General features: G+C 63.5%; 108 protein-coding genes, 2 pseudogenes and 1 riboswitch. Of the genes and pseudogenes, 37 read left to right on the top strand and 73 right to left on the bottom strand.

The window, feature by feature from the left end; all coding sequences use genetic code 11:
* Window positions 1-96: 96 nt before the first annotated feature.
* Window positions 97-801 (bottom strand): DUF4197 domain-containing protein, encoded by a 705-nt coding sequence (locus tag AC1DUR_RS14380; protein ID WP_477720722.1) that lies wholly within the window; start codon window positions 799-801, stop codon window positions 97-99.
* A gap of 16 nt (window positions 802-817) precedes the next feature.
* Here AC1DUR_RS14380 and AC1DUR_RS14375 point away from each other — a divergent pair, with 16 nt between their 5' ends.
* On the top strand, window positions 818-1,324 hold the full coding sequence (locus AC1DUR_RS14375) for a TlpA disulfide reductase family protein (RefSeq protein WP_477720721.1): 507 nt from the start codon (window positions 818-820) through the stop codon (window positions 1,322-1,324).
* 144 nt (window positions 1,325-1,468) lie between these two features.
* Here the strand turns inward: AC1DUR_RS14375 and AC1DUR_RS14370 are convergent, their stop codons facing one another.
* Entirely contained in the window at window positions 1,469-1,921 is a 453-nt protein-coding gene (locus AC1DUR_RS14370) for a c-type cytochrome (RefSeq protein WP_477720720.1), read from the bottom strand.
* 189 nt (window positions 1,922-2,110) lie between these two features.
* A complete protein-coding gene (locus AC1DUR_RS14365) occupies window positions 2,111-2,566 on the bottom strand; it encodes a c-type cytochrome (RefSeq protein ID WP_477720719.1) in 456 nt (151 codons plus the stop codon).
* 206 nt (window positions 2,567-2,772) lie between these two features.
* On the opposite strand from AC1DUR_RS14365, the gene AC1DUR_RS14360 reads away from it, so the two are divergent.
* Together AC1DUR_RS14360 and AC1DUR_RS14355 are read left to right on the top strand one after the other, a co-directional pair.
* Complete coding sequence (locus AC1DUR_RS14360) at window positions 2,773-3,462, top strand: cytochrome b/b6 domain-containing protein (protein ID WP_477721714.1); 690 nt, start codon at window positions 2,773-2,775, stop codon at window positions 3,460-3,462.
* An 80-nt stretch (window positions 3,463-3,542) separates the two neighbouring features.
* The gene (locus AC1DUR_RS14355; protein ID WP_477720717.1) at window positions 3,543-4,031 is read left to right on the top strand and encodes a GNAT family N-acetyltransferase; all 489 of its coding nucleotides are present in this window, start codon (window positions 3,543-3,545) and stop codon (window positions 4,029-4,031) included.
* A 167-nt stretch (window positions 4,032-4,198) separates the two neighbouring features.
* On the opposite strand, the gene AC1DUR_RS14350 is transcribed toward AC1DUR_RS14355, so the two are convergent.
* The 21 genes from AC1DUR_RS14350 to AC1DUR_RS14250 all read right to left on the bottom strand — a co-directional run bounded on the left by AC1DUR_RS14350 (window position 4,199) and on the right by AC1DUR_RS14250 (window position 19,482).
* Window positions 4,199-4,705, bottom strand: a complete 507-nt coding sequence (locus AC1DUR_RS14350) for a redoxin family protein (RefSeq protein ID WP_477720716.1) — start codon at window positions 4,703-4,705, stop codon at window positions 4,199-4,201.
* Between the two features lie 113 nt (window positions 4,706-4,818).
* Complete coding sequence (gene rpsQ / locus AC1DUR_RS14345; RefSeq protein WP_011481237.1) at window positions 4,819-5,088, bottom strand: 30S ribosomal protein S17; 270 nt, start codon at window positions 5,086-5,088, stop codon at window positions 4,819-4,821.
* Window positions 5,085-5,294, bottom strand: a complete 210-nt coding sequence (gene rpmC / locus AC1DUR_RS14340) for a 50S ribosomal protein L29 (RefSeq protein ID WP_011481236.1) — start codon at window positions 5,292-5,294, stop codon at window positions 5,085-5,087. Before rpmC ends, rpsQ begins: the two co-directional genes overlap by 4 nt.
* Window positions 5,295-5,306: 12 nt before the next feature.
* Window positions 5,307-5,723 carry a 50S ribosomal protein L16 gene (gene rplP / locus AC1DUR_RS14335; protein WP_011481235.1) on the bottom strand — a complete coding sequence of 139 codons (417 nt, stop codon included), beginning with the start codon at window positions 5,721-5,723 and terminating at the stop codon, window positions 5,307-5,309.
* 25 nt (window positions 5,724-5,748) lie between these two features.
* Complete coding sequence (rpsC, locus tag AC1DUR_RS14330) at window positions 5,749-6,654, bottom strand: 30S ribosomal protein S3 (protein WP_011481234.1); 906 nt, start codon at window positions 6,652-6,654, stop codon at window positions 5,749-5,751.
* A gap of 12 nt (window positions 6,655-6,666) precedes the next feature.
* Window positions 6,667-6,996, bottom strand: coding sequence for a 50S ribosomal protein L22 (gene rplV, locus AC1DUR_RS14325; protein WP_007866508.1), 330 nt, complete (start codon window positions 6,994-6,996; stop codon window positions 6,667-6,669).
* Window positions 6,997-7,005: 9 nt separating this feature from the next.
* The gene (gene rpsS, locus AC1DUR_RS14320; RefSeq protein ID WP_011481233.1) at window positions 7,006-7,284 is read right to left on the bottom strand and encodes a 30S ribosomal protein S19; all 279 of its coding nucleotides are present in this window, start codon (window positions 7,282-7,284) and stop codon (window positions 7,006-7,008) included.
* A gap of 9 nt (window positions 7,285-7,293) precedes the next feature.
* Complete coding sequence (rplB, locus tag AC1DUR_RS14315; RefSeq protein ID WP_011481232.1) at window positions 7,294-8,118, bottom strand: 50S ribosomal protein L2; 825 nt, start codon at window positions 8,116-8,118, stop codon at window positions 7,294-7,296.
* Window positions 8,118-8,444, bottom strand: coding sequence for a 50S ribosomal protein L23 (rplW, locus tag AC1DUR_RS14310; protein WP_011481231.1), 327 nt, complete (start codon window positions 8,442-8,444; stop codon window positions 8,118-8,120). Before rplW ends, rplB begins: the two co-directional genes overlap by 1 nt.
* On the bottom strand, window positions 8,441-9,061 hold the full coding sequence (rplD, locus tag AC1DUR_RS14305) for a 50S ribosomal protein L4 (RefSeq protein ID WP_011481230.1): 621 nt from the start codon (window positions 9,059-9,061) through the stop codon (window positions 8,441-8,443). Before rplD ends, rplW begins: the two co-directional genes overlap by 4 nt.
* On the bottom strand, window positions 9,061-9,744 hold the full coding sequence (rplC, locus tag AC1DUR_RS14300; protein ID WP_011481229.1) for a 50S ribosomal protein L3: 684 nt from the start codon (window positions 9,742-9,744) through the stop codon (window positions 9,061-9,063). The genes rplD and rplC overlap by 1 nt, the downstream gene beginning before the upstream one ends.
* Before the next feature lie 216 nt (window positions 9,745-9,960).
* Window positions 9,961-10,275, bottom strand: a complete 315-nt coding sequence (gene rpsJ / locus AC1DUR_RS14295; protein ID WP_007838118.1) for a 30S ribosomal protein S10 — start codon at window positions 10,273-10,275, stop codon at window positions 9,961-9,963.
* Between the two features lie 24 nt (window positions 10,276-10,299).
* On the bottom strand, window positions 10,300-11,490 hold the full coding sequence (gene tuf / locus AC1DUR_RS14290) for an elongation factor Tu (protein WP_436155802.1): 1,191 nt from the start codon (window positions 11,488-11,490) through the stop codon (window positions 10,300-10,302).
* A gap of 147 nt (window positions 11,491-11,637) precedes the next feature.
* The gene (gene fusA, locus AC1DUR_RS14285) at window positions 11,638-13,740 is read right to left on the bottom strand and encodes an elongation factor G (RefSeq protein WP_477720166.1); all 2,103 of its coding nucleotides are present in this window, start codon (window positions 13,738-13,740) and stop codon (window positions 11,638-11,640) included.
* 199 nt (window positions 13,741-13,939) lie between these two features.
* Entirely contained in the window at window positions 13,940-14,413 is a 474-nt protein-coding gene (gene rpsG, locus AC1DUR_RS14280; RefSeq protein WP_011481226.1) for a 30S ribosomal protein S7, read from the bottom strand.
* A 228-nt stretch (window positions 14,414-14,641) separates the two neighbouring features.
* Complete coding sequence (gene rpsL / locus AC1DUR_RS14275) at window positions 14,642-15,019, bottom strand: 30S ribosomal protein S12 (RefSeq protein ID WP_092130055.1); 378 nt, start codon at window positions 15,017-15,019, stop codon at window positions 14,642-14,644.
* Between the two features lie 310 nt (window positions 15,020-15,329).
* Window positions 15,330-16,538 carry a D-alanyl-D-alanine carboxypeptidase family protein gene (locus AC1DUR_RS14270; RefSeq protein ID WP_477720167.1) on the bottom strand — a complete coding sequence of 403 codons (1,209 nt, stop codon included), beginning with the start codon at window positions 16,536-16,538 and terminating at the stop codon, window positions 15,330-15,332.
* An 82-nt stretch (window positions 16,539-16,620) separates the two neighbouring features.
* Window positions 16,621-17,286 (bottom strand): alpha/beta hydrolase, encoded by a 666-nt coding sequence (locus AC1DUR_RS14265; protein WP_477720168.1) that lies wholly within the window; start codon window positions 17,284-17,286, stop codon window positions 16,621-16,623.
* 99 nt (window positions 17,287-17,385) lie between these two features.
* Entirely contained in the window at window positions 17,386-17,760 is a 375-nt protein-coding gene (locus AC1DUR_RS14260) for a (2Fe-2S) ferredoxin domain-containing protein (protein ID WP_477721713.1), read from the bottom strand.
* Window positions 17,761-17,769: 9 nt separating this feature from the next.
* The gene (locus AC1DUR_RS14255) at window positions 17,770-18,897 is read right to left on the bottom strand and encodes a VanZ family protein (RefSeq protein WP_477721712.1); all 1,128 of its coding nucleotides are present in this window, start codon (window positions 18,895-18,897) and stop codon (window positions 17,770-17,772) included.
* A 156-nt stretch (window positions 18,898-19,053) separates the two neighbouring features.
* On the bottom strand, window positions 19,054-19,482 hold the full coding sequence (locus AC1DUR_RS14250; RefSeq protein WP_477721711.1) for a CopD family protein: 429 nt from the start codon (window positions 19,480-19,482) through the stop codon (window positions 19,054-19,056).
* A 458-nt stretch (window positions 19,483-19,940) separates the two neighbouring features.
* Here AC1DUR_RS14250 and hemB point away from each other — a divergent pair, with 458 nt between their 5' ends.
* Window positions 19,941-20,957, top strand: coding sequence for a porphobilinogen synthase (gene hemB, locus AC1DUR_RS14245; protein WP_477721710.1), 1,017 nt, complete (start codon window positions 19,941-19,943; stop codon window positions 20,955-20,957).
* A gap of 134 nt (window positions 20,958-21,091) precedes the next feature.
* Window positions 21,092-22,207 carry a magnesium transporter CorA family protein gene (locus AC1DUR_RS14240; RefSeq protein ID WP_477721709.1) on the top strand — a complete coding sequence of 372 codons (1,116 nt, stop codon included), beginning with the start codon at window positions 21,092-21,094 and terminating at the stop codon, window positions 22,205-22,207.
* 108 nt (window positions 22,208-22,315) lie between these two features.
* On the opposite strand, the gene AC1DUR_RS14235 is transcribed toward AC1DUR_RS14240, so the two are convergent.
* The 4 genes from AC1DUR_RS14235 to AC1DUR_RS14220 form a co-directional block, all read right to left on the bottom strand.
* Complete coding sequence (locus AC1DUR_RS14235) at window positions 22,316-22,978, bottom strand: glutathione S-transferase family protein (RefSeq protein ID WP_477721721.1); 663 nt, start codon at window positions 22,976-22,978, stop codon at window positions 22,316-22,318.
* Between the two features lie 247 nt (window positions 22,979-23,225).
* Window positions 23,226-24,209, bottom strand: coding sequence for an amidohydrolase family protein (locus tag AC1DUR_RS14230; protein ID WP_477720175.1), 984 nt, complete (start codon window positions 24,207-24,209; stop codon window positions 23,226-23,228).
* A gap of 59 nt (window positions 24,210-24,268) precedes the next feature.
* Window positions 24,269-24,958, bottom strand: a complete 690-nt coding sequence (locus AC1DUR_RS14225; protein WP_477720176.1) for a dienelactone hydrolase family protein — start codon at window positions 24,956-24,958, stop codon at window positions 24,269-24,271.
* 108 nt (window positions 24,959-25,066) lie between these two features.
* Window positions 25,067-25,672 (bottom strand): DsbA family protein, encoded by a 606-nt coding sequence (locus AC1DUR_RS14220; RefSeq protein ID WP_477720177.1) that lies wholly within the window; start codon window positions 25,670-25,672, stop codon window positions 25,067-25,069.
* A 108-nt stretch (window positions 25,673-25,780) separates the two neighbouring features.
* Between AC1DUR_RS14220 and AC1DUR_RS14215 the strand changes: the two genes are divergently transcribed.
* The 4 genes from AC1DUR_RS14215 (at window position 25,781) to creC (ending at window position 29,728) form a co-directional block, all read left to right on the top strand.
* Window positions 25,781-26,527: an SDR family oxidoreductase gene (locus AC1DUR_RS14215; protein WP_477720178.1), complete on the top strand. Its 747-nt coding sequence runs from the start codon at window positions 25,781-25,783 to the stop codon at window positions 26,525-26,527.
* A gap of 279 nt (window positions 26,528-26,806) precedes the next feature.
* Window positions 26,807-27,439 (top strand): MarC family protein, encoded by a 633-nt coding sequence (locus AC1DUR_RS14210; protein ID WP_477721720.1) that lies wholly within the window; start codon window positions 26,807-26,809, stop codon window positions 27,437-27,439.
* A 194-nt stretch (window positions 27,440-27,633) separates the two neighbouring features.
* Window positions 27,634-28,332: a two-component system response regulator CreB gene (gene creB, locus AC1DUR_RS14205; RefSeq protein WP_477720179.1), complete on the top strand. Its 699-nt coding sequence runs from the start codon at window positions 27,634-27,636 to the stop codon at window positions 28,330-28,332.
* A gap of 1 nt (window position 28,333) precedes the next feature.
* A complete protein-coding gene (gene creC, locus AC1DUR_RS14200; protein WP_477720180.1) occupies window positions 28,334-29,728 on the top strand; it encodes a two-component system sensor histidine kinase CreC in 1,395 nt (464 codons plus the stop codon).
* 14 nt (window positions 29,729-29,742) lie between these two features.
* On the opposite strand, the gene creD is transcribed toward creC, so the two are convergent.
* The 6 genes from creD to AC1DUR_RS14170 form a co-directional block, all read right to left on the bottom strand.
* Window positions 29,743-31,119 (bottom strand): cell envelope integrity protein CreD, encoded by a 1,377-nt coding sequence (creD, locus tag AC1DUR_RS14195; RefSeq protein WP_477720181.1) that lies wholly within the window; start codon window positions 31,117-31,119, stop codon window positions 29,743-29,745.
* Window positions 31,120-31,437: 318 nt separating this feature from the next.
* The gene (locus tag AC1DUR_RS14190; protein WP_477720182.1) at window positions 31,438-31,992 is read right to left on the bottom strand and encodes a Crp/Fnr family transcriptional regulator; all 555 of its coding nucleotides are present in this window, start codon (window positions 31,990-31,992) and stop codon (window positions 31,438-31,440) included.
* Window positions 31,993-32,005: 13 nt separating this feature from the next.
* The gene (locus AC1DUR_RS14185) at window positions 32,006-32,647 is read right to left on the bottom strand and encodes an ABC-type transport auxiliary lipoprotein family protein (protein WP_477721708.1); all 642 of its coding nucleotides are present in this window, start codon (window positions 32,645-32,647) and stop codon (window positions 32,006-32,008) included.
* An 80-nt stretch (window positions 32,648-32,727) separates the two neighbouring features.
* The gene (locus tag AC1DUR_RS14180; protein ID WP_477721707.1) at window positions 32,728-33,660 is read right to left on the bottom strand and encodes an MlaD family protein; all 933 of its coding nucleotides are present in this window, start codon (window positions 33,658-33,660) and stop codon (window positions 32,728-32,730) included.
* A 23-nt stretch (window positions 33,661-33,683) separates the two neighbouring features.
* Window positions 33,684-34,472 carry an ABC transporter ATP-binding protein gene (locus AC1DUR_RS14175; RefSeq protein ID WP_477720185.1) on the bottom strand — a complete coding sequence of 263 codons (789 nt, stop codon included), beginning with the start codon at window positions 34,470-34,472 and terminating at the stop codon, window positions 33,684-33,686.
* A 241-nt stretch (window positions 34,473-34,713) separates the two neighbouring features.
* Entirely contained in the window at window positions 34,714-35,859 is a 1,146-nt protein-coding gene (locus tag AC1DUR_RS14170) for an MlaE family ABC transporter permease (RefSeq protein ID WP_477720186.1), read from the bottom strand.
* A 304-nt stretch (window positions 35,860-36,163) separates the two neighbouring features.
* Here AC1DUR_RS14170 and AC1DUR_RS14165 point away from each other — a divergent pair, with 304 nt between their 5' ends.
* The 3 genes from AC1DUR_RS14165 to AC1DUR_RS14155 all read left to right on the top strand — a co-directional run bounded on the left by AC1DUR_RS14165 (window position 36,164) and on the right by AC1DUR_RS14155 (window position 41,380).
* Complete coding sequence (locus tag AC1DUR_RS14165; RefSeq protein ID WP_477721706.1) at window positions 36,164-37,906, top strand: GMC family oxidoreductase; 1,743 nt, start codon at window positions 36,164-36,166, stop codon at window positions 37,904-37,906.
* 120 nt (window positions 37,907-38,026) lie between these two features.
* Window positions 38,027-40,285 carry a response regulator gene (locus AC1DUR_RS14160; protein ID WP_477721705.1) on the top strand — a complete coding sequence of 753 codons (2,259 nt, stop codon included), beginning with the start codon at window positions 38,027-38,029 and terminating at the stop codon, window positions 40,283-40,285.
* A gap of 336 nt (window positions 40,286-40,621) precedes the next feature.
* The gene (locus AC1DUR_RS14155) at window positions 40,622-41,380 is read left to right on the top strand and encodes a TSUP family transporter (protein WP_477721704.1); all 759 of its coding nucleotides are present in this window, start codon (window positions 40,622-40,624) and stop codon (window positions 41,378-41,380) included.
* Window positions 41,381-41,460: 80 nt separating this feature from the next.
* Here AC1DUR_RS14155 and mrdA read toward each other — a convergent pair whose 3' ends face one another.
* The 4 genes from mrdA to AC1DUR_RS14135 form a co-directional block, all read right to left on the bottom strand.
* Window positions 41,461-43,539: a penicillin-binding protein 2 gene (mrdA, locus tag AC1DUR_RS14150; protein WP_477721703.1), complete on the bottom strand. Its 2,079-nt coding sequence runs from the start codon at window positions 43,537-43,539 to the stop codon at window positions 41,461-41,463.
* A 216-nt stretch (window positions 43,540-43,755) separates the two neighbouring features.
* Window positions 43,756-44,274: a rod shape-determining protein MreD gene (mreD, locus tag AC1DUR_RS14145; protein WP_477720191.1), complete on the bottom strand. Its 519-nt coding sequence runs from the start codon at window positions 44,272-44,274 to the stop codon at window positions 43,756-43,758.
* The gene (gene mreC, locus AC1DUR_RS14140) at window positions 44,271-45,194 is read right to left on the bottom strand and encodes a rod shape-determining protein MreC (protein ID WP_477721702.1); all 924 of its coding nucleotides are present in this window, start codon (window positions 45,192-45,194) and stop codon (window positions 44,271-44,273) included. The genes mreD and mreC overlap by 4 nt, the downstream gene beginning before the upstream one ends.
* Before the next feature lie 84 nt (window positions 45,195-45,278).
* On the bottom strand, window positions 45,279-46,322 hold the full coding sequence (locus AC1DUR_RS14135) for a rod shape-determining protein (RefSeq protein ID WP_007872262.1): 1,044 nt from the start codon (window positions 46,320-46,322) through the stop codon (window positions 45,279-45,281).
* Window positions 46,323-46,598: 276 nt separating this feature from the next.
* On the opposite strand from AC1DUR_RS14135, the gene gatC reads away from it, so the two are divergent.
* From gatC to gatB, 3 genes are read left to right on the top strand one after another with little or no spacing between them, the layout of a single operon-like run.
* On the top strand, window positions 46,599-46,898 hold the full coding sequence (gene gatC, locus AC1DUR_RS14130) for an Asp-tRNA(Asn)/Glu-tRNA(Gln) amidotransferase subunit GatC (protein WP_477721701.1): 300 nt from the start codon (window positions 46,599-46,601) through the stop codon (window positions 46,896-46,898).
* Entirely contained in the window at window positions 46,895-48,430 is a 1,536-nt protein-coding gene (gene gatA / locus AC1DUR_RS14125; protein ID WP_477721700.1) for an Asp-tRNA(Asn)/Glu-tRNA(Gln) amidotransferase subunit GatA, read from the top strand. Before gatC ends, gatA begins: the two co-directional genes overlap by 4 nt.
* The gene (gatB, locus tag AC1DUR_RS14120) at window positions 48,427-49,926 is read left to right on the top strand and encodes an Asp-tRNA(Asn)/Glu-tRNA(Gln) amidotransferase subunit GatB (RefSeq protein WP_477720195.1); all 1,500 of its coding nucleotides are present in this window, start codon (window positions 48,427-48,429) and stop codon (window positions 49,924-49,926) included. Before gatA ends, gatB begins: the two co-directional genes overlap by 4 nt.
* Window positions 49,927-49,985: 59 nt before the next feature.
* On the opposite strand, the gene AC1DUR_RS14115 is transcribed toward gatB, so the two are convergent.
* Both AC1DUR_RS14115 and pyrE read right to left on the bottom strand, forming a co-directional pair.
* Complete coding sequence (locus tag AC1DUR_RS14115; RefSeq protein ID WP_477720196.1) at window positions 49,986-50,678, bottom strand: DUF4124 domain-containing protein; 693 nt, start codon at window positions 50,676-50,678, stop codon at window positions 49,986-49,988.
* A 9-nt stretch (window positions 50,679-50,687) separates the two neighbouring features.
* Window positions 50,688-51,434 (bottom strand): orotate phosphoribosyltransferase, encoded by a 747-nt coding sequence (pyrE, locus tag AC1DUR_RS14110; protein ID WP_477721699.1) that lies wholly within the window; start codon window positions 51,432-51,434, stop codon window positions 50,688-50,690.
* Between the two features lie 11 nt (window positions 51,435-51,445).
* Here pyrE and AC1DUR_RS14105 point away from each other — a divergent pair, with 11 nt between their 5' ends.
* Entirely contained in the window at window positions 51,446-52,312 is an 867-nt protein-coding gene (locus tag AC1DUR_RS14105) for an exodeoxyribonuclease III (RefSeq protein ID WP_477721698.1), read from the top strand.
* Window positions 52,313-52,619: 307 nt separating this feature from the next.
* Window positions 52,620-53,189, top strand: a complete 570-nt coding sequence (locus AC1DUR_RS14100; RefSeq protein WP_477720252.1) for a TetR/AcrR family transcriptional regulator — start codon at window positions 52,620-52,622, stop codon at window positions 53,187-53,189.
* An 876-nt stretch (window positions 53,190-54,065) separates the two neighbouring features.
* Here AC1DUR_RS14100 and AC1DUR_RS14095 read toward each other — a convergent pair.
* Window positions 54,066-54,770, bottom strand: coding sequence for a glutathione S-transferase family protein (locus AC1DUR_RS14095; protein WP_477720199.1), 705 nt, complete (start codon window positions 54,768-54,770; stop codon window positions 54,066-54,068).
* A 609-nt stretch (window positions 54,771-55,379) separates the two neighbouring features.
* Between AC1DUR_RS14095 and AC1DUR_RS14090 the strand changes: the two are divergent.
* A pseudogene (locus AC1DUR_RS14090) lies at window positions 55,380-55,502 on the top strand (exodeoxyribonuclease III); the annotation flags it as partial.
* Window positions 55,503-55,639: 137 nt separating this feature from the next.
* Here the strand turns inward: AC1DUR_RS14090 and AC1DUR_RS14085 are convergent.
* Window positions 55,640-56,530 carry a LysR family transcriptional regulator gene (locus AC1DUR_RS14085; RefSeq protein WP_477720200.1) on the bottom strand — a complete coding sequence of 297 codons (891 nt, stop codon included), beginning with the start codon at window positions 56,528-56,530 and terminating at the stop codon, window positions 55,640-55,642.
* 120 nt (window positions 56,531-56,650) lie between these two features.
* Here AC1DUR_RS14085 and AC1DUR_RS14080 point away from each other — a divergent pair, with 120 nt between their 5' ends.
* Genes AC1DUR_RS14080 through AC1DUR_RS14070 form a run of 3 tightly spaced genes read left to right on the top strand, consistent with a single transcriptional unit; the run spans window position 56,651 to window position 58,489 of the window.
* On the top strand, window positions 56,651-57,517 hold the full coding sequence (locus tag AC1DUR_RS14080) for an MBL fold metallo-hydrolase (RefSeq protein ID WP_477720201.1): 867 nt from the start codon (window positions 56,651-56,653) through the stop codon (window positions 57,515-57,517).
* Window positions 57,518-57,540: 23 nt separating this feature from the next.
* A complete protein-coding gene (locus AC1DUR_RS14075) occupies window positions 57,541-58,191 on the top strand; it encodes a DsbA family protein (RefSeq protein WP_477720202.1) in 651 nt (216 codons plus the stop codon).
* 58 nt (window positions 58,192-58,249) lie between these two features.
* Window positions 58,250-58,489 carry a hypothetical protein gene (locus AC1DUR_RS14070; RefSeq protein ID WP_477720203.1) on the top strand — a complete coding sequence of 80 codons (240 nt, stop codon included), beginning with the start codon at window positions 58,250-58,252 and terminating at the stop codon, window positions 58,487-58,489.
* Window positions 58,490-58,497: 8 nt separating this feature from the next.
* On the opposite strand, the gene AC1DUR_RS14065 is transcribed toward AC1DUR_RS14070, so the two are convergent.
* The 4 genes from AC1DUR_RS14065 to AC1DUR_RS14050 all read right to left on the bottom strand — a co-directional run bounded on the left by AC1DUR_RS14065 (window position 58,498) and on the right by AC1DUR_RS14050 (window position 64,506).
* Entirely contained in the window at window positions 58,498-58,884 is a 387-nt protein-coding gene (locus AC1DUR_RS14065) for a response regulator (protein WP_477721697.1), read from the bottom strand.
* Between the two features lie 2 nt (window positions 58,885-58,886).
* Window positions 58,887-61,781 (bottom strand): PAS domain S-box protein, encoded by a 2,895-nt coding sequence (locus AC1DUR_RS14060; RefSeq protein ID WP_477721696.1) that lies wholly within the window; start codon window positions 61,779-61,781, stop codon window positions 58,887-58,889.
* A gap of 538 nt (window positions 61,782-62,319) precedes the next feature.
* A complete protein-coding gene (locus tag AC1DUR_RS14055) occupies window positions 62,320-63,525 on the bottom strand; it encodes an HPP family protein (protein WP_477721695.1) in 1,206 nt (401 codons plus the stop codon).
* Between the two features lie 138 nt (window positions 63,526-63,663).
* Complete coding sequence (locus AC1DUR_RS14050) at window positions 63,664-64,506, bottom strand: M48 family metallopeptidase (RefSeq protein WP_477721694.1); 843 nt, start codon at window positions 64,504-64,506, stop codon at window positions 63,664-63,666.
* 25 nt (window positions 64,507-64,531) lie between these two features.
* Between AC1DUR_RS14050 and AC1DUR_RS14045 the strand changes: the two genes are divergently transcribed.
* The 4 genes from AC1DUR_RS14045 to AC1DUR_RS14030 all read left to right on the top strand — a co-directional run bounded on the left by AC1DUR_RS14045 (window position 64,532) and on the right by AC1DUR_RS14030 (window position 69,496).
* Entirely contained in the window at window positions 64,532-66,007 is a 1,476-nt protein-coding gene (locus AC1DUR_RS14045) for an AmpG family muropeptide MFS transporter (RefSeq protein ID WP_477721693.1), read from the top strand.
* A 196-nt stretch (window positions 66,008-66,203) separates the two neighbouring features.
* Entirely contained in the window at window positions 66,204-66,926 is a 723-nt protein-coding gene (locus tag AC1DUR_RS14040; protein WP_477720209.1) for a response regulator, read from the top strand.
* Window positions 66,927-66,947: 21 nt separating this feature from the next.
* The gene (locus AC1DUR_RS14035) at window positions 66,948-68,168 is read left to right on the top strand and encodes an ATP-binding protein (protein ID WP_477720210.1); all 1,221 of its coding nucleotides are present in this window, start codon (window positions 66,948-66,950) and stop codon (window positions 68,166-68,168) included.
* Window positions 68,169-68,449: 281 nt separating this feature from the next.
* Complete coding sequence (locus tag AC1DUR_RS14030) at window positions 68,450-69,496, top strand: NAD(P)H-dependent flavin oxidoreductase (RefSeq protein WP_477720211.1); 1,047 nt, start codon at window positions 68,450-68,452, stop codon at window positions 69,494-69,496.
* 16 nt (window positions 69,497-69,512) lie between these two features.
* Here the strand turns inward: AC1DUR_RS14030 and waaF are convergent, their stop codons facing one another.
* From waaF to radA, 6 genes are all read right to left on the bottom strand, one after another.
* The gene (gene waaF, locus AC1DUR_RS14025; RefSeq protein ID WP_477721692.1) at window positions 69,513-70,526 is read right to left on the bottom strand and encodes a lipopolysaccharide heptosyltransferase II; all 1,014 of its coding nucleotides are present in this window, start codon (window positions 70,524-70,526) and stop codon (window positions 69,513-69,515) included.
* 81 nt (window positions 70,527-70,607) lie between these two features.
* The gene (locus AC1DUR_RS14020) at window positions 70,608-70,835 is read right to left on the bottom strand and encodes a zinc-finger domain-containing protein (protein ID WP_477720213.1); all 228 of its coding nucleotides are present in this window, start codon (window positions 70,833-70,835) and stop codon (window positions 70,608-70,610) included.
* A 29-nt stretch (window positions 70,836-70,864) separates the two neighbouring features.
* Window positions 70,865-71,803 (bottom strand): branched-chain amino acid transaminase, encoded by a 939-nt coding sequence (locus AC1DUR_RS14015; protein ID WP_477721691.1) that lies wholly within the window; start codon window positions 71,801-71,803, stop codon window positions 70,865-70,867.
* Window positions 71,804-71,904: 101 nt separating this feature from the next.
* Window positions 71,905-72,339, bottom strand: a complete 435-nt coding sequence (locus AC1DUR_RS14010; protein WP_477720215.1) for a glycerate kinase — start codon at window positions 72,337-72,339, stop codon at window positions 71,905-71,907.
* A gap of 135 nt (window positions 72,340-72,474) precedes the next feature.
* On the bottom strand, window positions 72,475-73,269 hold the full coding sequence (locus tag AC1DUR_RS14005; RefSeq protein ID WP_477721690.1) for a metallophosphoesterase family protein: 795 nt from the start codon (window positions 73,267-73,269) through the stop codon (window positions 72,475-72,477).
* A gap of 92 nt (window positions 73,270-73,361) precedes the next feature.
* Window positions 73,362-74,732, bottom strand: a complete 1,371-nt coding sequence (radA, locus tag AC1DUR_RS14000; RefSeq protein ID WP_477720217.1) for a DNA repair protein RadA — start codon at window positions 74,730-74,732, stop codon at window positions 73,362-73,364.
* Between the two features lie 147 nt (window positions 74,733-74,879).
* Between radA and AC1DUR_RS13995 the strand changes: the two genes are divergently transcribed.
* From AC1DUR_RS13995 to AC1DUR_RS13975, 5 genes are all read left to right on the top strand, one after another.
* Window positions 74,880-75,293 carry a 5-carboxymethyl-2-hydroxymuconate isomerase gene (locus AC1DUR_RS13995; protein WP_477721689.1) on the top strand — a complete coding sequence of 138 codons (414 nt, stop codon included), beginning with the start codon at window positions 74,880-74,882 and terminating at the stop codon, window positions 75,291-75,293.
* Between the two features lie 84 nt (window positions 75,294-75,377).
* Complete coding sequence (locus AC1DUR_RS13990) at window positions 75,378-76,364, top strand: Bug family tripartite tricarboxylate transporter substrate binding protein (RefSeq protein ID WP_477721688.1); 987 nt, start codon at window positions 75,378-75,380, stop codon at window positions 76,362-76,364.
* Window positions 76,365-76,569: 205 nt separating this feature from the next.
* Window positions 76,570-77,544, top strand: a complete 975-nt coding sequence (locus AC1DUR_RS13985; protein WP_477721687.1) for a 2-dehydropantoate 2-reductase — start codon at window positions 76,570-76,572, stop codon at window positions 77,542-77,544.
* Window positions 77,544-78,452, top strand: a complete 909-nt coding sequence (locus tag AC1DUR_RS13980; protein WP_477721686.1) for an EamA family transporter — start codon at window positions 77,544-77,546, stop codon at window positions 78,450-78,452. Before AC1DUR_RS13985 ends, AC1DUR_RS13980 begins: the two co-directional genes overlap by 1 nt.
* Window positions 78,453-78,554: 102 nt before the next feature.
* Window positions 78,555-79,448, top strand: coding sequence for an NAD(P)-dependent oxidoreductase (locus AC1DUR_RS13975; protein ID WP_477721685.1), 894 nt, complete (start codon window positions 78,555-78,557; stop codon window positions 79,446-79,448).
* Window positions 79,449-79,474: 26 nt separating this feature from the next.
* Here the strand turns inward: AC1DUR_RS13975 and AC1DUR_RS13970 are convergent, their stop codons facing one another.
* Both AC1DUR_RS13970 and alr read right to left on the bottom strand, forming a co-directional pair.
* Window positions 79,475-79,936 carry an N-acetyltransferase family protein gene (locus tag AC1DUR_RS13970; protein ID WP_477720223.1) on the bottom strand — a complete coding sequence of 154 codons (462 nt, stop codon included), beginning with the start codon at window positions 79,934-79,936 and terminating at the stop codon, window positions 79,475-79,477.
* Between the two features lie 287 nt (window positions 79,937-80,223).
* Complete coding sequence (gene alr, locus AC1DUR_RS13965; protein WP_477720224.1) at window positions 80,224-81,318, bottom strand: alanine racemase; 1,095 nt, start codon at window positions 81,316-81,318, stop codon at window positions 80,224-80,226.
* 203 nt (window positions 81,319-81,521) lie between these two features.
* Between alr and lplT the strand changes: the two genes are divergently transcribed.
* The 3 genes from lplT to AC1DUR_RS13950 all read left to right on the top strand — a co-directional run bounded on the left by lplT (window position 81,522) and on the right by AC1DUR_RS13950 (window position 84,493).
* The gene (gene lplT / locus AC1DUR_RS13960; RefSeq protein ID WP_477720225.1) at window positions 81,522-82,802 is read left to right on the top strand and encodes a lysophospholipid transporter LplT; all 1,281 of its coding nucleotides are present in this window, start codon (window positions 81,522-81,524) and stop codon (window positions 82,800-82,802) included.
* A 278-nt stretch (window positions 82,803-83,080) separates the two neighbouring features.
* Window positions 83,081-83,971 carry a DMT family transporter gene (locus AC1DUR_RS13955; RefSeq protein ID WP_477720226.1) on the top strand — a complete coding sequence of 297 codons (891 nt, stop codon included), beginning with the start codon at window positions 83,081-83,083 and terminating at the stop codon, window positions 83,969-83,971.
* 36 nt (window positions 83,972-84,007) lie between these two features.
* Window positions 84,008-84,493 (top strand): glutathione peroxidase, encoded by a 486-nt coding sequence (locus AC1DUR_RS13950; protein WP_477721684.1) that lies wholly within the window; start codon window positions 84,008-84,010, stop codon window positions 84,491-84,493.
* 18 nt (window positions 84,494-84,511) lie between these two features.
* On the opposite strand, the gene AC1DUR_RS13945 is transcribed toward AC1DUR_RS13950, so the two are convergent.
* The 11 genes from AC1DUR_RS13945 to AC1DUR_RS13895 form a co-directional block, all read right to left on the bottom strand.
* The gene (locus AC1DUR_RS13945; protein ID WP_477721683.1) at window positions 84,512-85,204 is read right to left on the bottom strand and encodes a helix-turn-helix transcriptional regulator; all 693 of its coding nucleotides are present in this window, start codon (window positions 85,202-85,204) and stop codon (window positions 84,512-84,514) included.
* A 36-nt stretch (window positions 85,205-85,240) separates the two neighbouring features.
* Window positions 85,241-85,759: an EVE domain-containing protein gene (locus AC1DUR_RS13940; protein WP_477721682.1), complete on the bottom strand. Its 519-nt coding sequence runs from the start codon at window positions 85,757-85,759 to the stop codon at window positions 85,241-85,243.
* Entirely contained in the window at window positions 85,756-86,127 is a 372-nt protein-coding gene (locus tag AC1DUR_RS13935) for a VOC family protein (protein WP_477721681.1), read from the bottom strand. Before AC1DUR_RS13935 ends, AC1DUR_RS13940 begins: the two co-directional genes overlap by 4 nt.
* Before the next feature lie 73 nt (window positions 86,128-86,200).
* Window positions 86,201-87,442 carry a glycolate oxidase subunit GlcF gene (glcF, locus tag AC1DUR_RS13930; protein WP_477721680.1) on the bottom strand — a complete coding sequence of 414 codons (1,242 nt, stop codon included), beginning with the start codon at window positions 87,440-87,442 and terminating at the stop codon, window positions 86,201-86,203.
* Window positions 87,443-87,447: 5 nt separating this feature from the next.
* Window positions 87,448-88,218 (bottom strand): YoaK family protein, encoded by a 771-nt coding sequence (locus AC1DUR_RS13925; RefSeq protein WP_477721679.1) that lies wholly within the window; start codon window positions 88,216-88,218, stop codon window positions 87,448-87,450.
* An 18-nt stretch (window positions 88,219-88,236) separates the two neighbouring features.
* On the bottom strand, window positions 88,237-89,343 hold the full coding sequence (glcE, locus tag AC1DUR_RS13920) for a glycolate oxidase subunit GlcE (RefSeq protein ID WP_477721678.1): 1,107 nt from the start codon (window positions 89,341-89,343) through the stop codon (window positions 88,237-88,239).
* Window positions 89,344-89,450: 107 nt separating this feature from the next.
* Window positions 89,451-90,386 (bottom strand): SMP-30/gluconolactonase/LRE family protein, encoded by a 936-nt coding sequence (locus tag AC1DUR_RS13915; protein WP_477721677.1) that lies wholly within the window; start codon window positions 90,384-90,386, stop codon window positions 89,451-89,453.
* Between the two features lie 92 nt (window positions 90,387-90,478).
* Complete coding sequence (locus tag AC1DUR_RS13910) at window positions 90,479-93,529, bottom strand: biosynthetic peptidoglycan transglycosylase (RefSeq protein WP_477721676.1); 3,051 nt, start codon at window positions 93,527-93,529, stop codon at window positions 90,479-90,481.
* 379 nt (window positions 93,530-93,908) lie between these two features.
* Window positions 93,909-95,459 (bottom strand): ammonium transporter, encoded by a 1,551-nt coding sequence (locus AC1DUR_RS13905; protein ID WP_477721675.1) that lies wholly within the window; start codon window positions 95,457-95,459, stop codon window positions 93,909-93,911.
* A 35-nt stretch (window positions 95,460-95,494) separates the two neighbouring features.
* On the bottom strand, window positions 95,495-95,833 hold the full coding sequence (gene glnK / locus AC1DUR_RS13900) for a P-II family nitrogen regulator (protein ID WP_077591625.1): 339 nt from the start codon (window positions 95,831-95,833) through the stop codon (window positions 95,495-95,497).
* Between the two features lie 59 nt (window positions 95,834-95,892).
* On the bottom strand, window positions 95,893-96,690 hold the full coding sequence (locus tag AC1DUR_RS13895; RefSeq protein WP_477720237.1) for a TorF family putative porin: 798 nt from the start codon (window positions 96,688-96,690) through the stop codon (window positions 95,893-95,895).
* A gap of 206 nt (window positions 96,691-96,896) precedes the next feature.
* Here AC1DUR_RS13895 and AC1DUR_RS13890 point away from each other — a divergent pair, with 206 nt between their 5' ends.
* Window positions 96,897-98,471: a YifB family Mg chelatase-like AAA ATPase gene (locus tag AC1DUR_RS13890; protein ID WP_477721674.1), complete on the top strand. Its 1,575-nt coding sequence runs from the start codon at window positions 96,897-96,899 to the stop codon at window positions 98,469-98,471.
* A 16-nt stretch (window positions 98,472-98,487) separates the two neighbouring features.
* Here the strand turns inward: AC1DUR_RS13890 and AC1DUR_RS13885 are convergent, their stop codons facing one another.
* The 6 genes from AC1DUR_RS13885 to metH form a co-directional block, all read right to left on the bottom strand.
* The gene (locus AC1DUR_RS13885; protein WP_477721673.1) at window positions 98,488-99,045 is read right to left on the bottom strand and encodes a hypothetical protein; all 558 of its coding nucleotides are present in this window, start codon (window positions 99,043-99,045) and stop codon (window positions 98,488-98,490) included.
* Window positions 99,046-99,110: 65 nt separating this feature from the next.
* Window positions 99,111-99,605, bottom strand: coding sequence for a hypothetical protein (locus AC1DUR_RS13880; RefSeq protein WP_477721672.1), 495 nt, complete (start codon window positions 99,603-99,605; stop codon window positions 99,111-99,113).
* A 229-nt stretch (window positions 99,606-99,834) separates the two neighbouring features.
* A complete protein-coding gene (locus AC1DUR_RS13875) occupies window positions 99,835-100,554 on the bottom strand; it encodes a Crp/Fnr family transcriptional regulator (protein WP_477720241.1) in 720 nt (239 codons plus the stop codon).
* Window positions 100,555-100,770: 216 nt separating this feature from the next.
* Window positions 100,771-101,487, bottom strand: coding sequence for a Crp/Fnr family transcriptional regulator (locus tag AC1DUR_RS13870; protein ID WP_477721671.1), 717 nt, complete (start codon window positions 101,485-101,487; stop codon window positions 100,771-100,773).
* Between the two features lie 465 nt (window positions 101,488-101,952).
* Window positions 101,953-102,774, bottom strand: a complete 822-nt coding sequence (locus tag AC1DUR_RS13865; protein ID WP_477721670.1) for a glycine zipper 2TM domain-containing protein — start codon at window positions 102,772-102,774, stop codon at window positions 101,953-101,955.
* Between the two features lie 232 nt (window positions 102,775-103,006).
* Window positions 103,007-105,826: a methionine synthase gene (metH, locus tag AC1DUR_RS13860; RefSeq protein WP_477721669.1), complete on the bottom strand. Its 2,820-nt coding sequence runs from the start codon at window positions 105,824-105,826 to the stop codon at window positions 103,007-103,009.
* A gap of 17 nt (window positions 105,827-105,843) precedes the next feature.
* A riboswitch (S-adenosyl-L-homocysteine riboswitch) is annotated at window positions 105,844-105,936 on the bottom strand.
* 33 nt (window positions 105,937-105,969) lie between these two features.
* Between metH and AC1DUR_RS13855 the strand changes: the two genes are divergently transcribed.
* Window positions 105,970-106,608, top strand: a complete 639-nt coding sequence (locus tag AC1DUR_RS13855; RefSeq protein WP_477721668.1) for a cyclic nucleotide-binding domain-containing protein — start codon at window positions 105,970-105,972, stop codon at window positions 106,606-106,608.
* Window positions 106,609-106,679: 71 nt separating this feature from the next.
* On the opposite strand, the gene AC1DUR_RS13850 is transcribed toward AC1DUR_RS13855, so the two are convergent.
* Window positions 106,680-107,726, bottom strand: coding sequence for a homocysteine S-methyltransferase family protein (locus tag AC1DUR_RS13850; protein ID WP_477721667.1), 1,047 nt, complete (start codon window positions 107,724-107,726; stop codon window positions 106,680-106,682).
* A gap of 225 nt (window positions 107,727-107,951) precedes the next feature.
* Here AC1DUR_RS13850 and AC1DUR_RS13845 point away from each other — a divergent pair, with 225 nt between their 5' ends.
* Window positions 107,952-108,344: a rhodanese-like domain-containing protein gene (locus tag AC1DUR_RS13845; protein WP_041388161.1), complete on the top strand. Its 393-nt coding sequence runs from the start codon at window positions 107,952-107,954 to the stop codon at window positions 108,342-108,344.
* A gap of 91 nt (window positions 108,345-108,435) precedes the next feature.
* Complete coding sequence (locus AC1DUR_RS13840) at window positions 108,436-110,418, top strand: RecQ family ATP-dependent DNA helicase (protein ID WP_477721666.1); 1,983 nt, start codon at window positions 108,436-108,438, stop codon at window positions 110,416-110,418.
* 129 nt (window positions 110,419-110,547) lie between these two features.
* Here the strand turns inward: AC1DUR_RS13840 and AC1DUR_RS13835 are convergent.
* Window positions 110,548-110,736, bottom strand: a pseudogene (locus AC1DUR_RS13835) (IS481 family transposase); the annotation flags it as partial.

Genomic DNA, 110,736 nt, shown 5'->3' with positions numbered 1-110,736 from the left:
GAGGCTCCCAAGCTGCCCTCTCCTTTTGATGGCGGCTGTCGTTCCCCTTCACGCTGCGCAAGACCTGTTGGCCAACCGCCGGGGCCGGGTGTGGCCTTACTTCATCGCGCCAAACACCTTCTTCAGAATCTCGCTGCCGGTCCCCACGGGATCCTGGCGGATTTTCTTTTCCTCTTCACCGATGATGAGGTACAGGCCATCCAGCGTCTTGCCAGTGACGTACTGCTGGATGTTGGCGTCCTCTTTTTTGACCAGGCCGAAGCCGGCGGCCTTGCCGGCGACCTCGTTGTACTTGTTGGCCAGACCGACCTTTTCGGTGGCTTTGGTCACCACGGGCAGGAATTTCACGCCCAGCGGGGCACGCGTTTTTTCGGCAAAGAAATTGGTGACCGAGGTTTCGCCGCCCTGCAGGATGTTTTTGGCGTCGGTCACGCTCATGGCCTTGACAGCGCCAACCAGCAAGTCCTTGCCCATGGGCACGGCGGCCTCGGCTGCGCGGTTGATGGACACCACCAACTCGTCAATGCGCTTGCCCTGACCGAAGGTTTTGAGCAGTTTCGACGCGTCTTCAAGGTAACCAGGCAAAGGAATGCGAACTTTTGGGTTGCCGAGGAATCCATCCGTCTTGCCCAGCAGGGCTACGGCCGCCAAGGCGCCCCTCTCGAGGGCGGTTTTCAGGCCGCTGCTGGCCTCGGCATTGGTCAGATCGCCCAGCGAAAGCGCATGGGCCTGCTGGTAGGTGGCCAGTATCAGCGTGCCCAGCGCGCTGACGCCGGCCTGGTTAAAATTACGACGCAACATGGTGAGAACCTTCCTGATGAAACGTATTTCCGTCCTGGCAGTATGCCGCATGGCACTGGCTGGCGCAGCTGTTGCCGCGGCACTTGCCGGCTGCAGCGGCACCCAAACCGCGCCGGAGTCCACCTTCGTATTGCTGGACGGCAGCAAGAAAACCACGGCCGACCTCAAGGGCAGGGTCACCCTGGTCAATTTCTGGGCCACCAGTTGCGTGACTTGCGTGGCCGAGATGCCCAAGGTCATTTCGACCTATAACAAATACAAAAGCCAGGGCTACGACACGCTGGCCGTGGCCATGAGTTATGACCCGCCCAGTTATGTTGTCAATTACACACAGACGCGCCAACTCCCCTTCCAGGTGGCGATAGACAACACAGGCGCCGTGGCCAAGGCCTGGGGCGATGTGCAGCTCACGCCCACCACTTACCTGGTGAACAAGCGCGGCGAGATCGTCAAGCAATATGTGGGCGAGCCGGATTTTGCGGCGCTGCACCAGTTGATTGAAAAGTTGCTGGCTGAAACCTGACCCCGTCCAGGCCGAAGTTCCGGCGCTAACAAAGCAAAGAAAAAGGCCAATTTCGCGGGAAATTGGCCTTTTCTTGTTGTTCCGGTGAAGCGCGGGCTTTCACAGAAAAAGCTGACCCGGCAAGGGCCAGCCTTCACGCACAGTTCACTCCTTGCGGAAAGCGTCGTGGCAGGCCTTGCAAGAGCCACCCACGGCAGCCACGGCGGTCTTGATTTGATCGATGTTGCCGGTTTTGCTGGCGGCCGCCAGCTTGACCATCTCGGCCTGCGTTTTTTCTGATGCGTCCTTGAACTTGGCCGGCTCTTTCCAGATTTCCGGCTTGGCCTTGGTTTCGCCCTTGTCCGTGTCGGCCATAAAAGCGGCCCAAGGCAGCTTTGACAGGTAAGCTGCCGTTTCGGCGCTCTCTGCCGCTACCTTGGCATCAAAAGGCGTGCGGCCACTGGCCATGCTGGCGACGCGGCTAAAGTTTTGCTGCATCACGAACAGGGCGTTCTTGCGATATTTGATGGCATCTTCAGGCTTGGCAAACTGGGCAGAGGCCGGTGCGGCCAGGGCGAACAGGGTGGCGGCAACAGCGGCGCAGGCGAAAATTTTCATTGTTTTCATTTTCCTCGTGGTTCTTGACTGACAGGGGTGACTGGCGGCTTGTCGACAAACCGCCAACCTGCTGGAGTTTAGCCAAGCCTGATAAGTTCCACAGGAACTTCGGCGCCCTGGGAAAACCATGCTCGCGGGTTAGGACCTGTTATTTCAGACACATCCCGCAATCACCGGGCGTAAACCGGATTACTTGTTGCGAAAAGCGTCGTGACATGAGTTGCAGGTGTCAGCGGTGGCCGCGAAAGCGGTTTTCAAGGCGTCGAGGTTGCCCGTTTTGGCGGCAGCGGCCAGCTTGGCCGTTTCAGCCATCAGCTTCTCGTTGGTTTCCCTGAATTTGGCCTGCTCGGTCCAGATTTCAGGCTTGGCCTTGGTGTTGCCGCCTTTGTCAGTGCCCGGCATGAAGCCAGCCCAGGGCAGTTTGGACATGTCGGCAACGATCTCGGCATTGTCGGCCGCCACGGCGGCATCGAATGGTGCTTTGCCCGACGCCATGGCTCCGATGCGGGTGACATGCTGGTTCATGACAAACATCGCGCTCTGGCGGTATTTGATGGCATCTTCCGGTTTGGCAAACTGCGCGGCGGCCGGAGCGGCCAGGGCGATCAGCGTGGCCGCGGCAGCGATACAGGTTAAAGCTTTCATGTTGTGCCTCGTGGGAGTTTTTGAACATGCACCGACCGGCAACGCTATTTGGCTTGTTGCCAAGCTGCTAGAGCGTGCGGCGGCCCATGAGTTCCCCAGGAACTAATGCACCGCGGGAAAACACCAACCGGTCGGCCATCGTCCGGCAGGCAACCCGCACCTCTCAGCCCTGATATAAAGCAACCCATTACAAACGAGGAATGCGCATGTCCAACAACAACAAAAGCCTGAACAGGGTGCGGGTCTGGGATTTGCCAACGCGGCTTTTCCACTGGGCGCTGGTCGTCTGCGTGATTGGCCAGGCGATCACCGGCACCATCGGCGGCAACGCCATGCTCTGGCACTTTCGCCTCGGCTATGCCGTGCTGGCGCTGCTGCTGTTTCGCATCATCTGGGGCCTGGTGGGCGGGCGCTGGTCGCGCTTTGGCGCTTTTATCTATACGCCCCAAAGTGTCATCAACTACCTCAAGGGGCAAGGCCAGCCCGAGCACAGCGTGGGCCACAGCCCCATTGGTGCCGGATCGGTTTTTGCCATGCTCGGGTTTCTGCTGATGCAGGTGGGCAGTGGCCTGCTCAGCGACGATGAGATCGCCTTTGCCGGGCCGCTGACGCGCTTTGTGTCAAACGCCACCGTCAGCCTGGCGACCAGTTACCACAAGAACATTGGCAAATGGGTGCTGCTGGCGCTGGTGCTGCTGCACCTTTTGGCCATCATTTTTTACCTGCGCCGCAAAAACAAGCTGGTGAGCGCCATGCTGCACGGCGACAAGGAGCTGGTGATGCCCGCACCACCCTCGCGTGATGACACGGTCTCACGCGTGTCAGCGCTGCTGATTCTGGCCGCGTGCGCGGCTGTGGCGTATTGGGTGTCCAGCCTGTCGGCACCTGCGTTCTGAGGCAGGGACCGCAAACCGGGATCAGCCTGGTTCGCGGCAAACGGCGCTACACTGGTTATCGATTTTCCGCCGCCGACGCCGTGCAACCACCTTCCATCCAGTTCATCACGCCGGTCACGCCCGACCAGCTGGCCACGACCCGGCTGATCTTCACCGAGTACGCGGAGCAGTTGGGCATCGATTTGTGCTTCCAGGGATTCGAGGCTGAGCTGGCCGATTTGCCGGGCGCCTACGACGCGCCGCAAGGGGTGCTGCTGCTGGCCCTGGTGGACGGCGAGGTCGCCGGCTGCTGCGCATTGCGCGCCCTTGACGCCGTGGACTACCCCAATGCCGCCGAGATGAAGCGCCTGTATGTGCGCAAGGCGTTCCGGCGCTTCGGCCTGGGCCGCCAGCTGGCCGAGGCGGTACTCGATGCGGCGCGCGCGGCGGGCTACCACAGCGTGCTGCTGGATACGCTGGATGACATGGAGTCGGCCCGCGCCCTGTATACGGAGTTGGGCTTTGCGGAGATTCCGCCGTACTACCACAACCCGATTGCGGGTGCGCACTACCTGAAGGTCGACCTCTGAGCCGGCTCGGCTTCAAGGCCCATGAATCATGATTTTGCAGCTATTGAATAAATAGCAATATCGGCGATGCCCGGTGGCCCGCGCCCACCTGCCGCGGTCGCTTCCCGGGAGACATTAAAAAGCCACCGTTCTCGCGAACGGTGGCTTTTCTCCGGAATCGGCGAGCGTCAGGCCTTGGCTTGCGCCAGCAGCGTGGCCGCATCGCTGACTTCAAACTTGCCGGGGCCTTCGACGTTGAGGCTCACCACCTTGCCATCTTTGACCAGCATGGAGTAGCGGTTGCTGCGCAGGCCCATGCCGCGCGCCGTGAGGTCCAGCGTCAGACCGGTCGCCTTGGCAAAGTCTGCACTGCCGTCGCCCAGCATGCGAACCTTGCCGTCCGTCTTCTGGTCGCGCGCCCAGGCGCCCATGACAAACGCGTCGTTCACGCTCACACACCAGATTTCATCGACGCCGGCAGCCTTGAACTCGGCCGCCTTCTCGACATAACCCGGCACATGCTTGGCCGAGCAGGTGGGGGTGAAAGCACCTGGCAGTGCGAACAGGGCAATGGTTTTGCCGGCGGTGGCCTTGGCTACATCGACCGGGTTGGGGCCAATGCTGCAACCATTGCCTTCAACTTCGGAAAATTCCATCAGCGTCGCTGCCGGAAGGGTGTCGCCTACTTTGATCATGGAGTGCTCCTGGTTGGGTATAAAACGGATGTGATTCTAGGACGGAAACAAAAACGGCTCACATTGTGAGCCGTTTCTGATGACTTGCAGTCAAAGCCTGAAGGGGTCCAGACTTAGACGGCAGCGGCCTTCTCCACCAAACGGGTCACAACCCAGTTTTTGGTCTTGGAAATAGGACGGCTTTCGGTGATCTCGATCACGTCGCCCGTGTGGTACTCGCCCTTTTCATCATGCGCGTGGTACTTGCTGGACAGGGACACGATCTTGCCGTACAGCTCATGCTTGACGCGGCGCTCAACCAGCACGGTCACGGTTTTGGCGCGCTTGTCGCTGACCACCTTGCCGATCAAGGTGCGCTTGAGGGATTTTTTAGCTTCCGTCATTTTTTGGCTCCTTGCTTGACGATGGTCTCGGCCAGGATGGTCTTGGCGCGAGCGATGCTGCGACGCGTGGAACGCAGCGTGGAAGTGTTGGTGAGTTGCTGCGTGGCTTTTTGCATACGCAGGCCAAAGTGGGCTTTTTGCAGCTCTTTGACTTCGGTTTTCAGGCCGGCAACGTCTTTTTGGCGCAGTTCAGTAGATTTGGTCATTGTCATTTCCCCTTACTGGCCGATCATGCGGCTGACGAAGGTGGTGCGCAGCGGCAGCTTGGCGGATGCCAGGCGGAACGCTTCGCGGGCCAGCTCTTCAGGCACACCGACGATTTCAAAAACGATCTTGCCGGGCTGGATTTCAGCCACGTAGTACTCCGGGTTACCTTTACCGTTACCCATACGCACTTCAGCAGGCTTTTGGGAAATCGGCTTGTCCGGAAAGACACGGATCCAGATACGGCCGCCACGTTTGACGTGACGGGAAATCGCACGGCGTGCGGCTTCAATTTGACGAGCAGTGAGCCGACCACGGTCGGTGCACTTCAGGCCGAAGTCACCGAACGCGACCGAGTTACCCCGGGTTGCGACGCCGGTGTTGCGGCCTTTTTGCTCTTTGCGGTATTTTCTGCGAGCGGGTTGCAGCATGGTTTTTCTCCGTTATTCCGACCGATTACTCGGTCTTGGTACCGTCAGCTGCTGCAGCTGGCGCGGCTTTGCGTACGCGCTTAACGGTAGTTTTCGGGGCGTCGCTACCAGGGGTAGCTTCGGCCGGTTTGTCGCTGCCATCGGCGGGCGCCGTATTGGTGCCGCCGGCCGGTGCGCGCGGTGCACGGGCACCACGTGGAGCAGGACGGTCAGAACCAGGACGGGCGTCACGACGCGGGCCGCGAGGCTTGCGCTCTTCGTCAGAAGGAGCGGCATCCAGTTTGGCGCCAGGTGATTCGCCACGGCCCAGCGTGTCGCCTTTGTAGACCCAGACCTTGACGCCGATCACACCATAGGTGGTCTTGGCTTCAGAGGTGCCGTAGTCGATGTCGGCGCGCAGGGTGTGAAGCGGCACGCGACCTTCGCGGTACCACTCGCAACGGGCGATTTCAATGCCATTGAGGCGGCCCGACGACATGATCTTGATGCCCAGGGCACCCAGACGCATGGCGTTTTGCATGGCGCGCTTCATCGCACGGCGGAACATGATGCGTTTTTCAAGCTGTTGCGTGATGCTGTCAGCGATGAGCTTGGCATCAATTTCAGGCTTGCGAACTTCTTCGATGTTCACGGCGACCGGCACGCCCAGCTGGCGGCTCAGTTCTTTCTTGAGGTTCTCGATGTCCTCGCCCTTTTTGCCGATCACGACGCCCGGACGTGCCGAGAAAATCGTGATGCGGGCATTCTTGGCGGGGCGCTCGATCAGAACGCGCGAAACCGCAGCGTTCTTCAGCTTGGCCTTGAGGTACTCGCGCACCTTGATGTCTTCTGCCAGCATGCCGGCAAAATCACGGTTGCTTGCGTACCAGCGGCTGGCCCAGTTGCGGCTAACTGCGAGGCGAAACCCGGTTGGGTTGATTTTTTGTCCCATATCCTGCTGCCTTTAGTTGCCAACCACCACGTACACATGGCACGTGGGTTTGCTGATGCTGTTGCCGCGGCCTTTTGCGCGCGCAGAAAAACGCTTGAGCGTGGCGCCTTGTTCGACGTAAATGGTTTTCACCTTCAACTCGTCGATATCGGCACCATCGTTGTGTTCAGCGTTGGCGATGGCGGACTCAACCACCTTCTTGATGATTCCAGCAGCTTTTTTCTGCGTGAAATTCAGGATGTTGAGTGCTTGATCCACTTTCTTGCCGCGAATCAGGTCAGCGACCAGGCGGCCTTTGTCGACCGACAGACGAACGCCCCGGAGGGTTGCACGTGTTTCCATGGTCTTTCCTTATTTCTTCACAACTTTTTTATCAGCTGGATGACCTTTGAAGGTGCGAGTCAATGCAAACTCGCCCAGCTTGTGGCCCACCATCTGATCGGTGATGTAGACAGGCACGTGCTGCTTGCCGTTGTGAACGGCAATGGTCAGGCCGATGAACTCGGGCAGGATCATGGAGCGACGCGACCAGGTCTTGATCGGCTTTTTGTCCTTGTTGGTAACGGCCTTGTCGGCTTTGGCTACCAAATGATGGTCGACAAACGGACCTTTTTTGAGTGAACGTGTCATGGGTTAGCCTTACTTCTTGCGACGCGAAACAATCATCACTTGCGTGCGCTTGTTGTTGCGGGTGCGGTAGCCCTTGGTCAGGTTACCCCATGGGTCGACAGGATGACGGCCTTCGCCGGTCTTGCCTTCACCACCGCCGTGCGGGTGGTCAACCGGGTTCATCACCACACCGCGAACGGTCGGGCGAATACCCATCCAGCGCTTCACACCGGCCTTGCCGAGACGGCGCAGGCTGTGTTCTTCGTTGGCGACTTCACCGATGGTGGCGCGGCATTCGATGTGGATCTTGCGAACTTCACCGGAGCGCATACGCACCTGGGCGTAGGTACCTTCGCGGGCCAACAAGGTTGCAGAGGTGCCGGCGGAACGGGCGATTTGCGCGCCCTTGCCGATTTGCATCTCGATGCAGTGAATCGTCGAACCGACAGGAATGTTGCGGATCGGCAGGGTGTTACCCACGCGAATCGGCGCTTCCGAACCACTGATCAGCGTGGCGCCGACTTCAAGGCCGCGAGGGGCAATGATGTAGGTGCGCTCGCCGTCGGCGTAGCAGAGCAATGCAATGTGGGCCGTGCGGTTGGGGTCGTACTCGATACGCTCGACCTTGGCCGGAATGGCGTCCTTGTTGCGTTTGAAGTCCACTACACGGTAGTGATGCTTGTGACCACCGCCCTTGTGGCGAACCGTGATGTGCCCGTTGTTGTTACGGCCGGACTTCTGGAATTGTGGCTCCAGCAGCGGCGCGTAAGGCTCACCCTTGTGCAGGTGATCCCGGGAGATCTTCACCATGCCGCGCATACCCGGCGAGGTGGGTTTCATTTTAATGACAGCCATTACGCAGACTCCCCACCGAGGTTGAGCTCTTGACCTGGCTTGAGCGTCACGTAGGCCTTGCGAATGTTGTCGCGGCGGCCCACGGATTTGCCAAAGCGCTTGGTCTTGCCTTTGATGTTGAGGACGGCAACTGACTGGACGTCCACTTTGAACATCAGCTGCACAGCAGCCTTGATTTCAAACTTGGTAGCGTCCTGCAGCACCTTGAAGGTCACGGCATTGGTCTTGTCTGCGATCATCGTGGCCTTTTCAGACACGATGGGAGCGACCAGAACCTGCATCAGGCGGCCTTCGTCGAATTTGGTTTTGGAGTTCACGGCGCTCATGCGAACATCTCCTTGAGTTGGTCCATGGCAGCCTTGGTGACCAGAACCTTCTTGTAGTGAACCAGCGACACCGGATCGGCGTAACGGGGCTCAACCACGAGGATGTTCACCAGGTTGCGGGAAGCCAGGTACAGGTTTTCATCAACCACATCAGCGATGACCAGCACCGAGTTGAGGTTCATAGCCTTGAACTTGTCAGCCAGGACTTTCGTCTTGGGTGAATCCACAGCCAGGGAATCAACCACAGCCAGGCGGCCTTCGCGCGCCAGTTGCGAGAAGATCGATGCCATGCCGGCGCGATACATCTTCTTGTTGATTTTCTGCGTGAAGTTTTCATCAGGCATGTTCGGGAAGATACGACCGCCGCCGCGCCACAGTGGCGAAGACGTCATACCAGCACGTGCACGACCGGTTCCCTTTTGCTTAAAAGGCTTCTTGGTCGAGTGACGGACCTGCTCACGGTCCTTCTGGGCCCGGGTACCCTGGCGGGCGTTGGCCTGGAAGGCCACGACCACCTGGTGAATCAGGCTTTCGTTGTATTCGCGACCAAACACGGTATCAGGCACGTCCACTTTGGACGAAGCCAGACCTTGGTCATTCAGGAGTTCGACCTGCATCAGTTCGCTCCTTTAGCAGCGGTGGTGGGCTTGGCTTTGATCGCGGCACGAACCGTGACAAAACCGCCCTTGGAACCAGGCACAGCGCCGCGAATCATCAGCAGTTGACGGGCTTCGTCAATGCGCACGATGTTCAGGTTTTGCGTGGTCACGGTGACGTCGCCCAGGTGGCCCGTCATGCGTTTACCAGGAAACACGCGACCGGGATCCTGCGCCATACCGATGGAGCCGGGAACGTTGTGCGAACGGCTGTTACCGTGCGACGCGCGTTGCGAGCTCATGTTGTGGCGCTTGATGGTGCCGGCGTAGCCTTTACCAATGGAGGTGCCCTGCACGTCCACCAGCTGGCCCACAGCAAACACGTCGGCTGCAGGCACAACGGTACCGGCGGCGTATTTGCCTGCGACGTCAGCCGTCACGCGGAATTCTTTCAGGATTTCACCAGCTTCAACGCCTGCTTTCGCAAGGTGGCCGGCGGCCGGCTTGGTCACGCGCGATGCTTTGCGCGCGCCAAATGCCACTTGGAGGGCATCGTAGCCGTCATTTGCTTCGGTTTTAACCTGGGTCACGCGGTTGTTCGATACATCCACCACGGTAACAGGAACTGTGTCCCCATCATCCGTAAACAGACGCATCATGCCAACTTTGCGGCCCAGCAACCCGAGGGAGTTGCTCAGACTCATGATGTGTTCTTTCGTAACTTTCACCGCTGCGACTTCAATTGGCCGCAGACGTTTTAACGTGAAAGACTGTTAATAAAACCGTCCGATCCATGCAAGCAAGAAGCCAACATACAAAGGACAGCCCAAGAGTATAGCCCAGGTCGCCAAAAATGGCAAACCCGGGCAAAAACCTGTCGATTTGGGATCTGGCTTGTGGCCGAAACCCCGATTTTTTGCTTACTGCAGCTTGATTTCGACGTCCACGCCGGCTGGCAGATCGAGCTTCATCAACGCGTCCACGGTTTTATCCGTGGGGTCAACGATGTCCATCAGGCGCTGGTGCGTACGGATTTCCAGCTGGTCGCGGCTCGTCTTGTTGACGTGGGGCGAACGCAGGATGTCAAAACGCTTCATGCGGGTTGGCAGGGGCACGGGGCCCTTGACAATCGCGCCGGTGCGCTTGGCAGTATCAACGATTTCAGCTGCCGACTGGTCGATCAGCTTGTAGTCAAACGCCTTCAGGCGGATGCGGATTTTTTGCTTGGTGGCCATGGTAATTCCTTAAGGTTTGCAGGATTACGCAATGATCTTGGCCACAACGCCGGCGCCAACGGTCTTGCCGCCTTCGCGGATGGCAAAGCGCAGGCCTTCTTCCATGGCGATCGGGTTGATCAGCTTGACGGTGATCGACACGTTGTCGCCTGGCATGACCATTTCCTTGCCTTCTGGCAACTCGATCGCACCCGTCACGTCCGTCGTGCGGAAGTAGAACTGGGGGCGGTAGTTGTTGAAGAAGGGCGTGTGACGGCCGCCTTCGTCCTTGCTCAGCACGTAGATCTCGCCGGTGAAGTGSGTGTGYGGCTTGATCGAGCCGGGCTTGCACAGCACCTGGCCGCGCTGCACGTCTTCGCGCTTGGTGCCGCGCAGCAAAATACCGACGTTGTCGCCGGCCTGRCCCTGGTCGAGCAGCTTGCGGAACATCTCGACGCCGGTGCAGGTGGTCTTTTGCGTGTCGGCAATACCGACGATCTCGATCTCTTCGCCGACCTTGATCACRCCRCGCTCGACACGGCCGGTCACGACGGTGCCGCGGCCGGAGATGGAGAACACGTCTTCCACGGGCATCAGGAAGGCGCCGTCCACTGCGCGCTCGGGCAGGGGGATGTAGGTGTCCAGGGCTTCGGCCAGCTTCATGATGGCTTCTTCACCCAGGGGACCCTTGTCGCCTTCCATGGCGAGCTTGGCGGAGCCGTGGATGATGGGGGTCTTGTCGCCGGGGAARTCGTACTTGTCGAGCAGCTCGCGCACTTCCATTTCGACGAGTTCGAGCAGYTCGGCGTCGTCGACCATGTCGCACTTGTTCAGGAACACGATGATGTARGGCACGCCGACCTGGCGGGCCAGCAGGATGTGCTCGCGGGTCTGGGGCATGGGGCCGTCAGCGGCGGAGCACACCAAAATGGCGCCGTCCATCTGGGCCGCGCCGGTGATCATGTTTTTGACGTAGTCGGCGTGGCCGGGGCAGTCGACGTGGGCGTAGTGGCGGTTSGCCGTCTCGTACTCGACGTGGGCGGTGTTGATGGTGATGCCGCGGGCCTTTTCTTCGGGGGCCGCGTCAATCTGGTCGTAACCTTTGGCTTCGCCGCCGAACTTGGATGCCAGCACGGTCGTGATCGCCGCCGTCAGGGTCGTCTTGCCATGGTCCACGTGGCCAATCGTGCCGACGTTGACGTGCGGCTTGGTCCGCTCAAATTTGCCTTTTGCCATTTTTCTCTCCAGATAAAGAACATGCCCGTGTACGGTTTAACGTCTGCACTGTGTTGCTGATTCACTTCGCACGGGTACAAAGTGGCACACAATCGCAGACAAGAAAATGTGATGCCGGCCCCCTAGGAGGCCGGCACCGGTTTTTGCTTACTTGGCGCGCGCAGCCATGATGGCTTCCGACACGTTGCGCGGTGCTTCAGAGTAGTGCTTGAACTCCATGGAGTACGTTGCACGGCCCTGCGACATCGAACGCAGCGTCGTCGAATAACCGAACATTTCGGACAGGGGCACTTCGGCCTTGATGGCCTTGCCGCCACCGACCATGTCTTCCATGCCCTGCACCATGCCGCGGCGTGAAGACAGATCGCCCATCACGTTGCCGGCGTAGTCTTCAGGTGTTTCCACTTCCACGGCCATCATCGGCTCCAGAATCACCGGGCCCGCCTTGCGGCAGCCTTCCTTGAAACCAAAGATGGCGGCCATCTTGAAGGCCAGTTCGTTCGAGTCCACATCGTGGTACGAACCGAAGTGCAGCGTGACCTTGACGTCAACCACCGGATAACCGGCCAGCACGCCGGACGTGACGGCTTCGTTGATGCCCTTTTCCACCGCGGGGATGTATTCGCGAGGAACCACACCACCCTTGATGGCGTCGATGAATTCGATGCCCTTGCCGGCTTCGTTGGGTTCGATCTTGAGCACAACGTGGCCGTACTGGCCCTTGCCGCCGGACTGGCGCACGAACTTGCCTTCCGCGTCTTCCACGGTCTTGCGGATGGTTTCGCGGTAAGCCACTTGCGGCTTGCCCACGTTGGCTTCCACGCCGAATTCGCGCTTCATGCGGTCCACGATGATTTCCAGATGCAGCTCGCCCATGCCGGCAATCAGGGTCTGGCCGGACTCTTCGTCGGTCTTGACGCGGAAAGACGGATCTTCCTGCGCCAGGCGCTGCAGGGCGATGCCCATTTTTTCCTGGTCGGCCTTGGTCTTGGGTTCCACGGCCTGCGTAATCACGGGCTCAGGGAACACCATGCGCTCGAGCATGACGATGGCATCGGGATCGCACAGGGTTTCGCCCGTGGTCACGTCTTTGAGGCCCACGCAGGCGGCGATGTCGCCGGCGCGGATTTCGCTGACTTCTTCACGGTTGTTCGCGTGCATCTGCACGATACGGCCGATACGCTCTTTCTTGCCCTTGATCGGGTTGTAAACGCTGTCGCCCTTTTTCAGGACGCCGGAGTAAACGCGCACGAAAGTGAGCTGGCCCACAAACGGGTCAGTCATCAGCTTGAATGCAAGCGCAGAGAATTTCTCTTCGTCGTCAGCCTTGCGGGTGACGGGCGCTTCATCTTCGTCCATGCCCTTGACGGGAGGAATGTCGATCGGCGACGGCATGAATTCAATCACGGCGTCCAGCATGCGCTGCACGCCCTTGTTCTTGAACGCGGAGCCGCAGTACATCGGCTGGATTTCGCTGGCAATGGTACGCGTGCGGATGCCCAGCTTGATTTCAGCTTCGCTCAAATCACCTTCTTCAAGGTATTTGTTCATCAGTTCTTCGGACGACTCGGCAGCAGCCTCAACCATTTTTTCGCGCCATTCCTTGGCCAGCTCGACGAGCTCGGCGGGAATTTCGCTGTAAGTGAACTTCATGCCTTGCGAGGCTTCGTCCCAGATGATGGCCTTCATTTTCAGCAGGTCGACCACGCCGGTGAAGTTTTCTTCAGCACCAATGGGAATCACCATGGGCACAGGGCTGGCCTTCAGGCGCAGTTTCATCTGCTCGACGACTTTGAAGAAGTTCGCGCCGGTGCGGTCCATCTTGTTGACGAACGCGAGGCGGGGAACCTTGTATTTGTTGGCTTGGCGCCAGACGGTTTCAGACTGGGGCTGAACGCCGCCCACGGCGCAGTACACCATGCAGGCGCCGTCGAGCACGCGCATGGAACGCTCCACCTCGATGGTGAAGTCCACGTGGCCAGGGGTGTCGATGATGTTGATGCGGTGCTCGGGCAGGGACGTGTCCATGCCCTTCCAGAAGCAGGTGGTGGCAGCGGAAGTGATCGTGATGCCACGCTCCTGTTCCTGCTCCATCCAGTCCATGGTGGCGGCGCCGTCGTGCACTTCACCAATCTTGTGGTTCACGCCGGTGTAAAAAAGAATCCGCTCGGTAGTCGTGGTCTTGCCGGCGTCGATGTGCGCGGAAATGCCGATGTTGCGGTAGTTTTGAATGGGGGTAGCGCGGGACATAAATTACTTTCAGTTCGGGTTGACGAACAAAGACTCGTTGCCAAAAACAGCTCTCATTGTTTTTGAAGCATCTGCCGGCTGTGCGTTGTGCGCCCAGCTGGCAGAAATTGGGGTTGAACCGCCAGGAATCAAGGTGATGACCACCTTGAGACCGCCCGGCAACCCGTCAAATCAATGCAGCAAACACTGCAATCGGAACTTAGAAGCGGAAGTGGCTGAACGCCTTGTTGGCTTCTGCCATGCGGTGAACTTCGTCACGCTTTTTCATGGCGCCGCCACGGCCTTCGGTCGCTTCCATCAGCTCATTGGCCAGACGCAGGGACATGGACTTCTCGCCGCGCTTCTTGGCGGCTTCCTTCAGCCAACGCATGGCCAGGGCCATACGGCGGACGGGACGCACTTCAACCGGCACCTGGTAGTTGGCGCCGCCGACACGGCGGGATTTCACCTCAACCATGGGCTTGATGTTGCCGATGGCCATGTGGAAAGCCTCCAGCGGGTCTTTGCCGGGGTTCTTTTTCTCGATAAAGTCGAGCGCGCCATAAATGATGCGCTCTGCGACGGCCTTCTTGCCGCCTTGCATGATCACGTTCATGAATTTGGCGAGATCAACGTCGCCAAATTTTGGATCAGGAAGAATTTCACGTTTAGGGACTTCGCGACGACGTGGCATTTTTTCACCTCTTTGCTTCAGTTGGCACCGCCTCTTAAGGCAACACCGCGAGAGTTATCAAACCCTCACTTACTCGACCGGCGCAACCAATTTGCACTTGGGTCACTTCGTCTCAAACACCTGCCAGGGCGAGTGAAACACCTGTTTCGAAGGAACTATCACCGACTTCTGTGACAACTTCTTCTGGCGCGAGCTCTCAGTGAAGAGAAAAACCCGAGCCGGTTTGGCTTATTTGGCCTTTGGCTTCTTCGCACCGTACTTGGAGCGCGACTGCTTGCGGTCTTTCACGCCTTGCAGGTCGAGCGAGCCACGAACGATGTGGTAACGCACACCGGGCAAGTCCTTGACACGACCGCCGCGAACCAGCACCACGCTGTGTTCCTGCAGGTTGTGGCCTTCGCCGCCGATGTAGGAAATGATTTCAAACCCGTTGGTCAGGCGCACCTTGGCGACCTTACGCAGAGCGGAGTTTGGCTTTTTAGGCGTCGTGGTGTACACACGGGTGCACACACCGCGGCGCTGCGGAGAATTCTCCATCGCAGGGCTCTTGGACTTGATCTTTTCGACCTCGCGCCCCTGACGGACTAACTGATTGATGGTTGGCATTGAAAAACGTCCCTAAACGTCTGAAAACTAATTACCGCGGTTGATGCGCGGCCACAAATATTTCCCGCTGCAAAAGCGGAAAAGCCTTCTAGTATAAACCGGATAGTGAAAACGCTCAAGCAAAACGCGGCCAGCGCCGCAATGATGGCGTCCGCCTGCCATGAGATCAGCGCCCCCGACGGCGGATTTCAGACCGTAAGGCGAACGACCTTAAGCAATAGTGTTAGCGCACACTTTCAAAAAAGTATGCGCCAACATTGAATTCTTCACTCTAGGTTTTCCGAAGACCTGGCGCATCAGATGCGGCGGCTTACTTGATCCAGAGGCGGATGGAGTCCCAGGCGCGCCCGAGAATGCCCGCCTCTTCCACGGCTTCCAGCGCCACCAGCGGCACCTCGGCCACCGGCGTGGGGTTCTCACCCAGCATGACCTTGAGGACTCCCAGCTGCTGGCTCTTCACAAAAGGCGCCACCAAAGGATCGGGCCTGGCGACCTGGGTTTTGACCTTGGGAGCGCTGCCAGCCGCCACGGCGACCACAATGGCTTCGGGTCGGCCCAGCTTCACGGTAGAACTCTTGCCTTTCCAGACCGAAGGCGCGACCACTGCCTGCCCCGCGTCGAAGAGCTTGACCGCCTCAAAGGCGGTGTAGCCCCAGTTCAGCAGTTTTTGCGACTCGTTGGCGCGGGCGCTGTCGCTGGACGTGCCCAGCACGATGGCCAGCAGGCGACGGCCACCGGGGGCGCCGCCGGCGCCCAGATTCGGGAAGTCGCGCCTGGCCGTGGCGATCATGCAGTAACCCGCTGCCTCGGTGTGGCCGGTTTTCAGGCCGTCCACGGTGGGATCCCGGAACAGCAGGGTGTTGCGGTTGGTGTCATTGGCCGCAGGCGTGCCGGGATAGCGGTACTTCTTGATCGCTGAATAGCCGATGTAGTCGGGGAAATCACGCATCAGTCGGGTCGCCAGGATGCTCAGGTCGCGCGCCGTGGTGGTGTGCCCCGGCTCGGTCAGGCCTTCCGGGTTTTTATAGGCCGTGGATTTCATGCCCAGGGCCTTGGCCTGCTCGTTCATGAGCCGCACAAAGTGCTCAGCCGTTCCGCCCACGCCTTCGGCGAGCGCCATCGTGGCGTCGTTGCCCGACTGCACCACCATGCCCTTGATCAGGTCTTCCACCGGCACCTGCATTTTGGGGTCGATGAACATGCGGGAGCCCGGCATCTTCCAGGCCCGCTCGCTCACGCCGAAGGTTTGCTTGAGGTCGATTTTTTTGGATTTGAGCGCATCAAACACCAGGTACTCGGTCATGAGCTTGGTCAGCGAGGCCGGCTCGATCGGGGAATCAATGTCTTTGGCCGCCAGGATCTGGTTGGCCGTCATATCCAGCAGCAAATACGAACGCGCGGCAATCTCGGGCACCTGGGGGGCTTGCGCGTGCGCGGCGGGAAGGAAAAAGGAGGCAACCAGGAGCAGGGTGGCGGCGGCGCCGCGCAGGCCGCCTGGAGCCTTGAGTGAACAGTACATGTCGGGAAACTCGTTAAGGGGAAGGAAAAAAGGGGGAGGAATGGGAGAAAGGGAGCGAGAAACCGCAAAGGATCCGAAAAGCTCAGAGCGCGGGCGAAGCCAGGTGGCGGATCACCAGATTTTTCAGCAGCGGCAATTGTCCATGAAAGAAATGACCGCCTCCGGGCACAACCGTAACAGGAAGTGCCTGTGGGCGCGCCCAGTCCAGCACGGCGGGCAGCAGCACGGTGTCGTCCTGCTCGCCATGGACCACCAGCGTCTTCAGGTGCGCGGCCGCGTCAATCGGCGCGGCCGGCGCCCGGCTGACGCTGGTGCCGACCAGCACGAGTTTTTCAATAACGCGAACGGGGTTGAGGCGGGCAAAGGCATGCGTGGTGACAAAAGCGCCAAAGGAAAACCCGGCCAGTGCCAGCGCGCTCCCACCCGCGCCGGCGTCGCCGTCGCCGTCCGGCATGGGCGACACATGTTGCACGACGGCCAGCAGGTCGTCGAGCTCGCCCCGGCCCTCGTCATGGCTGCCGGCACTGCCGCCCACGCCCCGGAAGTTGAAGCGCACGGCCGTCCAGCCGCAGTGAAGGAAGGCTCGCGCCAGGGTCTGCACCACCTTGTTGTCCATCGTGCCGCCGAACAGCGGGTGCGGATGGGCAATGATCGCCATGCCCCGGGAAATGCCGGCGGGTGCGTCCAGCGCAATTTCCAGGGCGCCAGCCGGACCCTGGATGCTTGATTTGCGGGTGTGGGAATTCACGGGAAAACTTTCTGTTCAGTTGAGACGCTACAAAAAGAGGAACGACCTATCCGGCCTGTACCGGACCTGAAGCGCCGCACCGGCCCGCCCAGCCTCACCTCAACGACCCAGATGCGCGGGCGTCAGCAGGCGCTCCACCACCTTGCCATTCTTGAGGTGGGACTCGACGATCTCATCGATATCGTCGGCATCCACATAGCTATACCAGACCGCTTCGGGATAAACCACCGCCACCGGGCCGCCGGCACAGCGGTCCAGGCAGCCGGCCTTGTTGACCCGCACTTTGCCCGGCCCCGCCAGTCCGGCCGCCTTCACCTGTGATTTGCAGCGGTCAAAACCTTCCTGCGCGCGGTGATTGGCGCAACAGTCTTCGCCAGGGGCGCGCTGGTTCAGGCAAAAGAAAATGTGCCGCTCGTAATAGGAGTCGGCCTTGGCGGCCGCCGGGGCGACGTCTGGGGAAATGGATGGAGTCATGGACCGATTTTACTTTTCACCCGGCGGCGGGCGTTCGGGGCTGGAAAGCCGCACCAGCACATACAGCATGGCCGCATAGGGCCACAGCCAGCCCAGCCACTGAACCAGGCCGTGAAAACGGATAAAGCGGCCCTGCTCCCAGGTTTGCAGGGTCTGGGCGAAATAAGGATCGGCAGGCGCCTGGTTCAGCAGCCCCAGCTGGATCGCCAGCGCCAGCAGGGCAACGGCCGCGGCGCCACGGCGCGGCACGGCCAGCAGCATCACGGCCAGCAAGGCCGCGAGCGCCACGCCCGCCTGCACCGGCACATCCAGCCAGGCCCAGGCATGCTCGGGCCCATAGCTGAGGGCCGCCGACAGCGCGGATGCGGCCACACCGGTCGCCAGCATCGCCGCCGCGAAGGCCACGCGCTGCCACAGCGTACGGATGATGCTGTAGCCCAGCAGGCAGGGAATCAACGCGCCGAGCGCCACGCACACCAGTTCGGCAAGCGGGACCAGCGGCTGCAGCTCCACATCCCGCACCGGCATCCACTCCAGGAAGGGGGAGTCCATCAGGGCTTCGGCGAGCGCAGACTCCAGCCGCTCGAAAACCTGGCCCAGCCCCAGAGGCACCGCCGCCGGAAACAGCAGCGCGGGCGGCCACAGCAGCAGCAGCACCAGCGCGCCACTTGCATCCTGGGCAAACCAGCGCCCCCTGAAGCGGCTCCAGCGATCCACCAGGCCGGTTTTCTCCAGCACCCACGCGCAGCAGGCGCCCAGCAAGGCACCCAGCGTATTGAGGGCCAGATCCACGTTGGAAGCGATGCGCGATGGCAGGTAGCTTTGCAGCGTTTCCATGGTCAGCGACAGCAGCGCCGCCATCAGCACCGCCGCGCAGACCGACCACCCGGCACGCCGGCTGCCGAACGTCGACAACACCGACAGCGTCAGCAGCAAGCCCAGCGGCGCATAGCCCAGCAGGTTGGCCCCGACATCGAAACCGGTCCAGTAGCGCGGCAGCGGCGCCGTCAGAAACCGCAGCGGCGAGATGCCCTGGTCGCGCCAGTCGGCAAACGGATAAAGGCTTGCGTAAACAATCAGGCAGATGGCTACCAGTGCCAGCGGCCAGGCGGTGGTTCTTTGTACTGACTGTGGCACAGGAGGTGGCACACCCCTGACATCCTCACTGCGCTTCGCTACGTGTAGTTCCGTCTCCCCTTGCAGGGGACGACGCGTGGCATCCGGCAAAGCCGGCCTGCCCGCGTCTGCTGGTGTGTCCGGTTGTGTCACGGTGCTGGTTGGGATGAACTGTCTCTAAAAAGGCTTGACGACGACCAGGATCACTGCGGCCAGCAGCAGCAGCACGGGGACTTCGTTGAACCAGCGAAACCATTGGTGGCTGCGTGTATTGCGATTGGCCACGAACTTGGCCAGCAGGCGGCCGCAGGCGTGGTGGTAGCCGATCACCAGCACCACCACAGCCAGCTTGGCGTGCATCCAGCCGCTGCCCGGGCCGCGTCCAATGCCGTAGCCGAGGTACAGCCACAGGCCGAAGCCCAGGGCCGGAACCGCCAGGATGGTGGTGAAACGCATCAGCTTGCGCGCCATCAGGATCAGCCGCTCGCGCTCCGCCACGCTTGCCGGCGGCACCATGGCCAGGTTTACAAAAATGCGCGGCAGGTAAAAAAGCCCCGCAAACCAGCTGGCAACAAAAACGATGTGAAGTGATTTGACCCAGAGCATCCAAGGGAGTGTAGCCCCCACGTTTGTAGCCCCCACGCTTTTCACTTCGCGTAATGCGCTGCCCCCGAGGGGGCCGCTGCGCCTGCGGTCTGGCGAAGCCAGTCCCGCGGCCCCTACTGGTTTAGAAACCCGCCCAGCAGTTGAGACCGCCTTCGCTTTTCACTTTGCGTGATGGGGGGGGTTCGCCCCGAGCGGGCAAAAAAATGCCCGGCTGGCACAAGGCCAACCGGGCTGGTAAGCCTTTTTGCTGTCACACGCAAAGGCCCCGCTCAGGGAGGAAAAGCGGGATGCAGCTTCCAAACTGGTAACCACACGCGTGGATTCTAACCACCCCGGACAGGCCTTGGCAATGGGCGTTTGGACAGAATCCTGCAATTTCAGGCCGAAACAAAGCGGACCGCCAAAGCCTGCGGGGCAAATAATTCGTGGCCGGGACGAAGCTTTGGCACAATTTGGCAATGACCCTGCACGCTTCCAACTTCGCCCCCTTCCCCATCGGCCGGCCCCGGCGCCTGCGCCGCGACAGCTTCACCCGCAACCTGGTCCGCGAAAACGTCCTCAGCGCGCACGACCTGATTTATCCGGTCTTCGTCACCGACGGCAGCCAGCGCCGCGAACCCATCGCCTCGATGCCGGGCGTGGAGCGGCTCAGCCTGGATTTGCTGCTGCCGGTGGCCGAAGAGTGCGTCAAACTGGGCATACCGGTCATGGCGCTGTTTCCGGTGATCGACGGCTCCTTGAAGACCCCCGACGGGCGGGAAGCCTTGAACCCCGAGGGGCTGGTGCCGCGAGTGGTGCGCGAGCTGAAGAAGCGGTTTCCCGAACTGGGCGTGATGACCGACGTGGCGCTCGACCCCTTCACCAGCCACGGGCAGGATGGCCTGCCCGACCCGACCGGCTACATCCTGAATGATGAAACCATCGAGGTCCTGGTCGGGCAGGCGCTGACCCAGGCCGAAGCCGGTGTGGACATCGTGGCGCCCAGCGACATGATGGATGGCCGGATCGGCGCGATCCGCCAGGCGCTGGAGGTCAGGAAACTCATCCATACCCGCATCATGGCCTACAGCGCCAAATACGCCAGTGCCTTCTACGGCCCCTTTCGCGACGCGGTCGGCTCCGCCGGCAACCTGGGCAAGGCCGACAAAAAGGTTTACCAGATGGACCCGGGCAACAGCGACGAGGCGCTGCGCGAGGTGGCCATGGACATTGCCGAAGGCGCCGACATGGTGATGGTCAAGCCCGGCATGCCCTATCTGGACATCGTGCGGCGCGTGAAGGACGAGTTTCAGGTGCCCACCTTTGCCTATCAGGTCAGCGGCGAGTACGCCATGCTCAAGGCCGCCGCCCAGAACGGCTGGCTGGACCACGACGCGGTGATGATGGAAAGCCTGCTGGCCTTCAAACGCGCGGGCGCCGATGGCGTGCTGACCTACTTCGCAATAGACGCCGCCAGGCAGTTGCGGCAGGCCTGAGAGCGCCGTTCTGCCTTTCCGCCTTGCCGCCTTGCCGCCCCGCCCGGGGTTACGATCAAAAAAGTAGCCTGGTACAGCCAGCCGGCAAGGGCTACAGGCCAATTTGATACTCAACTGCAGGGGTTTCAGCGTCCATGCGTGTTTTCAACATTTCCTCCGGCAACCAGGGCATTGTCGAAACCGATGCCCTGCCCGCCCAACTGCCCGCGCAGGGCTTTGTCTGGATCGCCTGTGCGCGGCGCGAGTTTGAGGTGCTGCAAGCGCAAATCCAGGCCTGCCTGCAGACCCTGTGCGGCACGCAGCTGGTGGACCTGCATGTCAGCGACCTGCTGAACAACCAGCTGCCTTCGCATTACGACTACACCTCGCAATACGACGTTCTGGTGTTTCGCCGGCTGGCCACCGGCCAGACGGAAACCGATCTGGCGCAACCCGGGCAGCCGCTGCACCAGAGCCGCAAGCGCGGCGGCCCGCCTATCCTGCAGCGCATCGACACCAGCCCGGTCGGCTTTGCAGTGTTTGACCGTGTGCTGCTGACCGTGCATCCCGCTGACTGCGCGGTGCGCGAGGCCTACGCCCAAAAATTGCTCAATGCCACCTCATCCGAATCACGCGATGCCGGTGTCAGGTTGCCGGCCAGCCCGGCAGACCTGATGCTGCGCATCGTCAACCACATCGTGGACGGCTACCTCGCCTTGCGGCGCGAGCTGACACGGCAGCTTGACCATTGGCAAAACGAACTGCTCAACCCCCACACCAGGTTCAACAACTGGAGCGCGCTGATGGAGGCGCGCCTGGCGATGCACCAGCTCGACGAGATTTGTGAAGACCAGCGGGCGGCGACCCAAGACTGGATCGATTCGGTTGAAACCTGGCCCGAGGGCACCACGCCCGCCGCGCAGCGCGAACGCGAGCTGCTCAAGGTGCGCTCCCGCGATGTGCTCGAACACATCGAGCGCGTCGTGCACCATGTCCGCCGTATGGAGCAAAGCGCGGAGACCGCCGTGCAAATGCATTTCAATGCGCAAAGCCACCGCACCAACGACATCATGCGGACCCTGACGGCGCTGACGGCCATCTTCCTGCCGCTGAACCTGATCACCGGATTTTTCGGCATGAACTTCGAGTTCCTGCCCATCATCCATTCATCGTCAGGGTTTTGGTGGACCCTTGCCGTCATGGTGCTCATTGTGGCTGTTGTGGCGGCCGTGTTCTGGCGCAAGCGTTACCTGGCCAGGACCAGCCACTAGCACACGCATCCTGAAGAAAACCACGGACCCCGAAAAGCTGATTGCCCAGATCGATCAGGCGCAGCAAAACGACCCCGCAGCGCAGACGCTGAATGGCCAGACAACTGGCTAAACCCAGGGCTGGGCCAGGCCTTCGGCGGCAAACGCCCGGATCACGGCAGGGCGCGCCAGTACACGCTGCAGATACGGCCCCAGATGGGTACGGTTGCGGGCCGGCGACGAGGCGAAGTTGCGCGTCCAGCGGCACAGCATCATCGCGTAGATGTCCACCGCCGAGAAATCCGCCCCGAGCAGCCAGGGCTTGGCATGGCTTGCTTCAAGCAGCGCCAGCTCGGCATCCAGCTGGTCCAGCATCAGGCCAACCTTGGCCTCGGCATGCGCCTTCAGCTCCGCAACGCCGGCGCTGTTGCCTTCATCCATCCAGCGCTCGGTATAAAAATAAATGATCAGCGTGGCCTGCAGGGTGTTGGTGAGCCACATCAGCCATTTGTAAAAGTGTGCGCGCTCGGCGCTTCCCAGCGCCGGCGCCAGGCCGGCCTGCGGATGGGTGTCGCACAGGTGCAGGCAGATCGCGGCGGATTCGTAGAGCACCAGATCGCCATCGGCCAGCGCCGGCACCAGGCCGTTGGGATTGATCCGGCGATAGGTCTCGCTGCGGTGCGCACCCGTGGAGGTGTCGACCAGGATTTTCTCAAACGGCACGCCCAGCTCTTCAAGCAGGATATGCGGCGCCATGGCGGCGGAACTGGGGGAGTAATACAGCTGGATCATCTGCACATTGTGCCCCCACGGTCGCTCACTGCGTGTAGCTCCCTGCCCCCCGAGGGGGCCGCTGCGCCTGCGGTCTGGCGAAGCCAGTCCCGCGGCCCCTGCTTGAATGGTCTTGGCCCCCACACCCCCCCACTGCGTGTGGTTCGCTGCCCCCCCCGGGGGGGCGCTGCGCCTGCGGCCTGGCAAAGCCAGTTCCGCGGCCCCTGCTTGGTTGAAGAGTCCGCTGCGATCACGCACTTTCCGGGCACTATTTCTCCATGACGCTAAAAATTTCGGCCGCATTGCCCCAGGCAATCTTGCGCGCCACGTCGGCGGGCAGGTCGCCCAGCCAGACTCTGTATCCTTTCATTAAGTCGTCGTAATACAGCCAGCGCTGGTTGATCCAGGTGTCCGATCCGATCATGAAGCGGCCGGGATATTTGAGCAGCAGCGCGCGCCACTCGGCGCACAGTTTCCCGCCGTCACAGACCAGACCGGGGCGGTAAGACAGCTCACCCATGAGCTGCGGGTATCTGGCCAACAGCTCATCCACCCGCGCCACGGGCGGGCCGCCAATGCCGGTATGCGCCCAGATCAGCCGGGCTTCGGGTGCATGGGCCATCAGCAGGTCAATCGCCGTGTCGTCCACATGGGCAAGAACCGCCAGCCGGTGCTTCGCGGCAAACTGCATGAGCTTTTTGGCCACCGGCCCGTTGGTCTCCTTTGCGTTGGCGCTGTCATACAAATGGAATTCGCCAATGCCCTTGTAAGGCCCGGCCTGGTCGCCGGAAACACCGCGGGCAAATTCCGACCGCACCATCTCGTAAATCGATTCATCGCGGAACCAGTTGTCGTAGTCGGCGCGGTTGCGGTAAAGGCGGATGAAGGGCACGACCGTGACACCGGCCTGCCGGGTCTGCTCCAGCGCGGCCAGCGCCCGGGTGCCGTCATTAGGCCGCGAGTTGGCCACGATGGCCTTCACGCCGTTGCGCTTCATGCGGGCCAGCACATCGGCCGGGCCGTGCGGGCCGCTACACGAAGCCCCCACGCTTGTCGCTTCGCGTGCCTTCGGCGTTGCGCTGCCCCTTTCATGAGGAAAAGGGGCTGAACTTGCTTGGGGCGGCCCGGCGCTGCGTTCCCTGCAATTCCAGGCTTCCTCGTTGTAGTGCAGGTGGGCATCAAACAGCGGGCCGGCATAGTCAGCCGCATGGATTGGCGTGCTGAGCGCTACCAAACCAATCGCTGCGAACATGCACTTCAACAGGGCCCGAGGCCCCATCGACCGGCAACCCGCAACCGCCGGCATGGACGTCAGGCCAGCTTGGCGGCAAAAAAGGCCAGCGAACGCTCGCGCGCCAGGTTGGCCGCTGCCTCGTTGTAGGAGCCGCGCTGGTCGCAATTAAAGCCATGGTTGGCCGCGTACACATGCACTTCCACTTCCGGGTGCGCCTTGGTGAACGCGGCAATGCCTTCCATCGGGATCCAGTGGTCCTGGTCGCCGAAGTGCGCCATGACCGGGCACTGCGGCTGGCGCGCAATTTCGTCCTCGGCCGTGATGCCGCCGCCGTAATAGGCGACGGCCGCGCTCAGGCCCTTGAGCATGCAGGCGGCATGCCAGGTCAGCAGCCCGCCCCAGCAAAACCCGATGATGCCCACCTTGCCGCCGCTGGCCTGGGCCGCATGGTCAATCGCCGCCTGAATGTCTGGCAGCACCCCGGCGCCCGGCAGCGCGGCCACGGCGGTTTTCAACTCGAAGCCGGCCGTCATGTCGGCCTCGGTGTAGCCCAGATCCACGTCGGGTTTGACGCGCGCAAAGGTGGCCGGCGCCACCGCCAGGTAGCCCTGCGCCGCGAAGCGGTCGGCAACGGCCCGGATGTGCGAGTTGACGCCGAAGATTTCCTGCAGCACCACGACCGCGGCGCGGGGTGTGCCCTCGGGCTGTGCCACGTACGCCGGAACGGCGAAACCATCGGCAGACTTGAGTTCAATGAATTGGCCCATGAAATGCTTACTCCTCTGTTGGAAACCGGCGATGCCGGGATTGAAAATCGAAATCAGGCAATGGAACGGCAAGTTGAACGGCAAGGGGCCAGGTGCTGCCAGGTGGCCCTAGCCGGCCTTGAGCTTGCGCTCCACAAAATCGAGCCTATCCTGACCCCAGAACAGCTCTCCGTCAACCACATAGCTGGGCGCGCCGAACACGCCGGCGTCAATGGCCCGCCGCGTATTGGCCTCGTAATGCGCCTGCACGGCCGGGTCGCGGGACTGCTCCAGGCGCCCGGCATTCAAACCGCATTCGGCGAGCAGCTCGGCCAGCACTTGCGCATCGGCGATGTTGCGCTCGCGCACCCACACCGCGGTGAAGATCGCGCCGCCTATTGTCATGGCCGCATCGCTGCCGTCGTGCAGGTCCACCGCGATGATAAGGCGCGAGGCATCGTCCCCGGCCACCGGGAAGTACCGGGGCTTGAGGTTCAGCGGCATGCGCAGGTGGTCCGAGAAGCGCCGCAGCTCCAGCAGCCGGTAGGCCTGCCGCTGCGGAGCGCGCTCGCCCAGCGGCAGCCCGCCTGAAACGGGAAAAACCTTGCCGCCCAGGTCCACCGGCATCACGCGTACCGCCGCGCCGCTGGCACGGGCCATCTGCGCAAAGCGCTCATGCCCCAGGTAGGTCCATGGGCTCTGCGCCGAGAAGTAATAGTCCACTGATGAGCTCAAAACAGTCTCCGGTTGAAAGTGCGCGCCATCCGGCACCAATTAAAGTACATTGACCTGATTCAAGCCCGGTTTGTACACGGGATTGCCCTTTTTTGCAGGAGACAGGCCTTGTCCAAAGTTGTTCTGATTACCGGGGGCTCGCGCGGCATTGGCGCGGCAGCGGCCCTGCTGGCAGCCCGGCAGGGTTTTGCGGTTGCCGTCAACTACGCCAGCAATTCGATGGCGGCTGAGGCGGTGGTCCGGCAGATCCGCGAAGCCGGGGGCCAGGCCCTCAGCGTGCAGGCCGACGTGGCGAAGGAGCGCGAGGTGCTGGCCATGTTCGAAACGGTCGATGCCAAACTCGGCCGCCTGAACGCACTGGTCAACAACGCGGGCGTCGTGGACCAGACCACGCGGGTCGACGGCATCACGCTGGAACGCCTTCAGCGCATGTTTGAAATCAATGTGTTCGGCTCTTTTCTCTGTGCCCGCGAAGCGGTCAAACGCATGAGCACGCGTTATGGCGGCAGCGGTGGCAGCATCGTCAATGTGTCCAGTGCCGCCGCCCGGCTCGGCTCGCCGGGCCAGTATGTGGACTATGCATCGGCCAAGGGCGCCATCGATACCTTCACCCTTGGGCTGGCCAAGGAAGTCGCCGCTGAAGGCATCCGGGTTAACGCGGTTCGCCCGGGCGTCATCGAGACCGACATCCACGCCTCGGGCGGGCTGCCCAACCGCGCGCGCGACGTGGCGCCCCAGGTGCCGATGCAGCGCGCCGGCACTGCCCGGGAAGTGGCTGAATCGATCGTCTGGCTGCTGGGCGACCAGGCCAGCTACACCACGGGCGCCTTGCTTGACGTCGCCGGCGGCCGCTGATGGATGGCATGGCCCCCACGATTTCGCTTTGCGTAAGGCGCGAGGCCTTGCAGGCCGCGGCTCGCCAGACGCTTCGCCTCTGTCGCCTGTCCAAACCTGCTCAAGCAGGCTTGGAGCCGCAGGCTCCAGCCCCTCGGGGGCTAATTTCCCTAGGGGCGGCCCGTCGGGAAATTTGGCCCCCACGCTTGTCGCTTCGCGTACTTCGCTGCCCCCCGAGGGGGCTAATTTTCCTAGGGGCGGCCCGTCGGGAAATTGCATGGACTCTTTGAAAGAGCAATGATGGACTTCAAACCTTTGGTGACCCTGCTGGCCATCGTCAACCCGCTGGCCATCGTGCCGTTTTTCATTCACTACACCCAGGATTTTTCAAAGTCGCAGCGGCAGCGCACCATCGCCACGGCATCGTTCAGCGCCTTTGTCGTGATTGCCATCAGCGCCCTCGCGGGGCTGCAGATTCTCGAGTTCTTCAGCATCTCGCTGGCAAGCTTCCAGGTGGGCGGCGGCATGCTGCTGCTGATCAGTTCCATGAACATGCTCAATGCCCAGCCAGCCGAAGCCAAACCCAACACCCACGAGATGGAGGACGGAGCGGAAAAGGCGGCCAGGGGTGCCAGCATCGCCGTGGTGCCGCTGACCATCCCGCTGCTCACCGGCCCGGCCACCATGTCCACCGTGGTGATCTATGCGGAAAAGGCCAAGACGTTTTTCCAGCTCGGCACCCTGGTGGGCTACGGCGTGGTGATCGGCCTGGCGACGGCGTTGTGCTTTTCGCTGGCCGAACCGATTGCCCGCGTGCTGGGGAAAACCGGCATCAATGTCATGACACGCCTGATGGGACTGATACTGGCCGCGCTGGCCGTGGAAGTCATGGCCGACGGCCTGAGCAAGTTGTTCCCTGTGCTGCGCAGTTAAATGGCCCCCACGCTTTTCACTGCGTGTAATGCGCTGCCCCCCGAGGGGGCCGCTGCGCCTGCGGCCCGGCAAAGCCGGTTCCGCGGCCCCTGCTGGAGCAGAGCCCTGCGCAACCTTCCGGTCGCCCTGTATCGACGGATGAGGCGGCCCGGCGGAAAAACATTCTTTGCGGGGGCGATCCCGCTTTGCTGCGGATGACCAGCGCACGTATCCTGCTGGTCGAAGACGACCCCGCGATCGCCCGCTCCATCATTTACACCCTGGAACGCGACGGCCTCACCGTGACCCACAGCCTGCTGCTGGGCGACGCACGCACCCAGATCAGCCGGAGTCCGCCCGATGCGGTGATCCTTGACGTCGGCCTGCCCGACGGCAGCGGCCTGGATTTGTGCCGCGAGCTGCGGGCCGCCGGCAACCTGCCGGTGCTGATGCTCAGCGCCCAGGGTGAGGAAATCGACCGCGTGCTGGGGCTGGAGCTGGGCGCCGACGATTACGTGAGCAAGCCCTTCAGCCCGCGCGAGCTGCTGGCGCGCGTGCGCAGCCTGCTGCGGCGCGCGCGCATGCCGGCCCCCGCGCCAGCGCTGGCTGGCAATCCTTTCGAGATCGACACCGCGGGCCAGCGCGTGAGCCTGAACGGCCGCCCGCTCAACCTGACGCGCCGCGAGTTCGGCCTGCTAGCCGATTTGCTGCGTCACCGCGAACGCATTCGCTCGCGCGATGAGCTACTCAATGCGGTCTGGGGCACGGATTCGGACAGCACGGACCGCACGGTGGATACGCACATCAAAACCCTGCGCGCCAAGCTGCAGGAAGTGGCGCCGGAGCACGACTACATCGTGACCCACCGAGGCATGGGCTACAGCCTGGATATCAACCGCGCCAAAGGCAGCTGACATGCGCCTGGGCATACGCCTGCTGTTCGGTTTTTTCCTGGTCACCGGCCTGGCGGCGTTCTTCACGCTGCGCGTCTTCATGGCCGAAGTCAAACCCAGCGTGCGCGAAGTCATGGAAGACATGATGGTGGACACGGCCAATATCCTGGCCGAGCTGGCCGGCGACGACCTGGCGGCCGGCGCCATCGCGGACGGCCGCTTTGCCGGCCATGTGCGCAGCTATGCCAGGCGACCGATTGATGCGCAGATCTGGGGCCTGGCCAAGCAGTCGCTGGATTTCCGCGTGTACGTCACCGACGCGGACGGCAAGGTGGTGTTTGATTCCGAAAACGTGGCGACGGGCCAGGACTATTCACGCTGGCGCGACGTGGCCCGCACCCTGCGCGGCGAATACGGCGCGCGCGCCACCCGCGAGGTGCAGCAGGACGACCGCACGTCGGTGATGTATGTGGCAGCACCTGTGCAGAGCGACGGAAAAATCATAGGCGTGCTGACCGTCGCCAAGCCGATGTCCACCATCCAGGCCTTCATCGACCGGGCCGAGCGGAAGATTTTTCTGAGCGGCCTGCTGCTATTGGTGTTGTCGCTGGCCATCGGTGTGGCGGTGACGCTGTGGGTGGTGTGGAGCATTCGCAAGCTGCGCCACTATGCCAACGCCGTCGGACAGGGTGCCAAGCCCGCGGTGCCGCAAATACCGGGTGAGCTTGGCGAGCTGGCCATGGCAATCGATGCCATGCGCCTGAAGCTCGAGGGCCACGAGTACATAGAAGATTACGTGCGCGCCCTGACGCACGAGCTCAAAAGCCCGCTCGCCGCGATCCGCAGCGCAGGCGAGCTGCTGCAGGACGATCTGCCCGAACACGCGCGCCGCGAGTTTTCGGGGCAGGTACTGGCCCAGTCCAGCCGCATGCAGGCGCTGGTGGACCGCATGCTCGAGCTGACGAAGCTGGAGCAGCGCCATGCACAGGTAGAGCGCGAGCGCCTTCTTTGGGCCGGCGTCCTCAAGCCCTTTGAGGTGGCGGCCGGCGGCCGGGCCCAGCATGCCGTCAAAGTCGTAGTCAGCCCGGAACATGCCGGCGTGCATGCGGAGCCCGGCCTGCTGGGCCTGGCGCTGAGCAACCTGCTCGAAAACGCGCGCTCGTTCGCGCCCCAAGGCTCGACCATCACGCTGGAGGCCGGGCCGGACCGCATTGCCGTGCAGGACAGCGGCCCCGGCGTGGCGGACTACGCCCTGCCCCGCCTGGGCGAACGTTTTTTCTCGACAGTGCGCCCCGACGGCCACACCAAGGGCTCGGGTCTCGGGCTGGCCATCGTGCGGCAAATCATGCTGCTGCATGGCGGCCGCATGGTGGTGCGCAACACCCAACCCGGCTTGCGGGTCGAGCTGCATTTCTAGCCGGGCGGCGCCCATCAGCCTGCCACCTTCGCGGGTTCGGGCTTGGCGGGCTCCATCTGCTTGAAGCGCGCATACCAATCTACCCGGCGCGTCAGCATCATGACGGCGGCCAGCACGGCGAACAAGGCTACAGCGCCCAGCAACAGGGCCGTCTGCTCCATCCGTAGCAGCACAAACAGCATGCCGTACAGGGTGGCAATGCCCAAGCCAAAGGGCAGGCCGCGCGACCAGCGGCCCAGCATGTGGCTGGCGTAGTAGGTCAGCAGGAGTACGCAGGCGGCCGAGGCAATCGCGTAGGCGCTCTCAAACGGCATGTGCTCGGACAGGCTCACGAGCAGCAGGAAAAACATGCTCATCGCCGCACCGACCAGCAAATACTGGATGGGATGCACGCGCAGTGACTTCATGAACTCGAACAGCCCCACCGCTAGAAAAGTCAGGCCAATGAAGAGCAGACCGTATTTGGTGGCCCGGTCACTGAGCGCGTAGGTATTGGATGGATCGACAAAAGTCACGCTAAAGGCCTCCACGCAGGAGCCGTGGGCCGAGCCATCGCCATAAGACGGGCAGGCACCCTTGCGCTTGGCCGCATCCCTTTGCGTGACGTCCTGCTGCGCCGTGCTGGCCAGCGAGCTCACACGCCAGTTGGCCTCGAACCCTTCCGGTGTGATCTTGCGGTCCACCGGCAAAAATTGGCCGCCAAAACTCGGGTGCGGCCAGTTGGACGCGAGCTGCATCCGGGTATCGCCGCCCAGTGGCACCACCGAAATGCTTTCGGTACCCACCAGTTCCAGTTCGAGCTGTACCTGCAGTGGCAGGGCGCGCACCATGGCGGGCAGCAGCGACGCATGCACGCCGCGCGGGTAGCTGCCGTAGAACGTGCCCGGCTTAAGCGCCAGCACCTGGTCGCCAACCTTCACGCTGGCATGGCGAATGCCGCGCGCATCGGACACCGCCAGCATCAGCAGTGGTTGGCCGCAATTCATGCGCGAGCCTGCATGTTCAGCGACAGGTTTGAGCGCCTCCGTGTCGGTCCATTCGGCCACCAGGTCGGCCTTCAGGCTGAACACCTGCGTCGCATGCAGCCCGCGGGCGCGCGGCTCCAGCTTGCTGCTGCCCTTGAGGGTGAGCGAAGCCGGCGCAGCAACCAGCAGGAATTCGCGCCGCTCGCTGTGCACCTGCCTGTCGGAATTCCTGACCTCCCATTCCTCGGTGCAGGCCATGTGGATGAGCGGACCCGTCAACGTCTGCGGGCCGGCCAGGCTTTGGGCCACGCTCTGGATGGCGATCTGCCGGTGGTTCTGGCGGTCCTGCACCACGTCGCTGATTTTCAGCAACGCGAGGACCAGCAGTATCAGCACCAGGGCCAGTGCTGCGAATTTTTGTTTCATGACGTCCTTTCGTATTGACAACGAAAGGAAGTGTGCAAACCGCGTGTGAAGTCCAGATGAGGTGCCGCCCGCCTGCGTGAAGTCAATGTGAAGCCCCCACGCTCCCCCACTTCGTGTGGGTCGCTGCCCCCCGAGGGGGCCGCCCGCCTGCGGCCCGGCAAAGCCGGTTCCGCGGCTCATGCTGGGTTGAAGAGTTCTGTGGGCGCGACCAGTGGGGGTATTTCACCAGTGGGGGCCGCGGGTCCGGCTTCGCCGGCCCCAGGCGCCGCCCCCTTGAGGGGGGAACGGGCTACACGAAGTGAGCCCGGACGGGGGTGGTCATTTTTTTCTCAGCAGCTTGACCAGCTGGTTGCTGGTGTTGCGCAAGCGTTGCGCCATCAGCTGGGTGATTTTCACCAGCAGCTTGGCGCCCACGCCGGGGTGGTCGCGGATCAACCGGGCAATTTCATGGCGCCCCCACACGCCGGCCTCTACGGCTTCGATTGCGGTGCAGCTGGCGTAGCGCGGCTCGTTGTCGAGCATGGACATGTCACCCACGGCCGCGCCGCTGCGCACCACGGCCACCCGCGAGACCGAGGCCGGCGCACCTGCGTCCGCCGCATCGCCCTGCGGCTCGACGCGCTTGGTCACGTCGACGGTACCTTTGAGGATCAGCATCATCCAGTCACCCGACTCGCCCTCCCGGATCATCACCTGGCCAGGCTCGGCACGCACCAGCAGCATGGAGGCGCCCAGGATGTCGGCCTCCGCAGGGGTGAAGTCCTGCAGCAGCGGAGAATTCTGCAACAGGCCGGGGCCATAGGCGCTCAGCCGCTCGCAGCAGCCAAACACGTGCAGGCCGGCAGTGTCGAGTTGCTCTTGAAGTGTCTTCATGGATGCCGCTGATTTAGCGCGCGGGCGCCTGCTGCAACCACTGCTCCAGCTCCTCGATCGCCGCATCGGTGGCCGCCGTCAGCGCCCGCACGCCGCCGGGGGCATCCGCACTGGGCGCGGGACGCTGCACGATCACATGGCGCTGCGCCACCAGCTTTTCGCCGGCGGGCGTGACGTCCACCAGCGTGGCGCGCAGGCGAATCAGGCCGACACTGGCATCGGGTGCGGTGAAGAGGTGGCTGAACTCCTCCAGGTCCAGCCGCAGTAGCCGCGGAAGCACCGCGTTCTGGGTACGGTTAAGGGCCGCGCTCTCGCCGGCGTTGAACACCGCGCGGCGCTGGCTCAGCCGCTCGCGCAGGCGCTGGCGTATCAATTGTGCGGGCGGCATGCTCCAGCGCGCCTGGGAATAGGGGCGCAGCTGTTGCGCGTCCGCATAGGCCAGGCGGTAGAGCAGCGCCATGTTGTCCAGCGCGCCGCCACTGGTTCCGATGTCGTCGATCGCCAGCGGCGGCAAGGGCGCCTCGCGTGTGCCGGGATTCGTTGACAGCGCACCGGGCCCAAAGTCATACATGGTGGCGCGCGTTGGCTTGTCCGGCAGGGCCGAGCAGCCGCCCAGCGCCAAGGCCACAGCCACCGAACAAAAAAGATATTTCATCCAGTAAAACCGCCCGGCATCAGCTATTGAATTCATAGCATCTTGACGGGGTTTGTGATGGGATTTGAAAAAAATCAGCCTCATTTTTTTTCTCCGTTGACGGAAAATCCTGCCTCGCCGGGACCGGGCACCTGCGGGCCATTGCCGAAAATCAGGGACTGCGGGTTGTCGTCCACCGCGTTCACGGTGCGGCGCAACTGGCGCATGGCACGCGCGGCCTCATCAGCCACTTCACCCAGCTTGGGCAGCGTGGCGGCACCGAAGGTTTCCACGCCCGCGGCCAGGGCCGTCCCGCCTTCAGAGAGCTTGTCGAGCGCTCCGCCTTTTTCGCTCAAGCGGGTGGCTGTCGTGCTGACGTCGTCTGCGGCCGTCTTGACGGATTTCAGCGTGACGGTGGCGTCGCGTGACAGGCCCAACAAGGTCGCCACCGTGGGCTCAAGACCCTTGGCCACGCGGTTGAGGCTGCCGGCCGCCTCGCCGAGTTGCGTGATGGCAGAGGTCGCGGCGGCCTGGTTCTCGTCGGACAGCAGCTTGTTCAGGCGTGTGCTGGCCTGCTCCACCTGGTCAAAGATCACATCGCTTTGCTTGAGCAGCTTGTCCAGGCCGCCCGGCTTGAGCGGTATGCGTGGCGGGTCTTCGTCGTTGGGCACCAGGCGTTCCGGCGAAGAGTCATCGTCGTCGAGCTGAATAAACCCCAGTCCCGTCACGCCTTGGGAGGCCACCGTGGCAAACGTCGATTTCGTCACGGGCGCGCTGCGGTCTATGGACACACGGAGCAGCACATTGCCCTTGACCTTGTCGTCAAAGCCGATGAACTCGACCTTGCCGACCGGTACGCCGCGAAAACGCACCGCGGCCTGGGGCTGCAGGCCCGAGACGCTTTCGCCGGTACTCATTTCATACAGGTCACGCTGGGTGTTGTCGCGCGTGAGCCAGATTGCCAGCAACACCAGCAGGGCAGTAACCACCAGCACAAAGGCGCCGGCGGCCATGGCATGGGCTTTGTTTTCCATCTTGAAGACCTTTCTGGTTTGCGCTAGACCGTGAAGGGGTATTCGCGCAGCAGTTCCATCGCGCGCTGGCCCCTTTCGCCAAGAAAAAATTCGTGAATGAAAGGATGCGGGAAAGCCACCACTTCCCGCGGCACATCGTTCACGATGACACGCTGCTCGGCCAGCACGGCAATGCGGCTGCTGAGTTCAAACAGCGTATCGAGGTCGTGCGTGACCATCACCACGGTCAGCTCCATGTCCCGGTGCAGCGCGCGCAGCAAGGAGCAGAAACTGTCCGAGCTGTCGGGGTCCAGCCCCGCCGTGGGTTCGTCCAGCAGCAGCAGCGGTGGATCCATGATGAGGGCGCGGGCCAGCGCCACCCGCTTGACCATGCCGCCCGACAGGTCGCTGGGCATCTTGTCGGCCGTATCCGGGCTCAGGCCCACCATCTGCAGCTTGACCATGGCCGCTTCACGGATCAGTGCCAGCGGCAGGGTTTTGAGTTCGCGCAATGGGAAAGCGATGTTTTCGAGCACGGTGAAGGCCGAAAACAGCGCCCCCTGCTGGAACAGCATGCCGACACGCCGCGCCGCGCCGCGCTTGCCCAGTTCGGCGGCCGGTTTGCCCAGCACGGTGATCTCGCCACGGGTCGGCGTTTCGAGTCCCAGCATCTGCCGCAACAGCACCGTCTTGCCGGTGCCGGAGCCACCCACCAGCGACAGCACCTCGCCACGCACGACCGTCAAATCGAGGTCCTTGTGCACCACAGCTTTGCGGTCGCCGTTCTCAAAAACGGTCCACAGCTTCTTGATTTCAACGACAGCGTCAGTCATATCGAAACCCGTACCTGAAAAGTGATGGCGGCTCTTCCTCCCAGCAGGGGCCGCGGGACTGGCTTTGCCAGACCGCAGGCGCAGCGGCCCCCTCGGGGGGCAGCGCAGTACACGAAGTGACAAGCGTGGGGGCTCTTCACCCCAGCAGGGGCCGCGGGACTGGCTTTGCCAGACCGCAGGCGCAGCGGCCCCCTCGGGGGGCAGAGAGCTACACGCAGTGAGCGAACGTGGGGGCAATACTTCATATGCCCACGCTTTTAAACACGACCGCAAACAGCGCATCCACCAGAATCACCACAGTGATCGACGTGACCACCGAGGCGGTGGTGCCCTGCCCCAGGCTCTCGGTATTGGGTTTGACACGCAGGCCGTAATGGCATCCCACCATGGCGATCAGCACGCCGAACACGACCGACTTGCCAGTGGCCAGCGTCAGGTTGGCGGCATCCACTGCCCGCGGCAGCGAGTTGATGAAGTACGAGGGCGTCACGCCCATGGAAATGTCGGCGGCCAGCATGCCGCCGAGCAGGGCGGCAATCGTGGTCCAGACGCTGATCAGCGGCATCACCACCGCCAATGCCAGCGCCCGCGGCATCACCAGCCGGAAGCCCCGGGCGATGCCCATGACCCGCATGGCATCGAGTTCTTCGGTCACGCGCATCACGCCAATCTGGGCGGTGATGGCGGAGCCGGAGCGCCCCGCAATAAGAATGGCCGCCAATACCGGCCCGAGTTCCCGGATCAGCGAGATGCCAAGAATGTTCACGATGTAGGCATCTGCTCCGAACTGGCGCAGCTGCTGCGAAATCAGGTAGGCCAGCACGACGCCGATCAGAAATCCCACCAGCGCGGTAATGGGCAGCGCCGTGGCGCCAATGTGGTACAGGTGACCCGAGAGGTCACGCCAGGGGCCCTCCCTCGGGTGCCGGACAAGCCGGATGATGTCGAGCAGCAACTGGCCCACCAGGCGCACCAGGCCCTTGCTGTGGTCGACCAGGCCCAGCGCCCGGTTGCCAAGCACCACCAGGAGGTCCTTCCAGTCGGACCCGCGTGGTTTTGGCGGGTCGACCGCGAATTTGGCCACGGTCTCCAGCACCGCGCGCTGGCTGGGTTCGACCTGCAGCTGTGCCGGCCAGTCGCGGCCCCAGTGATTCCACAGCACCTGCGCACCGAGGTGGTCGAGCTTGTCGACCAGGCTCAAATCCCAGCGGACGGCTGACGCCTCGCCAGAGGGCGCGGTATGGCGACGCAGGGTGTCGAACTGTGCTGTCAGGGCGTCCCACACCGGCTGGCCCGTGAGGCCCGACGCTGTCCACGCCCCGCGCACGACAAACAGCCGGCCTTCGGGCGTGTCCTGCTGTTCAATGCGGGGAGTGGATTCTTCCATAAGCATGAATGAGCCGGGACGCGGGCCGGCGACCTTTGCATATGCGTCCAGCGCAAAATTGTCATGGTAACTGCTGCCAATACCCATTCGGGCAGATGCGCACGGTCTGTCGCTCTGGTCCTACAGCAGGGTTGCCGCCACCGGGGCCAGCGGGTAATCCCCGCCGCGGGGCCGGCCAGCTTTTGCCACAATCTGAAGCTGGTCAGTTCTGCGTTAGGCAAGGCAGGCAGTATCCCCCGCTACCCCGCCCAAAAACAAGTCACCCCACAGCCCCCACCGGGGCCGCAAGACCAAAAGCACACCCATGCAAGACGAGAACCAGGTTTTTGACTACATCATCATTGGCGCCGGCACGGCCGGTTGCCTGCTGGCCAACCGCCTGAGCGCCGACGCCTCCAAACGCGTGCTGCTGATTGAGGCCGGCCGCAAGGATGACTACCACTGGATCCACATTCCCGTGGGCTATCTGCACTGCATTGGCAACCCGCGCACCGACTGGCTGTACAACACCGAACCGGACGCCGGCCTCAATGGCCGGGCGCTGCGCTACCCGCGCGGAAAAACACTAGGCGGCTGCTCAAGCATCAACGGCATGATTTACATGCGCGGCCAGGCGCGCGACTATGACCAGTGGGCGGAGCTGACCGGCGACAGCGCCTGGCGCTGGGACAACGCCCTGCCCCATTTCAAGCTGCATGAAGACTACTACAAGGGCGCGGATGCCGTGCACGGCGCGCGCGGCACCGCCCCCGAGCTGATGCAGGACAAGCTCAACCCCTACCAGAAGCTGCTGCGCCACCGCAACGCGGGCGGCGAATGGCGCATTGAAAAGCAGCGGCTGCGCTGGGACATTCTGGATGCGTTTGCCGAGGCGGCTACCCAAGCCGGCATTCCGGCCACCGCGGACTTCAACCGGGGCGACAACGAAGGCGTCGGTTATTTTGAAGTGAACCAGAAAAACGGCTGGCGCTGGAACACCGCCAAGGCCTTCTTGCGGCCGGCCTGCTATGGTCGGCCCAATTTTGAACTCTGGACCAGTGCCCAGGTGTGCAAGCTGGTGATCGAGCCGCAGCCCGATGGCAGCCAGCGCTGCACCGGGGTCGAGGTATGGACCGGGCAGGGGCGCATCACCGCGCTGGCCACCCGGGACTCGGAACACATGGGCGAAGTCATTCTGTGCGCCGGCAGCATCGGCTCGCCGCAAATTCTGCAGCTCTCGGGCATCGGCCCGGCCGCCCTGCTGCAGCAGCACGGCATTCCCGTGGTGCAGGACCTGCCCGGCGTCGGCGCCAATCTGCAGGACCACCTGCAAATCCGCTCGGTCTACAAGGTGCAGGCCCTGGAAGGCGGCAAGCGCTGGGGCCTGTCGCTCAACACCATGGCCAACTCGCTGTGGGGCAAGGCCCGCATCGGGCTCGAATATGCGTTTCGCCAGACCGGTCCGATGAGCATGGCGCCGTCGCAACTGGGCGCCTTCACGCGCAGCTCGCCCGAGCAACCCTACCCGAACATCGAGTACCACGTGCAACCGCTGTCGCTCGATGCCTTTGGCGAACCGCTGCACAATTTCAATGCCTTCACGGCGAGCGTGTGCAACCTCAACCCGACCAGCCGCGGCACCGTGCACATCAAGAGCGGCCATTTTGAAGATGCCCCGGCCATCGCCCCCAATTACCTGAGCACGGCGGAGGACCGCCAGGTGGCAGCGGACTCGCTGCGCGTGACGCGCCGCATTGTCAGCCAGAGCGCGCTGGCCAAATACCGACCTGAAGAATTCAAGCCGGGCGTGCAGTTCCAGACCGACGAAGAACTTGCGCGGCTGGCCGGCGACATTGCCACCACCATCTTCCACCCGGTCGGCACCACCAAAATGGGCCGCAGCGACGACCCCCTCGCGGTGGTGGACTCGCACCTGCGGGTACGCGGCGTTCGTGGCCTGCGCGTCGTCGATGCCGGGGTGATGCCGCTGATCACCAGCGGAAATACCAACTCGCCGACGCTGATGATCGCGGAGAAGGCGGCGCAATGGATACGCGAAGGGGTGTGAATCCGCCGGGCGGGCGGCCGGGGGCATGGCTGGTTTGTCGCTGGTTTGTTCCATAAGCCGCGTTGGCGGGCAATAATGGACGCCAGCCCCCATTGAGCCCCCACAACACCTCGATGCCCCATGCCCCACCGTCAACTTTCGCTGGAACTGGAGAAACTGCGGCAGCTTTACCTGTCCAGGTTGCCGCAGGAGGTGCAGCAGCTGCAGGGCGCGCTCAGCCAGTTCAGGCAGCACGACGACACCGACGCACGCACCGACGCGCTGGCGCGGGCGCACAAGCTCACCGGCTCTGGCGGCACCTTTGGTTTTCCGCAGATCAGCGCGGCCGCCGGCGCGCTGGAGCAGGCGCTGGTGCGCTGCCAGGACACGGGGCTGGCACTCGGACCCGAGGACGCCGGCCTGCTGGACACCGGCCTGCAAGCGCTGCTGGCCGCGCTGGCGCTGGCGCAAGCCGGGCCCCCAGCGGGGGCTTCGCAGGCATCAAAACCCGCGCCAGACGCGCAGCCCCCTGCCCGACTGATCGACATCATCGAACCCGATCCGGACGTGGCCGACGACCTGGTGCGCCAGCTGGGTCAATCGGGCTATCGCGGCCGGGTCTTTGACAGTCCCTCAAAGCTGGCCGCCAGCCCGGCCGACGGCGCGGCAGCGGCCATCCTGGCCAACGTGAGCCTGCCCGGGGAGGAGGAGCTCGTGCTGCGCGCGCTGGTCCGGCCCCGCCCCGGCGCTTCGGCGGGAATACCGTTGATCTTCATGGCGGGAAGTACGGATTTCCAGGCCCGGCTGCGTGCCGTGAGGGCGGGCGGTGTCGGCTATTTCCCCCACCCGCTGGATGTGCGTTCGCTGCTCGGTTTCCTGGACCGCATCACCTCCGACGAGCCGTCCAGGCCTTACCGCGTGCTGATCATCGAGGACGATGAACGTCTGGCCGGTTTTTATGCCGAGGTGCTGCAATCGGCCGGCATGGAAACCGCCATCGTGACCGATCCCACCACCGTGACGGGCCCGCTCACGGCGTTCCGTCCCGACCTCATCACCTGCGACATCTACATGCCCGACTGCAACGGCATGGAACTGGCCGCGCTGATTCGCCAGCAGGAGGAGTTTGTCCGCATCCCCATCGTCTTTCTTTCCACGGAGACCAGCCTGGACAAGCAGTCGCAGGCGCTCAAGCAGGGCGGCGATGACTTCATCATCAAGCCCGTCGAGCCCGCCAACCTGATCGCGGCGGCGCAAAGCCGGGCACGTCGCTACCGCAGCCTGCTGGCCGCGGAAGACACGCTGCGCATCAGCGAGGAGCGCTTTCGCCTGGTCTTTGAAACCAGCCTGGACGGTTTCATCCAGACGCAGGCCGATGGCACCATTGTCTCGGCCAACCAGGCCGCCTGCAACATGTTTGGCATGACCGAGCAGGACTTGCGCCATGCCGGGCTCGCCGGCCTCGTGGACGACGCCGGCCCGCAGCTGCAGGACATGCGGAGCAGTCCCGGAAAATACCGGGGCGAGCTCATGTGCGTGCGTCGCAACGGCGTGAAATTTCCGGTCGAAATTTCAGCATCGCAGCACGTCAGCAGCCACGGCGATATCCAGGGCAGCATCATCTTGCGCGACATCACCGAGCGAAAGGTCGCCGAAGACAACATCATGCGGCTCAACACCGAACTCGAACAACGGGTGGAACGGCGAACCGCTGCGCTGACAGCGGCCAACCAGGAACTGCAGGCTTTTTCGCATTCGCTGGCCCACGACCTGCGGCAACCCTATATTGCCATCAATGGCCTGGCGAGCCTGCTGGAGCGGGAAATGGCGGCCCACCTGACAGCGCGCGGCAAGGATTACCTGAACCGCATACGCGCCGGCGTCAGCCAGATGAACGACCGCACCGACAGCCTGCTGTCGCTGGCCCAGCTGTCGCAGGCGACGACCCGACCCGAAAAGGTGGACCTGGCGGCAATCTGCACCACCGTGCTGGCCACGCTTCAGGCCAAGGAGCCGGCGCGCCACGTTCAAACCGAGGTCGAGGCGCCGCTGGAAGCCGACGGCGATGCCAGTCTGCTCCAGCACCTGCTCGGGCATTTGCTGGGCAACGCCTGGAAGTTCACGTCCAGGCAGGCCAGCGCCCTCATCCGCGTCAGCAGCCAGCCCGACTCCGACGGGAAGACGGTTTACTGCATCGCGGACAACGGCGCCGGTTTTGAAATGGCCTATGTCGACAAGCTGTTTGGCGCCTTCCAGCGGCTGCATTCCCCTTCGGAGTTTTCAGGCGCCGGCATTGGCCTGGCGATGGCGCACCGCATCGTCACGCGGCACGGCGGACGGATCTGGGCCGAATCGGCGCCCGAGCAGGGTGCGCGCTTTTACTTCACGCTGGGCAGCTAAAGCATCTTGGCGTGAAAAGACCGATGTCGCCCGAAAAGGTTCGGGAAACTCCTAATGCACTGTCTCAGTGCGCAGGCTATATTAAGGGTCTTGCTGACGAGCCCTGCTGCTCGCAATGCGAGGAGCCGAGGAGACACGAAGAGCAATTACAAAGCAAACAAACATTCCACAAGGTGTTTTTTTGACAAAGCGCTGGCAACCCCAGCGCTTTTTTTATGCCCGTTCGCCTGCCACTCGCTTTACCCAAAAGCCCCTGTGACTCATGATCCACCGTAGCCTCCAGCTATTAATTAAATAGCAACGAACCATTTCGGTGCGATGAGACAATCGGCAGTCATGGAATTGCTGATTGTTACCTGCGCATCCCTGCTGGCCGGTTTTGTGGACGCCATCGTTGGAGGCGGCGGCCTGATTCTGGTGCCCGCCCTGTTCGCCATCTTTCCCAACGCCCAGCCGGCCACGCTGTTTGGCGTCAACAAGGGGGCCTCCGTCTGGGGTACGGCGGTGGCTACCGTCCAGTTTGCGCGCCGGGTCGATATGCGCTGGGCGGCCCTGCTGCCGGCTGCAGCGGCCGGTTTTGCTGCCTCTTTGGCCGGCGCCTGGCTGGTGACCCTCATTTCTGCGGGCTTTTTGCGCAAGGCCCTGCCACTCGTGCTGGTGGGGGTGCTGATCTACACGCTGGCCCGCAAGGATCTGGGGCGCCACCATACGCCGCGCTTTACCGGCCGCGCCGAAACGGCGGCGGCCTGCTGCATCGGGCTGGTGCTGGGCTTTTACGATGGTTTTTTTGGCCCCGGCACCGGCAGCTTCCTGGTATTTTTATTTGTGCGCTGGCTGGGCTACGACTTCCTGAATGCGGCGGCCTCCGCCAAGTTGCTCAATATCGCCACCAATCTGGCCGCGCTGGCACTGTTTGCCTGGAAAGGCCATGTCTGGTGGCATTTCGCCCTGACCATGGCCGTGGCCAACGTGGTGGGCAGTTTGCTGGGCACCCGGCTGGCACTCCGGCACGGCGCCGGCTTTGTGCGCAGCATGTTTATTGTGGTGGTCAGCGCGCTGATTCTGAAGACAGCGTTTGATGCCTTTTTGAAATAGTCCCCACGTAAGCACCCACATACTCGCGAACGCAACAGGGCCAAACAGGGCCGAACAGGGCCGGTCAGCCCCGCCGGATACTAGCGCGGCGGGATGCCCGGGGTCGACGCAGGCCCCGCCGCGGGCTTGCCAGCCACCGGCACCACGCCCTCGGGCCGGGCAGAACCAGCCACCACCGGCGCCTCCGCGCCGGGTGCATCCGGCATCGCCGGCACACCGGCTACCGGCAAGGCCGCGATGTCGGCCGCGCGGCGCGGCTTGCCAATGGGTGCTGCGGCCAGCCCTTTTTGCACGGCAGCCATGTCCTCCTCGCTCGGGTACTGGCCCAGCAGCAGGTAGTCAAAGGCCCGGCGTGCAATGGGCGCGGCCGCACCGGCACCCCAGCCGGCGTTTTCCACGATCACCGCCAGTGCGATTTGGGGAGCTTCGGCGGGGGCCACGGCGATATACAGCGCATGGTCGCGCTGGTGCTCTTCCATCTTGGCGCTGTTGTACTTGCCTTTCGGGGCCCCCACGGCCTGGGCCGTGCCGGTTTTGCCGCCGCTCTGGTAGCCGGCGCCGGCAAATACCCTGGCCGAAGTCCCGCCCTGCACCACGCCGGCCAGCCCCTTGCGGATCACCGCCACGTTCTCGGGCTTGTAACCCAGGTCTTCAGGCGGCGCAACCGGCAGCGGGTGCATCACGCGCGTCACCGGGTCCTGCGTGCCGATGACCAGGCGCGGCTTGTATTTGATGCCGTTATTGGCCAGCACCGCCGTGGCCTGCGCCAGTTGCAGCATGGTGAAACTGTTGTAGCCCTGTCCAATGCCCAGCGAAATGGTTTCGCCGGCAAACCATTTCTGCTGTTCCGGCCTTTTGAAGTAGCTGCGCTTCCAGGCCTGGCTGGGCAGCACGCCACGCACTTCGCCATTGATGTCGATGCCGGTGATCTGGCCAAAGCCCAGCGGCTTCATGAAGTCGTGCATCGCATCCACGCCGATTTCGTTGGCCAGCGAGTAGAAGTAAACGTTGCTTGACTCCACAATCGCCCGGTGCATGTCCATGATGCCGCCCTTCTCATTCTCGGGGCTGCCAAACCGGCGGCCGCCGAACATGTAGAAACCGGGGTCGTTGATCAGGGTTCCGGGGGCCCGCGCGCCGAGCTGCAGAGCGGCCAAGGCCATGAACGGTTTATACGTGGAGCCCGGCGGGTAGGTGCCACGCAATGCCCGGTTGAGCAGCGGCTTGTCAATCGATTCGTTGAGGGCCTCCCAGCTCTCGGCGTCGATACCGTCGACAAAAAGGTTGGGGTCGAAGGTCGGCTTGCTCACAAACGCCAGCACGTCACCGGTTTTCGGGTCCAGCGCCACCAGCGCGCCGCGCCGGTCCCCGAACATGTCTTCCACCAGTTTCTGCAGCTTGATGTCGATGGACAGCATGACCGTGTCGCCGGGGATGGCCGGATTGCTGGCCAGCCGGCGCACGGCCCGCCCACCTGCGGAGGTCTCCACCTGCTCGACCCCCGTGATGCCGTGCAGCTGCTTTTCAAAACTCTGTTCCACACCAAGCTTGCCGATGTAGTCGGTGCCGCGGTAGTTGCCCTGGTCATCGCCTTCGTCGATGCGCTCTTTTTCGCTCTGGTTGATGCGGCCGATGTAGCCCACCACATGGCTGCCGAGCTCGCCGTACGGGTAGCTGCGGAACAGCCGCGCCTTGATGTCGACGCCCGGAAAGCGAAAACGCTGGGCGGCAAACCGGGCCACTTCCACATCGGTCAGGCGGGTGCGAATGGGCAGCGACTCAAAATTTTTGGCCTCTTCGCGCAGGCGCTTGAAGCGCCGCTTGTCGCGCAGCTGGATGTCCACCACCTTTTCCAGCGCCGCAATGGTTTCCTCCAGGTTCTCCACCTTGGAAGGCGTGATCTCCAGCGTATAGGCCGAGTAGTTGCTGGCCAGCACGACGCCGTTGCGGTCCAGGATCAGCCCACGGTTGGGCACGATGGGCACGATGGCCGTGCGGTTGCTTTCGGCCTGCTCGCTCAGGTCGGTGTGGCGGAACACCTGCAGGTAAACCAGCCGCGCCGCCAGCAGCGCAAAGGCGCAAAGCACGGCCAGGCTCGCAATCAGCACGCGCGCGCGAAAGCGGAACAGGTCGGCTTCGACGTTGCGCAGTTCAGTCATGGCAACGCAACTCTACGACCGCGGCAGAGTGCCCGCAAGCCGAACGATTCCCCCTATGGCGCACGCGGAATGCTCGCCCCCGGCCCGCCCAAAAGGCAATGCGAAGCAAGCCGACCCAAAGCCAGTCCGAGCCGCGGAACCGGCTTTGCCGGGCCGCAGGCGGGGCGGCCCCCTCGGGGGGCAGGGAGCTACACGAAGTGAGCGACCGTGGGGGCATCACAACGGCCGGTTCTCGTCCGGGTTCGGGGCGCGGCGTTGCGGCACCAGCAGCAAGATGCTGACGACGGGCCAGAGCAGGGCTTCGGCGAGCGGTGCCAGCAGCATGATCCAGCCCGGGAAAATGCCGCCGCCGATCATGCGGATGATCAGTTCCACGCCGTGGGCCACCGCAAACAGCGGCAACACCTGCACGGCCTGCGACGGCACGGAGAACCACAGCAGGCGGCGGTGAATCATGGCCGCAAAAAAGCTCAGCGCGGTGTAGGACAGCGCATGCTGCCCCAGCAGGGAAGACTGGTGCACGTCCATGGCCAGGCCAAACATGAATGCCAGGCCGATGCCCACGCGCAGCGGCTGGTGCACGTTCCAGAAGACCAGCACCAGCGCCATGAAGTCGGGCATCCAGGGCACGCGCCCCAGCGGCAGCATGTCCAGCAGCAAGGCCGCGATCAGGCTGAACCAGATGAATACCGGGTTGGCGGGCAGCAGCAGCTGCTGGCCGGAGCGCATGATCATTTGGCGGCTCCCTTCTTTTTGCCGGCGACTTGCGCTGCATCGGCCTCGGGCCGCGGCACTATCTGGCCCGAGACGGGCTTGACCACCATGACATGCCGCGCACCGGCCACCAGCGCCTGCGGCGCGCAGTAAATCTTGGCGAAAGCCGATTCGGCACGCCGCTCGATCCGGGTGATGGTCGCCACCGGCAGGCCCGGCGGGTAGACGCCGTCGACCCCGCTGGTGGTCAGCATGTCGCCCTGTTGCACATCCGAGTTGCTGCCCATGAAGCGCAGTTCCAGGCCGCTCCCCCCCAGGACAGGGTCGCCATAGGCCACGCTGCGCGCGCCCGTCCGCACATTGAGCACGGGAATGGCCAGGTCGCGGTCCACCACGAGGGTGACTTCGCTCACCAGCGGGTGCACGCGGGTGACCTGGCCCAGCACACCGGACTCATCGACCACGGGCGAGCCGAGGTCCACGCCCTGCGCCATGCCCTTGTCGATGATGACCTTGCGGGTGTAAGGATCCGCCGCGTCGTACAGCACCTCGGCGGCCACGACCTGGGTGGCGAGCTGCTCACGCAGGCCCAGCAGTTTGCGCAATCGGCTGTTCTCCTGCGTCAGCTGCTCCACCTGGCCGGCGCGCAGCGATTGCAGGGCCAGTTTTTTGCGGGCGTCCTCGCTGCTGGACTGGGCCTGGTTCAGGCCGATGAAATAGTCGCTGCCGCTCTTGACCGCACGCACCGGCTGCAGCGCCAGCCACTGCACCGGGTAGAGTGCGGTGGCGAGCGCCGCGCGCACCGGCTGGGTGATGCGAAAGCGCGTGTCCGCCACCATCAGGAACAGCGACAACGCGCTGAAGAACATCAGCTTGGACAGCGCCGACGGCCCCTGCTTGAAAAAGGGCGGCGGGGATCTGTCTAGGGTTCCTAAGGGCATGGTGCGCTGTCAGGCTGGCCCTGCTTCATGCGATGTGCGTATGGGCGAAGGCGGGCTGGTGAAGGACGGCGGTCGGGTCGGGCCTTATTCCGAGGTGAAGATGGAACCCAGGCGATCCATGCGCTCCAGCGCAATGCCGCAACCACGCACCACGCAGGTCAGCGGATCTTCCGCCACCAGCACGGGCAGACCGGTTTCTTCGGCCAGCAGGCGGTCCAGGTCGCGCAGCAGGGCGCCACCGCCGGTCAGCATCATGCCGCGCTCGGCGATGTCCGCGCCCAGTTCGGGCGGTGTCTGTTCCAGCGCGTTTTTGACAGCGCTGACGATGTTGTTGAGCGGATCGGTCAGGGCTTCCAGGATTTCGTTGCTCGAAATGGTGAAGCTGCGCGGCACGCCTTCGGACAGGTTGCGGCCCTTGACTTCCATCTCCTTGACCTCGGAGCCAGGAAAGGCCGAGCCGATGCTTTTCTTGATGGCCTCGGCGGTGGGCTCGCCAATCAGCATGCCGTAGTTGCGGCGGATGTAGTTGATGATGGCCTCGTCGAAACGGTCGCCGCCGACGCGCACGCTGCCCTTGTAGACCATGCCGCCCAGCGAGATCACGCCGACTTCGGTGGTGCCGCCGCCGATGTCGACCACCATGGAGCCGCTGGCCTCGGAAACCGGCAGGCCCGCGCCAATCGCGGCGGCCATGGGTTCCTCAATCAGGTAGACGTCGCTGGCGCCGGCGCCCAGGGCGCTTTCACGAATGGCGCGGCGCTCGACCTGGGTCGAACCGCAAGGCACGCAGATGATGATGCGCGGGCTGGGCTTGAGCAGGCTGCGCGGGTGCACCATCTTGATGAACTGCTTGAGCATCTGCTCGGTCACCGTGAAGTCGGCAATCACGCCGTCCTTCATCGGGCGGATGGCCTCGATGTTGCCGGGCACCTTGCCCAGCATGGCCTTGGCCTCGTGGCCGACAGCCTGGATGGTTTTTTTGCCCTGGGGGCCGCCTTCATGGCGAATCGCCACCACGGAAGGCTCATCAAGCACAATGCCGCGGTCACGTACAAAAATCAGGGTGTTGGCGGTACCGAGGTCAATCGCCAGGTCGGTAGAAAAATACCGACGGAATGCTTCAAACATATGCAGGAATCCGGTTGGTGCATGAGCAAACTGGGTTGCCCGATCGCTTTTTTATGATGAACCAAGTATGAGAAAGTGGGGCCAAAGCTGTCCGAAAGCTTGTCTCCAGCACTCAAAAAGCGCCTACGGAGTGCATCCAGCCATGATTTCACACCAAAGGCGGGATAATAACGCATCCCCTGTGAATCAATGGCGCCGCTGCGGCGTTTTTTCAGCTTTACACCTCGTTTCCACCTGCGTCTTTTTGTTCCTTTCCCTGCACCTACCCCCCACCTCATGGCACTGACATCCCAAGACATCGCACGCGTCGCCAATCTGGCGCGCCTGGAGTTGCGTCCCGAAGAAACCGAACACACCCTGAGCCAGCTCAACGGCTTTTTCGCGCTGGTGGAGCAAATGGCCGCCGTCAATACCGACGGCGTGGCGCCACTGGCCCACCCTGCGGCCGTGATTGGCGAGGTGGCGCTGCGCCTGCGCGATGACATCGCCAACGAACCCAACCAGCGCGAGGCCAGCCAAGCCAGCGCCCCCGCCGTGGAACGCGGCCTGTTTCTCGTGCCCAAGGTGATCGAATGAGTTCCACCGACCGCAACCCCGATTTGCACGACCTCGGCGTCGCCGAACTCGCCGCCAAACTGGCCGCCCGCGAGGTCTCCAGCGTCGAGGTGGCACAACATTTCCTTGCCCGCATCCAGCAGCATGAGAGCCTGGGTACCTTCCTCGCCACCAACCCGGACGTGTCGCTGGCGCAGGCCCGGGCCGCCGACGCACGGCTGGCCGCCGGTGAGCGCACGCCCTTGCTGGGCGTTCCGCTGGCGCACAAGGACGTGTTCGTCACCCGTGATTTCCCGACAACGGCCGGCTCAAAGATGCTGGCCGGCTACCGCAGCCCGTTTGATGCCACCGTGGTCAGCCGGCTCGGCGTCGCCTCCGGCGGCGCGGGCATGGTCACGCTGGGCAAGCTCAACTGCGACGAGTTCGCCATGGGCTCGGGCAACGACAACAGCGCCTATCAACCGGTGCATAACCCCTGGGACACGGCGCGCGTGCCCGGCGGCTCCTCGGGCGGCTCAGCCGCCGCCGTGGCGGCGCGGCTGGTACCGGCGGCCACCGGCACCGACACCGGTGGCTCCATCCGCCAGCCCGCCTCGCTCACCGGCATCACCGGCATCAAGCCCACCTATGGCCGCTGCTCACGCTATGGCATGGTGGCTTTTGCCTCCAGCCTGGACCAGGCCGGCCCGATGGCGCGCAGCGCACTCGATTGCGCCCTGCTGCTCTCGGCCATGGCCGGCCCCGACCCCGACCGCGATTCGACCTCGCTGGACCTCCCCGTCACCAACTACGCTACCGAATTAATAGCTACAGGCAACCGGGAGACAGTGCCTGAGCCATTAAAGGGCCTGAGAATCGGCCTGCCCGTCCAGTTTTTCGGCGCGGGCTGCTCCGCCGATGTGCTGAAGGCAGTTCGTGCTGCGCTGGCGGAATTTGAAAAACTGGGGGCCACGCTGGTCGACGTCAGCCTGCCGCTCACCGAGTTGTCCATTCCGGTGTACTACGTGATCGCGCCGGCGGAAGCCAGCAGCAACCTGAGCCGCTATGACGGCGTGCGGTACGGGCACCGGGCGGCCAGCTACAGCGACCTCACCGACATGTACAAAAAGTCGCGCTCCGAAGGCTTTGGCGACGAGGTGACGCGCCGCATCATGATCGGCACCTATGTGCTGTCGCACGGCTACTACGATGCCTATTACCTGAAGGCGCAAAAAATCCGCCGCCTGATTGCGCAGGATTTCCAGAAAGCCTTCACGCAATGCGACGTGATCGCCGGCCCGGTGTCGCCCACCGTGGCCTGGAAGATCGGTGAAAAATCCGACGACCCGGTGGCCAATTACCTGGCCGACATCTACACGCTGTCGTCCAGCCTGGCCGGCCTGCCCGGCATGAGCATTCCGGCGGGTCTGGGCGCACACGGCATGCCGGTGGGCCTGCAGCTGATCGGCAATTATTTCCAGGAAACCCAGCTGCTGGGCGCCGCCCACCATTTCCAGCTGGCCACCGACTGGCATCAAATGAAACCGGAAGACAAGGCAGGATTGTCGGCATGAGCAACATCGCAAGCACCCCCGCATCCTCGCTGGTGCAGGGCTACGAAGTCGTGATCGGCTTTGAAACCCACACCCAGCTGACCACGCAGTCGAAAATCTTCAGCCGCGCCTCCACCGCGTTTGGCGCTGAGCCCAATACGCAGGCCTCGGCCGTGGACTTCGCGCTGCCCGGCGCGCTGCCGGTGATGAACAAGGGCGCAGTGCAGCGCGCCATCGAGTTCGGTCTGGCCGTCAATGCGCACATTGCCGAGCAGAGCGTGTTCGCACGCAAAAACTACTTCTACCCCGACCTGCCCAAGGGCTACCAAATCAGCCAGTTCGAGATTCCCGTGGTGCAGGGAGGTGTCGTCGAGTTCTTCCTGGACGGTGAAAAGAAATCGGTGCGACTGGTGCGCGCCCATCTGGAAGAAGACGCCGGCAAGTCACTGCACGAAGACTTCATCGGCATGAGCGGCATTGATCTGAACCGCGCCGGCACGCCGCTGCTGGAGATCGTGACCGAACCCGACATGCGCTCGTCGGCCGAAGCCGTGGCGTATGCCAAAGAGCTGCACAAGATTGTGACCTGGATCGGCATTTGCGACGGCAACATGCAGGAAGGCAGCTTCCGCTGCGATGCCAATGTGTCGGTGCGCAAGCCCGGCGCCGAGCTGGGCACGCGCCGCGAGATCAAGAACCTGAACAGCTTCAAGTTCATGCAGCAGGCGATTGACTACGAAGTGCGCTGGCAGATCGGGCAGCTGGAAGACGGCCACGCGATCCAGCAAGCCACCGTGCTGTTTGACCCGGACACCGGCGAGACACGGGCCATGCGCACCAAGGAAGATGCGGCCGACTACCGCTACTTCCCCGACCCGGATTTGCCGCCGCTGGTGATTGGCCGGGACTGGGTGGAGCGCACGCGCGCCGAGATGAGCGAATTGCCGCGCGTGATGGCTGCACGCTTCGTCAAGGATTACGGCCTGCCTGAATACGACGCCACAGCTCTGACGCAAAGCAAGGCAACGGCGGCCTATTTCGAGATCGCCACCAAAGCGTGCGACCAACCCAAGTTGGTGAGCAACTGGATCATGGGTGAAGTTTCGCGCCGGTTAAATGCCGAAGGTATTGATATTGCCTCAGCGCCTGTCACTGCTTTGCAATTGGCGGTTCTGATCAAACATATTGAAAGCGGAACGCTCCTCGCTAGCAGTGCTAAGCACTTGTTTGATTTGTTTTGGACCGGCAAGCGCACGCTAATAGCCGGCTCCTTTGAAGAGATGGATAGACAAACGAGGGGCTTCATCGAATTAGAAGGCCTCAAGCCAATGAGCGACACCGGCGAGCTGGAAAAAATCATTGACGACGTGCTGGCGGCCAACGCCAAAAACGTCGAAGAGGTCAAAGCCGGCAATGCCAAGGCCTTCAATGCCCTGGTCGGCCAGGCCATGAAGGCCACCAAGGGCAAGGCCAACCCGGCACAGGTCAACGAGCTGCTGCGGAAAAAACTGGCGTGACGCCGGCGGGGCCGCCATGCGGCCTGCGCATCGTCAGCCTGCCATTGAACGTCAGAAAGTCAGTTTTTGGCGGCGGCCTTGGGGTGGCCCGCAGTGCCGGCGGCGCCTGAAGCCGCGTTGGCAGGTGCCACGCCTGCCAATGCCCAGAGCTGTTTGAGCTTGACCAGTTCTTCGTCAAAACGCAGGTTGACGCGTTTTTTCTCCTGCTCCTGGTCAGCAATGAATCTCTTTTGCACGGCGGCGCTGCTGTCGTTTTCTTCAAGCCGGCGCTTCAGTGAACCAGGTGCCCTGGACGGGTCTTTCGCGTAAAACTCGAATTCGTCGTTGATGGCCTTGCGCTGCTCGGCAAGTTCCACCGTTCTTTTGCTGGCGGCCTTGATGACTTCGTCGATCTGGGCCAGCGCCATCGTGCGCTCCTGGTCGTGCACCGGGCGGGCCGGGTAACGCAGCAGCAATGCCCGGTCCCGGCGCTTTTCTTCGACTTCGCGCGCACGCGCCTCTGCCGCCAGCTTCTCTTTTTCTTCCTGCGCTGCCCGCTCCTGTGCCGTGAGCGACGGCCCGACCTCGCGCCTAAGCCGGCCGGAACGCGTCAACTCCTGCTGCGTGCGGTCCATGCACTCGGCAATCGGACGGTCCGCCGTGATCTTGCGGCCTTTTGCATCGACACAGGTGTAGATGCTCTGGGCCGCGGCCTCACCGCACAGGCAGGTGGCCAGCACCAGCCCCGCCGTCAACGCTGTTTGCAAAAGCAATTCGACTCCTCATTCCACGCCATAGCGCTCCCGATAAGCCAGCACAGCCTGATAGTGGGCTTTTAAGGACAACGCGCCAGAGGCCCCTGGCGTCGACACGTCGCCTTGCATGGAGAGATACTGCAGCAAGTCGGTCAGGCGCGCAATCGCGCAAACCTGCAAACCCAGCTGATTCGTTACATATTGCACTGCGCTGTGGTTGACATCCACACCATTCTCGGTGGCTTTCTCCTGCCGGTCCAGCGCGAGGACCATCGCATGGGGCGTGGCGCCGGCGGCCTGGATGATGGCAATCGATTCGCGCGCCGCCGTGCCGGCCGACATCACGTCATCAATGATCAGCACGCGCCCCTTGACGGGGGCCCCGACCAGCGTGCCACCTTCGCCGTGGTCCTTGGCCTCCTTGCGGTTGTAGGCAAACGGCACATTGCGGCCCTGCCGCGCCAGCTCGACGGCAACGGCGGCGGCCAGCGGAATGCCCTTGTACGCGGGGCCGAAAATCATGTCAAACTCCAGCCCGCTGCGCTCAGCCTCGGCCAGCAGGTGGCGCGCATAAAATTGCGCCAGGCGGCCCAGCTTGGCGCCGTCGTCAAACAGGCCCGCGTTGAAAAAATAGGGGCTCAGGCGCCCGGCCTTGGTTTTGAATTCGCCGAACCGCAGCACCCCCGATTCCAGCGCAAACTGCACGAATTCCTGTGCCAGTGTGGTGTCTGCGGAAGTTGCCTGCGCCTTGTCTGTTTGCCCTGCCGTACTCATTGGAGATGTCCTTGTTCAAATTAACCAGCCTCAACCTCAACGGTATCCGTTCCGCCACCAGCAAAGGCCTGGAGGACTGGATTGCACAGTCCCTACCGGATTGTATTTGCGTGCAGGAGCTGAAGGCGCAAGCTGCGGATGTGAGCGGTCGCTTCGAAACATTGGCCGACTTGAAGGGCCATTTTCACTTTGCCGAGAAAAAAGGTTACTCGGGCGTGGCGGTGTACACAAGGCATGAGCCCAGCGATGTGATCGTGGGCTACGGCTCGTCCGAGTTTGACGCCGAAGGCCGCTATGTGGAGCTGCGCTTCGACCAGCCGGGCCGCAAGCATGCGCCCAAACTGTCCATCATCAGTTGCTATTTCCCCAGCGGCTCATCGGGCGAGGAACGGCAGGCCGCCAAGTTCCGCTTTCTGGCCGAGTTTTACCCCTACCTGGCAGAGCTGAAAAAAACGCGCGACTTTGTGCTGTGCGGTGACGTCAACATCGCCCACCAGGAAATCGATCTGAAAAACTTCAAGGGCAACCGCAAGAACAGCGGCTTTCTGCCCGAGGAACGTGCCTGGATGACCGAGCTGCTGCGTGATGCCGAATTGGTCAACGAAGCGGCGGAAGAACTGATCGAGCGCACCGGGCCATCGCTTCGAGGCGGCGGCATGGTCGATGTCTACCGCAAGCTGCAGCCCACCACCACCGACGCGGCCTACACCTGGTGGAGCAACCGCGGCCAGGCCTATGCCAAGAACGTGGGCTGGCGGCTCGACTACCACTTGGCGACTCCGAGCCTTGCCGCGTTCGCCAGACGAGAGCACATCTATTTGGACCAGCGCTTTTCCGACCACGCGCCGCTGACCATCGACTACGACTTTGAGCTCTGACGTTACGCTAAGCGCGTGAACGCCCGCTGTCAGTCGGCGCTGGCGTTCAACTGCGGGCGCGCAGATGGCAGAAATCGACCCATTGCCGCCATCGGCGCATCCGGCCTGAGTGACAGCAAGGTGCCCAAAGCTGCACTCGCTCCAAGCATCGAGGAGTGGGAGCGCTTCCGTTAAGAACGACGCAACTAGCTTCAGCGGCTGCACAGCATGATTGACTACCTGCCAAAAGGTAGACGTGGCGATATAATGTGCGTAGACCCTAAAAACAGTTTGTTTGTAGTCGAAGCTGTCTGTTGACACGAAAGGCATTGAAGTGAGCTCGAACGCCCGGGAAGCCATTTTGGCTGCCGCCAAGAAGACCGCGCAGACGCACGGCTACGCCGGCTTGAACTTCCGCGATCTGGCACAAGACGTGGGCATCAAGGCCGCAAGCATTTACTATCATTTTCCGAGCAAGGCCGAGCTCGGCGCAGCGGTCGCTAGGCGATATTGGGAAGACGGGGCAGTTGCCCTGGACGCAATTTCGGCCGAGAACTCGGACCCACTTGAGTGCTTGCGTCAGTTTCCCGACATTTTCCGAAGGTCGCTCGCGAGCGACAACCGGCTGTGCCTTGGCAGTTTCATGGGCGCCGAAACCGCAGACCTGCCTGACTTGGTGAACAAGGAAATGCAGGCCTTTGCCGACGTCAACGTGACGTGGTTGAGCAAGATGCTAGTTGCTGCGGGCTTAGTGAGCCTCGACGAAAGTGAACCTCGGGCGCGTGCCATTTTTGCGGCCATCGCCGGTGCTCAGCTCATTGCAAGAAGTCGCTCGAATATCTCGCTTTTCGACGCACTGATCACGACTTATCGTTCGGCAGGCCTTTTGCCAGCTTGAGCCGTAGGCCTGAACATTCGCACAGGCTCGCACAGGCTCGCGCTGGAGCGCTGGACGATGCAACATGTCTCGAGGCACGCCTCTTCGAAAGGACTTCGTCCGCGACGCCTGATATTCGAGACAGGGCCTCACAATCGTTTCGCCAAGTCCTTCGCAGCGAACTACATGGTTCCGCTCCCATGACGCTCACATCCAGTCTGACGGGGCAGGATGTCGGTTCTTCGGGTTACGGCTTTTGGGGGGAAAGGTAGATCATCACCAACGAGATGAGTTCCTGAGTGTTCTGACGTAGCGGGCCAGGCCAGGCGAGATGTTTGGAGTGATCCGAGAAGCAGACTACTCCGCAAAGCTCGCCGTTGTAGAAGGTCGGAACGTGGAGAAACGCGACAGCGGAGCTGCAGTGGAGGTGCCACGCCTGAATAATCACGCCCTCGCCGACGTCGCGCGAGTCGTGGGTCAGATAGCCCGCGGATCTTCCACGCGAGATAAATCGACAAAGCGATGGACGGAACGGGAGCCGGCCGACCGGAGGCGTCGTCGATGACGCCCCGATGCGACGGGCCCTTACTGCGTAGTTCCTCGTCAATGCCGTGTCCGGCTCGTCTCCACAAAGCGACGGAGTCGCATCCAGCCCTCTGCCGTAGCAGTTCGGCTACGCCGACTTCCAGCGCATCCAGACTCACACGGCCTGCGGAGAAATCGCTGCAAAGGCGATGCGCATCACGCCTGATATCTGTAAAGGGTCTCATGACGCTACGCTCCTGGGGTGTCAGAGCGTCTGCGACTGCCTACAACGCTCAGGAGGCTCGGCCATCGAAGCATCACAATGCCAGTGAAGAGTTCGATGTAGCCGAGGCTAGGCGGCTGAAGCCGCGCTTACTTCTTGGCCAGGGAATCCAGCTCCGGCACGCCGCTGTTGCCGTCGGCATAGGCGGCTTGGAAGCTGGGGCGAAGCTGCCAGCGCTTCCAGTACGCATCCAGATGCTCGAAACGCTCGTCCAGCGGGGTGGCGTTGACCGGGAACTTCGAGAACGCGATTGCTGTTGCCAGCGTCATGTCCGCGAAGGTGGGCGCATCCCCGCCCAGCAGCCATTGGCGGCCGTCCGACAGGTGGCGATTGACCAGGGCCGCGTGCGCCAGCGCTTCCTTGCGGCAGTGCTCGCCCCAGGCCTCGTTCTTGGTTAGCTCCAGCTTGAATCCGAGCCCGGTGTGCAGGACATGGAACGCCGTGACGATTCTGTACAGGATGTGCACCCAGATGCGGTTGTCCCACATGTTGTCGAGACCCTGCTCCAGAGCGTTCTCGCCCATGATCTTCCGGCCCGGGTAGGCCTGGTCGAGATACCGGACGATGGCAGCGGTCTCGGAGATGAAGCTGCCGTCGGCCAGTTGGAGGGTGGGGGTTTCGCCCCACGGGTTCATGTTCAAGTGCCGCCATCCGCGTTGTTCGCCGACGGGCGTCATGTCGTAGACGGTTTCCTGGAATTGGTCAGCGATGCCCTTTTCGTGCATGAACAGGCGCAGACGCTGGGGGTTCGGGAAGGCCGAAGGCGAGGTGAAGAGTTGGAGCTTGTTTGTCATGGTCGTATTCCTGGTTGATTGATGGTTTAGATATTTACCTACCATTCGGCAGGTAGACGAACAATAACCGCCATCACTCACGGCGTCAACAACTACCTGCCGATTGGCAGGTAACAATTTGTAAACAAATCGCCTGGCCAGTCAGAAATCGGCGTACGGGGTCGCGGTCGGCGACTTGTCCGCCTGCGTAGAAAATCCGCTGTGGCGCGAGTCTAGAAGGGCTCCTGCCAAGTACGCCGTGCACGCAAAACCTGATGCCGCTCCATGACGCACTAAATTGCAGATCACTGATGACGGCTTTCCAACTCAAAGCTGTCGCTGGCCCTTGAGCGAGCGGCGAGAGCACGCTGCGGGCTGCGGGCTGCCTACACTGCGGGCAGACGAACAGCCGCTTTGACTAGCACACACAGAACCCATCCCGTGACCGGACGCCGGTCAGCGTGCCGGAAAGCCGACGCCGGCGACGGACAGCTTGGCCGGAAACCACTTTGAAGCCCGACCGTGGACGACCGCTTCAGCGCCGTCTGCCGACAGTCATGGCGCTCCCATGAACTCGGTCCTCTCGTGAAGCTTGTCTTGCCTTGGCTGGCGTTTCTGTAGGTTTTTTGTCGTATCGACTACCACCTGGCCACGCCGGCCATGGCCGTGCTGGCCAAGACCGAGCACATCTACAAGGACCAGCGCTTTTCAGACCACGCGCCCATCACGGTGGACTACGCACTGAACCTGTGAGCGAGCCGGAGGCGGTCCTCCTCTTGATCAGCCCCGGAGATAGGCCGTTGACCGGTCGTCTAAACCCGGACTCCACGTGCGATTGCTCCATGGCCAAACGATCACCGGTTTGGTGGAACTGACGTGGTACGAGCCGGCTACCAGGGCACCTTGGCAAACCGATCCGCTAAAAAGTCCAGGAACGCGCGTACCGCAGGCGGCAAATGCTTGCGTGAGGTATAGAGGGCATAGATCGCCATGCCGGGAAGTTTCCAGTCCGGAAGTACGACCTGCAAGCTGCCATTTGCCAGGTGCGGGCTGGCCAGATACGTGGGTTGCAACGCCACGCCACCACCGACCAAGGCAGCGCGGAGTAAAGCCGTGGCCTCGTTGGCGCTGAAGTGGCTGCTCACGCTCACTTGGGCTTGCTCTTCACCACGGGTGAACCTCCACACGCTTTTGCCGAAATTGGCATGGCTCAGGCAACGGTGGGTCACCAGCTCAGCGGGCAAGGTCGGCACCCCGTAGGTGGCCAGGTACCCGGGTGAGGCCACCAGCACGGAATCGCACGGGGCCAACACCCGGCCGATGAGTGCGGGGTCCGGCTCGGCGCTGATGCGAATAGCCAGGTCGATGCGCGCCTCCACCAGGTTGAGCGCGCCCTCACTGGCGTTGAGGTCAATTTTGAGCTGCGGGTAGCGCTTCAGGAAGTCGGCCACTGCCGCCGCCATCTGCGCATACGCAAACGACATGCTGCAGGTAATGCGCAGTTGCCCGCGCAGGGCACCGTCGTGGCTGCTGGCTTCTTCCTCCACGTTTTCCATCAGCGCCAGCATTTGCTGGCTACGGCGCAGGCAGCTCTCGCCCGCATCGGTCAACGTGACGCTGCGGGTGGTGCGCTGCAACAGCCGCGCACCCAGCCACTGCTCCAGCGCAAGCACATAGCGGGTGACCATGGCGCGCGACATGTCCAGCTTGTCGGCAGCGGCGCTGAAACTGCCCGTGCCGGCCACCTCCACAAACACCTGCATGGCAGTGAAACGGTCCATGATTTGCTCGATTTACGAAACAGTAATGGGCGAATTATGGGGTTTATCTGCGCGAATATTGAAACTACAGTTCGTTTCAACGCTGCAGAGCGTCTTTTTAAAACACCACAGGAGTTCACCATGATCCGTATTACCGTTCTCGCCGCGTCCCTGGCCATCGCTTTCGGCGCCGCTCACGCAGACCAGCCCTTGGGCGTCAAGGTCTACAACGCGGACGGCAACAGCTTCAATGTCAATTCCACGCTGGTCTATGGCGAAAAGGAAGCAATGGTGATTGATGCCGGCTTTACCCGCGCCGATGCGCTGCGCATTGCCGCCAACGTGCTCGACAGCGGCAAACAGCTCACCACCATCTATGTGAGCCAGGCCGACCCGGACTACTACTTTGGCGTGGAATTCCTGAAAGAGATCTTCCCGCAAGCCGATGTGGTGACGAGCTCCGCCGTGCTGGAAAAGCTGGCGCCCAAGCTGGCAGGCAAGGTGGCATTCTGGAGCCCCAAGATGGGCGCCAATGCACCGCGCAAACCGGTGGTACCCCGCGTTCTGCAAGGCAACACCCTGACACTGGAAGGCCAAAAGATTGAAATCCGCGGCACGCAGGGCGTGCTGGCCCACCGCCCCTATGCCTGGATTCCCTCGATCAAAGCCATCGTGGGCAATATCGGCGTCTTCGGCAACATGCACGTGTGGACTGCGGATACGCAAACCGCCTCCGAACGTGCTGCCTGGGTGGCTCAGCTGGACGAAATGTCGGCTTTGAAGCCCGAGCTGGTGGTTCCTGGCCACATGAAGGCGGGCACCAAGGTGGACGCCAGCGCCATTACCTTCACCAAGGACTATTTGCATACGTTCGAGAAGAACCTGGCTGCCACCAAAAACAGCGGCGAGCTGATCAATGCCATGAAGCAGGCCTACCCGCAAGTGACCGATGGTGCCTTGTCGCTGGACATCGGCGCCAAGGTCAACAAAGGCGAAATGAAGTGGTAAAAAAGTGGCAAGGAAATAGCACCATGGATACCCGGGCACACATTGCTGTTACGTATTTGTTCGATCCCCTGTGTGGCTGGTGCTACGGTGCGTCGCCAGCGATCCAGCGCCTGGGACGGCAAAGCGGCATCCGGCTGGAGCTGGTCCCCACCGGGCTGTTTGCGGGCAGCGGCGGGCGCACCATGGATGCGGCGTTTGCAGACTATGCGTGGTCCAACGACGTGCGTATTGAAAAGCTCACCGGCCAGCGTTTCACCGAGGATTACCGCAAGAACGTGCTGGGCAAGCCTGGCAGCCGCTTTGATTCGGCCCCCGCCACGCTTGCCCTGACAGCGGTGTCTTTGAGCGAACCGCAACGTGAGCTGGAAACGTTGAAGGTCTTGCAGGAAGCCCGATATTTGCATGCAATGGACACCAGTGCTATGCCCGTGGTGGAGAAGCTGTTGCGTGACACGGGGCTGAGTGCCGCCGCCGACCGCCTGGTCACTGGCGACGCTGAGCTACTGGCCGCCAACGCCGCGCGTATCCAGAATGCACAAGGCCTGATGCAAACCTTAGGCGCGCAGGGAGTACCGGCCCTGGTGGTCAAGGACGACAATGGCAGCCGGCTGCTGCGCGGCAATGCGCTGTACGGCAGCTTTGATAGCCTGTTCAGCCACATTGCTGCGGCCTGAAGAGACCACAGCAAGCGCATATGGCCGGTTCAAACCAACCCATCAGGAGAAGCTCTCGATGAACACGCTCCGCCAAGTCCTGGTTCATATGCGCGCGGGTCGCTGGTACGAAGCACACCATCTTGTCCAGGGCGATGAGGATTCGCTGCTGAGCGCCTGGCTGCACGGCATCCTGCATATTCAGGAGGGTGATCTGGAAGATGCCGAGTACTGGTACGGCAAGGCCAACCGGAATTTCCGCAACCGGGGGACGCTGGATGAAGAGCTGGAGCGTTTCGAGGCTGCGTTATTGGAATAGCGCCGCGCTCAACCCTGAGCGGCCCAGATCTGCTGAATCTGCGCGGAAAGCTCCATCGGATCAAAGGGTTTGGGAATCACATCGAGCGCGCCCAGCGCCTTGTACGCCGCAATTTCCGAGGCCTGCACCTTGGCGGTCATGAAGATCACCGGCGTCCTGGACGTGGCAGGCATTTCGCGCAAGGCCTTGAGCGTGCTGGGGCCGTCCATGCCGGGCATCATGACGTCAAGCAGCAGCAGGTCGGCCGCGGCGCCGGGGGCCGCGCTCAGCGCCTCCTGCCCGGAGGCACAGGGAATCACCGTGAACTTGCCGACAGCCTCCAGGGCCATCTGCGCCACAACACGGATGTCGGGCTCGTCTTCAACATACAAAATGCGCTGGAGAGGTGTGGGCATGGTCAGATCAGAGGTTGGGGACGGGTGGGGCCGGGGTCTCCGGGAATCTGAAGGATACGCTGAATTGTATTTAACAGCTCGGTGTTGGAGGTGTGGGCCTTGACCAGCACGGCTTCGGCCATCTGGCTGTCCTCCGGGTCCACGTCGCTGGACGAAAACAGAATCACCGGCGGCCGGGGATCGAGCGCATCGATGTCCTCAAACAGGTCCCAGCCCGAGTCCGAACCGAGCGTGAGGTCCAGCAACACCAGATCAAACCGTTGCTCCCGCAGCCGGGCGCGGGCCTGCTCCAGCGTGGCGGCAAATTCGAAACTTGCAAAGTTCTCGGCGATGGCAGCGGTAACATGCTGGATGTCAGGATCGTCTTCCACATGCAGGATACGCGGCTTGCGGGCCTGGAGACCGGCCACGGCGCGGCGGACACTGAGGGTCAGCTGGTTCTCATCGATCGGTTTTTCCAGCCAGTCCGACACCGCAAGCGGTTTGCGCTTGAACTGCAGCTCCCCCTCCCCCGCCATCGCGGAGATCACCACCACAGGCAGGTGGCGCGTTCTTTCTTCGCGGCGCAGCTCACCAATGAAGGCCAGGCCGTTCTGGCCGGGCAGCTTCAGGTCCACCGTCATGGCGTCGTAGTCTTTGCGCGCAAGGCAGGCCAGTGCCTGCTCGGCGCTGTGCGCCAGGTCGGCGTCAAAACCGGCCTTGCCCAGCATGATGCTGATAAGTTGGGCTACATCGGGGTCGTCTTCGCAAATCAGGATGCGCGGCCGGGACGATGCAGATCGCGCCTTCACCAACTGCTGCGGTTGGGCGGGCTCCTGCCATTCGGGCAGTTCAAAAAAGAAAGTGGTCCCTGCACCACCGGCATTGCGGTTGAAGCCGATGGAGCCGCCCATGCTTTCAATCAGGCCCCTGGAAATATTGAGGCCGAGGCCGGAGCCGCCCTTTTGCCGGGTATCGGACGAATCCGCCTGCGAAAACTTCTGGAAGATGCGGCTGCGAAACGCCTCCGGAATGCCGGGCCCCTGGTCCGAAACTTCTACCCGCACCTGCCGGGCGGTACGTGACAGCATCACTTCCACCGTACTTCCCGCCGGAGAAAACTTGACCGCGTTTGAGAGCAGGTTGGTCATCACCTGCATCAGCCGGTCGCTGTCAATGCGTGCCTGCAGCGCCGCGTCGGGGGCGCGCAAGCGCAGCCTGACGCCGTGTTGGGCGGCAAACCCCTCGTTGGCTGCCAGCGCCTGCCGGAGCAGTGGCTTGAGCTCCGCGGCCTGCAGAGTCAGGCGCAGCTTGCCCGACTCGATTTTTTCGCTGTCCAGCATGTCGCTGATCAGCCGGATCAGGCGCTCGCAGTTGCTCGTGGCGATGGCCACCAGGCTCTTCACGGCCGCAGGCAACTCACCGGCCACACCGCCGGAAATCAGTCCCAATGAACCACGGATCGAGGTCAGCGGCGTACGGAGTTCATGGCTGACCGTCGAAACGAACTCGGTCTTCATGCGGTCGATGCGCTTGAGTTCGGTGATGTCGGTACCCAGCGAGAAAAACCCAACGACCTTGCCTTCGTCCGCCCCCTCCCCATAGCGGGGGAAATACTGCATGGCGTAGTTTTTGTGAGCGCCTTGCGGCGTGACATGCACACGCTCGTACTGCACGGCATAACCGCGCAGCACCTCATCGACCTTGTCCCGCACGCCTTCGTAGAGCTGCGGGCCGAGGACTTCGGCAAGGGTATGGCCGTCGATCCGTTCAAATTCCAGGCCCAGGACTTCCTCATAGGTCTGGTTGTGAAAACGAAAGCGCTGCCCCAGATCGAGGTAGGCGATCAGGGCTGGAACGGTATTGGTGATCTGGCGCAACTGGGATTCGCTGGCGTGCAACGCCTCGGTGATGCGCCTGCGCTCGGTGTTGTCGCTGATCAGCGCCGTGAAGAGACGCTGCCCGCCCACATGCACGTCGCCAAACGACACACTGGCCGGAAATTCAGTGCCGTCCTTGCGCATGCTCTGTACGTCCTGGTTGGCCATCCTGAAGGGTTCGGGTCGCGCGCGCAGCGCCGCAGTGAAGTTCTTGTACTGGGCACGCAGGCGCTCGGGCACCAGTTCGGAAACGTCACGCCCGATGAGCTCATTTTTTTCATACCCAAACAGCTGCAGCGCTGCTGCATTGGCCTGCAGCACGATGTCATGGTCGGTCGTGGTGATCACCGCATCGGCCATGGCTTCGGTGATGGTGCGGGTCATGGTTTCGCTGTCGCGAAGTTTCGATTCCACGCGTTTGCGGACTTCCTCGTAATGGGTGACGACGTACACCATCCAGCCCAGCATGGCCAGAAACAGCAGGCCCGCGGCAATGATGAAGTGCTGGACCCGCTCAGCGCTCCGCTCGGCATCGGCTTGCGCTCGCTGCCAGGCCAGGTTCTCCCGGCTGCGGGCCTTGTCCAGCAGGCTGTCGGTACGCTGCCTGAGTTGCAGGTTGACGTCGCTGTTGAGGATAGCCACGGCGGCCGCCTGGCCCTCACTTTGCCGGGCTGCAATCACCTGGTTTGCCGCTGTCCTGCGCTGGGCGATCAGCTCGTCCAAAGCCGGCTGATCCGGCAGCAGGTTCGCGCTTCGCACACGGCCAATGGCTTCGCGCAAGGCAACGCGTGCTGCCTCAAGGTTCTGCAGGTCCGCCGCACTGCCGCTCAGCAGATACTGGCGCACCAGCGATTCGGCGGACTTGAGGCTGGAGGCGATACGCTCCAGCAAGACGAGGGTGTCTTCGGTCCGGACGCGCGCCTGGGCGGACTCGACCAACCGGTTGATCGTGACATAGGAGGCCGCGCCCACCGCGGCCACCAGAATGAGACCGATGCCCAGGGCCAGCTTGATCTTGACGAAGAAAGTGGAGCGCATGGGGAAATCCGGTAGTTGAACTTGGGGATAACGCGATGGCTGTGCAACCGGGCGGACGGCTCAACCCCGCCCAGGCGGGCCGGGGTCATCGGCGCGCGGCTGCGCCAAAACCGCAGGAAACACCGGCTCACGGATCGTCATGGCAACCGGACCATGGCTGCGACTGCCATGCCCCGCACGGTGGTGTGCTGGTCCTGAACGGCGACCGGGGTCGCGAACCTCGCTAGTGGCATGAGGACACTCCCAAAAAAGAGGCACATCACCAAAAGGACCCCGAACATGTCCGAGGCGGCAAATGTTGCAAAGGTTGCAAAGGCGCTCCAGCGCCATAGCGCCATCGGCCGTGGCTTTGTTTCGCCGCAAGGGTCACCAGCCCTCGCCATGCGATTCTAGGGCCTCGACTGAAAACTCAAGCCCGGCCGTCCCCAAAAAGGAAGCTCGGGCGCACTTTTCCTCACACCGTCCGGCACTGCACGACGGTGCCGCCCGGAGAACCAGGTGACGTCGGTGAGGCCGGCTGTGCATGGCGGTATGGGCATCAGACCGTCGGGTCGGCAGCCCGCCCCAGGGCGGCGACCACGTCAGACTGCGTGATCATGCCCACCAGCCGCTCGCCCTCCCCAATGATCGGGATATGGTGATGGCCGGTGCTGCCGAAGAGCGGTATCAGGTCCAGCAGACGGCGCTGCTCACCGGCCACCCTGACATTGCGCGTCATGATCTGGCCCACCACCTCCGGCTTGCTGGCGTAAACGCTGCGGGTGGTGCGGACCAGCGTCCGCAACTTGTCCTCGAACCCCTCATAGATGTCGAGTTCGGCGGCCCGCATGAAGTCGGCCACCGTGATGATGCCGGCGATGCGAGAGGCGCGGTCCACCACCGGCAGCGCCTTGATGCGACGGCTCCTCAGCAGCGCCCAGGCCTCCTGCAAAGGGGTGCCAAACTGCACGGTCACCAGCTCGCGCGACATGATGTCGGCACAGCGCAATTCCGCCAGCTTGCGATCGTAGGCGCGCAGCTGGGTCTGGGCCAGCAAGGACTTGAGATCGTCCCGGCTGACGTCCAGCACCTGGTTGTAGCGTGCCAGCACCGCGTCCAGATCGGCATCCAGGTCCGAGTCCACAGCCCCCGCCGCGCCGGAAGCCCCGGCGGCGGGAAGCTGCCTGTGCGGATAGGGCCGGCCGGTTGCATGGTTGTAGGCGATGCCCGCCAATACCAGCAACGCGGAGTTGAGCAGGACGGGGTACAGGGCAAAGGACGGATCGCCAATGCCGCCCAGCACCATCATCAGCGCGGTCGCTCCACCCGGTGGATGCAGGCAACGCAGGGCAAGCATCACGGCAATGGCACTCGCCACCGCCAGCGCCGCGGCCAACTCGGGTGAGCCCAGCAGATGTACGCCATGCACGCCGGCAATGCCCACCAGCGCCGACAGGGTGTTGCCCCCCACCACCGCCCAGGGCTGCGCCATCGGGCCGGCCGGCATCGCAAATACCAGCACCGCGCTGGCCCCGAGCGGCGCCACCAGCCACGGCAGCGCCGACGTATTGCCGGCCAGCCGGCACAACAGTGCAGTCAGGAAAATGCCGACAAGTGCGCCGATGACCAGTCGCAGGCACTCGCGCAGGCTGATGCCGGGGCGGGGAGGCCGAAAATCACGCCAGGCCCGGCTGAAAATGGTCGGCAGACCGCCACGGGCGGGACGCGCATCGGGGCGCAGCGGCAGGGGCGAAGGTGAACTCATGAGGAACGCACCACATTCACTGAAAATGACAAAGGCGGGTGAGTGGCGGCAAAGGCCGCGCCCGGAACACCAGGCATGGTGTCTTCGCCGCACGGGCCGGCCAGCCACAGGCCGGCAAATAACGCCCGGATTGCAGGCTTAACTGCGGGCACGCTGGTACAGGCCCTGGACTTTGGGAACATTGGCCTGAAGCTGCTGGATGCGCGCCGGGCCGGAAGGATGGGTGGACAGGAAGCTCGGCCCGTTCGCACCGCCGCCGGCCTGCCCCATTTTTTCCCAGAGGCTGACCGCAGCCTGCGGGTTGTAGCCGCCACGCGCAGCCATTTCCAGCCCCACCAGGTCGGCATCGGTCTCGTCTTCGCGGCTGAAGCGCAGCGTGAGCAATTGCGTGCCTATGCTGGCCGCCACATCGCCGAGCTGACCCAGACCCAGCAGCTGCGCCCCCAGCGACAGCAAGGTGCCGGTGCCCTGGCTTTTGGCGATGCGGGCGCGCGCATGTTCGCGCAGGGCATGCGCCATTTCGTGGCCCATGACCATGGCCACCTCATCATCGGTGAGCTTGAGCTGGTCGAGAATTCCGGTGTAGAAAGCGATCTTGCCGCTCGGCATGCAAAACGCGTTGATCTGCTTGCTGCCAATCAGGTTGACTTCCCAGCGCCATTGCCTGGCACGGTCGTTCCACTGCGCGGTATGCGGCACCAGGCGCGCGGCAATGGCGCGCAGCCGTTGCAACTGGGGATGATCGGCGGGCGCCAGGGCGCCTTTGGAGCGAGCATCGGCGACCAGCTTGGCATATTCCTGCGTGGCGGCACCCTCGAGTTCGTCGGCCGGCACCAGCTTGCGCAGGCCCGACGACGCTCCCACATCAACCTGGGCGACCAAGGGGGTCGCGACCCCCGCAGCAGCCGCGCCCGCAGCGGCCAGCAGAAATGCCCGGCGGCCTGGCCAAGCGGCGTGTTGGGCCTCGCATAAAAAGCACATGGGTCAATAATAGTCACTAATTGAAATGCCCATGTCAGACAAAACCCCCTCCTCCTCCGCCTCCTCCGAATTGCCGCTGTCCCCCGCCGTGCTGGCAGCGGCCCCCCCGGCCGGCGAGCCGAAAAAGACCCCGTGGCGCGATGTCTGGCTGGTGTACACCGAGGCCGCCACGCTGCGCATGCTGCTGCTGGGCTTTTCGGCGGGGCTGCCGCTGCTGCTGGTGTTTGGCACGCTGAGCTTCTGGCTGCGCGAGGCCGGCATTGACCGCACCACCATTGGCTACCTGAGCTGGGTCGGTCTGGCTTACGGTTTCAAATGGGTGTGGGCGCCGCTGGTTGACCGCCTGCCTATTCCGCTGCTGACCCGCCTGCTGGGGCGCCGGCGCAGCTGGCTGCTGCTGGCACAGGCGACCATCATCACGGCGCTGGTGGGCATGGCCCTGACCGACCCGCGGCTGGCGCTGGAGCCGGTGGTGTGGTGCGCGCTGGCCGTGGCGTTTGGCTCGGCCACGCAGGACATCGCGCTGGATGCCTACCGCATTGAATCGGCCGACACGCCGCGCCAGGCCGCGCTGGCGGCCGCCTACCAGACCGGCTACCGCGTTGCGATGATCTGGGCCGGCGCCGGCGCGCTGTGGATTGCCGCGCGTGCAGAAGTCACGGGTGGCGCGGTTTACCAGCAAGGCGCCTGGCAGGCCGCGTACCTGGCGATGGCCGCGTCGATGCTGCTGGGCGTGGCGACCGTGCTGCTGTCACCCGAACCCGTGGCGCAGGTATTGAAACCTTCGCGCAATGCTGCCGAATGGCTTAAAAGCGCGCTGATCGAGCCATTTGCCGATTTCCTGCGCCGCTATGGCAAGCATGCCGTGCTCATCCTGGCGCTGATCGCCATCTACCGCATCAGCGACGTCGTCATGGGCATCATGGCCAACCCGTTTTATGTGGACATGGGTTACACCAAGGACGAAGTAGCAGCCGTCACCAAGATCTATGGCGTCATCATGACGCTGGTCGGCGCCTTTGTCGGCGGCGCGCTGGCCATGCGCTTTGGCGTGATGCGGGTGCTGATGCTGGGCGCCATCCTGAGTGCGGGCAGCAACCTGCTGTTTGCCTGGCTGGGCACGCGCGGGCATGACGTCAATGCGCTCATTTTTGTGATTTCTGCCGACAACCTCTCCAGCGGCATCGCCTCGGCCGCCTTCATCGCCTACCTGTCCAGCCTGACCAACGTCAACTATTCGGCCACGCAATACGCCCTGTTCAGCTCGATGATGCTGCTGTTGCCCAAGTTCCTGGCGGGCTACTCCGGCAAATACGTGGATGCCTTCGGCTATGGCCATTTTTTCACGGCGAGCGCCTTGCTCGGTTTGCCCGTGCTGCTGCTGGTCGCGCTGGCTTCAAGGCTGCAATCCCCCTCAGCCCCCTCCGGCTCCACCCCCACTTCCTCCACTCCCACTCCCACTCCCACTCCCACTCCCACTTCCACCTCCAGATCCACATAAATTGCTGCTGATTCCCTAGCAATTCCTGCGGCCGGCGGCCCCGCGCAAAAAGGAAGCAAAAGGGTATGCTGCCAGAACGCCGTCGCGGTTTACCGTAACTTTACGATGGCTACAAGCAGGCTTGTTGCGCCGCGCGCAGCATCAGCTTCACCGTGATCCACCCGAAGGGACCCCCCCCGCAACCGAGGACCCGACCATGACGCAGCAACTCCTGATGATCGAAGACGATTCCCGCCTGGCCGCCATGGTGGGCGAATACCTGCGTCAGTCCGGGTACGGCTTTACCCATGCGGCCGATGGCGCCAGCGGCCTGGCCGCCCTGCAGGCCAGCCCCCCTGACCTGGTCATTCTGGATCTCATGCTGCCGGACATGGACGGCCTGGAAGTCTGCCGCCGCATCAAGAGCCAGGGCGGCGAGTCGGCGCACACCGCCGTGCTGATGCTCACGGCCAAGGGCGACCCGATGGACCGCATCGTCGGCCTGGAAATCGGCGCGGACGATTACCTGCCCAAGCCATTCGAGCCACGCGAACTGCTGGCACGCATCCGCGCCGTGCTGCGCCGCGGCGGTGAGGCCAGTGGCGCCGGCGCCGCTGCGGCCGGCGGCCACAAGGTGATGCGCTTCGGCTCCCTTGAAATCGATCGCGACGCGCGCACGGTATCAATTTCCGGCAATCTCTGCGAGCTCACCTCCTACCAGTTCGACCTGCTGGTGGCGCTGGCCGAGCGCGCCGGCCGGGTGCTCAGCCGCGACCAGATCATGGAAGCGGTGCGCGGGCGCGAGCTGGAAGCATTTGACCGCTCCATTGATGTGCACATGGGCCGCATCCGCAGCGCGATTGAGGCCGACCCCAAGGACCCCAAGCGCATCCTCACGGTGCGCGGCGTGGGCTACGTGTTTGCCAAGCAGCAGGATTAAAACGGCTGGGTTGATCCGACTATGTGGGCGCGTTTTACCTCTCACCTCTATGTGCGCATCTGGCTCGCCGTGGTGGCGACCGTGGTGGTGCTCACCTTCCTGGTGGGCGCGGCCTGGCGGCTGAGCGCCGACCCGCCGCAGCTGCCCATACGCGAGGTGCTGGTCCACAACGCAGCCGGCGAAGTCATCGGCACGGCGCAAACCCGGCCGGACCGAAAACTCGGCGACGACCTCGAATTTGATGTGGTGACCAAAGACGGCCAGACCCTGAACCTGCTGCTGCCCCGTCCCAAACGGCCACCCGGCAACCCGCCGTGGATGCGTCCCCCGTTTGGCTTCGGTTTTGGCTGGATGCTGGTCCTCGTGGGTCTGGCCGTGGCGCTGGGCGCCTATCCGGTGATGCGGCGGCTGACCTTGCGGCTCGAAGCCCTGCAGCGCGGCGTGGAGCGCTGGGGCGCCGGCGACTTGTCGGCGCGTGTCAATGCCGATGGGCGTGACGAGGTGGCTTTCCTGGCCGAACGGTTCAACCACGCGGCCGAACGCATTGAAACCCTGATGGAGTCGCACAAATCCCTGCTGGCCAACGCCTCCCATGAGCTGCGCTCGCCATTAGCGCGCATCCGTATGGGCCTGGAACTAATGGGCGCAGATGCTGCATCACCCCAGCGCATGGAAATCTCGCGCAGCATCAACGAACTCGACCAGCTGATCGACGAGATCCTGCTGGCCAGCCGGCTCGATGCCAAGCAGGCCGATGCCGAGCCTTTTGAAACCGTGGACCTGACCGGGCTGGCCGCCGAGGAGTGCTCGCGTGTCAATGCCGAGCTGCAGGCCGAACTGGGCACCGGCCTGGGCATTGCGCCCTCCGGCCACAGCCTGACGGTGCAGGGCTCGCCACGGCTGCTGCGCCGGCTGATCCGCAACCTGCTGGAAAACGCCAGGCGTTACAGCAACGGCGACATCAGCCTGGAGCTGGCGCAAATTCGCGTCGGTATCCGGCAACTGGCCGTCGTCCGGGTTCACGATCGGGGGCCGGGCGTGCCTGCCGGCCAGCGCGAACGCATTTTTGAGCCGTTTTACCGACTGCCCGGCGCCAGCGAACGTGAGGGCGGTGTGGGCCTGGGGCTGGCCCTGGTCAAATCCATCAGTTTGCGCCATGGCGGCACCGTGCGCTGCGAAGCCCGTCCGGGCGGCGGCGCGTCATTCATTGTGGAACTCCCCGCCGCCAGCCAGAGGGCCTGACGCCAGTCCGGAAAATTCAGGGGTACCGGCTCAAAAAAAAGTCTGTTTTCTACTCTTTTCTCCTCTGTTTAGGGGATGGTCATACCAAAAGGCCTGGCCTACAGTTGCGCTGTTGCTGTCACAACATAGAAGTCAAAAGAAGTTCCAGGGAATTCAGGGAAGAAAAAACAAAACGCTGGCGAACCATTCATCTGATCTCCCAACGGCGTCCTCTGTTCAGGAGGACTTCAAGAAGCCACCGAAAGGTGGCTTTTTTTTGGCCGGGTTCCCATAATGGACAGATGAACACCGGCACCTCCGAATACCTCCGTCTGCAAACCCGCCTGACCCGCCAGTTTGGCCTCCAGACGCCACTGGTGCTGGCGCCGATGGCGCTGGCCTCGGGGGGCGCGCTGGCTGCGGCTTGCGCCAGGGCCGGCACGCTCGGGCTGGTCGGCGGCGGTTATGGCGATCTGGCCTGGACGCAGGCGCAGTACACACTGGCGCTGGAAGGCACCAGCGACAGCGGCGACCGGGCCCGCCTCGGCTGCGGCTTTATCACGTGGAAGCTTGACGAGGACGCCAGCGCGCTCGACTGGGTGCTGGCGCATCCGGCCGCCGACAAGCCGCACGCCATCATGCTGTCGTTTGGCGACCCGCGGCCCTATGCGGCCCGCATCGCCGCCACCGGCGCAGCCTTGATTTGCCAGGTGCAGCGCATGGAGCAGGTTCCTCAGGCGCTCGAAGCCGGTGCGCGGATCATCGTCGCCCAAGGCGGCGAGGCCGGTGGCCACGGCATCAATGCCCTCAACAGCCGCGCCACCATCACCTTTGTGCCCGAACTGGCGGACTGGCTGACCGTTAATGCGCCCGACACACTGCTGCTGGCCGCCGGCGGCATTGCCGACGGGCGCACGCTGGCCGCCGCACTGGTGCTGGGCGCCGACGGCGCGCTGGTCGGCTCGCGGCTGTGGGCCACCGCCGAAAGCCTGGCCGCCCAGGGGGCGAAAGACCTGGCACTGGCCACCACCGGCGATGGCACGGCCCGCAGCAGCGTGTTCGACATCCTGCGGCGCAAAAACTGGCCTGAACCCTACGATTTCCGCGCCATCCGCAACGACCTGCATCGCCAGTGGGAAACCCGCCAGGACGCCCTGCGGGCAGACCCTGCCGCCGCCCGCGCCGACTATGATGAAGGCGTCAGGGCCGGCGATTTTTCCCGGGCTCACGCCACCGTGGGTGAAGCCGTCGGCCTGATTGGCAACCTGGCGCCGGCCGCCGAGGTGATTGCCCGCATGAGCGCCGACGCCGTTGAAGTTTTTGAGCAAAAACAACTTCTAGCCCAATAAATTCGGGCTTCGGTCGCTATAATTTTTCTAGCACCTGATCGGCCGTGATGTCATTCAGGCAACGCATGTGGCCGAGCGGGCACTCGCGCTCAAAGCAGGGGGCGCAATCCAGCGGCGGCTGGTAGGCCGGGTCGGCTTTCAGCCAGAGCACCGTGGCCTGCTCGCTCAACGGCGGCGTGTGCAGCGGGCTTGATGAGCCAAAAATCGCCACCTGCGGCACGCCCAGTGCCGCCGCCACATGCATCAAACCGGAGTCGTTGCTGACGGTGCTTTTGCTGGCGGCGATCAGGCACAGCGCCTGGTGCAGCGAAGTCCGGCCAGCGAAGTTGAGGCACTTGCCGGCCTGCACCGCATTCACCGGCGCCGCAATCTCGTCGCACAACCCGGCCTCCTTGCCGGAGCCGAGCAACACGACCGGCCGGTCCAGTTTCGCCGCCAACTCCGAAAAATGACGCGCCGGCCAGCGCTTGGCCGGGCCGTACTCGGCCCCCGGCGCAAACACGTAGTAAGCGCCACGCGCCAGCCCGAGTTCTGCCAATGCGCGGTCCACATCGGCCGCATCCATCTGCAGCTGCGGCCGGTCCCCGGCCACGTCCTGCTCGCCGCTCAGGGCTGAGTAAAACGCCACCATCGGTGGCTTGTTCTTGGGGTTTTTCAGGCGATGGGTCAGCAGGCCGACGCGTGCCTCGCCGAGATAACCCACGCGCTTCGGAATGCTGGCCAGAAAGGGCAACAGCGCACTCTTCAGTGAATTGGGCAACACATACGCCGCGTCAAACCGGCCTTCGATGCGCTTGGCAATGGCGCGCCGGGCCTTGAACTGCAGGCCGCCATGGGCAAACGGAAATTCGATGACCTCGGCCACCTGGGGCATGGCCCGGTAGACCGGCGCCACCCAGGGCAAGGCCCCGACCGTGATGCGCTCACCCCGTGCATGCAACCGGCGCAGCAAGGGCTCGGTCATCACCGCGTCGCCTATCCATTGCGGCGCAATGACAAGCGAATTGGCCGTTTCCGACTTCGCTGTCATCGGCCGCAGCGCAGGGCCGCCCCAAGCAAGGCCAGCCCCCCCGGGGGGCAGCGCATTACACGCAGTGAAAAGCGTGGGGGCCTAATGTCCACCACCAAAGTGTTCGCCGGTTTTGAGCTGGTAGACGGTGCCGCAGTAGGGGCACTTGGCCTGGCCGGTGCGCGCCACATCCAGGTAGACCTTGGGGTGGCTGTTCCAGATTTTCATGTCGGCCTTGGGGCTGGGGCAGTAGACACCGCCTTGGGCGTTCAGGTCGGAAGCCAGCAACTCCACAGGGGAGGAATGGGTGGTCGTCGTGGGGGTGCTCATGTTCGGGTTTTCAGTAATCGGTAAGCGCTTCAGACCTTGGCCAGCCAGTGGGCGTACTTCGGATTGCGGCCATTGACGATGTCAAAGAAGGCACTCTGGATTTTCTCGGTGATCGGCCCGCGTGAGCCGGCACCGATCTCGATGCGGTCCAGTTCGCGGATGGGCGTGACTTCAGCGGCAGTGCCCGTGAAGAAGGCTTCGTCGCTGATGTAGACCTCATCGCGCGTGATGCGCTTTTGCACCAGCTCCAGACCCAGGTCCTTGCAGATGTGCAGCACGGTGTTGCGCGTGATGCCGTTGAGGGCGCCGGCCGACAAATCGGGCGTGTAAACCACGCCGCCCTTGATGACAAAAATGTTTTCGCCCGCGCCTTCGCTGACAAAACCCGAGGCGTCGAGCAACAGCGCTTCGTCGTAGCCGTCGTCCAGCGCTTCCATGTTGGCCAGGATCGAGTTGGTGTAGTTGCTGACCGCCTTGGCCTGGGTCATGGTGATGTTGACGTGGTGGCGCGTGTAGCTGGAGGTCTTGACGCGGATGCCGCGCTTCATGCCCTCTTCGCCCAGGTAGGCGCCCCAGGGCCAGGCGGCGACCATCAGGTGGATCTGGTTGCCCTTGGGCGACACGCCCAGCTTCTGCGAGCCGATCCAGGTCAGCGGGCGCAGGTAGCAGCTTTCGAGCTTGTTTTCGCGCACCACGGCCTTTTGCGCCTCATTGACCTCTTCCTTGCTGAAGGGAATCTTCATGCGCAGGATCTTGGCGCTGTTGAAAAGGCGTTCGGTGTGCTCTTCCAGCCGGAAGATGGCCGTGCCGCCGGCCGTGTTGTAGGCGCGCACGCCCTCAAAAGCGCCGCAGCCGTAATGCAGGGTGTGGCTCAGCACATGGATTTTGGCGTCGCGCCAGTCAACCATCTGGCCGTCCATCCAGATTTTGCCGTCGCGGTCTGCCATGGAGGGTGCTACTGGGGACATGGTGCTGATCCTGTGTGGTAAGTGTCTTGAAATGAGGGCGAAAAATCGGGGCAGCCGCCCGGCCGATGCCGGGACAGGCGGTTACAACCGAAACGCTGATTTTACGGGGCGACCGGCGGGGTGTCCTGCGCCGGCTGGGAATCGGGCACTTCGGGCCTGAAAAGCTCATGGTGCGCCAGCTTGCCCGCCACAAAGGTCGCGGTGACGTACGACTCGGAGCCATCCGTCCAGCGGAACACTTCGGGCTGCTCGCCCTTGGCCGACTTGAGCTCACCCAAAGACCGGGTCATGGCAATCACATGCAGCAACGTCATGCCGGGCCTGAGCTTGGCATTGAGCATGACGGCGCTCTCGACGTGGCCAATGGGGCGGTTGGCGGCGCGCTTGAGGACCTGCATCATCCGGGTGAAGTGCAGCAGCACCCACATCACCACCGCGGTGGCAGCTGCCGCGACGCCGATCCAGCCGTAAAACCGGTAAGCCAGCACCACCACGGCAACGCCGGCCACGGGAACGAGAATTTTTTGGAAGTTCATGGCGCTATTTTCGCAGCCGCCAAGCCGAACCGGCGCTGTGGGGAGTGCGTAGCCGCCCGGAACGCCTTCCAGGCGTGATTTCCAGACATCTCAGGCCCCTGGCCCGGCCGTCACGGGGACAAGCCGCCGCCATTTTCAGGGCGGCACAGGTCTGGCCGGGCGCGGCATGAAGCCCGTCGCCAGCGCATAGGCCCAGTCGGGGCGCTGATGATGGGCGGCGACCCGGGCCTGCGCCAGATGGTCGTACGGCACGGCGCGCAACTCAACCTGCCAGCCGTGGCGGGATTTTTCCAGCACGGCGTAACGCGCGTGCGGGGCGCCGTTTTCAACGACGTGCGGGTAGGGATGGTTGTCGTCATACGCCGGCAGGCCCACGCTGCCCGGGTTCACGACCAGCGTGTCGCCGCACTGGACAAGGCGCGGCACATGCGTGTGGCCGCACAGCACCACCGGGAAAGCGACGCTGCCCAGGCGCGTGGCCACTTCCTCGGGGGTAGCCGCGCGCACCCCCGGACCCTGGCCCTGTTCAAAGCCGGGCACCACCGTCTCCAGCCAGTACTGCAGGTCGCTGCCGGGTGTGCCGTGGCACAGCCACACATCGCTGTCCAGCGCCATCGAGACGGGCAGCGCGTTGATCCACGCCACGTGGGCCGGCGACACCTGGGTGGCGGCGTAGCCGTCGCTGTCGAGCGGATCGATCTGCCCGGCGGGCTGACCGAGCACAGCCAGCAGCTGCCGCTCGTGGTTGCCCCGGATGGTCGGGAAGTTCCGGGCCATCAGCAGGTCCGCCGTTTCGGCGACCTGCAGCGGGCCGCTCAGGATATCGCCCAGGTTCACCGTCTGGTCAACGCCCACACGCGCAATGTCGGCCAGCACCGCCTGCAGGGCCGGCAGGTTGCCATGGATGTCCGAGACGATCGCAATTTTCATGAAGTGGCCCGAGATGGCTTGTGGTGCTTGTGATGACCTGTGATGGCTTGGAACGGCCACATGCATGACTTTAGGACCAATCGGCTCTCAGTTCAAACGGCCAGACTGCGCACCACTTCCATCGCCTGCTCCACACGCTCCACCGCATGGATGGTCAGCCCTTCAATCGGCTTTTTCGGCGCATTGGCCTTGGGCACCACCGCCACGCTAAACCCCAGCTTGGCCGCTTCCTTCAGGCGCTCCTGGCCGCGCGGCGCGGGGCGCACCTCGCCGGCCAGGCCGACCTCGCCAAAGGCGATGAAGCCCTTGGGCAGCGGTTTGCCGCGCAGGCTGGAGGTGATGGCCAGCATCACGCTCAGGTCGGCGGCCGGCTCGCTGATGCGCACGCCGCCCACGGCGTTCACAAACACGTCCTGGTCCATGCAGGCCACGCCGGCGTGGCGGTGCAGCACGGCCAGCAGCATGGCCAGCCGGTCACGGTCCAGGCCGACACTGAGCCGGCGCGGGCTCGGTCCGCCGTTGTCGACCAGCGCCTGGATCTCGACCAGCATCGGGCGTGTGCCTTCCAGCGTGACCAGCACGCAGCTGCCGGGCACCGGCTCGCTGTGCTGGGACAGGAAAATCGCGCTCGGGTTGGTCACCCCCTTGAGGCCTTTCTCCGTCATCGCAAACACGCCGATTTCATTGACCGCGCCGAAGCGGTTCTTGATGGCGCGCACCAGACGAAAGCTCGAATGCGTGTCGCCTTCAAAGTACAGCACGGTGTCGACCATGTGCTCCAGCACGCGCGGGCCGGCCAGCGCGCCCTCTTTGGTGACATGGCCGACCAGCACGATGCACACGCCGCTGGACTTGGCCGCGCGCGTCAGGTGGGCCGCGCATTCGCGCACCTGCGCCACCGAGCCGGGCGCCGAGGTGAGCTGGTCGGAGTACACCGTCTGGATCGAGTCAATGACGGCAATCGCCGGCCGGGTCGCCTCCAGCGTGGCGAGGATTTTCTCCAGCTGAATCTCCGCCAGCACCTTGACCTGCGAGCCATCCAGCCCCAGCCGGCGCGAGCGCAGCGCAACCTGCGCCCCGCTTTCCTCGCCCGTCACATACAGCGTGTTCAGGCCGGCACGTTGCAGGGAGTCCAGCGCCTGCAGCAGCAACGTGGACTTGCCAATGCCGGGGTCGCCGCCGATCAGCACCACACCACCGTCCACAATGCCGCCGCCCAGCACCCGGTCCAGCTCCTCATGGCCCGTGGGTGTGCGCGCCATGTCGGTGGCTTCAATGTCGGAGAGGGTGGTCACCTCGGAGGCCTTGGCCAGGGATGCAAAACGGTTTTTGACGGGTGAGCTGTTTTCGGCGACCGACTCGATCAGCGTGTTCCAGGCAGTGCAGTGCGGGCACTTGCCCAGCCACTTGGGGCTGGTGCCGCCGCATTCCGTGCAGGTGTAAATCGTTTTTTCTTTGGCCATGGGCGAATATTACTGTACAAACAACCAGTATCGACGCTTTAACGATGAGGGCGCGCCACCTGTTTTTGCGGGCAGGTGAATAATCACTGACCCGGCCGGCTTATTCGGCTTCCTGGCTTCTTCGGCTTGTTCCCCCTCCGGATCCCCATGCCTCACCTGAACATTCAATACACCGCCAACCTCGACAGCGTCACCGACATGAACGCCCTGTGCAAAACCCTGGCGGCCACGCTGGTGGCATTGCGCGGAGAAGACGGGGTGGCGCCGCTGTTCCCGGCCGCCGGCACGCGCGTGATGGCCTGGCCGGCACCGTACTTTGCGGTGGCCGACGGCCAGCCCGACCGGGCCTTTGTCTACATCAGCCTGCGCATCACGCCGGGCCGCAGCGAGGCACTGAAAAAGCGCGCCGGCGATGCGGTGCTGGCAAGTGCCAGCGCCCACCTGGAAACGGTGTTTGCCGGGCACGCCATCGGCCTCACGCTGCATATCGACGAAGGCGCGCCGGCGTACGAAGGCAAGCGCAACAACCTGGCCGCGCACCTGAAACCCGCCCAGAGTTGAACAACATCCGAACAACCTGCCCGCTTGCCATGGACAATATCTGCGGGTTCACCAACGATTACATCGACTTTTCGAGGACACACCATGAACATCTCACGCCGCCAGCTCATCCAGTCTTCCAGCGCCGCCGCCTTGCTCGCCGGCATCGGCCAGCAGGCCTGGGCCCAGGCCCTTGACAACACCAAGGTGATCGCCGGCTTTGCGCCCGGCGGCACCGCCGACATCGTGTCGCGCCGCGTGGCCGACAAGCTGCACCCCGGCTATGCCAAAAGCGCGGTGGTGGAAAACAAGACCGGCGCCGGCGGCCAGATCGCCGTGCAGTTTGTCAAAAACGCCGCGCCCGACGGCGCCACCATGCTGCTGACGCCCATGTCCATGCTGGGCATTTACCCGCACACCTACAAAAAGCTGCCCTACGACCCGGTGGCCGACCTCACACCGGTGTCCGCCGCCGCCGTGTTCGACTATGGCTTTGCCGTCGGCCCCATGGTGCCGCCCAGCGTGAAGACCGTGCCCGAGTTCCTGGCCTGGTGCAAGGCCAACCCGACCCTGGCCAATTTCGGCTCGCCCGCCGCCGGCTCGTCGCCACACTTCATCGGCGCCCTGCTCGGCCGCGCGGCCAACGTCGATTTGCGCCATGTGGCGTTTCGCGGCACCCAGCCTGCGGTGCTGGACATGATAGGCGGGCAGATCGCCGCCGTGTCCGGCCCGACCGGCGAGTTCACCCAGCATGTGGCCGCCGGCAAATGCCGCCTGCTGTCGACCAGCGGCCCCAGGCGGGGCAAGTTCACGCCGAATACGCCGACGCTGCTCGAGCAGGGCTTCAAGGACATGGCGTTCACCGAATGGTTTGGCTTCTTCCTGCCCGCCAAGGCACCGCAGGACGTGGTGCAGCGCTTGAATAGCGCCATCCGTGCGGCGCTGGCATCGCAGGACGTGATTGACGGCCTGGCGGTGTCTTACCTGGAAGTCATGCCCACATCGCCCGCCCAGCTGGCCGCGATGCTGAAAGCCGACACCGAACTCTGGGGCCCGCTGGTGAAAGCCGTTGGGTTCACGCCGGAAGGCTAGAGAATGTGGCCCCCACGGTCGCTCACTGCGTGTAGCTCCCTGCCCCCCGAGGGGGCCGCTGCGCCTGCGGCCCGGCGAAGCCGGTTCCGCGGCCCCTGCTGGAATAGTCTTGGACCCCACGCTCCCCACTGCGTGTAACTCCCTGCCCCCGAGGGGCTCATTTCCCTTGGGACCAATTTCCCTTAACAACTTGACGGACCCCAGCATGAAAGTCTGCATTTACGGCGCGGGCGCCATTGGTGGCTGGATTGGCAGTGGGTTGGCGCGCGCCGGCTGCAGCGTGAGTGTGGTGGCCCGCGGTGCCACGCTCGATGCCCTGCAGCTGCATGGCCTGCGCCTGCACCAGGGCGGGCGCGTGAGTTCGCAGGCCGTGGCCTCCAGTGCCTTGCCAGCCGACCTCGGTGTGCAGGACCTGGTGGTGCTGGCCGTCAAGGCGCCGTCACTGCCGGAGGTCGTGCGCCATATCGCGCCGCTGATCGGCCCGGACACCATGGTCCTGACCGCGATGAACGGCGTGCCGTGGTGGTTTTTGCAGGGGTTTGGCGGTGCGCTGGCAGGCACGCGCCTGACCTCCGTCGACCCGGACGGCGCGCTGGCCGAGGCCATTCCCGCACGGCATATCGTGGGCTGCGTGGTGCATGCCAGCTGCTCCCTGGACGAACCGGGTCAGGTGCACCATCACTTCGGCAACAAGCTCATTGTGGGCGAGCCCTCGGGCGAAAAGACGGCCCGGGTGCGGCAGCTGGCGGCACTGCTGGAAAAGGCCGGCTTCGAGGCCCCGGTGTCCGACCAGATCCAGAAAGACATCTGGTTCAAGCTGTGGGGCAACATGACGGTCAACCCGATCAGCGCGCTGACCGGCGCCACCACCGACCGCATCATGGACGATGAACTGGTGCGCGGCTTCGTTTCCAGCGTGATGCTGGAAGCCAGGGAGATCGGCGCGCGCATCGGCATACACATCGACCAGCGCCCCGAAGACCGCCATGCCGTGACGCTCAAGCTGGGCGCCTTCAAGACGTCCATGCTGCAGGACGTGGAGGCCGGCAAGGCGGTCGAGCTGGATGCGCTGGTCACCGTGGTCAGGGAGTTGGGCGGGCTGACCAAGGTGCCCACGCCCTACACGGACGCGCTGCTCGGCCTGGCGCGGCTGCATGCCCGGGTGCACGGGCTTTATTGATGCCCAGCCCCGGCCGCACAGCCATCAGCGGAACCGCTTTTGCCACGCTGCTGCTGATCGCGCTCATGATGGGCGCCAACCATGTGGCGGCGCGCATTGCCTTCAACCACGGCGTGGACGTGGCCACCGCGGTGGTGTTTCGCAGCGTCATCACCGCCTGCGTGATTGCCGCCATCCTGGTGGCGCAGCGCGTGCAGGTGAAGTTCAGCACGCGCCACAAGCGGATGCTGCCGCTGATCGGCCTGCTGATCGGCGTCCAGAGCCTGTGCCTGTACTCATCGGTCGCGCGGCTGCCGGTGGCGCTGGCCCTGCTGGCGTTCAATACCTACCCGATCTGGACGGCGCTGTGGGCCTGGCTGGTGTACCGGCAGGCGCCCGAGCGCGCCTTGCTGGTGGCCATGCCGGTCATCCTGCTCGGTCTGGCGCTGGCACTGGATGTGCTCGGCGCGGCGTCCGGCCTGGACGCTTCGGGCCAGTGGGCACGCATAGGCGCTGGCGTCGCCTTTGCGCTCGGTGCAGCCGCCACTTTCGGGCTGGCGCTGGTGATTACGCAGCATGAAGCGGCCGATGTGGATGGCCGGGTGCGCACGGCCACCACGATGTCCATCGCGGGGCTGGTGGCCTTGAGCGCGGTGGCGAGCCAGGGCGGGTTTCATCTGCCCCAGCACCCGGCAGGCTGGGGCGGTCTGGCGGCGCTCACGAGCCTCTACGGCACGGCCTTCACCATCATGTTCACCGTGCTGCCCAGGCTTGGCGTTGTCGGCAACTCGGCCATCATGAATGTCGAGCCCGTCTGCGCGCTGGTACTGGCCTGGCTGATTCTGGGCCAGGCCATTGCGCCCGTGCAGGTGGCGGGGGCGCTGCTGGTCGTCGGGGCGGTGATGGTGCTGGGATTGCGCAAGCGCTGAGCCTGCGCGCGTGCACGTACCCAAAGCCACCTTGCTGATTGGCCGGACTACAGTGCGCAGTCAAAACCCTTTCCGTTCATTGAATTTTCACAGGAGACAAGCATGGAACACATTGGAGTGATCGGCGCTTCGGGCCTGATGGGCCACGGCATTGCGCGCAACCTGCAGGCCAAGGGTTTTGACCTCAGCCTGACCGTGCACCGCAACACCGAGCGCGTGGCCGACCTGCTGGCCGCCGGCGCCAGACAGGTCGCCAGCCCCGCGGCGCTGGGCGACTGCGACGCGGTGGTCATCTGCGTCACCGGCTCTCCCCAGGTTGAGCAGACCCTGTCCGGGCCCGGCGGCGTGCTCTCCAGGGCGCGCGCCGGCCTGATCGTGATCGACACGTCGACCAGCGAGCCGGAGTCCACGCGGCGCCTGGCCGCCCTGTGCGCGGAGCATGGCGCCACCCTGGTGGATGCCCCGCTGGCGCGCACACCGGTGGAGGCCGAGCTGGGCAAGCTCAACACCATGGTGGGCGCCGAGCAGGCCGTGTTCGACAAAATCCGTCCGGTGCTGGCGGCCTATTGCGAAAACATCTTTCACGTCGGCGGCCCCGGCGCTGGCCACGTGATCAAGCTGCTCAACAACTTCATCGGGCAAGCCATTTGCACGGCCACGGCCGAAGCCTTTGCCGTGGGCGCACTGGCCGGAATCAACCCGCAAAAGCTGGTCGACGTGGTCTCGGCGGGTGCGGTGAACTCAGGCCTGTTCCAGGCCATGGCCAAGACCTTGAATGGTGACTTCACAGGCCTGAAGTTCGAGCTGGACAATGCGCGCAAGGACTTGCGCTACTACACCCACCTGGCCGAAATGGTGAATGTCCCGTCGCTCGTCGGCGAGGCCGTGCACCAGAGCCTGGTCACCGCCAGCGCCCTGGGCCAGGGCAAGAAGTTCGTCCCGGCCCTGGTGACGGCGCAGGAGAAGCTCACCGGCGCGAAGATCGCGCCGCAGTGAACTGAAGCAACCGAAGACTTGGCGCGCTACAGCGCTTTTCCGTAGACCAGGAAACCCGAGCGCTCGGCCACCTTGTCATAGAGCGCCATTGCCGTCGTGTTGGTCTCGTGTGTTTGCCAGTACACACGGGATGAGCCGGCCTCTTTCACCCGCGCATAGACGGCTTCGATCAGCGCCCTGCCGACACCCTTGCCACGGACTGATTCGGTGGTGAACAGATCCTGCAGATAGCAGGTGGGCGCAATGCGGGTCGTGCTGCGATGAAAAAGGTAATGCACCAGCCCCACCAACTCGCCGTCGGACTCGGCGACCAGCGCATGCACCGGCTCGTACGCGTCGAAGAAACGCGACCAGGTCATGCGCGTGATGTCGTCCGCGAGCGCGGTGGGGCCTGAGCGCCCATAGAACTTGTTGTAGCCCGCCCAGAGGGGAAGCCAGGCCTCGAAGTCCGCGGCAGCGATAGGGCGGACGGTGACTTGGGATGGCATTAAAAATGCTCCAGGAGTTAATTGTTGTTGGGGAAATCGAACCAGGAATTCAAATGGCAAATGGGAGCTCCCGCCAAACCATGAGAGCTGAACCAGGTCCAGATGCGTGGACAAAAACCGTATCGTCGTTAAAAGTTATCCCGATGCTATTCCAGAGTTACTCACAGATTTTGGCTGCCAAACCCTATCAATCGCACAGGATATTCACAAGATGTGCATTGAAACCATCGCAGGTGAATCTGACAATTCCCAGATGCATACCAGGCGCACATTCCAGCCAATGACATTCACTCAGTCACCACCGGAACGCGTTGCGCCACCGCGCACATCAGCTCATACCCCACGGTTCCGGCGGCTTGCGCCACTTCGTCAATGGGCAGCAGGACGGCGCCCGAAGACCGGCCCCACAAGGTCACCTCCGCCCCCATCCCGGCGTCGGGTACCGGCGTCAGATCGACCGTGATCATGTCCATGCTGACGCGCCCAACCATGCGGGTGCGTACGCCGTTCACCAGCACCGGCGTGCCCGTGCTGCAGTGGCGCGGGTAGCCATCCGCATAACCGCAGGCGACCACGCCGATGCGCAGCGGGCCGTCGGCGGTGAAACTGGAGCCATAGCCCACCGTGTCGCCGGCCACCAGGTCTTGCACGCCGATGATGCGGGACGACAGCGTCATGGTCGGCTGCAGCCCCCACTCGGCGGCGCTGTGCTCGGGGAAGTCGGGGGCACTGCCGTAGACGGCGATGCCGGGCCGCACCCAGTCGGAGCGGGCCGCCAGTTGATCGCCATGGCGCAACACGCCCGCGCTGTTGCTCAGCGTGCGCTCGCCAGGCAGGTCATGGGTGATGGCATCAAATGCCCGGAGTTGCGCCGCGATGCCTTTCGGGCCGTCGGCATCCGAGAAGTGCGTCATCAGTGAAATCTCGTCCACCTGCGGCAGCGCATTGAGACGCGTCCACGCGGCGCGAAAGCGCTCGGGCTTGAAACCCAGGCGGTTCATGCCGGAATTCATTTTCAGGAACACGCGGTGTGGAATCTGCGTCTTGTGCGCGGCCAGCATGTCGATCTGCTCCTGGCAATGGATGGCATGCCACAAGCCCAGGCGGGAGCACAGCTCCAGGTCGCGCGCCTCGAAGCAGCCTTCCAGCAGCAGGATGGGGCCGCGCCAGTCGAGCGCGCGCAGGCGTCGCGCCTCCGCCAGGTCGAGCAGGGCGAAACCGTCGGCGCTGCGCAGCCCGTCAAAGACGTGCTCGATGCCGTGGCCGTAGGCATTGGCCTTGACGATCGCCCAGACTCGCGCGTCAGGTGCGGCGTCGCGCACGCGTGCCAGGTTGTGGGCGAGCGCCGGGCGGTGGATGGTGGCAAGAATGGGACGTGGCATGGCGCAAATTGGTAGAAGGTGAAATAGCGTGACTTAGTGGACAAAGGCGGCGCGGGCCGCTGCGGTTAATGTGCCTCTTCAAGGTCTTTCCGGATTCTGACACCAGCCCCCATGCTATAAACCGGAATCATTCGGAGACATTCACCCTTATCTTGCGGTATCAGCCGGACTGATGCAATTCAGGCAGTGATCAACATAATTTAATGAAGCGCGGTTTTTACACCATCATGGCAGCCCAGTTTTTCAGCTCGCTGGCTGATAACGCGCTGTTTGTAGCCGCCGTGGAACTGCTGAAAACCAGCGGGGCGCCCAAGTGGCAGCCCGCGGCGCTGGTTCCCATGTTCGCGCTGTTTTACGTGGTGCTGGCGCCGTTTGTCGGGGCTTTCGCCGACGCGCGGCCCAAGGGCCAGGTGATGTTTGTGAGCAATGGCATCAAGGTGATTGGCTGCCTGATGATGCTGTTTGGCTCGCACCCCCTGCTGGCCTATGCGATCGTCGGGCTCGGCGCTGCCGCCTACTCGCCCGCCAAATACGGCATCCTGACCGAGTTGCTGCCGGCCTCGCAGCTGGTCAAGGCCAATGGCTGGATTGAAGGCCTGACCATCTCATCGATCATCCTGGGCGTGCTGCTCGGCGGGCAACTGGTGGGCCATTCGGTGTCCCATCTGCTGCTGTCGTTTGACTTCCCCCTCATCAACACCGGCGTCGACACCGCCCCCGAAGCCGCCATTGCCGTGCTGATACTGCTGTACAGCATTGCCGCCTGGTTCAACACGCGCATCCCCGACACCGGCGTCGAAATGCGCCCCATGCCGCGCAACAAGCTGGAGCTGCTGCCCGACTTCTGGAACTGCAACGCGGCGCTGTGGCGCGACAAACTGGGCCAGATCTCGCTGGCCACCACCACACTGTTCTGGGGCGTGTCGGGCAACCTGCGCTATATCGTCCTGGCATGGAGTGCGGCCGCCCTGGGCTACAGCACCACGCAGGCCTCTTCCCTGGTGGGGGTGGTGGCCATCGGCACGGCCGTGGGCGCGATACTGGCCTCGATGCGCATGCGCCTGGACCAGGCCGCAACCGTGATGCCGCTGGGCATTGCCATGGGCGTGCTGGTCATCCTGATGAATTTCATTGGCAACGTCTGGGTCGCCGCGCCCTTCCTGATCCTGCTGGGCGGTCTGGGTGGTTTTCTGGTGGTGCCCATGAATGCGCTGCTGCAGCACCGGGGCCACAACCTCATGGGCGCGGGCCGCTCGATCGCCGTGCAGAATTTCAACGAACAGGCCTGCATCCTGAGCCTGGGCGCTTTCTACAGCCTATCCACCGGCATGGGCCTGTCGGCCTTTGGCGCCATCACCGCCTTTGGCATGGTGGTGGCCGGCTTCATGTGGCTGATCCAGCGCTGGCACAAAAGCAATTGCATCAAATACAAGGAGCAGGTGGATCACCTGCTCAGCATCGCCCGCAGCGACAAATTTCACTGATGTCGGCCGACGCGAGCCTTGGGGAAAGGTACCCACAGTGAACAACCGTGGGACCACGCGCAGCGAAGGGCCGCCCCGAGCCAGCCGACGGCCCCTTGGGAGCAGGGAGTTGCACGCAGTGAACGACCGTGGGGCTACGTGCGGCGAAGGGCCGCCCCGAGCAAGCGACGGCCCCTCGGGGGCAGGGAGTTACACGCAGTGAGCGACCGTGGGGCACCAGCGGCGAAGGGCCGCCCCGAGCCGGCTGACGGCCCCTCGGGGGCAGGGAGCTACACGCAGTGAGGGACCGTGGGGCTCTACTAGCCGCCGGCGCACTCGTCATCAACGCCTTTGTCTGGGGCGTCTCCTGGTGGCCGTTTCGCGAGCTGCTGGCCTATGGCCTGCACCCGCTGTGGGCCACCACGCTGATCTACAGCGTGGCGACCCTGGGCGTGTTGGCGTGGCGCCCGCAGGCCTGGCGTGGCCTGCTGCAGTACCCCGCGCTGCTGCTCCTGCTCGCAGCGGCGGGCCTGACCAACGTCGGATTCAACTGGGCCGTGACGGTGGGCGACGTGGTCCGGGTGGTGCTGCTGTTTTATCTGATGCCGGTCTGGTCTGTGCTGATCGCCTGGGCCGTACTGGGTGAAAAACCGACGGCGGCATCGCTGTTCAGGCTGGCACTGGCGCTCACAGGTGTGGTGATTGTGCTGAAGTCGCCCGGCACGCCGTGGCCCGTGCCGCAAAGCGCGGCCGACTGGCTCAGCCTGATGGGCGGCCTCTGCTTTGCCGTCACCAATGTGCTGCTGCGCAGGCTCGGCTCAACGCCGAGCGAGTCGCGCATGCTGGCGATGTTTGGCGGGGGTGCACTGATGGCCTGCGCAACCGCGCTGGCCGGCATGGCCTGGCAGATCGTCCCGGCCCCTGCTTTTGGGGCCGGTGGGCTGGGCGTGGCGGTAGGCCTGTGCATCGCCTTTCTCGCCAGCAACACGGCGCTTCAGTACGGCGCGGCGCGGCTGGCGGCCAGCACCACCGCCATCGTGATGCTGACGGAGATTTTGTTCGCCAGCGTGTCCGCCGCGATGATGGGCGTGGCCGACTTCAGCCCACGCACGCTGCTCGGTGGTGGCCTGATTGTGCTGGCCGCCCTGCTGGCCGCGCTGGCGCCCGCGCCGCAAACTGGCGCAAAATGACAGTGAGCCAAGCCGGCTCCGACAAGGAGCAAACCCATGAGCACCGTTTACGATTTTGAAGCCCGCCAGATCAATGGCCAAAGCGTTCCCCTGTCCGAATTCACGGGCAAGGTCATGTTGATTGTGAACACCGCCAGCCAGTGCGGCTTCACCCCGCAGTTTGGCGGACTGGAAGAACTGCACAAGAACTACGCCGGCCAGGGCCTGGCGGTGTTGGGCTTTCCATGCAACCAGTTTGGCTCGCAGGACCCCGGCAGCGACAGCGAAATCTCCGAGTTCTGCCAGGTCAATTACGGCGTGAGTTTTCCGATGATGTCCAAGATCGACGTCAACGGCCCCGCCGCGCACCCGCTGTACAAGTGGCTGTCGTCCGAAGCCCCGGGCCTGCTGGGCAGCAAGTCCATCAAATGGAACTTCACCAAGTTCCTGGTCGGCAAGGACGGACAGGTCATCCGGCGTTATGCGCCGACCGACAAACCGGCCGATCTGGTCAAGGATATTGAGGCCGCGCTCGCGGCCTGAGGCGGCTTGGCTCGCGGTTCAGGCCGCCCTGGGGTTGGCCTTCACCGACCGCAGGTAGTCCGCCAGCGTGCGGCCGGCCTCATGGCCCACGCGCTCGTCCAGCGCTTCGACCGCAGCCATGCGGTCCACGCGGAAGCTGCGAAAGTCCTGCCGGGCTTCGCACCAGGCGCCCAGCGTCCAGACACTGCCCCAGTAAAAACAGCCCAGCGGCCAGAGCACGCGCTGGCTTTCGCGCCCGCCCGCATCCAGGTAGCGCACCTTTACCTTGCGGCGCGCATGCACCGCTTCGCGCAGCAGCTGCAGGCTGCGCTGTGTGGCCGCGTCGGGCTCTATCACCACGGCGTACAGCGGCACGCCCTCGGCCGCCGCGCGCGCGGCAGGCGGCAGCACCGAGACAATCTTGCTCCAGGCCGCCTCCGCATCGCCCGCCATGGCCGGGTCCAGCCAGGCTTGGGCCAAGCGCACCGACGCGGCCAGCGCATTGGCTTCCTTTTGCGTGAACATCAGCGGCGGCAGGTCAAAGCCCGCGCCCAGCCGGTAGCCCACGCCCGCCTCGCCCTCGATAGGCACGCCCTGATGCTGCAGGTCGGCCACGTCACGGTAAATCGTGCGCTCCGACACTTCGAGCCGCTTTGCCAGAAATTCCGCCGTGCTCAAACGCCGGCCGCGGATCAGCTGCACAAGGTGAAAGAGGCGGTCGGCGCGGCGCATGGTGTGTGAATGATAGGGGAGCACCGGGTGGCGCCCTCAGGCGCAATGTCTCGCCGCCCGGCGCAGTGGTCCATCTGAACGCCGGGCCTGGCTTTGGCCTGCGCCGGCGTGCAGGCCCAGCGCCGCCAGATCCGCCTGCATGGCCCGTGCGATCAGCCGCATATCGTGGTCGCTGACTTCGAACAGGCCGAACCGGAACTTGTAGCCCCAGCGCTGGCGGTTTTCCACAAGCTCGAACTCGTCGAGCAAGGGCAGTATGGACGCCTCCCTCGCGGCCACATAGGCCACGTCGCGGCGAAACGGCACAAAACCGCCGCCCATGTCGAAGGCATAGGGCTCGCCGGCTTGCACCACGCCTATGGAGACAAAGCGCTGGAATTTGTCTTTGCTACCCATGGCCAGCGTGGGTGAGTAATAAGCAACGCGATCCTCAGCCAACACTCTTTTAAGTGGTGCGCATTTGCCATGGCACACCTGCATAAAACCCACTGTTTCCGCGCACCCATGCCGCGCATGCTCGGCGCTGGCAACCGCTATCCAATTCTTGCGGCTCATGCCAATGCGTGCAGGCCGACGCGGTTGCCGTCCAGGTCGGCGATGTGGGCAAAAAAGCCCATACCGGGCGGCAGCGCCTGGCGCGGCAAGGCGACCTTGCCGCCGGCCTTGACGGCGCGCGCCAGGGCGGCATCAAGCGAAGGCGAGGCATCGAGGTAAACCAGCGTGCCGCCGGATGCCAGCGCCGGCGCGGTAGGGCCGACCATCAAGGCGCCGCCCACGCCCTCTCCGTCATAAGGAAACACCGCACCCTCGGACGGGCCCATGGCCTCGCGGCGCATCTTGCAATTGAGCACAGCTTCGTAAAAGGCCTGGGCTTTGTCCAGTTGAGCGCTGGGGATTTCAAACCAGCTGATGGCGTTTTTCATGGAAGGCTCCTGTTGTGTGGAAGAAGCCTTGATGATGCGGAGGGGCTCCTGACAACGTCATGTCAGTAGCGTTTCAGATAAGCGCGTCGTCCAATACCTCAATCCAATGCCGCACAGGCGTCGCCGTGCCGCTTTGCAGGTGCGTGATACAGCCGATATTGGCCGAGATGATCACCTCGGGCGCGGCCTCCTGCAGGTGGCCCAGCTTGCGGTCGCGCAGCTGGTAGGCGATGTCGGGCTGCAGCACGGAGTACGTCCCCGCCGAGCCGCAGCACAGGTGTGATTCGGCAGCGGCCAGCGTGACCTTGAAACCCAGCGCGCCCATGAGCGACTCCACCCCGCCGCGCAATTGCTGGCCGTGCTGCAAGGTGCAGGGCGGATGGAACACCATGGCGCCGGCTTGGGCCCTGACCTTGCCCTGCAGCTCGCCGACCAGTTCGGGCAGCAGCTCGCTGAGGTCGCGCGTGAGTTCACTGATGCGCACCGCCTTGGCCGCGTAGGCCGGGTCGTCCTTGAGGATGTGGCCGTATTCCTTGACGGTGACGCCACAACCCGAGGCGTTCATGACGATGGCTTCCACGCCGCTGTCGCCGCCGCCCTCGTCTGCCGCCACGTGCGGCCACCAGGCGTCGATGTTGCGGCGCATCTCGGCCTTTCCGCCTTCGTGATCGTTGAGGTGGAATTTGACCGCACCGCAGCAGCCGGCCTTGCGCGCCAAGACGGTCTGAATGCCGGCCGCGTCCAGCACGCGCGCCGTCGCGGCATTGATGTTGGGCATCATGGCGGGCTGCACGCAGCCTTCGAGCATCAGCATCTTGCGGGCATGCGTGCGCTGCGGCCAGGCGCCAGCATCCTGCTTTTGCGGCACCTTGTTTTTGAGGGCCGCAGGCAGCAGGCCACGCACAGTCTGGCCGGCTTTCATGGCAGGCGCAAACAGCGGGGAAGGCAAGCCTTCCTTAAGTGCCCAGCGCACGGTGCGCTCACCGGCCGGACGCGGCACGCGCTCGTCGACCAGCTTGCGGCCGATGTCCACCAGGTGGCCGTACTGCACGCCACTCGGACAGGTGGTCTCGCAGTTGCGGCAGGTCAGGCAGCGGTCCAGGTGCAGCTGGGTTTTGCGCGTGGGCGCTTCGCCCTCGAGCACCTGCTTGATCAGGTAGATGCGGCCACGCGGGCCGTCGAGTTCGTCGCCCAGCAGCTGGTAGGTGGGGCAGGTGGCGGTACAAAAGCCGCAGTGCACGCACTTGCGCAAAATCGCTTCGGCCTCGCGGCCTTCGGCGGTGTTTTTGAATTCGGGGGCGAGATGGGTTTGCATGGTGCTCAGGAAGACTGCTGGATGGCTTTGACCTTGCGCCGCAAGGTGCGGTGAAAGTCCGCGTACAGGGGCGGCAAGGACAAGGCGAGCAACAGCAGCGCCAGGGGCACCACCCAGATGAAGCCCACATACTTGAACCCGGATGCCCCCACCACGCCGCCGGCAACAAACATGCCCAGCAGGGTGCCAAAAAGGCGCAACTTCATCCGGTTGGCGCGGACACGGGACTCGGGCGGGCTGGCAGTCCGGTTCCAGTAAAACATCTTGCCCAGCTCAATGCCCACATCGGTCAGGACGCCGGTCATGTGGGTGGTGCGAATCTGCGACGAGGAGATCTTGCTCACCAGCGCGTTCTGCAAGCCCATGGTGAACGCCAGCACCAGCACGGTCAGCGGGACGGCAAAAGGGGTCTGGCGATTCAGCGTGGCGCCGAGCAAGCCAAAGACCAGCAGCAGCATGGCCTCCGTCAGCAGGAGCAGCGCATACTCGCTGCGCAGCCGGTTCGGCCGCGCCCAGTTCACCAGGATGGCGGTCAGGGCCGCCCCGGAGGTAAAGGCCAGCAGAGTGCCCACGGCACCCAGCACCAGCGTCATGTGGCCCAGAATCAGGTTGTCGGCCAGCATGGACAAAAACCCCGTCATGTGCGAGGTGTACATGCTGACAAGCAGGAAGCCGCCCGCATTGATGGCCCCGGCATTGAAGGCGAGCACGCCGCCGAGCAGGCGGTTGATGGAAGCCGTCCGGTGTTGCCCGGTCAGGTGGCGCAGACGTCGCATGCTTGGGCCCTGCTTTTTTTACCAGTCCGCAAACATGCGGCCCGGATTGAACACACCGGCCGGGTCAAACTGTTTTTTGAGGTCGCGGTGGATGCGGTCCAGTGGGGCTTTGAGCGGCGAGAACACCGGGACGGTCTTGTCGGCGGAGCGAAACAGCGTGGCGTGGCCAGAAGCCGCCAGCGCGGCCTCGCGAATAGCCTGGGCGTCACCGGCCGGGCGTCCGCCCGACCGTTTCACCCAGCGCTGCGCGCCACCCCACTCCAGCAGCGTGGGGCCCAGGGGCAATGGCGCAACCGTGTCGGGCACGCTAACGCGCCACAGGGATTCGCCGTCCTGGAGTTCGAAAAAAGGCAGCGTCTGTTCGCGCAAGGCCGCCCACAGCTCGCGTGAAGATTCGTCCACCAGGTCGCCACCCATGGTTTTTTGCGCGGCAGCAACCGCTGCCTTGGCGCCGCGCAGGCGAACCCACAAACGGCCGTCGTGCCAGCAGGAGGCGTTGACCGGCAATGGCAGTCCGCCCCAGCGGTTGAGCTGGCGCAAGGATGCCGCTTCATCCATGTCAAACACCAGCGTGGCCTCCAGCGGCGCGACCGGCAGCACCTTGAGCGAGACCTCCAGCAGCACGCCCAGCGTTCCGAGTGAGCCGGCCATCAGGCGCGACACGTCGTAGCCGGCCACATTCTTCATCACCTGGCCGCCAAAGGTCAGCCGCTCTGCCTTGCCGTTGAGCAGGACCACGCCCAGCATGTAGTCACGCACAGCCCCCACGCTGCTGCGCGCCGGGCCGCTGAGACCGCTGGCGACCATGCCGCCGACCGTGGCCCGCGCACCGGAACTGCCGAAATGCGGCGGCTCAAACGGCAGGCACTGGCCCTGGGCCGCCAGCAGGGCTTCCAGCTCGGCCAGCGGGGTGCCGGCGCGCACGGTGACCACCAACTCGCTGGGCTCGTAGCTGACCACGCCGGCCAGAACATTCATGTCGAGGACGTCGCCCTTCAGGGCCTGCCCATAAAAGTCCTTGGTGCCGCCGCCCCGGATGCGCAGGGGCGTGCCCCTGGCGGAGGCGTCCCGCACCCGCGCGGCCAGGGCCGCCGTCACCTCGGTATCTGCAATATCTGAAGCCATGGGCCAATGGTAAGCGGCTCCGGCGGACGGGGTTTTGATTTTTTTGAACGGGCCATGTTCGATTTTTTCCTGCGGGCCGGCGCCCCCCCAACCGCAGAACCCGCCCTTCAGTCCCTGAAGAAGTTCACCGGCAGGCCGGGCACATCGACCCGCATCGAGAATACGCAGCCCGAGTCCGGCCAGGTTTGCAGCTCCTCGTCGGGGCGCTTGTAGCGTGCCGTCGTGAGGTAGAGCGTTCGCAGGTCGTGCCCGCCAAAGCACGGCATGGTGGGGCAGCGCGCCGGCACAGGAATATCGGCCAGCAGCTCACCGGCGGGCGACAGCTTGAGCAGCCGGCCGCCTTCGAACATGGCCACATAGTAGTTGCCCTCCACATCGACAGCGGCGCCGTCCGGCCGGCCTCCGTAGCCGGGCATGCCGGGCTGCCAGCCCTCAGGTTTTCCCGGCCACTGCCGGAACACGCGGCGCCGGCGCATGGCATTGCTCTGCCCCTCCCAGTCCCAGGCGTGAATGGTGTGGCTGGGCGTATCGGTCCAATAGACGGTGGCTGCGTCGGGCGACCAGGCCAGTCCGTTGGCAATGATGGCATCGCCGGCCTTGAGCTCCACCAGGGGCGCGCGGCCGTCGCGGCAATCCACTGAAAAAAGTTGCGCCTGTCTGGCGTCGCGGGGCTCGTACATGGTGCCGGCCCAGAAGCGGCCCAGGGGGTCGGCCTTGCCGTCGTTGAAGCGCGTGGTGGTGGTGTCATGCCCGGCCCGCACCAGTTGCTCGAGCGCGCCGCCCCACTGCCGGGCGCGGTAAATGCCGTCACGCAGCGCGATGACCAGCCCGCTGGCCTGGCCCCGCGTCTGCGCCGGTGCGATGCTGCCGGGCTCGGTCGGCATGGCCCAGCTTTCTACCGGGCCATTCGACGCCTCCCCCACCTTGCAGCGGTGAATCTGCCGGCCCGGAATGTCGACCCAATAAAGGCTTTGTTCATCCGGGTGCCAGAACGGGGACTCGCCCAGCTCGCTGGGTTGGGCAACAAGGGTTTGCCAGGTCATGGTTTCCTTTTTTTGGTGAATTCGATCCGTCAATACAGGCCCCATGTCTCCGGCCCATACAGGAAAGCCGTGAGCCTGGGCCCTCAATGCACTCAAGGCACGCAGGTGCCCGGCGGCGCGTCATCGCCGCCGCGCGCGTTCATCAGGGGTGTCAGCCTGGGTGCCAGCACTTTCAGCAATTGCACCGGCAGGCCGCTGGTGAAATCGTAGGCGGCGGCCTGGGCCCCCGGCACGTAAGCGATGATGGTGCCAAAAAAACGTTCATCGACGTTGAATACGAAAGTCGCCGAACGATTGACCACGCGCGACTTGATCAGCCGGCCTCCCCCGCCATAGACATCGAAGCGCTGATCGCCGGTGCCGGTTTTTCCGCCCACCGGCATGATACTGCCGTCTGGCCGCACAAAGGCCTGCTTCACGCGTTGTGCGGTGCCGCCCTCGACCACCAGCCGCAGCGCGCCGCGCACCGCCCGGGCGACTTCCGGCGCCAGCACCCGTTCCGCCTGGCCGGGTTTGTACTGCAGCACGGTTTCATAGGGGGTTGCGGCGGCGAAGTGCAGGGACTGGATGCGCATGGCCGGTTTGCGCAGGCCATCGTTGACGAGGATCCCCATCAACTCCGCCAGCGCGGCGGGACGGTCGGCTGACGCGCCGATCGCGGTCGCATAGGACGGCACGAGGGCGTCAAAAGGGTAACCCGTGAGCGCCCATTGGCGATGGATTTCCAGAAAGCCTTCTCCTTCGAGCAGGCCCAGGATCCGCTTGTCCTGCGCCTGCTTGCGATGGGCGGAAAAAAGCCATGAATACACCGCCTGCCGCTCGGCGCTGCTGGCCTGCATCACCTGCGACTGGCTCGCCCCCGAATGGTTGCGCAGGTAGCCGACCAGCCACAATTCCAGCGGATGCACACCCGCCACGTAGCCGCGGTCGGCCAGGGACATCTGTCCGGGCGCAAATTGTGCGTAGAGCTTGGCCAACCGGGGCTCGGCCGGGTCGATGCCGCCCGTCCGGTGGCGCTTCACAAACGCGGTGAACTGCTCCAGCGATGCGTCGGGTTCAATCGTGCGGAAGATGGCTGCCAGCCGTGACGCGGTCGGACGCACGCCCTGCAGCAGCACCTCCTCGGCCTCCTGCGCGGTCTTGCCGCGGTACTTGACCAGGAAGCGCCGCATGAAGACCTGCCCCTCCTTGTCGGCGAAACGCGCCAGGTAGTCGGCGCGGCGCGGGTCGTCGGCATCCTGCAGCAGCCTGGCCGAAGAACCGGGGGTCAGGAACATGTAGTGGTGCACGACGTCGCGCATCAGCCGGATGAACACCAGATTGACCGAGTTGCGCAGCCCATCGCGCACCGACATCACCTTGCCGTTGTCTTCAGGCTTGAAATTGTCAAAGTGGTGCAATCCGCCACCGGTAAAAAATCCTTCCCCCGTGCTGGCCGAATAGCGTCGCTCCAGCGCGGCCTCCAGCATGGGGGCCAGGCTCTTGTCTTTCGCAGTGAGAAAATAGTCGGCCGCCCAGCGCGTCAGGACATCCTTCTTGTCAACCTCCAGTGCGCGCAGCTGTATGGCGTCCAGCCCGGCCAGGCGCTGGTGCAGCTTGTCCATGATGTCGAGGTAGGTCACCAGTGTGCGCAGCTTGGCGGTGGAGCCGAGGTCGAGCTTGGTGCCTTCGTTGATATTGAGCGGCTGGTCGAAATTGTCCGTCTGCACCCGCAGGTAATTGACGTCGCTTCCACGCTCATACAGCGTGAAGCTATACACCACCTTGGCCGGATCGCCGCGGTCCAGCAACTGCTTGCCGCTGAGCCCGGCCGCCTTGGCGCTGGCCGGGTCGCGCAACTCCCGCAGCACGCGGGTGACCGCCTTCTGCACCGGCGCATCCAGCGTGCTGGCGACGGTGAGATCGAGGCGATCCAGGTCGTACAGGCGGCTGCCGCCGAGCAGGCCGGCAAGATGCGTACGGACCGTATTGGCCGCCTTCTGCTCGACAAAGGAAGCCACTGCGGCAGGCACCTTGTCGGCGCGCCGGTTCAGACTCGCCCGAAGCGCCGAGTCGCGCAGCGCGAGCGGAATCACGCCGGCGCTGCCGAGCACGCGCAGATGGCTGTCGGTGAGCTGTTCCAGCTCGGTTTCGCTGGCCTCGAAGTAATAGGAAGGACGGCGCTGCGCGATCAACAGGCTGAGCGCCTGCCTGTAAAGCCGCCCCGCCTCGCTGAGGTCGCCGCCGTTTTCGTCCACGTCCACGTCCTTCAGGAGGCGATTGACCTCGTTGAAATCACGCCCGTACCAGACCCACAAGCCGTCACCCAGGCCATGCACTTCACCAAAGCCGGCCTTGGCTGACAGCGGCATTGTGTTGATGTAGCTCAGCACGATCTGGCGCCGTGCTGCACGGGTGTCTTCGCCCTGCTGGTAAGCACGCAGGGAGGCCGATACCATCTGTTGCAGCTTTTCCCGGATCGACGAAGTGCGCCCCTCGGAAGAATGGCGGTATTTTTCAATCTGCGTTGCCAGCGTGCTGCCGCCGGGCGAACGGCCATTGCCGGTGATGCTGGTCCGGACGTTGTTCAGCACGGCATGGGCCAGCCGGTCCCATTCCACGGCCGGGTTGCGCCTCGGATGGTCCGGGTCGAGCAGCTCGCGGTTCTCGATGAACAGCAGGCTCTGCACCAGAACGGGCGCAATATCGTCAAAACTTTTGTAGACCCGTTCCGGATAGCGCTCCTGAAACAGGCTGTCGTTGTGGCAATCGACGATGCTCAGGCCGCTCTGCGTCTTTTCAGGGTAGGGGGCAAAGTAACCGGCGTCCATGATGCGCACCATGCCCTCCGACGAGCGCGCCTGCTGCGTGATCTCGAAACCCCGCCCCGTCAGCTTGCCCAGAAATGTTGGCAACTCCGTGTAGCCGAGGCGGTCGTCATACGGTCCGCTGTGGGGGAAACGGATGGACGGACTGGGCCCCTCGCCGAGGGCATAGCTGGCCTTGCTGGCCAGGCTGGCAAAAAAGTGCGCCTGGTAACGGGAGGTGCTCAGTTCCCGCTCAACCACCAGCCCCAGCACGACGAGCACCATCAGGAGGGAAAACGCCCATGCGGTCCCAAACCAGCGAAAAAATGACAGCCACTTTTCCGGCACACGCGTCATCCTGAATCTCTCCAGTTATTGTTCCGTGCGGGCAAGACCGTGCAAGATATTGCTGAATCGATGAACAGGCCACCCGAATCAGCAATAAATGTACAAAATTGCAAGCGCCGGCGATACCCTCAGTTGCATCATCCCTGAGAAATGGGTTGTTGTATATCAATGAGCGAATGGCAGCGCACGAAACGCCCTGACCTGCGACCTGCGGCGTAAGCCCGGCGCCGGGGCACCGGCCATGTCCCTTCAGCCGCCCCGCCTGTGCAAACCGCGCAGGCAAAAAAAAACAGCCCACCGGCTTGGCACCGGCGGGCTGAACATCCAAAGGAGACTCTCGTTGATCAAGGGACTGCCTTCAAGGCAGTCCCGGCATTCCCTATTCCTGTTAGCGGTTGTAGGCTGTTTCACCGTGTGCGGTGATGTCCAGACCTTCGCGTTCGTCTTCTTCGCTCACGCGCAGGCCGATCGTCAGGTCAACAATCTTGTAGGCGATGAAGGACACCACGCCAGACCAGACGATGGTGATCAGCACGGCCTTGGCCTGGATCCACAGTTGTGACACGACCGAGAAGTCGGCAGCGGTCACCACGGTGGCCGTCGTCCAGTCAGCCACAAAGCCGGGGCCGCCCAGGCTTGGGGAGTTGAACACGCCGGTGAGCAAGGCACCCAGAATACCGCCGATACCGTGCACGCCGAACACGTCGAGCGAGTCGTCAGCACCCAGCAGTTTCTTCAGGCCATTCACGCCCCAGAGGCAGGCAAAGCCAGCCGCCAGACCGATCACCAGGCCACCACCGATACCCACGTTGCCGGCTGCCGGCGTGATGGCCACCAGACCCGCAACCGCACCGGATGCAGCACCCAGCATCGAAGCCTTGCCACGCATCAGCGATTCACCGACACACCATGCCAGCACAGCGGCGGCGGTGGCAGCGAGCGTATTGATGAATGCCAGGGCGGCAAAACCATTGGCTTCGAGCGCGGAACCGGCATTGAAACCAAACCAGCCAACCCACAGCAGAGCGGATCCGACCATGGTCAGCGTGAGGCTGTGAGGCGCCATCGACTCCTTGCCGTAGCCGATACGCTTTCCGATCACATAGGCACCGACCAGGCCGGCAACAGCAGCATTGATGTGCACGACGGTACCGCCGGCAAAGTCCAGCGCGCCCATTTGCCAGATATAACCGGCCTTGCCGTTCATCGCGTCAACCACTTCCTTGCCCGTGTAGGCATCAGGACCCATCCAGAACCACACCATGTGCGCAATCGGGGCGTAGCTGAAGGTGAACCAGATGGCCATGAACAGCAGCACGGCGGAGAACTTGATGCGTTCGGCAAAGGCGCCGACGATCAGGGTACAGGTGATGCCCGCGAAAGTCGCCTGGAAGGCGGCAAACACGATTTCAGGAATCACGACGCCCTTGCTGAAGGTGGCAGCGTTGGCGAAGGTGCCGGCCGCGTTGTCCCAGATCCCTTTCATGAACAGCCGGTCAAAGCCGCCAAAGAAAGCGTTGCCCTCGGTGAATGCCAGGCTGTAGCCGTAAATGAACCACAACACGACGATCATGGAAAAAGTCACCATGACCTGCATCAGGACCGATAGCATGTTCTTGCTGCGGACCAGGCCGCCGTAGAACAGGGCCAGACCCGGAACGGTCATCATGATCACCAGAAGGGTGGAGACCATCATCCAGGCCGTATCTCCCTTGTTGGGGACAGGAGCAGGTGCTGAGGCCGCTGCGGCAGCAGGCGCTGCGGCTGCCGCGGCGGGGGCTGCAGCGGCAGCGGGCGCCGCCGGAGCGGCTGCCTCGGCCGGCTTGGCTTCGGCGGCGGCCGACGCGGCAGGCGCTGCTGCCGGCGCCTGCGCCATCACGGCTGCGCCGATACCCAGCAAACTCAATCCCAATACAAGGGAAGCAAGAAGTTTTTTCATGTCAATGTTCTCTTTTTTCTAGGTTGAGCCGAGCTTTAGAGCGCTTCCTTGCCGGTTTCACCGGTGCGGATGCGCACAACCTGCTCGAGGTTATAGACAAAGACCTTGCCGTCGCCGATCTTGCCGGTGCGGGCAGCACCTTCAACCGCTTCAATCACGCGGTCCACCAGCTCGTCAGAGACTGCCGCCTCAATTTTGACCTTGGGCAGAAAGTCGACCACGTACTCTGCACCGCGGTACAGTTCCGTGTGGCCTTTCTGACGGCCGAAGCCCTTGACTTCCGTCACCGTGATGCCTTGCACGCCAATACCGGAGAGTGCTTCACGCACCTCGTCCAGCTTGAACGGTTTAATGATGGCCGTTACTAGTTTCATTTCAGGTTCCTCCAGGATGAATAGGGAAGCGGCCAGGCTGTGCGCCGCTTCTGCCGCCTTTACAGGGTTTTGGTCAGCGTCACAACCAGCGTGCCCTTGTTGATGGACTTGCCGCTGGTGTCAACTGACGCGGGATACAGATAGCTGTTTTTCTTGTTGCCACCGACCACAGCACCCGACAGGGAGAGACCGTCGCCCAGGTCGTAGGCGGCGCCAACGCTGTAGTCCATGTAATCAGGCAGGCCGGCGGAGTTCGCGGCGCTCTTCAGGTCGGTAAAGCCGAGGGAGGCCTTGAAGGTCACCTTGGGCATCACTTCCTGGGCGAACGCCAGGTTCAGGTAGCCGGTGCCACGGCCCTCACCCACCAGGTATTCCTTGCCGAGTCCAAAGTAGCCCTTGGAAACGGTGTGGGAGTACTTGGCGCTGACCGGCCCGTAAGCGGCCCCGAGGTAGACCTCGGTCGTGTTGGCGCCACTGGCACCCGGATAGAGGTAGGTCAGAGCGCCCACATCCATGTCGAGAGGGCCGGCCTTGAACTTGTAGCCACCATAGAGATCGACTTCAACATGGCTGTTGTCGCCGGAAGGCAGGTACTTGGTCCAGTTGATGGTGGAGTTCCAGTTACCCACATAGAAACCGTTGCTGAACGCATAATCGACGCCGCCCTGCAGGGCCGGCTTGAAACTTCGTGTCTTGGAGTAATCCTGGTCCTGGCCACGGAACTTGTAATTGCTGGTCAGGGAGATGTTGAATGACAGCGGGGATGGCTCTGCGGCAGGGGCTGGCGTCTGGGCAAAGACTGCGCTGGACATAACCAGAGATGCGGCAAGTGCGACCTGGACGGGGATAAGTTTCATGAGAAGCTCCGAAGGTTGTTGAAGTTGGTTGAAGTTGCCCGAATTGTTCGTAGCACGTTACGTGCCAAACCCCCGCTCCTTCTGTGGGTACACGTCTACCTTTTCGCGCACTGTCGCGTTACATCTAAACCAAGAAAAACGAATATTGCACCAAGTTGGCTCAAATATGCGCACAACTTTGATGCATTTAAGAGGGAGTTACAAAAATGAGCTTGTCTTTAGTGCATAGCCGGGCCCTGCTGGGTCTGGAGGCACGGCCGGTGTGCGTCGAAGTGCATCTGGCGAACGGCTTGCCCAGCTTCACCCTGGTGGGCCTGGCTGAAACCGAGGTGAAGGAAGCACGCGAGCGGGTGCGCTCCGCCATTCAGAACACCGGGCTGGAGTTTCCGGCCAACAAGAGGATCACGGTGAATCTGGCACCTGCGGATTTGCCCAAGGACTCCGGCCGCTTTGATTTGCCGATTGCCCTGGGCATTCTGGCAGCCAGCGGCCAGCTGGACGCCCGCAAGCTGGCGGGCTATGAGTTCGCGGGGGAGTTGTCTTTGGGCGGTGACCTGCGCCCTGTAAGAGGCGCCTTGGCCATGAGCCTGGCACTGGCGCACCTCGCAAAAAACGATGGCGCCATGACTCCTGACAAACCCGGCATGCCGGCCAGGCAACCCAAATTGGTGCTGCCGGAAGGCAGCGCCCAGGAGGCAGCGCTGGTTCCCGACGCCGAAATCTACCGTGCGCACCATTTGCTGGACGTGGTCAGGCAATTCCTGCCCGGTGACACGCCACCCGAGGTGCTGGACGGCTGGACCCGGATCGCGCCCATTCCTCGCCGGGAGCAGGCAGATTACCCGGATCTCGCCGACGTCAAGGGCCAGGCGGCGGCCCGGCGGGCGCTGGAAATTGCCGCGGCCGGCGGACACAGCATCTTGATGATGGGCGCGCCCGGCTCCGGCAAATCCATGCTGGCACAACGTTTTGCCGGCCTGCTGCCCGTCATGACCACCGAGGAGGCGCTGGAAAGCGCCGCGGTCGCCTCGCTGGGCGGTCGCTTCGCGCTGGAAAACTGGGCCCTCCGGCCGACCTGCGCGCCCCACCATACGGCCAGCGCCGTGGCACTGGTGGGCGGCGGCTCGCCGCCCCGCCCGGGCGAGATCTCGCTGGCCCATCGGGGCGTTCTGTTTCTCGATGAGTTGCCTGAATTCCCGCGCGCCGCACTGGAAGCACTGCGTGAGCCGCTGGAATCCGGCACCATCACGATTTCCCGGGCAGCACAGCGCGCCGAGTTTCCAGCGCGCTTTCAGCTGGTCGCCGCCATGAACCCCTGCCCCTGCGGCTACCTCGGCTCCAGCCTGCGTGCCTGCCGTTGCTCGCCCGACCAGGTGTCCCGTTACCAGGGCAAGCTCAGCGGCCCCCTGCTGGACCGGATTGACCTGCATGTGGAAGTCGGTGCGCTGGCCGCCGATGAACTGGTGAACACGCCGCCCGGCGAGGCCACCGCCTCAATCCGGGGCCGGGTGGTCCAGGCCCGCGAGCGGGCCATCACCCGGCAGGGCAGCACCAACCAGGCCCTGGAAGGCCAGGCGATTGATGCGCAATGCCAGCTCGATGACGCGGCGGCGAAATTTCTGAACACCGCCGCCACGCGGCTGGGTTGGTCAGGTCGCAGCATTCATCGGTGCCTGAAGGTGGCAAGAACCATTGCGGACCTGGCGGGTGCGGCCACGGTGCAGGTCACGCATGTAGCCGAGGCGGTGCAGTACCGCCGTGCGCTCAAGGCCGCTCACTAAACCTGGCGCCGGGGCGTCATTCACCAGTGCCAGGACCCGCAGCCTCCGCTGAGGCTGCAGGTGCATGATGGCTCCGCCCCCGGAGTGCCGTGGCAAACGATGTACCGGGTTTTCCCGTCCAACCCGTTGCAACAAGGCGCTCGCTGCGCGCTGCTTCCAGGACGGCCGGCAGGTCCGCTTCCAGCAGGGCGAGGGGGCTTTGGCCGTTCAACCAGACGCAAGGCTGGACAAACCAGACGGCAAGCGCCCAGCCGTCAAACGCGCCCCCCAGTTCGGCGCGCACCTTCCGGGGCGCCTGCCTGATCGACAGGTCGCGAAAGTCAAACTGAAACATCGGAATCCAGAAGTTGCCCTGCCATTCAAAACCAAAAATATTGCCCGAGATGATCAGCTTTGCCAGGCTCACAGCATTTCCAAGCTGGCGCTTCTCCAGCCAGCCGGCGAGATCGCTCTCGCGCACCGCCCCACCTGAGGCCTGACACCCTGCACGCACCGCTGCGAAATCGCGATCGCCAGCGAGACCGGCGTTTTTTTCATCCGGCGCCTGCGTCACCTGCTCAATCGATGTACCCATGGCTCAGCGATTCCCGTGATTTCAGTGCGTGGTGCGTGACCGGATCGCCCGGGACAGGCTGCGGCTCAGAGAAGCGGCCGGGCCGCTGAACCATTCAGGAGGGCCAGCTCCCGTTCCAGCTGGCCGCAGCGATCGCGTTCCAGCATCAGCGCCGTGTGCAATTGCTCCAGCGCCTCCACACATTCCAGCACAATGGCCTGAACCCGACCCGCTGCATGTTGCGGCTGCGGCCCGGTGACGACGGCCAGCCGCTCGCCTACCGTTTGCCTCAGCCTTGATTCGACGGCGCGGAACATGGCGTCCCAGTCATCGTTCGCGATCTCACGCGACTGCCCGGTCAGCAATGCGCTTGCCGCCAGTAAGGCAACAGCGTCGCCTGTGTCTGTGTCTGTGTCAGCGTCATGGCCCCTGGCACAGGCGAAAGAGATGTTGATCGCGGCGGCAGCTCCGGCGTAGTGATTCCTTGAGTCTGGCCCGAGCCCCCCGGAAATCGGCATGGTCGACGCCAGGTACGCCAGGTTCGCGGCCCCGGGTGCCCGATCAGGTTTTGTGTGGATCATGGCACACCTCGTACTAAGTTAGGTTGATTCATCACGCTGCAACAGCGGTCAGGTGCCTCGACCAGGTACACGGCTGGCAATATCGCACTGGTTTCTTATAGCAAGTCGCGATTCGTGCGTCGGTGCGCTAACGAACAAAACCGGGAACAGGCAAACCCGGATGCTCGCCTCCCTCCCCGCAATGGCGACCGTCTTTTCAGGGAGCCGCCGAGCGTCGCTGGACCAGCCATTAAAGCCCTGTGGGGCGACGGGATGAGACGTCCAGCAGTTCGGCATAGGACTGCCGCCCAGCGGCATAACAGCCACATGCCGCGGCTTCGAGCCCGCTGCGGTCCAGCACCCTGAAGTCGCCGCGGTGGTATTCGATGAGGCCGCTGCGCTGCAAAGCACCGGCAGCCGCCGTGACGCCGACGCGGCGCATACCGAGCATGTAGGCGAGAAAGGCTTGCGTAACATGAAAACTGTCGGAGTGGGCACGGTCCTGGGTCATCAGCAGCCAGCGCGCCAGGCGCGGGCCGATCAGGTGAAAGCGCAGGCACGCAGCCGATGCGGCCTGCTGGGCCATGAGCACATAGAGGTAGCGATTGAGGCCGCGCTGCAGTGCCGCACTGCCTGCGAGCTCTTTGCGGAAGGCGCCGGTGCCTATGCGCCAGGCCGCACCCGGGCCTTGCACCAGCGCATGCAAGGGCGAGGTGACCACGCCCAGGGCCACCTGCGCGCCCAGCATGCCCTCGCGGCCCACCATGCCCACTTCCACGCCGGGGCTGCCGTCAAGCAGCGCCACCAGCGAAATAAAGCCCTCGGTGGGAAAGTAGACATGGCGCGTTGGCGTGCCGGGCTCGCACAGCACTTCGGACAGCACCAGCTGGACGGGCTCGCAAATGGCCAGCAGCCGCACGCGGTCCTTGCGGGGAAGCCGCTCGATCAGATGGTTCTGGACGGTGGCCAAAATGGCTCTCCGGTGTGCTGCCGGCCCTCTCAGGTGTCGGGGGCGAGCATGGCGCGCTGCTGCGAGATGCAGTGTAGGTCGATGTACCGAGTATGCGCCACGCACCGCCGCGCCACTGTATGCCAGCGCACACACGGCGCGATGTGCCAGGGTGTGGCCACGGCCGAAGCGCCAGGCAGCCGGGGCCGGGCCGAAAGCCGGCACCCGCCCCAGACCTCAAGCCGCCAGCCGCTGGGGAAGCAGGCGGTCGTACTCCTTCTTGACCACCGCATAACACTCGCAGGTGCGCTGCTCCAGCCCCTGGCGGTCCAGCACGGAGATGCGGCCGCGCGCATAGCTGATCAGCCCGGCCTTTTGCAGCTTGAGCGCGCCCTCCGTCACGCCTTCGCGGCGCACGCCGAGCATGTTGGCGATCAACTCCTGCGTCATCACCAACTCGTTGCCCTGCAGGCGGTCCAGGCTCAGCAGCAGCCAGCGGCACAGCTGCTGGTCCAGCGAATGGTGGCGGTTGCACGCCGCGGTTTGCGCCATCTGCGTGATCAGCGCCTGGGTATAGCGCAGCATCAGGTGCAGCACCGGCGCTTTCTTAAACTCGTCCCTCATCAACTGCGCCTTCAGCCGAAAACCCTGGCCAGCGCTTTGCACCACCGCACGGCTGGGCGTGGACTCGCCGCCCATGAACAGCGAAATGCCGACGACGCCCTCGTTGCCCACGACGGCGATCTCGGCCGAAGCGCCGTTTTCCATCACATACAGCAAGGAGACGATGGCTGTCGTTGGAAAATACACGTGGCTCAATGTGCCACCCGACTCGTACAGCACCTGGCCCAGCGGCATTTCGACAACTTCCAGTTGTGGCAGCCAGCGCTTCCACTCGGCGTCTGGCAGGGCGGCGAGCAGCTGGTTTTTTTGGGGGTCGGGGGAAATAGCCATCACAAAACTCCGGGGCGGGGTCTGACTTCGAAAACTACCTCTCGCAGAGGTTTTGGTAGCGCCTTGGACTATATGCAGCCAGACCCATGTTGTATGTTCGATAGCGCACATACAAGTCGCCAATTCGACTTTATATGTTCGATAACGAACATACAAGAGAAGAGATCAGGCAGCCGGAAAAAAGCGCTCTCCAATCGGACTCGGGTTACGCTGGCTCAATCCGGGCGCAACCCGCCAAAACTGAAGCTGTTTTTGAGGGTAATACTGCTAAAAATTGGCTTTGTCAACAGCCTGGCCGGACTGATGTGCTTGATGTCTGACGCCGTCCAGCGGACACAAAAAAAAGCGCCAGGCGAAAGCTGAGGGCAGCTTTCGCCTGGCGCGGGGATGGCTTGCAGGTCTGTCAGATGGCCAGGATTGCCACCGATCTCGCCGTCAGGCTGTTCAGAAGCCTGTCAGGCTCGGTCAACGCCCCTGATACTCCGGGGAAAGTGCAGGCTGCGCGGCCACCGGCGCCGGTGGCGGCTTGGGGCCGTAGGTTGCGCCATCGCTGGTGCGCAGGGTTGCGCCTTCCACGGTCACACGGCTGCCAACTGCGGGCGCGTGCGCCACTTCCACGGTGCGGCGCGAACCGTCTTCCATGTGCACGCCGACCTGGTAGACAGTTTCCTTGCGTACCTGGCCTTCTATCGCATTGCCGGCAAAGCCGCCGCCGACCGCGCCCAGGATGGTGGCGGCAGTCCGTCCGCCGCCATGCCCCACCTGGTTGCCCAGCACGGCGCCCAGCACCCCACCAGCCACGGCGCCCACGCCGGGGCCGGCCGGCTTGGCGGAACGTACCACCGGCGTGACCGATTCAACGGAACCACACACCGCGCACACGGCCGGTGCGGCGGCCGCCATGACGGGGGCCGGTGCGGCAGACGGCGCGGGCGAAACGCCTGAGTAGCTCGGTGCTGGAGCCGGTTTGGGTTGGGGTTTGACCACTTTTTTGGCCGGTGCGGGCGCGGCGGCAGGCTTGGCGGGTGCAGCCGCCGGCTTTTCAATCAGGTCGTCGGCTGCATTGGTGGAAGCAGCAGGCCCGGCCAGCTGCGGTGCAGCCGGGGCCTGAGGCGTCGCCACAGCCGCCACAGTGGCAGCAGGGGGCTGGGCACGCTGGTTGTATAGCATGGTGGCGCCCATGCCGAGCACCGCCACACCGAGTATGCCGATCGCGGCCCACAGGGGCTTGCTGCCAGACGAGGCAGGTTGCTGGCCGGGCTGGAGGTTATCGACGGAGGTGTTCATGGGGTATCCCTTCATTTGTTAAAAAGTCCCGGGACGGCAGCAACCTGCATGAACGCAAGCTGGTGCCCTTGTCGCCGCTCACTCATGAACGTCCGAGACAGCCTAAAGGTACACAGACCGCGCCAACGACACGTGTTTTTTTGTAAATGCAGGCAATGCGGCGGTAAACACACGGTAAACAGGAGGGTGGGAGCGCAGCCGGGAGCCGGCCGTCCTTGCCGGCCCGGCCGCCTCACAAATTGGGCGCCAGCAAGCGTTGCAATTCTTCCGCTTTTGCACCGCGCCGCCGGGCCAGATCCTGCAGCTGGTCGTCGCCGATCTTGCCCACGTTGAAATACGTGCTTTCAGGATGGCTCAGGTAAAAGCCGCTGACGCTGGCCGCCGGTGTCATGGCCAGGCTCTCGGTGAGGGCCATGCCCACCTCGCCCGCCTTGAGCAAGGCAAACATGTCACCTTTGACGCTGTGGTCCGGGCAGGCCGGGTAACCGGGCGCCGGGCGGATGCCCTGGTATTTTTCGGCGATCAGCGCTTCCGCGCCCAGCGACTCGGTCGGCACATAACCCCACAAATCCTTGCGCACACGCTGGTGCATGGCCTCGGCAAATGCTTCTGCCAGCCGGTCAGCCAGCGCCTTGAGCATGATGGACGAGTAGTCATCATGGTCGTCCAGAAAGTATTTCTCCTTCTTCTCGGCGCCCAGGCCGGCGGTGACGGCAAAGAGGCCGATGTAGTCGGCAATTCGAGTGTCTTTCTGGCCCGAATCCGAAACAGCAGCTGCGCGAGCGGCCATCACATCAGGCGCGAGCACCTTGGGTGCGACAAAGTCGGCCAGGCAGCGGCTGGGCCGCATCACGCCGTCCACCGCGGTTTTCTCCGCCTGCTGACGCAGGCCGTACCAGGTCATGGCCACCTCGCTGCGCGACTCATCGGTGTAAATCTCGATGTCGTCGCCCACGCTGTTGGCAGGATACAGGCCGATCACCCCGCTGGCGGTGAGCCAGCGGCCCTCGATCAGGCGCTTGAGCATGCGTTGCGCGTCGGCATACACCCGCACCGCCTCGGTACCGACCACCTCGTCCTTCAGGATGGCCGGGAACGGGCCCGCCAGGTCCCAAGTCTGGAAAAACGGGCCCCAGTCGATGAACTGCGCAAGCTCGGCCAGGTCGAAGTTTTTGAACACACGGCGGCCGATGAACTTGGGCACGGGCGGCGTGTAGCTTGTCCAGTCGATGGGCGTTTTATTGGCGCGGGCCTTGGCCAGCGGCCACATCGGTGTCTGCTTCTTGTTGGCGTGCTGGGTGCGCACCTTGTCGTAGTCCGCCTTCAGCTCATCAATGTATTTGGTGGCCTGGTCGGACAGCAGGCTTTGCGCCACGCTCACGCTGCGCGAGGCATCGGGCACATAGACCACAGGACCCTCGTAGTGGGGGGAAATCTTCACCGCCGTGTGCACCCGGCTGGTGGTGGCGCCGCCTATCAGCAGCGGGATTTTCTTGATGCGGAAATGGTCGTCCTTCTGCATCTCGGCCGCGACGTACTGCATCTCTTCCAGGCTGGGCGTGATCAGGCCGGACAGGCCCACGATGTCGGCGCCCTCGACCTTGGCGCGCGCCAGAATTTCGTGGCAGGGCACCATCACGCCCATGTTGACCACTTCGAAGTTATTGCACTGCAAGACCACGGTCACGATGTTCTTGCCGATGTCGTGCACGTCGCCCTTGACGGTGGCGATGATGATCTTGCCCTTGGTCTTCACGTCTCCACCGGCGGCTTCCAGCAGCAGTTTCTCGGCTTCGATGTAAGGCAGCAGGTGCGCCACCGCCTGCTTCATCACCCGGGCGCTTTTGACCACCTGCGGCAGGAACATCTTGCCTTGGCCGAACAGGTCACCCACCACGTTCATGCCGTCCATCAGCGGGCCCTCGATGACATGCAGCGGCCGCCCGCCCTCGGCCTTGATGGCCTGCCACATTTCCTCGGTGTCTTCGGTGATGAACTCGTTCATGCCCAGCACCAGCGCGTGCGACAGGCGCTCGCGCACCGGCAGCGCGCGCCACTCGTTTTTCTTGCTGTCGTCCCTGGCGCCGCTTTTGGCGCTCTCCGCAACTTCGATGAGGCGCTCACTGGGTGTGAGTTCAGGCTCACCCGGCTTGTAAACCGGCTGGCGGTTGAGGACCACGTCTTCGACGCGCTCGCGCAGCGTCGGCTCCAGGTCGTCATACACACCGACCATGCCGGCGTTGACGATGCCCATGTCCATGCCGGCCTGGATCGCGTGGTACAAAAACACCGTGTGAATGGCTTCACGCACCGGGTCGTTGCCGCGGAAGCTGAAACTCACGTTGGACACGCCGCCCGACACCTTGGCGCCCGGCAGGTTGGCCTTGATCCAGCGTGTGGCATTGATGAAATCGACCGCGTAGTTGTTGTGCTCCTCAATGCCGGTGGCAATGGCAAAGATGTTGGGGTCAAAGATGATGTCTTCGGGCGGAAAACCGACCTCATCGACCAGCACGCGGTAGGCACGCTCGCAGATTTCAATTTTGCGCTGGTAGGTGTCAGCCTGGCCCTGCTCGTCAAATGCCATCACCACGGCCGCCGCGCCATAGCGCTTGAGCAGCTTGGCCTGGTGCTTGAAGGGCTCCAGCCCCTCCTTCATGGAAATCGAGTTGACGATGCCCTTGCCCTGGATGCAGCGCAGGCCGGCCTCGATCACGCTCCACTTGGAGCTGTCGATCATGATGGGCACGCGGGCAATGTCGGGTTCGCTGGCGATCAGGTTCAAAAAGCGCACCATGGCGGCCTGGCTGTCCAGCATGGCCTCGTCCATGTTGATGTCGATGATTTGCGCGCCGTTTTCCACTTGCTGGCGCGCCACGACCAGGGCCTGCTCGTACTCGCCATTCAAAATCATGCGGGCAAAAGCCTTGGAGCCGGTGACATTGGTACGCTCGCCGATGTTGACAAAGAGCGTGCCCTCCCCGATAGCCACCGGCTCCAGGCCGGACAGTTTCATGGGAGGAACAGCGATGGGATCTTGAATTTCGGACATGCACTCACCTTTTGGGCTCAAGGTGAGCGTCGTTACTGCGGCGCCTCGGGGGAGGCGCCGGTAACCCAAGCCTGACGAATGAATGCTTCGCTGCAACGCTCCTTGGGTTACCATTATTTTAAGGGCAGGCAGCAGCCGGCGCCATGCCTCACAATAAATCCGCAAAATCCATGTTTGAAACCCTGTTTGGCGACAAGAAAAAGGCGGCGACCGGTCCACCCGAGCTGATGCGGCCGGAAGAACGCATGCGTGCGGTTGAAGGCTCCAGCACGGCCGAACTGGCGGCCAGGCTGCTGATTGCGCCGACGGCACTGATGCAGCTCACGCCCGAAGAGGCGCTCACCGTGGTGAGCTACATGGTTCCGCAAAAAATTGCCGCGGGCACCACCTTCATCACCGAAGGGGACAAAAGCGAAACCGACTACATGCTGCTGGTGCTCGAGGGCGAGGTCACCGTGGAAAGCATCATGGTCAGCCGCCGCACGCCCGTCACCGTGTCGGTGCTGGGACCAGGCAGCCTGGTTGGCGAGATGGGGCTGGTCGATGGCCGGGCCCGGCTGGCGTCCTGCACGGCCAGCACCGACGTGCGGTGCGCGGTTTTGTCGCGCGCCGCCCTCGGAACACTCAGCACTGACCAGCCCCGCACGGCGGCCAAGCTGATGTTTGCCGTCTCGCTGCGGATTGCCGAGCGGCTGCGCGATGCCACCGAAAAACTCAAGAAATACAGCCAGCTCACGCAGGCCATGCAGCAGGAAATCGACCACCTGCTGCCGGACGACTGACACCCGGACTGACGCCTCACGCGAACAAAAGCAAAAAGCGCGGAGCCCGCCAGCCCGCGATCCAAGCCCGCCTAAGCCGCCTCGGGGTAGAAGAAGCGGGAAGCGACTGCCCGTGAAGGCAGGGGCGCCACCGCATTCGCAATGGCCTGGATATGCTCGGGCGTGGTGCCGCAGCAGCCGCCCACGATATTGACCAGCCCTTCATCGGCAAACTCGCGCAGCAGGCGCGAGGTCACGTCGGGTGTTTCGTCGAAGCCGGTGTCGCTCATGGGATTGGGCAAGCCGGCATTGGGGTAACAGCTGATGAAGGTGTCGCCGGCCACGCGGGCCAGCTCCTGGATATAGGGGCGCATCAGCGTGGCGCCCAGCGCGCAATTGAGACCGATCGCCAGCGGCCGGGCATGGCGCACGCTGTGCCAGAAGGCGGTCACGGTCTGGCCGCTCAGAATGCGGCCCGAGGCGTCCGTGACGGTGCCGCTGATGATGAGGGGCAGGCACTCGCCGGAGTTGTCGAAATACTCGTCGATCGCAAACAGCGCCGCCTTGGCGTTGAGCGTGTCGAATATGGTTTCGACCAGCAGCACATCGCTGCCGCCCCTGACAAGGGCTTCGGTCTGCTCGTAATAAGCCTTGCGCAACTCTTCAAAGCTCGTGTTGCGCGCGCCCGGATCGTTCACGTCGGGGCTGATGCTGGCGGTTTTGGGTGTCGGGCCCAGGGCGCCCACCACGAACCGCGGTTTGTCGGGCGTGGAAAACTTGTCGCAGGCGGCACGCGCGATGCGGGCCGACTCGTAGTTCATCTCCACGGCCAGGTCCGCCATGTCGTAGTCGGCCTGGGCGACCGTGGTGGCGCCAAAGGTGTTGGTCTCTATCATGTCGGCGCCGGCGGCGAGGTAGCCTTCATGGATGTCGCGGATCACGTCGGGACGGGTCAGGCTGAGCAGTTCGTTGTTGCCCTTGACGTCTTTGTGAAAGTCCTTGAAGCGCGCGCCGCGGTACTGGGCTTCGTTCAACTTGAAGCGCTGGATCATGGTGCCCATCGCGCCGTCGAGAATGGCGATGCGTTGTTCCAGGATGGCTGGCAGTTGCTGTCCGCGGGTATAGATGAGGGGCTTCATGCCCCGATTTTAAGGTGCGGCAGCTTTTTTAGCAGGCTCCCGAATAGCGTCCCTGGTTTCCGCCAGGGCCACACTACCCTTCGACAGTGATCTGCACCAGCCGGGGCCGCGGGACTGGCTTCGCCAGACCGCAGGCGCAGCGCCCCCTTGGGGGGGCTGAGAGCCACACGCAGTGGGCGAACGTGGGGGCCTTAGACGACAATAGCGGGCATTGGCTCACCGCACATGAAAAACCTCCAACCCAAAGAAGCCTGGACCTGGCTGCAGGCGCACCCCGACACCCTGTTCGTGGACGTGCGCATGGAAATCGAGTCGCTGTATGTCGGCCGCCCGCCCGGTGTGGTCCATGTGCCGTGGTATGAATACCCCGACCTGCAGCCTGATCCGCAGAAATTTGCCGAAGCTGTGGTTCGCGAGGCCACCGGCAAAACCCAGCCGGTATTGCTGATCTGCCGCTCCGGCAAGCGCACGCTGGACGCCGGCAAGGCGCTGGAGGCCGCCGGATTTTCCGACGTGCAGCATGTGGTGCATGGCTTTGAAGGGGAGCTTGACGAGCAGTTTCGCAGGTCAACACTCTCGGGCTGGCGCTTTGACGGCCTGCCCTGGGAGCAGATGTAGCTGCATTTGGCATCAAATCAGCCGCCAGCCTTGGCTTCATCTGAACCATTGGCTATCACTTTTATAGCAACCCAGCCTCCTGAACATCCTCTTGTCTTCATTGCCTGTTTCTTCATCCCGGTCTTCATCGCGGCCGACCCCGTTGGACGTTCTGGGTCAGGTCTTTGGCTACTCCGATTTCCGCGGCCCGCAGGAAGCCATCGTGGATCACGTGGTGCAAGGCGGCGACGCGCTGGTGCTGATGCCCACCGGCGGCGGCAAGTCGCTGTGTTACCAGATTCCGGCCATCGTGCGGCAAAACGCCGGCCACGGCGTGACGGTGGTGATTTCGCCGTTGATTGCGCTGATGCATGACCAGGTCGGCGCGCTGCATGAGGCCGGCGTGTCCGCCGCGTTTTTGAATTCAACGCAAAGCTTTGAAGAAAGCAGCCAGCTTGAAAAGCAGCTGCTGCGCAACGAACTGACGCTGCTGTATGCGGCGCCCGAACGGATCAACACGCCGCGCATGAAGGGCCTGCTGGCCTCGCTGCACGAGCGTGGCCTGCTCAGCCTGTTTGCGATTGACGAGGCGCATTGCGTGAGCCAGTGGGGCCATGATTTCCGGCCTGAATACCGCTCCCTGAGCCTGCTGCACGAGACCTTTCCCGATGTGCCGCGCATCGCGCTCACAGCCACCGCCGATGCGCTGACCCGGCAGGACATGATAGAGCGGCTCAAACTCGAAGATGCGCGCGAGTTTGTCAGCAGCTTTGACCGGCCCAACATCCGTTACACCATTGTCGAAAAGGCCGACCCGACGCGCCAGCTGCTGCGCTTCATCGAGTCCGAGCATGAGGGCGAGGCCGGCATTGTGTATTGCCAGTCCCGCAAGCGCGTGGAGGAAATCGCCGAAACCCTGCAGGATGCCGGCCTGAAGGCGCTGGCCTACCACGCCGGGCTGGACTCCTCGCTGCGCCAGCAGCGGCAAGACCGCTTCCTGCGCGAGGACGGCGTCGTCATGGTGGCGACGATTGCCTTCGGCATGGGCATCGACAAGCCCGACGTGCGCTTTGTCGCACACCTGGACATGCCCAAAAACATCGAGGGCTACTACCAGGAAACGGGCCGGGCCGGCCGTGATGGACTGCCCGCCAACGCCTGGATGGTCTACGGCCTGCAGGACGTGGTGAACCAGCGCCGCATGATAGACACCAGCGGTGCCGCCAGCGAAGAGTTCAAGCAGGTGATGCGCGGCAAGCTCGATGCACTGCTGACGCTGGCCGAAGACACGCGCTGCCGCCGTGCCAGCTTGCTGGCTTACTTTGGTGAAGAGCTAGACAGCGGCCGCAGCGACGGGCCGCCCCTAGCAAGGCCAGCCCCCTCGGGGGGCAGCGAAGTACACGCAGTGACAAGCGTGGGGGCTCGATATTTCTGCGGCAATTGCGACAACTGCATCGCCCCGCCCGCGGTATGGGACGCCACCGAGGCCGCCCGCAAGATGCTCAGCTGCATCTACCGCGTGCAGCAGGCCAGCGGCATCAGTTTTGGCGCCGGCCACATCATGGACATCCTGCGCGGCAAGGCCACCGAGAAGGTGGCCCAATACGGCCACGACAAGCTCAGCACCTTCGGCATTGGCACCGATCTGGCCGAGGCGCAGTGGCGCAGCGTGCTGCGCCAGCTGATCGCGAAAAACATGGTCCGCGTGGACACGGAAGCCTTCAGCACCCTGCAACTGCTGCCCGATGCGCGGCAGGTGCTCAAGGGCGAAGTCAGCGTGGTGCTGCGCGAGCAGGCCCTGGGCGGCAAAACCGACCGCCGCAAGCGCGTGACCAAGACCTCCGTCAAGGGTCTGGCCGAAGCCGCGCTCAATGCCGGCGCGCTGGAGCGGCTGGCCAGCCTCAAGGCCTGGCGCGCCGAGGTGGCGCGCGAACACAACTTGCCGGCGTTTGTGATTTTTCACGACGCCACACTGCGCGCCATTGCCGAGCGGGCACCGCAGAGCCTGCGCGACCTGGAAGGAATCAGCGGCATCGGCGCGAAGAAGCTGGAGGCTTATGGCGCCGAGGTACTGCGGGTCTGCACGTCGCCCTGAGCAAGGCGCTCCGGCATCCGCCATGCCGCTGCAGACAGGCAAGCCGACCGGCCGATAGCCTTTAGCCCTCTGTATGGACAGGAGACATGGGAAACAGGTGTTCGGAGACATAGGAAACACTTTGCCCGGTTAGTTGGAATCGAGGATGGTGTTCATGTTGATGCGCATGAAGTGATGATGGCAGAAGAAAGCATCGAAGCAACCATCGGCCCGGGGATCTGCCCTGAACGCGATGGGCAGTCGGTGCAGCGCAGTGGAGACCCTGAGCTTGACACCCTGAAACGCGACAGCACCATTCCAGCCCACGACCCGCACGAT

The sequence above is a fragment of the Polaromonas sp. P4_F4 genome, assembly GCF_056401355.1.
The sequence above is the reverse complement of the archived record's forward strand: the minus strand, read 5'-3'. Positions and strand labels throughout refer to the sequence as shown.

What these genes read in the sequence shown, in the direction of transcription:
- AC1DUR_RS14380 (WP_477720722.1), bottom strand. Translation starts at nt 801, where the DNA reads ATGTTGCGTCGTAATTTTAACCAGGCCGGCGTCAGCGCGCTGGGCACG.
- AC1DUR_RS14375 (WP_477720721.1), top strand. Translation starts at nt 818, where the DNA reads ATGAAACGTATTTCCGTCCTGGCAGTATGCCGCATGGCACTGGCTGGC.
- AC1DUR_RS14370 (WP_477720720.1), bottom strand. Translation starts at nt 1,921, where the DNA reads ATGAAAATTTTCGCCTGCGCCGCTGTTGCCGCCACCCTGTTCGCCCTG.
- AC1DUR_RS14365 (WP_477720719.1), bottom strand. Translation starts at nt 2,566, where the DNA reads ATGAAAGCTTTAACCTGTATCGCTGCCGCGGCCACGCTGATCGCCCTG.
- AC1DUR_RS14360 (WP_477721714.1), top strand. Translation starts at nt 2,773, where the DNA reads ATGTCCAACAACAACAAAAGCCTGAACAGGGTGCGGGTCTGGGATTTG.
- AC1DUR_RS14350 (WP_477720716.1), bottom strand. Translation starts at nt 4,705, where the DNA reads ATGATCAAAGTAGGCGACACCCTTCCGGCAGCGACGCTGATGGAATTT.
- rpsQ (WP_011481237.1), bottom strand. Translation starts at nt 5,088, where the DNA reads ATGACGGAAGCTAAAAAATCCCTCAAGCGCACCTTGATCGGCAAGGTG.
- rpmC (WP_011481236.1), bottom strand. Translation starts at nt 5,294, where the DNA reads ATGACCAAATCTACTGAACTGCGCCAAAAAGACGTTGCCGGCCTGAAA.
- rplP (WP_011481235.1), bottom strand. Translation starts at nt 5,723, where the DNA reads ATGCTGCAACCCGCTCGCAGAAAATACCGCAAAGAGCAAAAAGGCCGC.
- rpsC (WP_011481234.1), bottom strand. Translation starts at nt 6,654, where the DNA reads ATGGGACAAAAAATCAACCCAACCGGGTTTCGCCTCGCAGTTAGCCGC.
- rplV (WP_007866508.1), bottom strand. Translation starts at nt 6,996, where the DNA reads ATGGAAACACGTGCAACCCTCCGGGGCGTTCGTCTGTCGGTCGACAAA.
- rpsS (WP_011481233.1), bottom strand. Translation starts at nt 7,284, where the DNA reads ATGACACGTTCACTCAAAAAAGGTCCGTTTGTCGACCATCATTTGGTA.
- rplB (WP_011481232.1), bottom strand. Translation starts at nt 8,118, where the DNA reads ATGGCTGTCATTAAAATGAAACCCACCTCGCCGGGTATGCGCGGCATG.
- rplW (WP_011481231.1), bottom strand. Translation starts at nt 8,444, where the DNA reads ATGAGCGCCGTGAACTCCAAAACCAAATTCGACGAAGGCCGCCTGATG.
- rplD (WP_011481230.1), bottom strand. Translation starts at nt 9,061, where the DNA reads ATGCAGGTCGAACTCCTGAATGACCAAGGTCTGGCTTCGTCCAAAGTG.
- rplC (WP_011481229.1), bottom strand. Translation starts at nt 9,744, where the DNA reads ATGAGTCTGAGCAACTCCCTCGGGTTGCTGGGCCGCAAAGTTGGCATG.
- rpsJ (WP_007838118.1), bottom strand. Translation starts at nt 10,275, where the DNA reads ATGGCCACCAAGCAAAAAATCCGCATCCGCCTGAAGGCGTTTGACTAC.
- fusA (WP_477720166.1), bottom strand. Translation starts at nt 13,740, where the DNA reads ATGTCCCGCGCTACCCCCATTCAAAACTACCGCAACATCGGCATTTCC.
- rpsG (WP_011481226.1), bottom strand. Translation starts at nt 14,413, where the DNA reads ATGCCACGTCGTCGCGAAGTCCCTAAACGTGAAATTCTTCCTGATCCA.
- rpsL (WP_092130055.1), bottom strand. Translation starts at nt 15,019, where the DNA reads ATGCCAACCATCAATCAGTTAGTCCGTCAGGGGCGCGAGGTCGAAAAG.
- AC1DUR_RS14270 (WP_477720167.1), bottom strand. Translation starts at nt 16,538, where the DNA reads ATGTACTGTTCACTCAAGGCTCCAGGCGGCCTGCGCGGCGCCGCCGCC.
- AC1DUR_RS14260 (WP_477721713.1), bottom strand. Translation starts at nt 17,760, where the DNA reads ATGACTCCATCCATTTCCCCAGACGTCGCCCCGGCGGCCGCCAAGGCC.
- AC1DUR_RS14250 (WP_477721711.1), bottom strand. Translation starts at nt 19,482, where the DNA reads ATGCTCTGGGTCAAATCACTTCACATCGTTTTTGTTGCCAGCTGGTTT.
- hemB (WP_477721710.1), top strand. Translation starts at nt 19,941, where the DNA reads ATGACCCTGCACGCTTCCAACTTCGCCCCCTTCCCCATCGGCCGGCCC.
- AC1DUR_RS14240 (WP_477721709.1), top strand. Translation starts at nt 21,092, where the DNA reads ATGCGTGTTTTCAACATTTCCTCCGGCAACCAGGGCATTGTCGAAACC.
- AC1DUR_RS14235 (WP_477721721.1), bottom strand. Translation starts at nt 22,978, where the DNA reads ATGATCCAGCTGTATTACTCCCCCAGTTCCGCCGCCATGGCGCCGCAT.
- AC1DUR_RS14230 (WP_477720175.1), bottom strand. Translation starts at nt 24,209, where the DNA reads ATGTTCGCAGCGATTGGTTTGGTAGCGCTCAGCACGCCAATCCATGCG.
- AC1DUR_RS14225 (WP_477720176.1), bottom strand. Translation starts at nt 24,958, where the DNA reads ATGGGCCAATTCATTGAACTCAAGTCTGCCGATGGTTTCGCCGTTCCG.
- AC1DUR_RS14210 (WP_477721720.1), top strand. Translation starts at nt 26,807, where the DNA reads ATGGACTTCAAACCTTTGGTGACCCTGCTGGCCATCGTCAACCCGCTG.
- creB (WP_477720179.1), top strand. Translation starts at nt 27,634, where the DNA reads ATGACCAGCGCACGTATCCTGCTGGTCGAAGACGACCCCGCGATCGCC.
- creC (WP_477720180.1), top strand. Translation starts at nt 28,334, where the DNA reads ATGCGCCTGGGCATACGCCTGCTGTTCGGTTTTTTCCTGGTCACCGGC.
- creD (WP_477720181.1), bottom strand. Translation starts at nt 31,119, where the DNA reads ATGAAACAAAAATTCGCAGCACTGGCCCTGGTGCTGATACTGCTGGTC.
- AC1DUR_RS14190 (WP_477720182.1), bottom strand. Translation starts at nt 31,992, where the DNA reads ATGAAGACACTTCAAGAGCAACTCGACACTGCCGGCCTGCACGTGTTT.
- AC1DUR_RS14185 (WP_477721708.1), bottom strand. Translation starts at nt 32,647, where the DNA reads ATGAAATATCTTTTTTGTTCGGTGGCTGTGGCCTTGGCGCTGGGCGGC.
- AC1DUR_RS14180 (WP_477721707.1), bottom strand. Translation starts at nt 33,660, where the DNA reads ATGGAAAACAAAGCCCATGCCATGGCCGCCGGCGCCTTTGTGCTGGTG.
- AC1DUR_RS14175 (WP_477720185.1), bottom strand. Translation starts at nt 34,472, where the DNA reads ATGACTGACGCTGTCGTTGAAATCAAGAAGCTGTGGACCGTTTTTGAG.
- AC1DUR_RS14170 (WP_477720186.1), bottom strand. Translation starts at nt 35,859, where the DNA reads ATGGAAGAATCCACTCCCCGCATTGAACAGCAGGACACGCCCGAAGGC.
- AC1DUR_RS14165 (WP_477721706.1), top strand. Translation starts at nt 36,164, where the DNA reads ATGCAAGACGAGAACCAGGTTTTTGACTACATCATCATTGGCGCCGGC.
- AC1DUR_RS14160 (WP_477721705.1), top strand. Translation starts at nt 38,027, where the DNA reads ATGCCCCACCGTCAACTTTCGCTGGAACTGGAGAAACTGCGGCAGCTT.
- AC1DUR_RS14155 (WP_477721704.1), top strand. Translation starts at nt 40,622, where the DNA reads ATGGAATTGCTGATTGTTACCTGCGCATCCCTGCTGGCCGGTTTTGTG.
- mrdA (WP_477721703.1), bottom strand. Translation starts at nt 43,539, where the DNA reads ATGACTGAACTGCGCAACGTCGAAGCCGACCTGTTCCGCTTTCGCGCG.
- mreD (WP_477720191.1), bottom strand. Translation starts at nt 44,274, where the DNA reads ATGATCATGCGCTCCGGCCAGCAGCTGCTGCTGCCCGCCAACCCGGTA.
- mreC (WP_477721702.1), bottom strand. Translation starts at nt 45,194, where the DNA reads ATGCCCTTAGGAACCCTAGACAGATCCCCGCCGCCCTTTTTCAAGCAG.
- AC1DUR_RS14135 (WP_007872262.1), bottom strand. Translation starts at nt 46,322, where the DNA reads ATGTTTGAAGCATTCCGTCGGTATTTTTCTACCGACCTGGCGATTGAC.
- gatC (WP_477721701.1), top strand. Translation starts at nt 46,599, where the DNA reads ATGGCACTGACATCCCAAGACATCGCACGCGTCGCCAATCTGGCGCGC.
- gatA (WP_477721700.1), top strand. Translation starts at nt 46,895, where the DNA reads ATGAGTTCCACCGACCGCAACCCCGATTTGCACGACCTCGGCGTCGCC.
- gatB (WP_477720195.1), top strand. Translation starts at nt 48,427, where the DNA reads ATGAGCAACATCGCAAGCACCCCCGCATCCTCGCTGGTGCAGGGCTAC.
- pyrE (WP_477721699.1), bottom strand. Translation starts at nt 51,434, where the DNA reads ATGAGTACGGCAGGGCAAACAGACAAGGCGCAGGCAACTTCCGCAGAC.
- AC1DUR_RS14095 (WP_477720199.1), bottom strand. Translation starts at nt 54,770, where the DNA reads ATGACAAACAAGCTCCAACTCTTCACCTCGCCTTCGGCCTTCCCGAAC.
- AC1DUR_RS14085 (WP_477720200.1), bottom strand. Translation starts at nt 56,530, where the DNA reads ATGGACCGTTTCACTGCCATGCAGGTGTTTGTGGAGGTGGCCGGCACG.
- AC1DUR_RS14080 (WP_477720201.1), top strand. Translation starts at nt 56,651, where the DNA reads ATGATCCGTATTACCGTTCTCGCCGCGTCCCTGGCCATCGCTTTCGGC.
- AC1DUR_RS14075 (WP_477720202.1), top strand. Translation starts at nt 57,541, where the DNA reads ATGGATACCCGGGCACACATTGCTGTTACGTATTTGTTCGATCCCCTG.
- AC1DUR_RS14070 (WP_477720203.1), top strand. Translation starts at nt 58,250, where the DNA reads ATGAACACGCTCCGCCAAGTCCTGGTTCATATGCGCGCGGGTCGCTGG.
- AC1DUR_RS14065 (WP_477721697.1), bottom strand. Translation starts at nt 58,884, where the DNA reads ATGCCCACACCTCTCCAGCGCATTTTGTATGTTGAAGACGAGCCCGAC.
- AC1DUR_RS14060 (WP_477721696.1), bottom strand. Translation starts at nt 61,781, where the DNA reads ATGCGCTCCACTTTCTTCGTCAAGATCAAGCTGGCCCTGGGCATCGGT.
- AC1DUR_RS14055 (WP_477721695.1), bottom strand. Translation starts at nt 63,525, where the DNA reads ATGAGTTCACCTTCGCCCCTGCCGCTGCGCCCCGATGCGCGTCCCGCC.
- AC1DUR_RS14050 (WP_477721694.1), bottom strand. Translation starts at nt 64,506, where the DNA reads ATGTGCTTTTTATGCGAGGCCCAACACGCCGCTTGGCCAGGCCGCCGG.
- AC1DUR_RS14045 (WP_477721693.1), top strand. Translation starts at nt 64,532, where the DNA reads ATGCCCATGTCAGACAAAACCCCCTCCTCCTCCGCCTCCTCCGAATTG.
- AC1DUR_RS14040 (WP_477720209.1), top strand. Translation starts at nt 66,204, where the DNA reads ATGACGCAGCAACTCCTGATGATCGAAGACGATTCCCGCCTGGCCGCC.
- AC1DUR_RS14035 (WP_477720210.1), top strand. Translation starts at nt 66,948, where the DNA reads ATGTGGGCGCGTTTTACCTCTCACCTCTATGTGCGCATCTGGCTCGCC.
- AC1DUR_RS14030 (WP_477720211.1), top strand. Translation starts at nt 68,450, where the DNA reads ATGAACACCGGCACCTCCGAATACCTCCGTCTGCAAACCCGCCTGACC.
- waaF (WP_477721692.1), bottom strand. Translation starts at nt 70,526, where the DNA reads ATGACAGCGAAGTCGGAAACGGCCAATTCGCTTGTCATTGCGCCGCAA.
- AC1DUR_RS14020 (WP_477720213.1), bottom strand. Translation starts at nt 70,835, where the DNA reads ATGAGCACCCCCACGACGACCACCCATTCCTCCCCTGTGGAGTTGCTG.
- AC1DUR_RS14015 (WP_477721691.1), bottom strand. Translation starts at nt 71,803, where the DNA reads ATGTCCCCAGTAGCACCCTCCATGGCAGACCGCGACGGCAAAATCTGG.
- AC1DUR_RS14010 (WP_477720215.1), bottom strand. Translation starts at nt 72,339, where the DNA reads ATGAACTTCCAAAAAATTCTCGTTCCCGTGGCCGGCGTTGCCGTGGTG.
- AC1DUR_RS14005 (WP_477721690.1), bottom strand. Translation starts at nt 73,269, where the DNA reads ATGAAAATTGCGATCGTCTCGGACATCCATGGCAACCTGCCGGCCCTG.
- radA (WP_477720217.1), bottom strand. Translation starts at nt 74,732, where the DNA reads ATGGCCAAAGAAAAAACGATTTACACCTGCACGGAATGCGGCGGCACC.
- AC1DUR_RS13995 (WP_477721689.1), top strand. Translation starts at nt 74,880, where the DNA reads ATGCCTCACCTGAACATTCAATACACCGCCAACCTCGACAGCGTCACC.
- AC1DUR_RS13990 (WP_477721688.1), top strand. Translation starts at nt 75,378, where the DNA reads ATGAACATCTCACGCCGCCAGCTCATCCAGTCTTCCAGCGCCGCCGCC.
- AC1DUR_RS13985 (WP_477721687.1), top strand. Translation starts at nt 76,570, where the DNA reads ATGAAAGTCTGCATTTACGGCGCGGGCGCCATTGGTGGCTGGATTGGC.
- AC1DUR_RS13980 (WP_477721686.1), top strand. Translation starts at nt 77,544, where the DNA reads ATGCCCAGCCCCGGCCGCACAGCCATCAGCGGAACCGCTTTTGCCACG.
- AC1DUR_RS13975 (WP_477721685.1), top strand. Translation starts at nt 78,555, where the DNA reads ATGGAACACATTGGAGTGATCGGCGCTTCGGGCCTGATGGGCCACGGC.
- AC1DUR_RS13970 (WP_477720223.1), bottom strand. Translation starts at nt 79,936, where the DNA reads ATGCCATCCCAAGTCACCGTCCGCCCTATCGCTGCCGCGGACTTCGAG.
- alr (WP_477720224.1), bottom strand. Translation starts at nt 81,318, where the DNA reads ATGCCACGTCCCATTCTTGCCACCATCCACCGCCCGGCGCTCGCCCAC.
- lplT (WP_477720225.1), top strand. Translation starts at nt 81,522, where the DNA reads ATGAAGCGCGGTTTTTACACCATCATGGCAGCCCAGTTTTTCAGCTCG.
- AC1DUR_RS13950 (WP_477721684.1), top strand. Translation starts at nt 84,008, where the DNA reads ATGAGCACCGTTTACGATTTTGAAGCCCGCCAGATCAATGGCCAAAGC.
- AC1DUR_RS13945 (WP_477721683.1), bottom strand. Translation starts at nt 85,204, where the DNA reads ATGCGCCGCGCCGACCGCCTCTTTCACCTTGTGCAGCTGATCCGCGGC.
- AC1DUR_RS13940 (WP_477721682.1), bottom strand. Translation starts at nt 85,759, where the DNA reads ATGAGCCGCAAGAATTGGATAGCGGTTGCCAGCGCCGAGCATGCGCGG.
- AC1DUR_RS13935 (WP_477721681.1), bottom strand. Translation starts at nt 86,127, where the DNA reads ATGAAAAACGCCATCAGCTGGTTTGAAATCCCCAGCGCTCAACTGGAC.
- glcF (WP_477721680.1), bottom strand. Translation starts at nt 87,442, where the DNA reads ATGCAAACCCATCTCGCCCCCGAATTCAAAAACACCGCCGAAGGCCGC.
- AC1DUR_RS13925 (WP_477721679.1), bottom strand. Translation starts at nt 88,218, where the DNA reads ATGCGACGTCTGCGCCACCTGACCGGGCAACACCGGACGGCTTCCATC.
- glcE (WP_477721678.1), bottom strand. Translation starts at nt 89,343, where the DNA reads ATGGCTTCAGATATTGCAGATACCGAGGTGACGGCGGCCCTGGCCGCG.
- AC1DUR_RS13915 (WP_477721677.1), bottom strand. Translation starts at nt 90,386, where the DNA reads ATGACCTGGCAAACCCTTGTTGCCCAACCCAGCGAGCTGGGCGAGTCC.
- AC1DUR_RS13910 (WP_477721676.1), bottom strand. Translation starts at nt 93,529, where the DNA reads ATGACGCGTGTGCCGGAAAAGTGGCTGTCATTTTTTCGCTGGTTTGGG.
- AC1DUR_RS13905 (WP_477721675.1), bottom strand. Translation starts at nt 95,459, where the DNA reads ATGAAAAAACTTCTTGCTTCCCTTGTATTGGGATTGAGTTTGCTGGGT.
- glnK (WP_077591625.1), bottom strand. Translation starts at nt 95,833, where the DNA reads ATGAAACTAGTAACGGCCATCATTAAACCGTTCAAGCTGGACGAGGTG.
- AC1DUR_RS13895 (WP_477720237.1), bottom strand. Translation starts at nt 96,690, where the DNA reads ATGAAACTTATCCCCGTCCAGGTCGCACTTGCCGCATCTCTGGTTATG.
- AC1DUR_RS13890 (WP_477721674.1), top strand. Translation starts at nt 96,897, where the DNA reads ATGAGCTTGTCTTTAGTGCATAGCCGGGCCCTGCTGGGTCTGGAGGCA.
- AC1DUR_RS13885 (WP_477721673.1), bottom strand. Translation starts at nt 99,045, where the DNA reads ATGGGTACATCGATTGAGCAGGTGACGCAGGCGCCGGATGAAAAAAAC.
- AC1DUR_RS13880 (WP_477721672.1), bottom strand. Translation starts at nt 99,605, where the DNA reads ATGATCCACACAAAACCTGATCGGGCACCCGGGGCCGCGAACCTGGCG.
- AC1DUR_RS13870 (WP_477721671.1), bottom strand. Translation starts at nt 101,487, where the DNA reads ATGGCTATTTCCCCCGACCCCCAAAAAAACCAGCTGCTCGCCGCCCTG.
- AC1DUR_RS13865 (WP_477721670.1), bottom strand. Translation starts at nt 102,774, where the DNA reads ATGAACACCTCCGTCGATAACCTCCAGCCCGGCCAGCAACCTGCCTCG.
- metH (WP_477721669.1), bottom strand. Translation starts at nt 105,826, where the DNA reads ATGTCCGAAATTCAAGATCCCATCGCTGTTCCTCCCATGAAACTGTCC.
- AC1DUR_RS13855 (WP_477721668.1), top strand. Translation starts at nt 105,970, where the DNA reads ATGCCTCACAATAAATCCGCAAAATCCATGTTTGAAACCCTGTTTGGC.
- AC1DUR_RS13850 (WP_477721667.1), bottom strand. Translation starts at nt 107,726, where the DNA reads ATGAAGCCCCTCATCTATACCCGCGGACAGCAACTGCCAGCCATCCTG.
- AC1DUR_RS13845 (WP_041388161.1), top strand. Translation starts at nt 107,952, where the DNA reads ATGAAAAACCTCCAACCCAAAGAAGCCTGGACCTGGCTGCAGGCGCAC.